The 113695-nt window shown below is 72.1% G+C and carries 98 protein-coding genes, 2 tRNA genes and 5 pseudogenes (2 of these 105 only partly in view); 39 read left to right on the top strand and 66 right to left on the bottom strand.

Annotated elements, in window-relative coordinates; all coding sequences use genetic code 11:
* Both KKZ08_RS21250 and KKZ08_RS21245 read right to left on the bottom strand, forming a co-directional pair.
* Positions 1-128 carry the beginning of an aldehyde dehydrogenase family protein gene (locus tag KKZ08_RS21250; protein ID WP_223775967.1) on the bottom strand. Its footprint begins 1330 nt before the window's first position, so 128 of the gene's 1458 nt are visible here — the first part of the coding sequence; it begins with the start codon at positions 126-128; its stop codon lies beyond the left edge, outside the window.
* 87 nt (positions 129-215) lie between these two features.
* Positions 216-1079 (bottom strand): helix-turn-helix transcriptional regulator, encoded by an 864-nt coding sequence (locus tag KKZ08_RS21245; protein WP_223775966.1) that lies wholly within the window; start codon positions 1077-1079, stop codon positions 216-218.
* Positions 1080-1403: 324 nt separating this feature from the next.
* On the opposite strand from KKZ08_RS21245, the gene KKZ08_RS21240 reads away from it, so the two are divergent.
* On the top strand, positions 1404-1892 hold the full coding sequence (locus tag KKZ08_RS21240; protein ID WP_223775965.1) for an ATP-binding protein: 489 nt from the start codon (positions 1404-1406) through the stop codon (positions 1890-1892).
* A 63-nt stretch (positions 1893-1955) separates the two neighbouring features.
* On the opposite strand, the gene KKZ08_RS21235 is transcribed toward KKZ08_RS21240, so the two are convergent.
* The 5 genes from KKZ08_RS21235 to rpmG form a co-directional block, all read right to left on the bottom strand.
* Positions 1956-2195: a DUF397 domain-containing protein gene (locus KKZ08_RS21235; RefSeq protein WP_223775964.1), complete on the bottom strand. Its 240-nt coding sequence runs from the start codon at positions 2193-2195 to the stop codon at positions 1956-1958.
* A 239-nt stretch (positions 2196-2434) separates the two neighbouring features.
* Positions 2435-2674: a 30S ribosomal protein S18 gene (gene rpsR, locus KKZ08_RS21230; protein WP_223775963.1), complete on the bottom strand. Its 240-nt coding sequence runs from the start codon at positions 2672-2674 to the stop codon at positions 2435-2437.
* Positions 2675-2676: 2 nt separating this feature from the next.
* Positions 2677-3807: a GTP-binding protein gene (locus KKZ08_RS21225; RefSeq protein ID WP_223779135.1), complete on the bottom strand. Its 1131-nt coding sequence runs from the start codon at positions 3805-3807 to the stop codon at positions 2677-2679.
* A 53-nt stretch (positions 3808-3860) separates the two neighbouring features.
* Positions 3861-4106, bottom strand: a complete 246-nt coding sequence (locus KKZ08_RS21220; RefSeq protein ID WP_223775962.1) for a type B 50S ribosomal protein L31 — start codon at positions 4104-4106, stop codon at positions 3861-3863.
* A 5-nt stretch (positions 4107-4111) separates the two neighbouring features.
* Positions 4112-4276: a 50S ribosomal protein L33 gene (gene rpmG / locus KKZ08_RS21215; RefSeq protein WP_030361075.1), complete on the bottom strand. Its 165-nt coding sequence runs from the start codon at positions 4274-4276 to the stop codon at positions 4112-4114.
* A 71-nt stretch (positions 4277-4347) separates the two neighbouring features.
* Between rpmG and rpmB the strand changes: the two genes are divergently transcribed.
* The 3 genes from rpmB (at position 4348) to KKZ08_RS21200 (ending at position 5517) form a co-directional block, all read left to right on the top strand.
* A complete protein-coding gene (gene rpmB, locus KKZ08_RS21210; RefSeq protein WP_223775961.1) occupies positions 4348-4584 on the top strand; it encodes a 50S ribosomal protein L28 in 237 nt (78 codons plus the stop codon).
* A 3-nt stretch (positions 4585-4587) separates the two neighbouring features.
* Complete coding sequence (gene rpsN, locus KKZ08_RS21205; RefSeq protein WP_223775960.1) at positions 4588-4893, top strand: 30S ribosomal protein S14; 306 nt, start codon at positions 4588-4590, stop codon at positions 4891-4893.
* A 63-nt stretch (positions 4894-4956) separates the two neighbouring features.
* Entirely contained in the window at positions 4957-5517 is a 561-nt protein-coding gene (locus tag KKZ08_RS21200) for a PT domain-containing protein (RefSeq protein WP_223779383.1), read from the top strand.
* Positions 5518-5549: 32 nt separating this feature from the next.
* Here KKZ08_RS21200 and KKZ08_RS21195 read toward each other — a convergent pair whose 3' ends face one another.
* The 5 genes from KKZ08_RS21195 to KKZ08_RS21175 form a co-directional block, all read right to left on the bottom strand.
* Positions 5550-7694 carry an FUSC family protein gene (locus KKZ08_RS21195; protein WP_223775959.1) on the bottom strand — a complete coding sequence of 715 codons (2145 nt, stop codon included), beginning with the start codon at positions 7692-7694 and terminating at the stop codon, positions 5550-5552.
* 88 nt (positions 7695-7782) lie between these two features.
* A complete protein-coding gene (locus KKZ08_RS21190) occupies positions 7783-9027 on the bottom strand; it encodes an ABC transporter permease (RefSeq protein ID WP_223775958.1) in 1245 nt (414 codons plus the stop codon).
* Positions 9024-9758 carry an ABC transporter ATP-binding protein gene (locus KKZ08_RS21185; protein ID WP_223775957.1) on the bottom strand — a complete coding sequence of 245 codons (735 nt, stop codon included), beginning with the start codon at positions 9756-9758 and terminating at the stop codon, positions 9024-9026. The genes KKZ08_RS21190 and KKZ08_RS21185 overlap by 4 nt, the downstream gene beginning before the upstream one ends.
* Complete coding sequence (locus KKZ08_RS21180) at positions 9755-10831, bottom strand: peptidoglycan-binding protein (RefSeq protein ID WP_223775956.1); 1077 nt, start codon at positions 10829-10831, stop codon at positions 9755-9757. Before KKZ08_RS21180 ends, KKZ08_RS21185 begins: the two co-directional genes overlap by 4 nt.
* A complete protein-coding gene (locus KKZ08_RS21175) occupies positions 10831-11454 on the bottom strand; it encodes a hypothetical protein (RefSeq protein ID WP_223775955.1) in 624 nt (207 codons plus the stop codon). The genes KKZ08_RS21180 and KKZ08_RS21175 overlap by 1 nt, the downstream gene beginning before the upstream one ends.
* Positions 11455-11596: 142 nt before the next feature.
* Here KKZ08_RS21175 and KKZ08_RS21170 point away from each other — a divergent pair, with 142 nt between their 5' ends.
* The 3 genes from KKZ08_RS21170 to KKZ08_RS21160 are packed head-to-tail and all read left to right on the top strand — an operon-like array spanning position 11597 to position 14261.
* Entirely contained in the window at positions 11597-12289 is a 693-nt protein-coding gene (locus KKZ08_RS21170; protein ID WP_223779134.1) for a response regulator transcription factor, read from the top strand.
* Positions 12286-13752 carry a HAMP domain-containing sensor histidine kinase gene (locus KKZ08_RS21165; RefSeq protein WP_223775954.1) on the top strand — a complete coding sequence of 489 codons (1467 nt, stop codon included), beginning with the start codon at positions 12286-12288 and terminating at the stop codon, positions 13750-13752. The genes KKZ08_RS21170 and KKZ08_RS21165 overlap by 4 nt, the downstream gene beginning before the upstream one ends.
* Positions 13749-14261, top strand: coding sequence for a hypothetical protein (locus tag KKZ08_RS21160; protein ID WP_223775953.1), 513 nt, complete (start codon positions 13749-13751; stop codon positions 14259-14261). The genes KKZ08_RS21165 and KKZ08_RS21160 overlap by 4 nt, the downstream gene beginning before the upstream one ends.
* A gap of 31 nt (positions 14262-14292) precedes the next feature.
* Here the strand turns inward: KKZ08_RS21160 and KKZ08_RS21155 are convergent, their stop codons facing one another.
* Entirely contained in the window at positions 14293-15456 is a 1164-nt protein-coding gene (locus tag KKZ08_RS21155) for a DUF2786 domain-containing protein (protein WP_223775952.1), read from the bottom strand.
* A 123-nt stretch (positions 15457-15579) separates the two neighbouring features.
* Here KKZ08_RS21155 and KKZ08_RS21150 point away from each other — a divergent pair.
* Positions 15580-16299, top strand: a pseudogene (locus KKZ08_RS21150) (ABC transporter ATP-binding protein); the annotation flags it as partial.
* 362 nt (positions 16300-16661) lie between these two features.
* Positions 16662-18830: an ABC transporter permease gene (locus KKZ08_RS21145; RefSeq protein ID WP_223779133.1), complete on the top strand. Its 2169-nt coding sequence runs from the start codon at positions 16662-16664 to the stop codon at positions 18828-18830.
* A 517-nt stretch (positions 18831-19347) separates the two neighbouring features.
* On the opposite strand, the gene KKZ08_RS21140 is transcribed toward KKZ08_RS21145, so the two are convergent.
* On the bottom strand, positions 19348-20283 hold the full coding sequence (locus tag KKZ08_RS21140) for an NADP-dependent oxidoreductase (protein WP_223779132.1): 936 nt from the start codon (positions 20281-20283) through the stop codon (positions 19348-19350).
* Positions 20284-20489: 206 nt separating this feature from the next.
* Between KKZ08_RS21140 and KKZ08_RS38860 the strand changes: the two genes are divergently transcribed.
* Positions 20490-21749 carry a LuxR C-terminal-related transcriptional regulator gene (locus KKZ08_RS38860; protein ID WP_276573901.1) on the top strand — a complete coding sequence of 420 codons (1260 nt, stop codon included), beginning with the start codon at positions 20490-20492 and terminating at the stop codon, positions 21747-21749.
* Between the two features lie 362 nt (positions 21750-22111).
* A complete protein-coding gene (locus KKZ08_RS21130) occupies positions 22112-23812 on the top strand; it encodes a bifunctional 3'-5' exonuclease/DNA polymerase (protein WP_223775951.1) in 1701 nt (566 codons plus the stop codon).
* 38 nt (positions 23813-23850) lie between these two features.
* On the opposite strand, the gene KKZ08_RS21125 is transcribed toward KKZ08_RS21130, so the two are convergent.
* From KKZ08_RS21125 to KKZ08_RS21110, 4 genes and pseudogenes are all read right to left on the bottom strand, one after another.
* Positions 23851-27042, bottom strand: coding sequence for an AfsR/SARP family transcriptional regulator (locus KKZ08_RS21125; RefSeq protein WP_223775950.1), 3192 nt, complete (start codon positions 27040-27042; stop codon positions 23851-23853).
* 250 nt (positions 27043-27292) lie between these two features.
* Positions 27293-29257 carry a HAMP domain-containing sensor histidine kinase gene (locus KKZ08_RS21120; protein ID WP_223775949.1) on the bottom strand — a complete coding sequence of 655 codons (1965 nt, stop codon included), beginning with the start codon at positions 29255-29257 and terminating at the stop codon, positions 27293-27295.
* A 211-nt stretch (positions 29258-29468) separates the two neighbouring features.
* Positions 29469-30176 (bottom strand): annotated as a pseudogene (locus KKZ08_RS21115) (response regulator transcription factor); the annotation flags it as partial.
* A 30-nt stretch (positions 30177-30206) separates the two neighbouring features.
* Positions 30207-31588, bottom strand: a pseudogene (locus tag KKZ08_RS21110) (PLP-dependent aminotransferase family protein).
* A gap of 191 nt (positions 31589-31779) precedes the next feature.
* Here KKZ08_RS21110 and KKZ08_RS21105 point away from each other — a divergent pair.
* Positions 31780-32613, top strand: coding sequence for an alpha/beta fold hydrolase (locus tag KKZ08_RS21105; protein WP_223775948.1), 834 nt, complete (start codon positions 31780-31782; stop codon positions 32611-32613).
* Between the two features lie 74 nt (positions 32614-32687).
* On the opposite strand, the gene KKZ08_RS21100 is transcribed toward KKZ08_RS21105, so the two are convergent.
* Positions 32688-33503, bottom strand: a complete 816-nt coding sequence (locus KKZ08_RS21100) for a glucose 1-dehydrogenase (RefSeq protein WP_223775947.1) — start codon at positions 33501-33503, stop codon at positions 32688-32690.
* Complete coding sequence (locus tag KKZ08_RS21095) at positions 33496-34092, bottom strand: cupin domain-containing protein (protein ID WP_223775946.1); 597 nt, start codon at positions 34090-34092, stop codon at positions 33496-33498. The genes KKZ08_RS21100 and KKZ08_RS21095 overlap by 8 nt, the downstream gene beginning before the upstream one ends.
* Positions 34093-34288: 196 nt before the next feature.
* Here KKZ08_RS21095 and KKZ08_RS21090 point away from each other — a divergent pair, with 196 nt between their 5' ends.
* Positions 34289-35533 carry a peptidoglycan-binding protein gene (locus KKZ08_RS21090; protein ID WP_223775945.1) on the top strand — a complete coding sequence of 415 codons (1245 nt, stop codon included), beginning with the start codon at positions 34289-34291 and terminating at the stop codon, positions 35531-35533.
* A gap of 30 nt (positions 35534-35563) precedes the next feature.
* On the opposite strand, the gene KKZ08_RS21085 is transcribed toward KKZ08_RS21090, so the two are convergent.
* The 3 genes from KKZ08_RS21085 to KKZ08_RS21075 form a co-directional block, all read right to left on the bottom strand.
* Positions 35564-36421, bottom strand: coding sequence for a sigma-70 family RNA polymerase sigma factor (locus KKZ08_RS21085; RefSeq protein ID WP_223775944.1), 858 nt, complete (start codon positions 36419-36421; stop codon positions 35564-35566).
* Between the two features lie 110 nt (positions 36422-36531).
* Positions 36532-37242, bottom strand: coding sequence for a response regulator transcription factor (locus tag KKZ08_RS21080; protein WP_223779131.1), 711 nt, complete (start codon positions 37240-37242; stop codon positions 36532-36534).
* A gap of 146 nt (positions 37243-37388) precedes the next feature.
* Positions 37389-37982 (bottom strand): TetR/AcrR family transcriptional regulator, encoded by a 594-nt coding sequence (locus KKZ08_RS21075; RefSeq protein ID WP_223775943.1) that lies wholly within the window; start codon positions 37980-37982, stop codon positions 37389-37391.
* Between the two features lie 212 nt (positions 37983-38194).
* Between KKZ08_RS21075 and KKZ08_RS21070 the strand changes: the two genes are divergently transcribed.
* Positions 38195-40075, top strand: a complete 1881-nt coding sequence (locus KKZ08_RS21070; RefSeq protein ID WP_223775942.1) for a protein kinase — start codon at positions 38195-38197, stop codon at positions 40073-40075.
* A gap of 3 nt (positions 40076-40078) precedes the next feature.
* Here the strand turns inward: KKZ08_RS21070 and KKZ08_RS21065 are convergent, their stop codons facing one another.
* The 12 genes from KKZ08_RS21065 to bldG all read right to left on the bottom strand — a co-directional run bounded on the left by KKZ08_RS21065 (position 40079) and on the right by bldG (position 57318).
* Positions 40079-40699 (bottom strand): histone deacetylase, encoded by a 621-nt coding sequence (locus KKZ08_RS21065; RefSeq protein WP_223779130.1) that lies wholly within the window; start codon positions 40697-40699, stop codon positions 40079-40081.
* Between the two features lie 107 nt (positions 40700-40806).
* Positions 40807-40880 (bottom strand) — tRNA-Thr (locus KKZ08_RS21060).
* Between the two features lie 106 nt (positions 40881-40986).
* Complete coding sequence (locus KKZ08_RS21055) at positions 40987-42558, bottom strand: alpha/beta hydrolase (protein WP_223775941.1); 1572 nt, start codon at positions 42556-42558, stop codon at positions 40987-40989.
* Positions 42559-42683: 125 nt separating this feature from the next.
* A complete protein-coding gene (locus KKZ08_RS21050; RefSeq protein WP_223775940.1) occupies positions 42684-43889 on the bottom strand; it encodes a DNA polymerase III subunit delta' in 1206 nt (401 codons plus the stop codon).
* 108 nt (positions 43890-43997) lie between these two features.
* Complete coding sequence (gene tmk, locus KKZ08_RS21045; RefSeq protein ID WP_223775939.1) at positions 43998-47375, bottom strand: dTMP kinase; 3378 nt, start codon at positions 47373-47375, stop codon at positions 43998-44000.
* Positions 47376-47549: 174 nt separating this feature from the next.
* Positions 47550-50405, bottom strand: a complete 2856-nt coding sequence (gene topA / locus KKZ08_RS21040) for a type I DNA topoisomerase (RefSeq protein ID WP_223775938.1) — start codon at positions 50403-50405, stop codon at positions 47550-47552.
* Between the two features lie 516 nt (positions 50406-50921).
* Positions 50922-51119, bottom strand: a complete 198-nt coding sequence (locus tag KKZ08_RS21035) for a hypothetical protein (protein ID WP_223775937.1) — start codon at positions 51117-51119, stop codon at positions 50922-50924.
* Between the two features lie 212 nt (positions 51120-51331).
* Entirely contained in the window at positions 51332-52855 is a 1524-nt protein-coding gene (locus KKZ08_RS21030; RefSeq protein WP_223775936.1) for a class I SAM-dependent methyltransferase, read from the bottom strand.
* A gap of 107 nt (positions 52856-52962) precedes the next feature.
* A complete protein-coding gene (locus KKZ08_RS21025) occupies positions 52963-53553 on the bottom strand; it encodes a small secreted protein (RefSeq protein WP_223775935.1) in 591 nt (196 codons plus the stop codon).
* Between the two features lie 232 nt (positions 53554-53785).
* On the bottom strand, positions 53786-56188 hold the full coding sequence (locus KKZ08_RS21020; protein ID WP_223775934.1) for a sodium-translocating pyrophosphatase: 2403 nt from the start codon (positions 56186-56188) through the stop codon (positions 53786-53788).
* Positions 56189-56457: 269 nt separating this feature from the next.
* Positions 56458-56895, bottom strand: coding sequence for an ATP-binding protein (locus tag KKZ08_RS21015; RefSeq protein ID WP_223775933.1), 438 nt, complete (start codon positions 56893-56895; stop codon positions 56458-56460).
* Positions 56896-56976: 81 nt separating this feature from the next.
* Positions 56977-57318, bottom strand: coding sequence for an anti-sigma factor antagonist BldG (gene bldG, locus KKZ08_RS21010; RefSeq protein WP_003975386.1), 342 nt, complete (start codon positions 57316-57318; stop codon positions 56977-56979).
* 80 nt (positions 57319-57398) lie between these two features.
* Here bldG and KKZ08_RS21005 point away from each other — a divergent pair.
* Positions 57399-59766 (top strand): annotated as a pseudogene (locus KKZ08_RS21005) (DEAD/DEAH box helicase).
* 88 nt (positions 59767-59854) lie between these two features.
* On the opposite strand, the gene KKZ08_RS21000 reads toward KKZ08_RS21005, so the two are convergent.
* Positions 59855-60742: a LysR family transcriptional regulator gene (locus tag KKZ08_RS21000; RefSeq protein WP_223775931.1), complete on the bottom strand. Its 888-nt coding sequence runs from the start codon at positions 60740-60742 to the stop codon at positions 59855-59857.
* Between the two features lie 208 nt (positions 60743-60950).
* Here KKZ08_RS21000 and KKZ08_RS20995 point away from each other — a divergent pair, with 208 nt between their 5' ends.
* The gene (locus KKZ08_RS20995) at positions 60951-61340 is read left to right on the top strand and encodes a VOC family protein (protein ID WP_223775930.1); all 390 of its coding nucleotides are present in this window, start codon (positions 60951-60953) and stop codon (positions 61338-61340) included.
* Between the two features lie 211 nt (positions 61341-61551).
* Here the strand turns inward: KKZ08_RS20995 and KKZ08_RS20990 are convergent, their stop codons facing one another.
* The 7 genes from KKZ08_RS20990 to ssd all read right to left on the bottom strand — a co-directional run bounded on the left by KKZ08_RS20990 (position 61552) and on the right by ssd (position 66710).
* Positions 61552-61950 (bottom strand): Rv3654c family TadE-like protein, encoded by a 399-nt coding sequence (locus KKZ08_RS20990; RefSeq protein WP_223775929.1) that lies wholly within the window; start codon positions 61948-61950, stop codon positions 61552-61554.
* The gene (locus KKZ08_RS20985; RefSeq protein WP_223775928.1) at positions 61947-62354 is read right to left on the bottom strand and encodes a TadE family type IV pilus minor pilin; all 408 of its coding nucleotides are present in this window, start codon (positions 62352-62354) and stop codon (positions 61947-61949) included. Before KKZ08_RS20985 ends, KKZ08_RS20990 begins: the two co-directional genes overlap by 4 nt.
* Positions 62341-62547, bottom strand: coding sequence for a DUF4244 domain-containing protein (locus tag KKZ08_RS20980; RefSeq protein WP_223775927.1), 207 nt, complete (start codon positions 62545-62547; stop codon positions 62341-62343). Before KKZ08_RS20980 ends, KKZ08_RS20985 begins: the two co-directional genes overlap by 14 nt.
* A 77-nt stretch (positions 62548-62624) precedes the next feature.
* Positions 62625-63410 (bottom strand): type II secretion system F family protein, encoded by a 786-nt coding sequence (locus KKZ08_RS20975; RefSeq protein ID WP_223775926.1) that lies wholly within the window; start codon positions 63408-63410, stop codon positions 62625-62627.
* Entirely contained in the window at positions 63407-64390 is a 984-nt protein-coding gene (locus KKZ08_RS20970; RefSeq protein ID WP_223779129.1) for a hypothetical protein, read from the bottom strand. The genes KKZ08_RS20975 and KKZ08_RS20970 overlap by 4 nt, the downstream gene beginning before the upstream one ends.
* Positions 64391-64398: 8 nt before the next feature.
* Positions 64399-65574: a TadA family conjugal transfer-associated ATPase gene (locus KKZ08_RS20965; RefSeq protein WP_223775925.1), complete on the bottom strand. Its 1176-nt coding sequence runs from the start codon at positions 65572-65574 to the stop codon at positions 64399-64401.
* Positions 65571-66710 carry a septum site-determining protein Ssd gene (gene ssd / locus KKZ08_RS20960; RefSeq protein WP_223775924.1) on the bottom strand — a complete coding sequence of 380 codons (1140 nt, stop codon included), beginning with the start codon at positions 66708-66710 and terminating at the stop codon, positions 65571-65573. The genes KKZ08_RS20965 and ssd overlap by 4 nt, the downstream gene beginning before the upstream one ends.
* A gap of 572 nt (positions 66711-67282) precedes the next feature.
* Here ssd and KKZ08_RS20955 point away from each other — a divergent pair.
* The gene (locus KKZ08_RS20955) at positions 67283-68107 is read left to right on the top strand and encodes an HAD-IB family hydrolase (RefSeq protein WP_223775923.1); all 825 of its coding nucleotides are present in this window, start codon (positions 67283-67285) and stop codon (positions 68105-68107) included.
* Between the two features lie 402 nt (positions 68108-68509).
* Here KKZ08_RS20955 and KKZ08_RS20950 read toward each other — a convergent pair whose 3' ends face one another.
* Positions 68510-69364, bottom strand: a complete 855-nt coding sequence (locus tag KKZ08_RS20950; protein ID WP_223775922.1) for a Fic family protein — start codon at positions 69362-69364, stop codon at positions 68510-68512.
* 101 nt (positions 69365-69465) lie between these two features.
* On the opposite strand from KKZ08_RS20950, the pseudogene KKZ08_RS20945 reads away from it, so the two are divergent.
* Positions 69466-70209, top strand: a pseudogene (locus KKZ08_RS20945) (ATP-binding protein); the annotation flags it as partial.
* A 71-nt stretch (positions 70210-70280) separates the two neighbouring features.
* Here KKZ08_RS20945 and KKZ08_RS20940 read toward each other — a convergent pair.
* Positions 70281-71537 (bottom strand): hypothetical protein, encoded by a 1257-nt coding sequence (locus KKZ08_RS20940; RefSeq protein ID WP_223775921.1) that lies wholly within the window; start codon positions 71535-71537, stop codon positions 70281-70283.
* Positions 71538-71834: 297 nt separating this feature from the next.
* On the opposite strand from KKZ08_RS20940, the gene KKZ08_RS20935 reads away from it, so the two are divergent.
* From KKZ08_RS20935 to KKZ08_RS20910, 6 genes are all read left to right on the top strand, one after another.
* Entirely contained in the window at positions 71835-74192 is a 2358-nt protein-coding gene (locus tag KKZ08_RS20935; RefSeq protein WP_223775920.1) for a SulP family inorganic anion transporter, read from the top strand.
* A 115-nt stretch (positions 74193-74307) separates the two neighbouring features.
* Entirely contained in the window at positions 74308-76266 is a 1959-nt protein-coding gene (gene acs / locus KKZ08_RS20930) for an acetate--CoA ligase (RefSeq protein ID WP_223775919.1), read from the top strand.
* Positions 76267-76509: 243 nt separating this feature from the next.
* On the top strand, positions 76510-77910 hold the full coding sequence (gene nhaA, locus KKZ08_RS20925) for a Na+/H+ antiporter NhaA (RefSeq protein WP_223775918.1): 1401 nt from the start codon (positions 76510-76512) through the stop codon (positions 77908-77910).
* Positions 77911-77985: 75 nt separating this feature from the next.
* Positions 77986-78483, top strand: a complete 498-nt coding sequence (locus KKZ08_RS20920; RefSeq protein WP_223775917.1) for a phage holin family protein — start codon at positions 77986-77988, stop codon at positions 78481-78483.
* Entirely contained in the window at positions 78480-79475 is a 996-nt protein-coding gene (locus tag KKZ08_RS20915; RefSeq protein WP_223775916.1) for an alpha/beta hydrolase, read from the top strand. Before KKZ08_RS20920 ends, KKZ08_RS20915 begins: the two co-directional genes overlap by 4 nt.
* A 111-nt stretch (positions 79476-79586) precedes the next feature.
* Positions 79587-79775 (top strand): hypothetical protein, encoded by a 189-nt coding sequence (locus KKZ08_RS20910; protein WP_223775915.1) that lies wholly within the window; start codon positions 79587-79589, stop codon positions 79773-79775.
* A 56-nt stretch (positions 79776-79831) separates the two neighbouring features.
* Here KKZ08_RS20910 and KKZ08_RS20905 read toward each other — a convergent pair whose 3' ends face one another.
* The 3 genes from KKZ08_RS20905 to nth form a co-directional block, all read right to left on the bottom strand.
* Positions 79832-81037, bottom strand: coding sequence for a MarP family serine protease (locus KKZ08_RS20905; protein WP_223775914.1), 1206 nt, complete (start codon positions 81035-81037; stop codon positions 79832-79834).
* A gap of 49 nt (positions 81038-81086) precedes the next feature.
* Positions 81087-81875 (bottom strand): CoA pyrophosphatase, encoded by a 789-nt coding sequence (locus tag KKZ08_RS20900; RefSeq protein ID WP_223775913.1) that lies wholly within the window; start codon positions 81873-81875, stop codon positions 81087-81089.
* Positions 81876-81940: 65 nt separating this feature from the next.
* Positions 81941-82825, bottom strand: a complete 885-nt coding sequence (nth, locus tag KKZ08_RS20895) for an endonuclease III (protein WP_223775912.1) — start codon at positions 82823-82825, stop codon at positions 81941-81943.
* 453 nt (positions 82826-83278) lie between these two features.
* Between nth and KKZ08_RS20890 the strand changes: the two genes are divergently transcribed.
* Positions 83279-83953: a Crp/Fnr family transcriptional regulator gene (locus KKZ08_RS20890; RefSeq protein ID WP_016642758.1), complete on the top strand. Its 675-nt coding sequence runs from the start codon at positions 83279-83281 to the stop codon at positions 83951-83953.
* A gap of 142 nt (positions 83954-84095) precedes the next feature.
* Here the strand turns inward: KKZ08_RS20890 and KKZ08_RS20885 are convergent, their stop codons facing one another.
* From KKZ08_RS20885 to KKZ08_RS20870, 4 genes are all read right to left on the bottom strand, one after another.
* Positions 84096-84926 carry an MBL fold metallo-hydrolase gene (locus KKZ08_RS20885; protein WP_223775911.1) on the bottom strand — a complete coding sequence of 277 codons (831 nt, stop codon included), beginning with the start codon at positions 84924-84926 and terminating at the stop codon, positions 84096-84098.
* A 61-nt stretch (positions 84927-84987) separates the two neighbouring features.
* Entirely contained in the window at positions 84988-85857 is an 870-nt protein-coding gene (locus KKZ08_RS20880) for an NUDIX hydrolase (protein WP_223775910.1), read from the bottom strand.
* A gap of 74 nt (positions 85858-85931) precedes the next feature.
* Positions 85932-86402, bottom strand: a complete 471-nt coding sequence (locus KKZ08_RS20875) for a RidA family protein (RefSeq protein WP_205034974.1) — start codon at positions 86400-86402, stop codon at positions 85932-85934.
* The gene (locus KKZ08_RS20870) at positions 86399-86560 is read right to left on the bottom strand and encodes a DUF4177 domain-containing protein (RefSeq protein WP_003975360.1); all 162 of its coding nucleotides are present in this window, start codon (positions 86558-86560) and stop codon (positions 86399-86401) included. Before KKZ08_RS20870 ends, KKZ08_RS20875 begins: the two co-directional genes overlap by 4 nt.
* 82 nt (positions 86561-86642) lie before the next feature.
* On the opposite strand from KKZ08_RS20870, the gene KKZ08_RS20865 reads away from it, so the two are divergent.
* On the top strand, positions 86643-87623 hold the full coding sequence (locus KKZ08_RS20865) for an ArsA-related P-loop ATPase (protein WP_223775909.1): 981 nt from the start codon (positions 86643-86645) through the stop codon (positions 87621-87623).
* Entirely contained in the window at positions 87620-89014 is a 1395-nt protein-coding gene (locus KKZ08_RS20860; protein ID WP_223775908.1) for an ArsA family ATPase, read from the top strand. The genes KKZ08_RS20865 and KKZ08_RS20860 overlap by 4 nt, the downstream gene beginning before the upstream one ends.
* 144 nt (positions 89015-89158) lie before the next feature.
* Here KKZ08_RS20860 and KKZ08_RS20855 read toward each other — a convergent pair whose 3' ends face one another.
* Positions 89159-89503, bottom strand: a complete 345-nt coding sequence (locus KKZ08_RS20855; RefSeq protein WP_030782081.1) for a WhiB family transcriptional regulator — start codon at positions 89501-89503, stop codon at positions 89159-89161.
* A 480-nt stretch (positions 89504-89983) separates the two neighbouring features.
* Here KKZ08_RS20855 and KKZ08_RS20850 point away from each other — a divergent pair, with 480 nt between their 5' ends.
* Positions 89984-92269, top strand: coding sequence for a transglycosylase domain-containing protein (locus tag KKZ08_RS20850; RefSeq protein ID WP_223775907.1), 2286 nt, complete (start codon positions 89984-89986; stop codon positions 92267-92269).
* A 246-nt stretch (positions 92270-92515) separates the two neighbouring features.
* Here KKZ08_RS20850 and KKZ08_RS20845 read toward each other — a convergent pair whose 3' ends face one another.
* The gene (locus KKZ08_RS20845; protein ID WP_223775906.1) at positions 92516-92980 is read right to left on the bottom strand and encodes a GatB/YqeY domain-containing protein; all 465 of its coding nucleotides are present in this window, start codon (positions 92978-92980) and stop codon (positions 92516-92518) included.
* A gap of 117 nt (positions 92981-93097) precedes the next feature.
* On the opposite strand from KKZ08_RS20845, the gene KKZ08_RS20840 reads away from it, so the two are divergent.
* The 4 genes from KKZ08_RS20840 (at position 93098) to KKZ08_RS20825 (ending at position 95780) form a co-directional block, all read left to right on the top strand.
* The gene (locus tag KKZ08_RS20840; RefSeq protein ID WP_223775905.1) at positions 93098-94030 is read left to right on the top strand and encodes a metallophosphoesterase; all 933 of its coding nucleotides are present in this window, start codon (positions 93098-93100) and stop codon (positions 94028-94030) included.
* A gap of 89 nt (positions 94031-94119) precedes the next feature.
* Complete coding sequence (locus tag KKZ08_RS20835) at positions 94120-94872, top strand: Pr6Pr family membrane protein (protein ID WP_223775904.1); 753 nt, start codon at positions 94120-94122, stop codon at positions 94870-94872.
* A 50-nt stretch (positions 94873-94922) separates the two neighbouring features.
* Positions 94923-94996: transfer RNA gene (locus KKZ08_RS20830), tRNA-Pro, on the top strand.
* A gap of 517 nt (positions 94997-95513) precedes the next feature.
* Complete coding sequence (locus KKZ08_RS20825; RefSeq protein WP_223775903.1) at positions 95514-95780, top strand: hypothetical protein; 267 nt, start codon at positions 95514-95516, stop codon at positions 95778-95780.
* A 54-nt stretch (positions 95781-95834) separates the two neighbouring features.
* Here the strand turns inward: KKZ08_RS20825 and KKZ08_RS20820 are convergent, their stop codons facing one another.
* From KKZ08_RS20820 to KKZ08_RS20810, 3 genes are all read right to left on the bottom strand, one after another.
* Positions 95835-97109: an MFS transporter gene (locus tag KKZ08_RS20820; RefSeq protein WP_223775902.1), complete on the bottom strand. Its 1275-nt coding sequence runs from the start codon at positions 97107-97109 to the stop codon at positions 95835-95837.
* Positions 97110-97214: 105 nt separating this feature from the next.
* Positions 97215-97754 (bottom strand): carboxymuconolactone decarboxylase family protein, encoded by a 540-nt coding sequence (locus tag KKZ08_RS20815; RefSeq protein WP_223775901.1) that lies wholly within the window; start codon positions 97752-97754, stop codon positions 97215-97217.
* A gap of 77 nt (positions 97755-97831) precedes the next feature.
* Positions 97832-98707: a hypothetical protein gene (locus KKZ08_RS20810; RefSeq protein WP_223775900.1), complete on the bottom strand. Its 876-nt coding sequence runs from the start codon at positions 98705-98707 to the stop codon at positions 97832-97834.
* A 445-nt stretch (positions 98708-99152) separates the two neighbouring features.
* On the opposite strand from KKZ08_RS20810, the gene KKZ08_RS20805 reads away from it, so the two are divergent.
* From KKZ08_RS20805 to KKZ08_RS20790, 4 genes are all read left to right on the top strand, one after another.
* On the top strand, positions 99153-99356 hold the full coding sequence (locus tag KKZ08_RS20805) for a cold-shock protein (RefSeq protein WP_004986771.1): 204 nt from the start codon (positions 99153-99155) through the stop codon (positions 99354-99356).
* Positions 99357-99673: 317 nt separating this feature from the next.
* Entirely contained in the window at positions 99674-101164 is a 1491-nt protein-coding gene (locus KKZ08_RS20800; protein ID WP_223775899.1) for a DEAD/DEAH box helicase, read from the top strand.
* 96 nt (positions 101165-101260) lie between these two features.
* Positions 101261-101548: a CBS domain-containing protein gene (locus KKZ08_RS20795; RefSeq protein ID WP_223779128.1), complete on the top strand. Its 288-nt coding sequence runs from the start codon at positions 101261-101263 to the stop codon at positions 101546-101548.
* A gap of 101 nt (positions 101549-101649) precedes the next feature.
* The gene (locus tag KKZ08_RS20790) at positions 101650-101979 is read left to right on the top strand and encodes an SCO5918 family protein (protein WP_223775898.1); all 330 of its coding nucleotides are present in this window, start codon (positions 101650-101652) and stop codon (positions 101977-101979) included.
* Positions 101980-102029: 50 nt separating this feature from the next.
* Here KKZ08_RS20790 and KKZ08_RS20785 read toward each other — a convergent pair whose 3' ends face one another.
* From KKZ08_RS20785 to KKZ08_RS20755, 7 genes are all read right to left on the bottom strand, one after another.
* Entirely contained in the window at positions 102030-102569 is a 540-nt protein-coding gene (locus KKZ08_RS20785; RefSeq protein WP_223775897.1) for a Pycsar system effector family protein, read from the bottom strand.
* An 83-nt stretch (positions 102570-102652) separates the two neighbouring features.
* Positions 102653-104098 (bottom strand): DUF4407 domain-containing protein, encoded by a 1446-nt coding sequence (locus tag KKZ08_RS20780; RefSeq protein WP_223775896.1) that lies wholly within the window; start codon positions 104096-104098, stop codon positions 102653-102655.
* Entirely contained in the window at positions 104091-105170 is a 1080-nt protein-coding gene (locus KKZ08_RS20775; RefSeq protein ID WP_223775895.1) for a hypothetical protein, read from the bottom strand. The genes KKZ08_RS20780 and KKZ08_RS20775 overlap by 8 nt, the downstream gene beginning before the upstream one ends.
* On the bottom strand, positions 105167-107446 hold the full coding sequence (locus KKZ08_RS20770; RefSeq protein WP_223775894.1) for a hypothetical protein: 2280 nt from the start codon (positions 107444-107446) through the stop codon (positions 105167-105169). Before KKZ08_RS20770 ends, KKZ08_RS20775 begins: the two co-directional genes overlap by 4 nt.
* Entirely contained in the window at positions 107439-108251 is an 813-nt protein-coding gene (locus KKZ08_RS20765) for a hypothetical protein (RefSeq protein WP_223775893.1), read from the bottom strand. The genes KKZ08_RS20770 and KKZ08_RS20765 overlap by 8 nt, the downstream gene beginning before the upstream one ends.
* A 93-nt stretch (positions 108252-108344) precedes the next feature.
* The gene (locus KKZ08_RS20760) at positions 108345-109052 is read right to left on the bottom strand and encodes a Crp/Fnr family transcriptional regulator (RefSeq protein ID WP_223775892.1); all 708 of its coding nucleotides are present in this window, start codon (positions 109050-109052) and stop codon (positions 108345-108347) included.
* 159 nt (positions 109053-109211) lie between these two features.
* The gene (locus KKZ08_RS20755) at positions 109212-110189 is read right to left on the bottom strand and encodes a WYL domain-containing protein (protein ID WP_223775891.1); all 978 of its coding nucleotides are present in this window, start codon (positions 110187-110189) and stop codon (positions 109212-109214) included.
* 129 nt (positions 110190-110318) lie between these two features.
* Here KKZ08_RS20755 and KKZ08_RS20750 point away from each other — a divergent pair, with 129 nt between their 5' ends.
* Together KKZ08_RS20750 and KKZ08_RS20745 are read left to right on the top strand one after the other, a co-directional pair.
* The gene (locus KKZ08_RS20750; protein WP_223775890.1) at positions 110319-111089 is read left to right on the top strand and encodes an NIPSNAP family protein; all 771 of its coding nucleotides are present in this window, start codon (positions 110319-110321) and stop codon (positions 111087-111089) included.
* Positions 111090-111864: 775 nt separating this feature from the next.
* Positions 111865-112134, top strand: coding sequence for a hypothetical protein (locus KKZ08_RS20745; protein ID WP_223775889.1), 270 nt, complete (start codon positions 111865-111867; stop codon positions 112132-112134).
* Between the two features lie 40 nt (positions 112135-112174).
* Here the strand turns inward: KKZ08_RS20745 and KKZ08_RS20740 are convergent, their stop codons facing one another.
* A complete protein-coding gene (locus tag KKZ08_RS20740) occupies positions 112175-112381 on the bottom strand; it encodes a hypothetical protein (protein ID WP_223775888.1) in 207 nt (68 codons plus the stop codon).
* Between the two features lie 223 nt (positions 112382-112604).
* On the opposite strand from KKZ08_RS20740, the gene KKZ08_RS20735 reads away from it, so the two are divergent.
* Entirely contained in the window at positions 112605-113378 is a 774-nt protein-coding gene (locus tag KKZ08_RS20735) for a hypothetical protein (protein WP_223775887.1), read from the top strand.
* A 42-nt stretch (positions 113379-113420) separates the two neighbouring features.
* On the opposite strand, the gene KKZ08_RS20730 is transcribed toward KKZ08_RS20735, so the two are convergent.
* A protein-coding gene (locus tag KKZ08_RS20730; protein WP_223775886.1) for a DUF6401 family natural product biosynthesis protein crosses the window boundary here: on the bottom strand, positions 113421-113695 show its 3' portion. It continues 22 nt past the right edge of the window; the window shows 275 of its 297 coding nt (coding positions 23-297); its start codon lies off the right edge, out of view; it ends in the stop codon at positions 113421-113423.

The raw sequence follows: 113695 nt of genomic DNA, 5'->3' as shown, positions 1-113695 counted from the left end.
GTGGCGACGGTGATGGACGCCAGCTTCTCGCCGTCGTACGGGTTGAAGTCGATGATGTCCCAGGAGCCCGATCCGGTCTTCCACTCCCCGTCGATGTACTGGTGAGCCAGATCAGTGAAGAAGGACATGAGACGGACCCCTTGCCGTGACAGCGGACGGAAGCAGGCATCCGAACCGGTGGCAGACACCTGAGGTCACGTCATAGTACTTATGTTTCAGGTGAGTTGAAGGAGTCCGCGCAGAAGGTCGCGGCTGTCCGCCGCATCCGGACTGTCCTTGTGCAGCTGCGTCGCCACCCGCTCGTACTGGGCGACCTCTTCCGCCTTGTCGAGATAGAGCGCGCCGGTGAGCTGCTCCACGTACACGACGTCGGAGAGATCGGACTCCGGGAAGCTCAGCATCGTGAAGGCGCCGCTCTCGCCCGCGTGGCCGCCGAAGCTGAACGGCATCACCTGGAGCGTGACGTTCGGCCGCTCGGAGATGTCGATCAGGTGCTGGATCTGACCGCGCATCACCTCCCGGTCACCGTACGGGCGTCGGAGCGCTGCCTCGTCCAGGACGCAGTGGAAGCGGGGCGCGTGTTCGGAGGCGAGGAGCTTCTGCCGCTCCAGGCGCAGGGCGACGCGCCGGTCGATCTCGGCCTTGCTCGCGCCCTTCATGCCGCGCGCGACGACCGCGTGGGCATACGCCTCGGTCTGCAACAGGCCGTTGACGAACTGGACTTCATAGACGCGGATCAGCGATGCCGCGCCCTCCAGACCGATGTACGTCTGGAACCAGCCCGGCAGGACGTCGGAGTAACTGTGCCACCAGCCCGTGAGGTTGGCCTCCTTGGCGAGCGAGAGAAGTGCGCCGCGCTCGGCCTCGTCCGTGACGCCGTACAGCGTGAGTAGGTCCTCGACATCCCTGGACTTGAAGCTCACCCGTCCCAACTCCATGCGGCTGATCTTCGACTCGGAGGCGCGGATCGAGTAGCCGGCCGCTTCGCGGGTGATGCCCCGGGATTCCCTCAGGCGCCTCAGCTGCGAGCCGAGCAGGATGCGCCGTACCACCGAGCCACTCGACTCCCCTGCGGTCACTTCGCTCAATCCTCCCCATCGACTGGAAGCCAGCAGTCTGCCATTAAACGCTCCGGGCCGTACACGTCCGGTTACAGAAAGGAAAAGCCTCCGAAAGCCGATCTCAAGAAGTCCGAAGAAGTCTGGGGAAGAAATGGGCAAGAAGTGGCACGGGAGCGGCCAAGTCCGGCGCGTGCACGTGCATCTGCCCTTGCATCTGCTGTGCGCATTCGGAACCATGGTCCGCGCGCCACTGCTGTACCGACCGTGTACCACCCGCACCATCGGCGACCGACCGCGCCACCGCTCCATCGCTATGTACCGCGAAACCGGGGAGTGCCTCGCATGGGGACGAATGGATCGACCATGCTCGAGCCGCTGAGGCAGGGGCTTCCTCCACTCGACCCCTCGGCGGTCACCAGCGCGGCGTCCGTCGCTCTCCCCGCCCGTTACGAAGCGGTGGGCAGTGCACGGAAGTTCACCCGCAAGACGCTCGGGCAGTGGGATCTGGACGAGCGCTTCGACGACATAGCGCTGGTCGTGTCCGAACTCGTCACCAACGCCCTGCGGCACGCCCTGCCCGCCGACACCCCGCGCGAGCAGCCGGAGCCGCCCGTGCGGCTCCATCTGATGCGCTGGGCGTCCCGTCTGGTGTGCGCGGTGCGCGACCCCAGCGACGAGAGCCCGGTCGCGCGTGACACCGACGACGACTTCTCCGCGGAGTCGGGCCGGGGCCTGTTCCTGGTGGAGTCCTTCAGCGACGGCTGGGGCTGGCACCCGCTCGCCGGCGCGGTGCGCGGCAAGGTGGTCTGGGCGCTGTTCCAGCTGCGCTGAGCGGGACAGGCAGGGGCAGGCGGCGCAGGCGGGGGTCAGGAAGGCCTGGTGGGCGGGGGTGCACTAACCGCCTATGAGATGGTCGAACTCCCCGTCCTTCATCCCCAGCAGCATCGCCTCTATCTCGGCGCGTGTATAGACGAGCGCCGGGCCGTCCGGAAAGCGCGAATTGCGCACGGCGACGTCGCCGCCGGGCAGCTTCGCGAACTCCACGCAGGACCCCTGCGAGTTGCTGTGCCTGCTCTTCTGCCAGACCACCCCGTGAAGCTCCGTGGCCGCCATGCCGTTAAACGCGTGGTGCACAGATCGCTCCCCGGTGGTGCAGTGCCTGTAGTGGCTCTAGATGCAGTGGTCAACTGTCCCGGATCATAGCTGTGTTCACATGCCGATGCATGGGCAGATGCACGTGCACGCGCGGTGGTGCCTTGATTACAGCCTTGCCTAGACACAGACGCACACCGCGCCGGATGTGTTCCGTCCGGTGACGGAAAACAGCGGCGCGGTGTGCGGCGGGGGGGAGGGGAATTCGCTGTGGGCCGCGTTCAGCGCGGAGAGCCGTACGGCAACAGCGCCATCTCGCGGGCGTTTTTGATCGCGGCGGCGATCTGCCGCTGCTGCTGCGCCGTCACGCGCGTCACGCGACGGCTGCGGATCTTGCCCCGGTCGGAGATGAACTTCCGGAGCAGGTCGGTGTCCTTGTAGTCGATGTAGGTGATGCCTGCCTGGTCCAAGGGATTGGGGCGCGGCTTCTGCGGGCGGGCGGTGGACTTGCGGGGGGACAAGGTCAGACCTCCAGGAGGGTGTCGAAGGCGGGCGGCAGGTTCTTCCAGGCGTCGCGCCCGGCGGCGTACTCCTCGTCGGTCAGCAGGCAGGACTCAAGCACCTCTTCGAGACCCGAGCGGTCCAGGCCGGGCGAGGTGAACACCAGGTGGTTGCAGCAGTCGCCGTGCTCCGGATGCCAGTCGAGGGCGGCGGCCGCGCGGCGCACCGGCGGCACCATCTCCCACGCGGCGTCCGGCAGCGAGGCCAGCCAGGGCCCGGCGGACTCCACGCAGAGCGCGCCGCCCGCCGCGTCCCAGCCGAGCAGGGTGTCCGGATGGTCGGCGAGCCAGAACCGGCCCCGGCTGCGGGCCGCCGCGCAGGTCAGGTCCTCCAGCGCGTCGTAGAGCCGCCCGGGGTGGAACGGCCGCTCCCGGTGCCATACGAAGGTGGAGACGCCCGAGGCGTCGGCCTCGACCGGCAGCAGCGCGCAGGACGGGTGCTGCGCCGCGGCGGCCGCCTCGACGTCGAACCCGGCCAGTACGGCGCCCGCCAGATCACCGTGGCCGATCGGGACCTGGCGGGCCGTCGGGTGGAGCTGGGCGAGCAGCGCGCGGTCCTCGTCGTCGGCCTCGGGGGAGTCGGCGACGGCGAGCACGGGGGCGTACTCGAGCTGGCGCGCCCAGGTGTCGGCGACGGTGCGCTGGTCGGTGGGGGCCGCGGCGAGCCCGGCCTCCATGAGGTCGTCGCCGTTGCCGAGGCAGGGCAGGAGCAGGGCGGGGTCCACCGCCGTGACCACGCCGCTGAGCCTGAGGCCATCGCCGCCGTGCGCGGCGATGACCTCGGCCATGGCCTTGGGCTCGACGGAGTCCCACAGCTCGACGATCGCGAGCCGGGTCAGGCCCCCGTCCGCGAGGCGCTCCAGCTCGGGCACGAGGTCCTCGCGGAGCGCGCAGCACGCGCAGTCGTTGACGAGGGGGGCGTCGCCCGTGGAGAGCATGCCGGTGGTGTCGCGCACGGTGCGCACGACCGTGCCCCGCACTGCGGTCGACAGGTCGTGGTGGAGGGCGACGCTGCCGGGGACGGTGGCGAGGAGGTGCTCGACGGCCGCCCTGCGGGCGTCCGCGTGGAGCCCGCCGACGATCACGGTGTCCATCGGGCGGGCACCGTGATCGTCGTGGTTGTCGCGCTTGTCGTGCCGGTGGTCCATCAGCGCTTACCGAAGCGGCGCTCGAAGCGTTCGACGCGGCCCGCGGTGTCCATGACGCGTGCCGTCCCCGTGTAGAAGGGGTGGCTCGCGGACGACACCTCGACGTCGATGACCGGGTACGTGTGCCCGCCCTCCCACTCGACCGTCTTCGCGCTGGTGGCGGTGGAGCGGGTGAGGAAGGCGAAGCCCGCGGCCTTGTCGCGGAAGACGACGGGGGCGTACGGCGGGTGGATGTCCTTGCGCATGGCGGTCAGCGCTCCTCTCGGAAGTCGACGTGGCGGCCGGCCACGGGGTCGTACTTGCGCAGCGTGAGGCGGTCGGGGTCGTTACGGCGGTTCTTGCGGGTCACGTAGGTGTAGCCGGTTCCCGCCGTGGACCGGAGCTTGATGACGGGGCGGAGTTCGTTGCGGGCCATGTGGGTAGTATATGAAAACGACTCCCGTTTTCAATAGCGGGGGCCTCCCCCCGACAGAGAGGTGCGTCACCTTGTCCGCCCACTGCCAGCTGACCGGCGCGAAGCCCGGTTTCGGCAACCACATCTCCCACTCCCACCGGCGGACCTCCCGCCGCTTCGACCCCAACGTCCAGCGCAAGCGGTACTGGCTCCCGAGCGAGGGCCGGCACGTGCGGCTGCGGCTGAGCACGAAGGGGATCAGGACCGTCGACTCCATCGGCATCGAGGCGGCCGTCGCCCGGATCCGCGCACGGGGCGGGAAGGTCTGACCGATGGCGAAGAAGAGCAAGATCGCTAAGAACGACAAGCGCCGCGAGATCGTCGCGCGGTACGCCGCGCGGCGGGCCGAGCTGAAGGAGATCATCCGCAGGCCCGGCACGAGCGACTCCGAACGGATCGCCGCACAGCGGGAGTTGGCGCGTCAGCCGCGCGACGCGAGCGCCACACGCGTGCGCAACCGGGACAGTGTCGACGGGCGTCCGCGCGGCTACGTGGGCGCGTTCGGTCTGTCGAGGGTGAAGTTGCGTGAGCAAGCGCACGCCGGATTCCTCCCCGGGGTGCGCAAGTCCTCCTGGTAGCTTGGCGCGCGATTTCGCCGGAACCACCGGCGTGCAACAGCAGGCTCTCCAGGGGGACTTCACGTGCGTACGTACGTCCGTAAAACTCGTCGTGCCGGTCATGTCCGGCGCGTCCGGGCCGGAGCCGTCGCGGTCGGTCTGGTCGCGGCGCTCGCCGTGACCGGGTGCGGCGGTGACGGCGACGGTGGCAGTGGCGATGGCGGCAAGAAGGACCGCGGTTCGTCCGGCGGGTCCGGCGGCTCGCAGGACGGCGGCTCCGGTGGTGGCGGCAGCCTGGAGGGCTCGTGGGTCTCCACGACCGGCGGGAAGCCGCTGGCCCTCGTGATCCACGAGAAGTCGGCGTCGCTGGTCGGCGAGGACGTGATGTGCAGCGGCAGCGCGGGCGACGGCACGATCACTCTCAAGTGCCCGCAGGGGAACAGTGACCGCACGAGCGGACGCGTCGAGTCCGTGGACGCCAAGTCGCTGAAGGTCGCCTGGGAGGGCGCAGGCAAGGACGAGTTCCTGAAGACGGACGGCGGCAAGCTGCCCGAGGGGCTGCCCACGGACATGCCGACGGATCTGCCGACGGATCTCCCCACCGATCTGCCCACGGACCTGTCCACGGCTGTGCCGCAGTCCTGACCGCGCACCGCATCGCACCGCTTCCGCGGGAGTCAGCGGGCCGGGGGACCTTCTTGGTCGCCCGGCCCGTTCGACGTCTCGGAACCGTCCACGAGCATCGGGGGCGGCGCCGTGTCGAGGGCGTCGGTGAGTTCTTCGAGGGTGTCGAGGAGCAGCCCGGCCCCCCTGCGTACGACGCGGTCGGGGACGCCCTCGCCGTCCCACTCCGCCAGGGCCGTGCGGACCGCGTCCCACTGCGGCAGGCGGCGTTCACGCACCGCCTTCGCACCCTGTTCCGTCGACTTGCGCAGCGCCTCGGCGAGGCGGGCGGCCGCGGGGACGGGGGCGGCGTCGCGCTCCGGCAGGTGTGCCTCCATGAGCATGGCCACGCGGCCCAGCTGGGCGAGGGCCCGCTCCGCGTCGGCGGCCGCGGCGCGGGACAGGCCTCGGTGGCGCACCGGCTCGTTCTTGGCGCGGTCCGTCGCCTCCTGCCAGGCGACGCGGGCGTCCCGCGCGGCGAGCAGGGCCTGGCGGACGTCGGGGCAGGCCTTGCCCGCCGGGTGCGCGTAGTGGTCGACGACGGCGGCGGCGTAACGGCCGTCGGCGACCAGCCAGTCCGCGAGGCGGGTGCGCAGGCGCGGGGTCTCCCAGGCGGGGTACAGCGCGTACGCGATCATCGCGAGGACGCCGCCGAGGAGCGTGAGGATGACGCGTTCCGGGACGGTCTGCGTCCACTGCTGGCCGCTCATGCCGAGCAGGAAGACGACGTATGCCGACACGCAGGCCTGGGCCGCGACCTGGCCGGTGCGCATGAGCAGGTACATCAGCCCGGCGCAGAGCACGGCGAGCGCGGCGGACAGGCCGGTGCCGGGGTGGGCCAGCTGGACCAGGGCCGTGGCGAGCGCGACGCCGACCAGGGTGCCGCCGAAGCGGGCCACGGCGCGGGAGTACGTCTGGGAGAAGTCCGGCCGCATGATCATGACCGCCGCCATGGGCGCCCAGTAGCCGTGCCCGAACGGCAGCCAGGTCCCGAGCAGATACCCGGCGGCGGCCACCGCCGTGACCCGGATCGCGTGCCGGGCGATGGGTGACTCGTGGCGCAGGGCGGCCCGCATGGCGCGCAGGGCGGAGGGGACGAGGGCGGGCAGGGAGGGCCGCAGGAGGGGGTTCTGCGGGACGTACGGCGTCGCCTTGTCGTGGGCCGGGGTGTCCTGGGTGCTGCCCGCCGTCTCCAGTACGTCGTGCAGGAGCGCGCCGAGGCGGGTCGCCGCGCGGTAGGCGGGGCCCGTCAGGACGGCGCCCGTGTCAGGGGTCTTGAGGGTGGCCATGGCCGCAGGGGGCACGCGCACCGGCTCGCCGTGGCGGATCGCGCGGGCGGCGGCGTCCAGGACCGCGCCCGCCGCCGCGAGGATCTCGCGCACCCGGTCGCGTTCCCTGCCCTCGGGCGGGACGCCGACCGCCGGGTCGGCGAGGGAGGCCAGGACCGGGCGGATGCGTTCGGCGATGCCTCGTGCGCCGTGCAGTTCGCGGGGGCGGCGGCGGGCCTGGCGCGGGGTGATCGTCGCCGCGTCGCGGGCCGCCATCAGGGGCTCGGGGTCGAAGGGGGCCACGGGGTCGTGGCGGAGCCTGCGCGCGTAGTCCGCCTCGGCGGCCAGGGCGTCGGCGAGGGCGTCGCGGTGGGCGCCCCATCTGCGGACCGGGAAGAGGATCACCAGGGCCGCCTGGACGCAGCCGCCGGCCACCATCATCGCCGCGTGGACCGCCGCGGCGGCGACCGAGGTCGGGATGGTGACCGTCACCAGCATGATCGCGACGTTGGACGAGGCGATGATGCCGACGGTCGGGCCCGCGGCCCAGCTCAGGCCCGACAGGAACGTCCACAGGGAGAGCAGGGCCAGGAAGAGCAGCAGGTGGGAGCCGGTGAGGTAGCCGAGGAAGGTGGAGAGGGCGAGGCTCGTGCCGGAGGCGAGCGCCAGCTCCGGGCGGGGCCGCCAGCTGCGCTGGAAGGTGGCGATGGCCGCCTGGAAGGCGCCGAAGGCCGAGCTCGCGGCCACCGCCGGGCCGAAGACGGTGAGGCTGACGCCGATGACGATGGCGAGGCCGGCGGCGCCGCGGGCGGCCACGAGGGGTTCGAGGCGTTTGCGCTCGACGGTCAGGCCTGAACGCGCTGTCACTTTCAGCGCTCGGAGCCAGGTCACTCTGTGATGATACGGGGGATCGTGTGACGGTACGGAGCGTTCTGTGCTGATACGGCGAGGTAGGAGGGCGGCATATCGGCACAGGGGTTCACGGGACGCTCAGCGCGACCGTGGGGTGCAGGCGGGCGGCGCGGACCGCCGGGTAGAGGCCCGCGGTCACGCCGATGAGCAGCGTCGCGCCGAAGCCCGCCGTCAGGGACCAGGGCGGGACCACCGGTGTCCAGCCCTGGGCGAGGGCGAAGCCGTAGGTCGCCGCCGTGCCGAGCACCGCGCCCGCCGCGCCGCCGAGCGCCGACAGGAGCAGGGACTCCGTCAGGAACTGGAGGCGGATCGCGTTCCTCGTGGCGCCCAGCGCGCGCCGCAGGCCGATCTCCGCGCGGCGTTCGAGTACCGAGATCACCATGGTGTTGGCGACGCCGACGCCACCGACCAGGAGCGCCACCGCGCCGAGGCCCAGCATCAGCGTCGTCAGGCCCTTGTCGGCCGCCGCGCTCGCGGCCAGCGCGTCCGAGGGGCGGGAGACCTTCACGGATCCCTCGGCGCCGGGGCTGACCGTGCGGGCCAGGACCTCGCGTACGTCCTCGACGGCGGCGTCGGACGAGCGCTCGAAGACCGTGGTGGGGTGGCCGTCGAAGTCGAAGTACTTCTCCGCCGCCGGGAAGCCGACGAGCGCGACGCGGTCGAGGTTCGGGACCAGTTCGACGGGGTCCAGGATGCCCACGACGACCACGTACTCGTCGTCCATCATGATCTTCTCGCCCGGGTCCGTGACGCCGAGGCGGTCCGCCGCGACCGCGCCGAGGACCGTCACGGGCAGCCGCTCACTGGCCTCGGTGAGCCAACCGCCCCGGGCCACGCTCGCGTTCAGGGCCTCCAGCAGGTCGGTGCGGGCGGCCTGGGTCGTCACGCCTGCCGTCCGCTCCTCGGGGACCACGTCGCTGCGGCGGATGCGGGCGTCGACGTCCGCCGTCGCCGTGGCGTGCCGGACCGGCCCGATGCGCTCCACCATCGCCACCGCCTCCTTGGGGAGCCGGACCTCCTGGCCGAGGGGGTCCTTGCCGGCCTCGGCGGTCAGGAGGTTCGTGCCGAGCCGGTCGAGCTTCGCCATCAGGTCGGACCTGCTGGACTGGGAGAGGCCGACGACGGCGACCATCGTGGCGATGCCGATCGCGATGCCGAGGGCGGACAGGACGACACGCGCGCGGCGGGCGCGCAGGCCGACGGCGCCGACGCGGAGGGTGTCCGCGAGGGAGAGCCGGGACGGCTTCAGGGTGGTGACTCCGCGGGTTCCGTGGGCGCTGTCGGTTGCGTGGGTTCCGTCGGTTACGTTCATCTCGCCTCACCTGCCGTACGACGGTGTGTGCCGCTGTCGGCGGTGATCTCGCCGTCGCGGAAGCGGACGCGGCGCGGCAGGGAAGCGGCCGTGTCGTGGTCGTGCGTGATCACGCAGATCGTCGTGCCCGTCCTGTTCAGCTCGTGCAGCAGGTCCATGACGACCTCCCCCGACGCCGTGTCCAGGGCGCCCGTCGGCTCGTCCGCGAGGAGCACGGACGGCTCCCCCACCAGCGCGCGGGCGATCGCCACGCGCTGCTTCTCGCCGCCGGAGAGTTCGCCCGGCCGGTGGCCGACGCGGTGCCCTAGGCGCACCCGCTCCAGGGCCTCGCGGGCGCGGGCACGGCGGGCCTTCGGGCCCACGCCCGCGTACAGCAGCCCGTCCGCGACGTTGTCGAGCGCGTCGCGGCCCGCCGCCAGGTGGAAGTGCTGGAAGACGAAGCCGATGTGGCGGGCGCGCAGGGCGGAGAGCCGGGCGTCCGACAGGGCGCCGACGTCGTGTCCCGCGACGCGGACCGTGCCCGAGGTGGGCTTGTCCAGCGTGCCGATGACGTTGAGCGCCGTCGACTTGCCGGAGCCCGACGGGCCGACGATCGCGAGGAGTTCGCCCGCGCGGACGGTGAGGGTCACCCCGCGCAGGGCGTGCACCCCGCCGGCGTACGACTTGGTGACGTCCCGCAGCTCGATGACGGGAGGTGGTGCGCATGCGGGCGCGGCGGACTCGGAGGTCATGGGGCGGCCACCCCCACCTTGGTGCCCTCCGCGATCCCGGGGCCGCTGACCTCGATCCTGCCGTCGGCCGTCATGCCGGTCTCGACCCGGACCATGCGGGAGGTGCCGCCGCGTACGACCTGGAGGCCGTAGCCGCCGTCTTCGCCGCGCAGGGCCACCACCGCCTCCACCGGGACCGCGAGGACGCCCTTGCGGGCCTCGCTGACGAACTTCACGCTCGCCGTCGCCCGGGTGTCCTCGCCCTCGGCCGCCGTCCGGCCCGCGTCCAGGGTGACTTCGACGGTGATGGTGTCGCCGGGGCCGCTGTCCTCCCGCTCCCCGGCGGCGTCCGGCGCCGCCGTGCCGGTGACGCGGCCCGGCTCCACCCTGCCGCCGGCCAGGGTGACCTCGGCCTTCGTGCCCTTCGCGGTGAGCGAGACGTCGCTCTGGTCGAGTTCGGCGCGGACGACGGGCTTCGTGGAGGCGACCGTGAGGACCGGGTCGGCCGGGCCCACCTGGTCCGCGAGCGCCGCGTCCACCGCGGCGACCTTGACCTGGCCGGGCTGGAAGACGACGTCTCCCTTGCCGACCCGGCCCGTCGGCGTGCGGTTCAGGGACTTCTGCCACCGCTTGACGGCGGCCTCGGTCGTCCGGTCGAAGCGGGGATCCACGTACAGGCCTGCGCCGTAGCCGAGGGCGACGAGGTTGCGTTCCAGCTGGAGGACGTCGCTGCCCCGGTCGCCGGCCCGCATCTCGCGGAAGGCCGGGACCGGGCCGTACAGCAGCGTCACGGGCTTGTCGTCCAGTTCGTAGAGCGCCTGGCCGCGCGTCACGGTGACGCCCTCCCGCGCGGCGACCGTGACCGTGCCCCCGACCGCCGCCTTCACCGGGCGGCGCCCCGCGAAGTCGACCTTCCCGTCGGCCGTCTTGGACCGCACGAGGTCGGTGCGGACGACGGTGGCGGTGGCGGGCGGCAGTCCGTCCGCCGCGCGTCCGGCGCCTTCGCCACCGCCGCCGATGGCGTACGCGCCGGCCCCGAGCGCCGCGACGGCCACCACGGCCGCGCCCGCCAGGGGTCCCGTACGGCGGCTCATCACTGCATCCCGTCCAGGCCTTCGAGCAGCTTGTCCTCGCAGGCCTCGCGGGCTTCCCTGTACGCGGGCGAGTCGCGGTCCATCGTCGGATCGGTGGGGTCGGTCTCGCCGCCGGGCAGGACGTTGCCGCCGGACATCGTGGGGTTGCCGAACTTCGATACGCCGTTCTCCCGCATGCACTTGGCGTGCGCGAGCATCGACTCGTAGTCCTTCTGCGCGTCGCGCTCGGGCTCCAGGTTCATCGCGGCGCGCAGCTCGGGGACGCAGACGCCGTTCTTGCCACCCTTGTACTCCTCGCCGCCGCCGTCCGGATCGACGAGCGCGTCGATCTTCGACCAGTCGAGGTAGCCGCTGAGCTTCGGGTCCGGGTAGTCCTTGAGCCCGGCCTTGCCGCGCATGCAGCGGACGTACTTCATCTGGGCGTCGAAGAAGGCGCTCTTGCCGGTGGCCGCGGGCTTCTTCTCGGTCCCGTCCTCGTTCCCGGGGGCCGACGCGACCTCGTCGGAGCTCCGCGCGCCGCCGCCGTCGTCCTGGCAGGCGACGGAGAGGGCGAGGACCGGGGCGGCGACGAGCGCGGCGATCCGCAGGCGGGCCGTGCCGCGCGGTGTGGTGTGGATGCTCATGGCATCACCGTCCGGCGCCCATATGGTGGCCGGTCCATGGCCACATGATGAGAACGTAACAATGCGCCGGGTCCGCCCGCCCGACGCTCCCGCCCGCCCTGATCCGCGCCGATCCTCGCCCATAATCGTCGCCATGCCCCGAGTGCCCCATGTGCTGTTGATCGAGGACGACGCGTCCGTGCGCGACGGAATGGAACTGGTGCTGCGCCGGCACGGGTACGGGGTCGACACCGCCGCCACGGGTGAGGCCGCCCTCGCCCTGCTCGCCGGGCCCGCGGGCCACACCGTCGAACTCGCCGTGCTCGACCTGATGCTGCCCGGCATGGACGGCTTCGAGGTCTGCCGGCGGATCCGCGCGAGGGGGTCGGCCGTCCCCGTCATCATGCTGACCGCGCGCGGCGACGACGGCGACATCGTGCGGGGCCTGGAGGCGGGCGCCGACGACTACGTGGTCAAGCCCGTGACCGCGCCCGTCCTGGAGGCGCGGATCCGGGCGGCGCTGCGGCGGGCCGAGCCGGTGCGGAGGCGGCCCGGCGAGGACACGTACGCGGGGCTCGTCATCGACCGTGCCGGGCTCACCGTCACCAAGCGCGGCACCGTCGTCGCGCTGCCGCCCACCGAACTGCGGGTCCTGCTCGAACTCTCCGCCTCACCGGGGCAGGTGTTCAGCCGCGAGCAGCTGCTGCGCTCCGTGTGGGAGCACGACTTCCTCGGGGACTCGCGGCTGGTCGACGCGGCGGTCGGCCGCCTGCGCGCCAAGCTCGAGGACGTACCCGCCAAGCCGGTGTACATACAGACGGTACGGGGCTTCGGGTACCGGTTCGGGCCGGTATGAGGCTCCCGGGGGGTCGGTCCCCGCGGCCGTGGGTGTGGGGCGGGCTGCGGGTGCGGCTCGTCGTCGCCTTCGTCCTCGTCGCCCTGGTCAGCGCGGTCACGGCCACCGGGCTCGCCTACCGGGAGTCCCGCACCGCCGTCCTCGAGCGCAAACAGGACGCCGTGCGCACCGACTTCAAGAACCGCGTCGACCAGGTCGCCGCCGACCTCGCCATGCCGCCCGACGAGGTCTCCCTCACCCGCTTCGCCGTCAGCGTCGCCGACGGCCTCGGTGACGCGGTCGTCGTCGCCCGGTACCGCTCCCTGACGGTCTCCTCCGACGCCTCCGCCGACCGGTCGCTCATCACCTCCGCCCTGCGGACCGCCGTACGCGAGCACAACCGCATGAGCCTCCAGCGGGTCGAACGGCACGGCAGCCCCTACCTCGTGGCCGGCACACCCGTCACCTTCGCCTCCGGGCCGCCGTCCGGCCTCGACGTCTTCGCCGTCACCTCGCTGCGCGCCGAACAGGACGACACCGCCGCGATCCTCGACTCCGCACGGGACGGGCTCCTGCCCGTGGTGCTGCTCGCCACCGTGCTCGCGCTGCTCGCCGCGCGCACCGTACTGCGGCCCGTACGCGAACTGGGGCGCGCCACCCGCAGACACGCCGCCGGGGACCTCACCTCCCGGGTCGAGACGCCTCGGGGCCGGGACGAACTGGCCGAGCTCGCACGGGACTTCAACGGCACGGCGCAGGCACTCGAAGCGTCCGTCACCGAACTGCGCGAACAGGAGGCGCGGGCGCGGCGCTTCGTCGCCGACGTCTCGCACGAACTGCGTACGCCGCTCGCCGCGATGACGATGGTCGCCACCGTCCTCGACGAGGACGCCGAGCGGCTGCCGCCGGACGCGGCCCGGGCCGCCCGTACGGTCAGCGCCGAGACGGCGCGCCTGGCCCGGCTCGTCGACGACCTGATGGAGATGTCCCGCTTCGACTCGGGCGCGGCCCGCCTCACCCTCGGTGAGGTCGACCTCGCCGAGACCCTCCGGGGAACCCTCGCGCTGCGCGGCTGGACGGGGCGGGTGGAGTGCCGGCTGCCGGAGGGCGTACGGGCCGTGGTCGACGCCCGGCGCATCGACGTGGTGGTCGCCAACCTCGTCGGCAACGCGCTGCGGCACGGCGCGCCGCCGGTCTCCCTCACCGCGCGGGCGGCCGGGGGCCAGGTGAGCGTCGAGGTCGCCGACCGGGGGCCCGGCCTGCCGCCCGAGGTGCTCCCCCACGTCTTCGACCGCTTCTACAAGGCGGACAGCGCCCGCACCCGGTCGGAGGGCAGCGGCCTGGGCACGGCCATCGCGCTGGAGAACGCGCGACTGCACGGCGGAACCATCGAGGTGGCGAACAGGGACGGGGGCGGGGCGGTGTTCACGTTGCGGATGCCGTGGCGGCGGGCGGGCGCGACGGACGGGGAGGTCGGGGCGTGAGGCGGGTGGTCGGGGCCGTGCTGTCCGTGCTGTCCGTGCTCGTACTGGCCGGGTGCGGGGTGCGGCCCACCGGAGTGGTGGCCGCGGGGGAGCCGGCGAGCGGGCTCACCAAGGGGCTGCGGCTGTACTTCGTCTCCGAGTCGGGCCGGCTGGAGGGCGCGCCCCGGCCGGGCCAGGAGATCCGGGAGCCTGTCCACGTCATCAAGCTGCTGATGAGCCCCTCCGAGTCCGAGAAGCGTTCCGGTCTCACCACACTGGTCTCGGGCGGGACGTGGGAGGTCACCGGCGCGGGCGACCGGCTCACGGTGCGGGCCCCCGACCGGGTGCTCGACCCGGCCTCCGTCCAGGACCGGAACCTCGCCGGGCAGTTGGTGTGCAGTCTGGCGCGGGCGCGGTCCGTCCTCGACGAGAGCGGGCGGACACGGCCGGACGACGTACGGGTGACGGTGGTGTTCGTGGCGGGCGGCGGGGAGCTGGGGCCGCATGTGTGCTCGGACTTCTTGACGTAGCGCCCGGCGCGAGGACAGGGCGCGGGGTGGGTCAGGGCAGGGCGGGGCCCCGGTCGCGGGGTGCCACGTGGGCGCGGTCGGCCGCCGCCGTGCCGTGCGCCCAGCCCTCGCCGTCCGTCGCACCGCGCACGCGCGTGGTGGTCGTCTCCGGGAACATCCGCTCCACGCGGTCGGTCACCGCGACATCGCGCGCCGCGAGCACGGGCAGCAGGGAGGCGGCGCTCCCCCCGGAGCCCTCGGCCGCTTCCCTGACCGCGTGTTCGCCCGCCCGCGCCAGCCGTGCGCCGATGCGGTGCGCGTACGCCAGCAGGAAGGTCTGCCGGAACGTTTTCGTCCGCTTGCGGCCCGCCGCGCGCTGCCCCGCCTCCGCCTTCGTCATCGCCGCCGTGCCCTGCACGAGCAGGGAGGTGTGGAGCAGCTCCACGGCCTCCAGATCGGACTCGAAGCCGACGACGGTCGAGAAGCCGAACGCCTCGTTCCACACCGCCCGGCAGCGGTTCGCGGCCGCCACGGAGTCGAGCAGGATCGCCTTCGCCGTCTCGTACGGGGCGTCCACGCCGACCCGGCACGCCCCGGGGACGTCCTTCGCGTGCGTACGGGCGGCGAGCAGCGCCTCGTCGAGGGAGTGGCGCGCCATCAGCTCCTGCGCCTTCGCGGTGAGCGCCTCCGCCTCCTCCGGGTAGCCGGTCGCCTCGGCCTTGGCGAGCAGCGCGCGGATGCGGGTCAGCGCGCGCGGCTCACCCTCGACGGGACCCGGCACGGTCTCGCCGGGCGGCGGGCCCACCGGCTCGATGGGCGGGAGGCGCAGGAGCAGGCGGTAGAGCTGGAGGTGGGTGGTGGCGTACGAGAAGCGGTCGCGGGGCCGGGCGGGTTCCGAGCCGGGATCGAGGTCGGCGAGCTGGTCGGCCCAGCGGGGCGGCAGGTGCGCGTAGCCCCGCGTCTCGGCGAGGATCAGCGCTGCGGCCAGCCGTACGTGCGGCTCCTCCAGGTCACGCCGGACCAGGCGTACGACGTCGGCGGGCTGCCAGCCGCCCCGCCACGCGCGGCGCAGGTACTCCTCGCCCCGGCGGCGCAGCTCGGCGTCCGCGCCGGGGGCCGCCGCGAGGAGGGAGGCTCCGGTGTCCAGGCCCTCGTCGCCGTCGCCGTACAGCGCCGCCGCGAACGCGTCGTCGATCACCGAATCCTTGGGGCACATGGAGCAAGGGTATGAGGTGCCGCGGACACCCCCGGGCGGCACGTGGGGGTAGGGCCAGCCCTACCCCCGGGACACCCCTCAGTGGTCGTGTGCGCGGGCGCGCCCGGCGGTTGGCTTGAGGGCATGAACGAGACCTCCTCTCCCGCCGTACGCCTCACCGCCCTCCGCCGCCTCCACGGTGACGTCGCCGCCCTCGACGGAGTCGGCCTGGAGGTGCCCGCCGGGACCTTCGTCGCGGTCATGGGACCGTCCGGCTCCGGCAAGTCCACGCTCCTCCAGTGCGCCGCCGGGCTCGACCGGCCGACGTCCGGGACGGTCGAGGTGGGCGGGACCGTGCTGACGGGGCTGAGCGAGCGCCGGCTCACGCTGTTGCGCAGGGAGCGGATCGGCTTCGTCTTCCAGGCCTTCAACCTCCTGCCCTCCCTGAGCGCCGCCCAGAACGTCGCCCTTCCGCTGCGTCTCGCGGGGCGCCGCCCCTCCCGTACGGAGATCCGCGACGCCCTCGACCGGGTGGGCCTCGCCGACAGGGCCCGGCACCGGCCAGGGGAACTCTCCGGCGGCCAGCAGCAACGGGTCGCCCTCGCGCGAGCGCTGGTCAGCCGCCCCGCCGTGCTCTTCGGCGACGAGCCGACCGGCGCGCTCGACACGGTCACCAGCCAGCAGGTGCTGGGGCTGCTGCGTGGCCTTGTGGACCGGGAGGGCCAGACGACGGTGATGGTCACGCATGACCCGGTGGCCGCGGCGCACGCGGACCGCGTGGTGTTCCTGGTCGACGGCCGGGTGGCGGGTGAGCTGCGGGCGCCGAGTGCGGGGGCTGTGGCGGAGCGGATGGCGCTGCTGGAGGGCGGGGGTGGGGGTGTTGGTGGCGGGGCCAGGGGTGCCGCTGGCGGCTCCAGGGGTGCCGGTGCCGGGAGCAGGGGTGCCGGTGCCGGGAGCAGGGGTGCCGCTGGCAGCTCCAGGGGTGCCGGTGCCGGGGGCGAGGATGCCGGTGGCGGCTCCGTGGGTACCGGTGGCGGAACCGGGGGCCACAGTGCCGCGGCCAGAGGTGCTGGAGGCGGGGCCGGGGATGCCGGTGGCGGCTCCGTGGGTGCCGGTGGCGGGACCAGGGGTGCCGGTGGCGGCTCCAGGGGTTCCAGTGCCGGGAGCGGGGCCTCGGGTGTCGGGTGTGGGAGTCGTGTCCGGGTCGGCGGGAGGGACGGGCTGTGATCATTCTCCTTGCTTCTCTCCGTGCCCGGTGGAGCAGCCTCCTCGGGGCCTTCGTCGCCGTCGCCCTCGGCGTCGGGCTCACCGCCGCCATGGGGCTCGGGCTCCACGCGAGCCTCGCGGGGCCGGACCGGCCGGTCGGGCGGTTCGCCGGGTCGCCCGTCGTCGTCATGGGGCAGGACCGGCTGACGGTGCCGGTCGAGCGGGGCCCGGACATCACCCACGTATCGAAGCCGCTCGCTCATCCACACCCTGTGGACACCGCGCTGCTGCGTGATCTGCGGCGGCTCGGGCCCGTCCGGGTGGACGGCGGCAAGAGGGACGCGGTCGGCGTCGACGCGCCCGCCCGGGCGGTACGCGACGTGGTCGACGGACGGGCCCGCGTCCTCACGGGCGACGACCGCCGCCAGGCCGATCCCGCCAGTGCTCGCGACGCCGAGGCGATGGTGGCCGTCAACTCCTTCCTCGGCACGGCGGGCGGGGTCGCCGCCTTCGTGTCGGTGTTCGTCACGGCGTCGACGTTCGCCTTCGTCGTCGCGCTGCGGCGGCGCGAGTTCGGTCTGCTGCGGATGGCGGGCGCGACGCCCGGCCAGGTGCGCAGGCAACTCCTCGGCGAGGCGCTCGCGGTGGGCGTCACCGCGTCCGTCGCGGGCTGCGCGCTCGGGGCGTGGGGCGGGCCGCGGCTCGGGGCGGCGCTGGTGGACGCCGGCATCGCGCCGGGGTGGTTCACCATCCCTGGCGCCTCCTTTCTGACCTCCGCGCCGCTCTCCTGGCCCTTCCAGCTCGCCTTCTGGACCGGGCTCTTCGTCGCCCTCTCAGGCGCCTGGATCGCGTCCCGGCGGGCCGGCCGCATCACTCCGGCCGAGGCGCTGCGCGACGCGTCCGTGGACAGTGACGTCATGCCGTGGAGCCGCCGGCTCGTGGGCGCCGCCCTGCTGGCCTGCGGGCTCGGGCTGCTCGTCTGGACGCTGGTCACGGACCCGTCCTCGCTGATGAAGCGCAAGACGTACACCGTCCAGCCGATGATCCTGATCACCGCTGCCGCCGCCCTCGCGCCCCTGCTCGTACGCCCCGTCGTCCGCGCCTTCCGGCTGCCCGGCGCCGTCGGACTCCTCATCCGCGAGAACTCCGCCGCGTCCGTGCGCCGCACCGCCGCCGTCGCCGCGCCCGTCCTGGTCACCGTCGCCCTCGCGGGCAGTCTGCTGGGCTCCGCGCAGACCGTGAGCGAGGCGAAGGCGGCGGAGGCGCGGCAGCGGACGGTGTCGCAACTGGTCGCCACGGGTGCGGGCTTGGAGGTCGTGGCCCGCCGGGACATACCCGGGGCCGTCGCCGTCTCCGCGTCCGCCTCCACCGCCGTCTACGTCCGCGAGGAGGGCAGCGCGCTCGTCCGGTCCGACGCGCGCGCCGTGCGCGACCCCGCCGCGCTGGCGGTGACGTCCCGGCTGCCGGTGGTCGCCGGTGACGTACGCGACCTGGACGACCGGTCGATCGTCGTCAACGAGGAGTGGGAGAAGCCGCAGGTCGGCGAGCACGTCGACGTCTGGCTGGGTGACGGGCGGCCCGCACGGCTGCGGATCGTGGCGGTGCTCGCCCGGGGCAGCGGTGACAACGGCGCGTACGTGACCTCGGCCAACGCCTCCCTCGGGCGCGGCGGGGCCGCCGTCCCCGTGGACCGGGTCGACGTGCGGCTGACGGCGGGAGCTGATCCCGGCCGGGCCGCCGCCGTGCTGGCGGAACGGGGCGGGGGCGAGGTGCGGTCGGCGGAGGCGTGGCTGGCCGCCACGCATCCCCGGACCAAGGCCCAGACGCGGCTCGGGCTGCTGATGCTGCTCGGCATCTCCCTCGTCTACACGGGGATCTCCCTGGCGAGCACGCTGCTGATGGCGGCGTCGGTCCGGGGGGCCGAGCTGCGGGCGCTGCGGCTGGCGGGGGCGACGCGGTGGCAGGTCCGTGCGGTGGTCGCCGGGGAGGCGCTGGTGGCGGTCACGGCGGGCGCGGTGCTCGGCCTCGCCGTGACGGCGGTCAACCTCGGCGGCCTCGCGGCCGGTCTGGTCCGGCTGTCGGTGCCGGCGGGGGTGGTGGTGCCGTGGGATGTCGTGGGGGTCGCGGTGGGGGTGTGTGCGGTGGTGTCGGTGGGGGCTGCGGGGGTGCGGGGGCGGTTCGGCGGGTGAGGGGTGGTGGTTCCGGGGGCGCGTGTCGGGCGGCTCCGGGGGGGCGTGGCTCTGGGGCGCCTTGGGGGGCCGGGGCCGTGTGTCGGGGCGTCCCGGGGCGCGCCTCGGGGCGTCTTGGGGGCGGGGCCGCGGGGGTAGGTCCGTGCTCGCCATCTTGGCGCCCGGCCCCTGCTGCTTCGAAGCCCTCATGACCACCACTGTGCTCCGCGCGCACCTACCCCCACGTCCCCTCCGGCGCGCTCACGAGTGCGGGCCGTCCGGGGGGGGCGGTCTCCCGGGGCGCGCCTCGGGACGTCTTGGGTGGCGGGGCCGCGGGGGTAGGTCCGTGCTCGCCATCTTGGCGCCCGGCCCCTGCTGCTTCGAAGCCCTCATGACCACCACTGTGCTCCGCGCGCACCTACCCCCACGTCCCCTCCGGCGCGCTCACGAGTGCGGGCCGGCCCGGAGAGCGGTCTCCCCGGGCCGCGTGTCGGGCGTCCCGAGGGGCGGGCCTCCGCGGAGAGGGCGTTGGGGTGGCTCACCTCTGCGGGAGCAGGATCAGCTTGCCTTGGGCGTGGCCCGCCTCGCTGAGTTCGTGGGCCTTGGCGGCGGCCGCGAGGGGGAAGGCCTCGGCGACCGGGAGCCGCAGGGTTCCCTCCGCGGCCAGGCGGGCGTGACCGGCCAGGGCCGGGAGCGGGTCGCTGACGGCGGACGCCGAGAAGGGGACGCCGTGGGTCGCCGCATCCGGGTCCGCGATGGTGACGACGCGGTCCGAGGTGCCGCCGCGCAGCTCGATGGAGAGCGGCAGGGCACCCCGCCCCGCGGCGTCGAAGACCGCGTCGACACGGGCGCCGTCCGGGCGTTCGCTCGTCAGCTCCGCGACGCGCTCCGCCAGCCCGTCCCCGTAGGCCACCGGCAGCACGCCCAGCTCCCGCAGCCGTTCGTGATGGGCGGGCGACGCCGTCCCGATGACCCTCGCGCCGCGCGCCACCGCCAGCTGTGCCGCGACCGTGCCCACGGCGCCGCCCGCGCCGTGCAGCAGAAGCGTCTCGCCCTCGGCCACGCCGAGCAGATCGAGCACCCGCTGCGCGGTCTCCGTGGCGACGGGCAGCGCGGCCGCCGACTCCCACGAGAGGGCGGCGGGCTTATGGACGTACTGACGTGACAGGGCGTACTCGGCGTACGTACCGGAACCCGTGTCCGCCCAGCCGAAGACCTCGTCACCGACCGCGACGCCGGTGACACCCTCGCCCAGCGCGTCGACGACGCCCGCGAACTCCCGTCCTGGCACGGCCGGCAGCGCGGTCGGGAAGAACTCCTCCATCCAGCCGCGTCGGGTCTTGTAGTCGACCGGATTGACCCCGGCCGCCCGGACCTCGACCCGGATCCGGCCCGGCCCGGGGTGCGGTCTGGCGATCTCCCGCAGACGCAGGACCTCCGGTCCGCCGAACTCCTCGAAGACGATGGCTTCCATGGTCCCTGCCGCTGCCCCGGTGTCTGTCATGACGACTTCCTCTCCCTATGGCGCATCACCGGCGCCGCGGGCTTTTTCCGTGATCCGATGGGGTGACGGGATCCACTCTCCGTCCGTCGGCGGGTCGGCAGGGCCAGTCTTTCGGCCGGTACGGCCTGTCCGAAAGACCAGGCCCTGCCGGGCGCTCCCGCCGTAGGCTGAGGGCCATGGACTCGATCAGGGACGCCCCCGTTCTCGACGCCGCGGGTGACATCCTGCGCGCCCCGCTCGACGAGGTCCTGCCGAGGCTCTCCGGGGCCCTGGCGGCCCTGATCCCGCACCGCGCCGCCGCCGAGCTGGCCACGGAGTGCGCGCACTCCCCCTTCAAGACGGTCGGCGAGGCCGCGCTCGCGGAGCGGATCACCGCGGCCGAGCTCGACCGGCTCCGCCCCGTCGTGGGCGTCGGACGGGTCTGGCAGGGCACGGCCGGGATCGGCGGAGCGGAGCACCCCGTACTCGCCCTGCACAGCGACCGGACCACGCGCGGCGCGCTGCTCGTCCTGGTGCGCGAGCAGGCCGGGCCGCTCGACACGGCCGCGATCGACACCGCGCGGGTGCTGTGGGACCTGGTGACCAGCCACCTCGACCGCCTCGCCGCCGAGGCCGTGCCCGGCACGCTGGCCCAGTCGCGGGCGGCCGCCGGGGCGCGGGCGCGGGCCATCGCGGAGGCGGGCGAGGCCCACACCGCCGTACTGACGGGGCTGCTCGGCGTACTGCGCAGCCGCGGCCTGGACGACGGGTCCGCGCGGGCCGCGGCGACCGAACTCGCCGTCTCCGCCCTGCTCGACCTGCGTGCCGAGGCGGAGCGGGATCAGTCGGTGGCGGAGGAACCGGCCGACCAGGCGTTCACCCGTCTCGGGGAGTCGCTGCGGCCGCTCCTGCGGCACAGCGAGGTACGGCTCGCGCTCGCCCCTCCGGGCACCGCGCGGCGCCTGCCCGCCGACGTCGCGCACGCCGGGCGGGCGATCGGGCGGGGGCTGCTCCTGGCCGTCCTGGAGCAGGACGGGGTGGAGCGTGTCCATGTCGGATGGCGGCTCGACGACACCACCCTGCACGTGACCGTACGAGACGACGGTCCCGGAACCCTCTCGTACTGCTCACTCGGCCGCCGCCGGGTCACCGAGCGGGTCGAGGCGCTGGGCGGGCGGCTCGGTGTCGACGCGGTGGAGGGCTGGGGGACGACGGTGACGGTCTCCCTGCCCCTCGGTACGAAGGAGTCCGCCGGGGCGGCCGATCCTCTGGCCGCACTGGGGGCGCGTGAGCTCGAAGTCCTCGGGGAGCTGGCCCGGGGGCGGCGGAACCGGGACATCGCGGAGCGGCTGCACATCAGCGAGTCCACGGTGAAGTTCCACGTGGCGAACATCCTGGCGAAGCTGGGGGTGGGATCGCGGGGAGAGGCCGCCGCACGGTTCCACGCGGCTGCCTGAGCGGCCGTCCCGGGGGCCTTACCGGTCGGCGAACGAGGCCTCCGGCGACCCTGATGAGGCCCCGCCGGCCGTCGTCCCAGGCCGTGACGTGAACCGTGTACGTACGGACATCCCAGAAGTAGACCCGGTAGGAAACACCCCCACCCACCCGCAGCCGCGTACGCACCGGAGGGGACGTGGGGGTATGTGCGCGCGGAGCACAGTGGTGGTGCCTCCCCAGCCGATGAGCACCCGGGGTCCAGGGCCAAGATGGCGAGCACGGACATACCCCCGCGGCCCCGCCCCCAAAGACGCCCCAAGGCGACGACGGCAACCCACCGCACCTCAGGCCCACTGTCAGTGCCTGGTGCGACACTCGCGGCATGAGTGATCGGTGGGCCGTCGCCGCGGTCGAGGGGGCAGGAGCGGAGCTGGTGCCGCTCGACGCCGCCGGGCTGCCCGCGGGGCCCGTCGTGCGGGAGCCCGACCTCGTCGAGGCCGTGCGGAAGCGGCCCGGCGTGGGCCGGTGGGTGTGGCGGTCGACCGCCGCCGTGTACCCCCGGCTGCTCGCCGCGGGCGTCCGCGTGGAGCGGTGCTACGACGTGGAGGCCGCCGAGCTCCTCCTCCTCGGTCACGAGGGCCGCCTCGGCGAGCCACGCTCCGCGGCCGCCGCCCTCGCCCGCCTCCACAACCGCCCCGTACCGCCCGACCCCCCGCCCCGCGCCGCCGAGCCCGGCTCGCAGGACTCCCTCTTCGAGCCCCGCCCCGGCGGCGCCCCCGTCACGTCTGCCGAGCTCGTCGAGGTCCATGCCGAGCAGCAGCGAAGACACGACGCCACGGCCCACCCCGGCCGCATGCGCCTGCTCACCGCCTCCGAGTCGGCGGGCATGCTCGTGGCCGCCGAGATGAACGCCGCGGGCCTGCCCTGGCGCGCCGACGTCCACCGCGAGCTGCTGACCGAACTGCTCGGCGAGCGGTACGCGGGCGGTGGCGAACCCCGCCGCCTCGCCGAGCTGGCCGACGAGGTGTCCGCCGCGTTCGGCCGCCGGGTGCGCCCGGATCTCGCCGCCGACGTGGTGAAGGCCTTCGCGCAGGCCGGCATCAGGGTGAAGTCGACGCGGCGCTGGGAGCTGGAGGAGATCGACCACCCGGCGGTGCGGCCCCTCATCGAGTACAAGAAGCTGTACCGCATCTGGACCGCCCACGGCTGGAGCTGGCTCCAGGACTGGGTCCGCGACGGCCGCTTCCGCCCCGAGTACACCCCCGGCGGTTCGGTCAGCGGACGCTGGACGACCAACGGCGGCGGTGCGCTCCAGATCCCGAAGGTGATCCGGCGGGCCGTGATCGCCGACCCCGGCTGGCGGCTCGTCGTCGCCGACGCCGACCAGATGGAGCCGAGGGTGCTGGCCGCGATCTCCCGGGACCCGGGCCTCATGGAGGTGGCGGGGAGCGAGGAGGACCTGTACACCCGTCTCTCGGACCGCGCGTTCTCCGGCGACCGCGACCACGCGAAGATCGCGCTGCTCGGCGCGGTGTACGGCCAGACGTCGGGCGACGGCCTGAAGAACCTGGCCGCGCTGCGCCGCCGCTTCCCGCTGGCCGTCGCGTACGTCGACGACGCGGCGCGGGCCGGTGAGGAGGGGCGGCTCGTGCGGACCTGGCTGGGCCGGACGAGCCCGCCGGCGGCCGGGGCCGGGGACGCCGAAGAGGCGGGCATCCCTCAGGAGGACCCCACCGCCGCCGTCTCCCCGGACGGTGAGTTCACCCCCGGGTACGCCTCGACCAACGCCCGGGCGCGCGGCCGGTTCACGCGCAACTTCGTCGTGCAGGGCAGCGCCGCCGACTGGGCCCTGCTGATGCTGGCCGCGCTGCGGCGGACGATCGCCGAGGCCGGCATGCGGGCCGAACTGGTCTTCTTCCAGCACGACGAGGTCATCGTGCACTGCCCCACCGAGGAGGCGGCGGCCGTCGCGCTCGCCGTGCGGGAGGCGGGCGACCTCGCCGGCCGGATCGCGTTCGGGGAGACCCCGGTCCGCTTTCCGTTCACGACCGCCGTCGTGGAGTGCTACGCCGACGCGAAGTGATCCGGCGGCCCGTTCCCGGGGCCTGGCCGGGTACGGGTCTAGGGGCCGGCCCCGGGCTCCGGTTCCCCCAGCAGGTCCCGCAGCTCGTCGGCCACCTTGCTGTCCGTGCCGTCCAGCGCCCGGAGCGCCGACCTCCACTGCTCGTACGCCGCCTCGGGGCGCCCCTCCGTCCGCAGGAGCAGCCCGCGCTGATGACGGACCAGGCCCGTCATGTGGGCGTCACCTCGGTGCTCGGCGCGGTCGAGGAGGGCGGTGCACTCGCGCGTCGCGTCCCCGGTACGGCCCAGCCCCCGCAGCGCGCGGACCAGGCCGAGGCGGGCCTGGGACTCGCCGTGCCAGTCCTCGTACTCCCCGTGGATGCGCAGGCTCTCCTCGAAGTGGGCGAGCGCGGCGGCCGGTTCGCCGAGGGTGAGGTGGGCGTAGCCGATGTTGCAGTGGGCGGACTGGCGCACGACGGCGTGCCCGATCGCCTCGCCGATCGCGAGGCTGCGTTCGTGGTGGTCGATGGCGGCGCGGGCATCCGTGTGCTCGTAGAGGTTCCCGAGGTGGCTGAGGGTGATCGCCTCGCTGAGCGGGTCGGCGAGCTCCTTGGCGAGCGCGAGGCTCTGCCGGAGGGACTCGGCGGACTCCTCGTGGCGGCCGAGCCCTTCGAGGAGCAGGCCACGGTTGTTCAGGCCGCGCCGTACGCACGACACGATGCCGAGGACCCGCCAGAGCGCGAGGGCCTGGTCGTTCAGCGCGAGCGCCTCGCCGCTGCGCCCCGACATGAAGTGCGTCCCGGCGAGATCGGTGAGGGCCTGCGCCTCGGCGGCGCTGTCGCCCTCGCGGCGGGCGGCGTCCAGGGCGAGCGTGCCGAGCCTGGCCAACTCCAGGAGGCGGCCCCGGCGTTGCAGGTACGGGAAGAGGCAGCGCACCAGTACCGGCAGCAGGTCAGAGGTCCCGCTGTGCCGCTCCGCGAGGGTGACGATGTTCGCCAGCTCGGTGTCACCCCAGGCGAAGGCCTCCTCCAGGGAGAGGGGAGGCGGATCGGGGTCACACTCACCTGACGTGCCCGGGGAGCCCGACGTGCCCGGGGAATGGGGCGGGACCGGGGAGCGGGGCGGGACCGGCCGCCGCTCGCACTGCTTCCTGCGGCGGGCGAGCCGGGGCTCCACACCGCGCAGCCGGTCCGCCTTGTCGAGACCCTCCGGCATGATCGCCAGCAGGGTGCGGCGGGCGGACTCCGCGTACCAGAGCAGCGCCTGGTCGACGACGTCCTCCGCGCCGGGGCCCACGGCCGCCGTCTCCCTCGCGAAATCGCGGACGAGGTCGTGCGGGGCGTAGCGGCCGTACGCCGTCTCGTCGAGGAGAGCGACGTCGACCAGGCGGTCGAGGGCCGCGCCCGCCCGCAGCTCGTCGACCCCCAACAGGCGCGCGAGCAGCGGCACTCCGTACGTGGGGAGGTCGAGCGCGCCGATCCGGGCGAGGGCGAGGGCGGCGTCGCGGTCGGCCCGGCGTTCCGAGGTGCGCAGGGCGTCCAGGGCCACGGCCAGGGAGCGGCGCACGCTCAGGTCGTCGTACTCCAGGTGGTGCAGGCGGCTGCCGCTGACGGTGAGCAGCTCGGCGAGGGCGTCCGGCGTGAGGGCGCGGCGCGCGGCGAGGCGGGCGGCGATGATGCGCAGGGCCAGCGGGAGGCGGCCCGCCAGTTCGACCAGGGGGTGCCCGGCGTCGAGCCCGGCACGCCCCGACACCACCCGCAGAAGCGCGGCGCTGTCACCGTCCGAGAGCGGCTCCAGCGGGAAGCGGGCCGCGCCGTCGAGCGTCGTCAACGGCGACCTGCTGGTGACGACGACCGCGCAGCCCGGGCCCGCCGGCAGCAGCGGACGTACCTGCGCGGCGGTCGCGGCGTCGTCCAGGACCATGAGCGTGCGCGTGGGCGCGAGCAGGGACCGCAGCAACGCCGACGCCCCGCCCGGGTCCACACAGCCCTCCGGAGTGCGGCGCGGCTCGGCGCCGAGGTCGCGCAGGAGCGAGGTGAGGGCCTGGCCGGGGGTGAGGGGCGTCATGCCCGGCGTCGCGCCGTGCAGATTGACGTACAGCTGCCCGTCGGGGAACTCCTCCCGCAGCCCGTGCGCCACATGCACGGCGAGGGCGCTCTTGCCGACCCCGGCCATCCCGGAGACGACGGCGACGCGGGACCCCGAGGCGAGCGCGTCCCGCAGGGCCCGGACGGTGTCCTCCCGCCCCGTGAAGTGGGCGGGGCCGGGCGGAAGCTGGGCAGGCGGGGCGGACTTGTCGCCCACCACCCCGGCACCGGCCCCGGCATCCGCGGCAGCCTCTGCGGTGGGCTCCCCCGTGGGCTCCCCCACGGCTTCGGACACGCCCGAGCCGCCGCACTTCGCCGCCCCCGCGACCGGCGCCGCACCCGGTCCCGTGACCGGCCCTTCACCCGCACCCTCACGCGCCCCCTCACGCGGCCCTTCGAGTCGCCCTCGCAGCACCTCCTGATGCGCGTCCCCCACCGCCGCGCCCGGCTCCACGCCCAGCTCCTCCACCAGCCTGCGGCGCAGTTCGCGGTGGACGGCGAGGGCCTCCGCCTGCCGGCCCGTGCGGTGCAGCACGAGCATCAACTGCCGGTGGAAGGCCTCGCGGAGAGGGTGCTCGGCGACCAGCTCGGCCAGTTCGGGAGCGAGCGCGGCGAGACCGCTGCCGCGCGCCAGTTCGGCGTCGTACCGCCATTCCAGGGCGAGCAGGCGTGCCTCTTCCAGACGCGGTACGAGGGAGTGGTCCGCCAGCGGTTCCGGCAGGCCGCTCAACGGCCTCCCCCGCCACAGCGCCAGCGCGTCCGAGGCCCACGTGACGACCCGCGCCCAGTCCCGCTCGGCGCGCGCCGCCCGCGCCCGCGCCACCCGGTGTTCGAAGACCCGGACGTCCAACTCGCCCTCGTCGACCCGCAGCCGGTAGCCGGGCGGTACCGCGAGCAGCCGTTCCGGGTCGTCGAGGAGGCGGCGCAGCCGCGTCACGTGGTTCTGGAGGGAGGCGTGCGCGGAAGCGGGCGGGGCGCCGCCCCACAGCGCGTCCTTGAGGGCGTCGAGCGAGACGACCCTGTCCGGTTCCAGGAGGAGCGCGGCCAGCAGGGCACGCCCCTTGGCGCTGCGCACGGGACGCGGCTCGCCCGTGGCGTCGTACACGGCAGGCGCGCCGAGCAGCCCGAACCGCAGGCCGGACCGCAGTTCCTCCCGTTCACTCACACTGTCTCCCCGGGCCGACCGTCGCTTATCAGCCGACCGTTGGCCACATGTTAGCGATCTGTTGGCGGGGCCTGATGTGATCACTACATCGGACCTGGCCCGCCGGTACTCGCGCACAGCGCGTAGCTCGGGGGAGTGTCGCCGCCGCGGCCGGGTCCGGGGGCAGAGAGAGAGCCCCGGTCGGCGGAGGTGAACGACCGGGGCTCTTGTCCTGCCCGGAGCCCTTTCTGAGAGCCGACGCGATCGCGCCTCACGCCCCCGGCAACCGCACCGTGAACAGCGACCCCTTCCCCGGCACGCTCTCCGCCGTCACCGCCCCCTCATGCGCCTCCGCCAGCTTCCGCACGATGGACAGGCCGAGGCCGCTGCCGCCCGTCGACCTCGTACGTGACTTGTCCGCGCGCCAGAAGCGGTCGAAGACGTGCGGCAGATCGGCGGGCGCGATCCCCCTGCCGGTGTCGGCGACCTCGATCAGGACGGCGTCGCCCTTACCGCGGCAGCTGATCCGTACGCTGCCGCCCGCCGGGGTGTGCCGGATCGCGTTGGAGACGAGGTTGCCGATCGCCTGGCGCAGCCGCAGCGGGTCGGCGCTCACCCAGGGGTCGCCGAGCACCGTGGCCCTGAGCTTCACCCCGGCGGCGTCCGCCCGTGCCTGGTGTGCCGCCGCCACCTGCTCGGCGATCTCGGCGGCGCGTACCGGTTCGCGGTGCAGCCGGAGGGTGCCGGCGTCGGCGGCCGCCAGGTCCTGGAGGTCGTCGACGATGTGCTGGAGCAGCAAGGCCTCTTCGAGGAGCGAGGTGACCAGCGCCGGGTCGGTCTCGACGACGCCGTCCTCCGCCGCCTCCAGCCAGCCGCGGATGTTGGAGAGCGGGGTGCGCAGCTCGTGCGCGACATCGCTCACCATGGCCTTGCGCTGCTCCTCCAGGGCCTTGCGGTGGGCGGCCATGTCGTTGAAGGCGGCGGCCAGTTGGCTGATCTCACCGGCCGAGCGGGTGACCTTCGCGGGCACCGGTTCGCTCGCCTCGCCCGTCTTCATGCGCCGCGTCGCGGTGGTCAGTGCCCGCAGCGGCCGGGTCAGCCGGGTCGCGGCGAGCGCGGTGACGGCGACCGTGACGGCGAGGACGGCCGCGGCGAGCCCGGCGAGGCGGACGGTGTTGGCCCCGGAGAGGCTGAAGCCGGGCGTGCTGCGCGAGCCGTCGGGGCTGGTGATGAAGAGCAGCGCGGGCGGGGAGACGTAGGGGCCGAGTTGTTCGCGGCGGGCGCTGTCGACACACGACGTGGCGGCGGCGTCCAGGGCGTTGAGGTCGGTTCCGGCGGGTTCGGACGCGGGGGCGGCGGGGTCGGGGGCCCCAGGGGTCCGGCGGTCACCGGGTGCCCGCGGGGCCTCCCGGAACTCCCCGGGGCCGCCCGCGGGGCCCGTAGCGGTTTCGCGTGTCACGTACGTCGGGACCGCGCCGACCGGCTTCGGGCCGGAGCGCCCGGCCACGTCCAGCCTGACCTCGACCGGGGAGAGGCCGCGCCGCCTCATGCACGCGTCGGCGAGGGAGCCGAGCTTCTCCAGGGCCTTGAACTCGGTGTCGGTCGGTACGTCGAGCAAGGGCGTGTGGCAGCGGGTCTTGTAGAGGTCGCCCGGGTCGTTGTCGATGCGGAGGGAGGGGCGTCCGCCGGGGCCGACGACGATGTCGGAGGTGACGCCGAACTCGGACAGACAGGCCGCACCGCGCTCGGCGGCGGCACGCAACCGCTTGCGCTCGCGCTGAGTGAGACGGTACGGGCCGACCACGCGCGGGTCGATGCGGTCGGCCCTGGCGTCCTCGTCGCTCCGGCCGGCGGACAGCGTCGTGTCCACGGCGAGCGGGTCGAGGACGGCGGAGGCGTTCGGGGGCAGCGGGGTGTGCTTCGAGGGGGCCGCGGAGTCGGTGATGACCTTGCGGTCCTGCGTGGTCAGGGCGATGCGGCGGCCGGTGCTCCGGGACAGTTCGCGGACGGCCTCGCCGGCACCCCGCCAGGCGGGGGCGGTCGCGCCGACGCCGAGGAGACGGTCGTAGATACGGGCGTCGTCGGCGAGCACCTGGCCCTGCTCCTGCCGCAGCGCGCCGGACGTGGTCTGCGCGGCGAGCCAGGCGGTCGCGGCGATCGAGCCGACGGAGACGAGGACGGACACGACGAGCAGCCGGGCCAGCAGGCTCTTACGGAGCGGAACGTCACGCGCCACGGCGGGCCGCCGCGTCGGTGGGGGCGTGGGGGTTTGGGGGCGTGGGGGTGCGGACGGCGCGGACGCCCCGGACGGCACGGACGGCACGGAGCACAGGGCGGGTACGGGGGCCCCGGCCCCAGCCGCAGCTCCGGCCGCAGCCCCAGCCGCAGCTCCGGCCGCAGCCCCAGCCGCAGCCCCGGCCACAGCCCCGCCCCGCTCCGCCCCCGCCCGTGAGCTTGTACCCCACCCCGAAGACCGTCACAAGCCGCCCCGGCCGCCGCGGATCCGCCTCGACCTTCTTCCGGAGATTGAGCACGTGCACGTCGACCGTCCGCACCGATATGTAGCCGGACGAGCCGTGGATCCGGTCGAGGAGCTGAGGCCGGGTGAAGACCCGGTCCGGCTCCTCGGCGAGCGCCGTGAGCAGGTCGAACTCACCCGGCGTGCAGTCGACCTGGCGCCCGTCGACCGTCACCTCGTGCCGCACCGGGTCGACGACGAGACCGCCCACCCGCAGGACCCGCCGCCCGGCGTCCGGCAACGGCGCGTGGATGCCGGACGCGCGCCGCAGCAGCGTCCGTACGCGGGCCATCAGCTCGCGGGGGCTGTACGGCTTCGTGAGGTAGTCGTCGGCGCCCAGGTCGAGACCCGCGAGAAGGTCGTCCTCGGTGGAGCGCGCCGTCAGCATCAGGATCGGCAGCCGGATCAGCTCCGGCGGCCCGTCCCCGTCCCGCAGCAGGCGCGTGACCTCCAGGCCGTCGGCCCCCGGCATCATCACGTCGAGGATCAGCAGATCCGGGGGCCTGCGCCGGACCTCGTGGAGGGCGGCGGACCCGTCGTGGACGACGGAGACCGCGTGGCCCTCGCGTTCCAGGTAGCGGCGGACCAGCTCGGCCTGTTTCTCGTCGTCCTCCGCGACCAGGACAAAAGCGCACATGGCGTTGAGGATAGGCACGCCCCGTCGCGTTCAGGCGGGGGAAGCCGGATCCGGGCGGCTGTCTGACAGGATCCTGATAAGTGTGTCCAGGGCCGCCGCGAGGACGTCCGTCGGCGGTGACGCGAGGCCGATCCGTACCGCGTGCGCCGCGCGCCGCCCGTCGGCGGCGAAGGCAGGGCCCGGCGTGACGGCGATGCCGCGCGCGGCCGCCGCCGCGACGAAGGTCTCGGCACGCCAGGGCGGGGGCAGCTCCCACCAGCAGTAATAGGAGCGCGGATCGGTACGGAACCTCCCCCTCCGCCCAGCCCCAGCCCCAGCCCCAACCCGAGCCCCAGGCCCAGCTCCAGGCCCCGCCCCTGCCCCGGCTCCCGAGCCCGCCCCCATCAACCGCTCCCGCACGATCTCGTGCCGCACCCCCACATCGGCCCGCTTGGCGGCGACCAACGCCTCCACGGTCCCGTCGCCGACCCACCGCACGGCCGCCTCCAGGGCGAAGCCCCCCGCGGTCCAGCCCCCGGACCGCAGGCTGCGCGCGAGCGCGTCCAGATGGCCGGGCGGGGCGGCGAGCATGCCGAGGGTGAGGCCGGGGGCGACGCGCTTGGACAGGCTGTCGACGAAGACGACGCGCTCGGGCAGCAGCGCGGCGAGCGGCACGGGCGCGTCCTCCGCGAGGAACCCCCACGTACCGTCCTCGACCACCCAGCACCCCGCGTCCCGTACGGCCGAGGCGAGTTGCAGGCGCCGCTCCGCCCCCGCCGTGACCGACAGCGGATTCTGCAGGGTCGGCTGTACGTACACCGCGGCGAGGGAGGCGCCGCGGTGGGCGGCGGCGAGCGCGTCGGGGAGCATGCCCTGCTCGTCGACGGCGATGGGCACGAGCCGCACGCCGAGCTGTTCGGCGATGGCTCTCACCAGGGGATACGTGACTTCCTCGACGCCCACGCGGCCGCCGGGACGGACGAGCGAGGAGAGGGCGGCGGCGATGGCCTGCCTGCTGTTCCCGGCGAAGAGCAGCTGACCGGGGTCCGGGCGCCATCCGCTGCGGGCGAGCACCGTGGCGGCCGCCTCACGCGCCTCGGGCGTACCGTCCGGCGCGGCGGGCCGGGTGGCCTCCAGGAGCACATCGGCGCGCGTGAGCGGCCCGAGGGCGCGGGCCATGAGCGCCGACGGCCGCCCCGGCCGCCCTGATGCGGCGCCGCGGCCCTGACGAACGTGCCGCGCCCCACCTCGCCGACGACCAGGCCCCGCCGCGCCAGCTCCCCGTACACGCGGATGGCCGTGGAGCCGGCGATCCCCCGCCGCCGCGCGAAGGCCCGCTGCGTCGGCAGCCGTTCGCCGCCCCGCAGCGTCCCCGCCTCGATCTCCCGGGCCACCTCATCGGCCACCTCCCGGAAGTCCCGCCGCCTCCGCACGCCCCGCTCCCCGCTCTCCGCCACCTGTCCCCGCCCCTCGCTCCCCGCTCCGACCGACTGCCTGCCTACCTATGTGCCTGCCTACCTACGCGCCCGCCTACCTACCTGCGCCGACGACCGACCGCGCCCACATTGCACCGAGAGCAAAGACCCTATTGCACCGACCAGTTGGCGCCACCTAGCCTCCCCTCATGGCACCCGCACAGCTCAACGGCGTCACCATCGGCTACGACGACACGGGCGACGCCGAGGCCGGCTCCGCCGCCGCGTCCCGCCCCACCCTCGTCCTCCTCCACGGCCACCCCTTCGATCGCTCCATGTGGGCCCCGCAGCGCGAGGCGTTCGCCGGGACGCACCGCGTCGTCACCCCGGACCTCCGCGGCTACGGCGAGTCGACCGTCGTCCCCGGCACCACGGCCTTCGCCACCTTCGCCGAGGACGTCGCCGCGCTCCTGGACCACCTGGGCGTACGGGAGTTCGCGCTCGGCGGCCTCTCGATGGGCGGGCAGCTCGTCATGGAGTGCCACCGCCTGTTCCCGGAACGCCTCACGGGCCTCCTCCTGGCCGACACCTTCCCCGCGGCGGAGACCCCGCAGGGCAAGGCCACCCGCAACGCCCAGGCGGACCGGCTCCTCGCCGAGGGCATGAAGGGGTACGCGGACGAGGTGCGGGACAAGATGGTGGCCCCGTACAACGCGGAGGCGTCCGCGTACGTCCACCGCATGATGCTGGCCGCCCCGCCCGAGGGAGCCGCCGCCGCCCTGCGCGGCCGGGCCGAACGCCCCGACTACCGCGCCATGCTGGCCCGCGTCGCCGTGCCGTCCCTCGTGGTCGTCGGCCGCGACGACACGTACACGCCGGTCTCCGACGCCGAGGCCATGCACGCCGCGCTGCCCGACTCCGCGCTGTGCGTCGTCGAGGGAGCAGCGCACCTGCCGAACCTGGAACGCCCCGCCGAATTCAACGCCGCGGTCCACACCTGGCTGACCCGCCTCCCGGCAACCGCGCCCTACCTGGACCGCTGACGCCGGGCAGGGCGGCGGGCAAGGCGGCGACCAAGGCAGAGACCAGGGCCGCCGCCAGGGCATCTGGCGGTGCCCTACCAGGTGGGCCGCGCCCCCACCCCGCCGTCCACCACCAGATCCGTACCCGTGATCCAGGACGCGGCGTCCGAGGCGAGGAACACACACGCGTCGCCGATGTCCTCGGGCCGTCCGAGCCGCCCGAGCGGCGCGGCCCGCCCCCACCGCTCCACGCCCTGCGGCCACTGTTCGGCGAGGCCCGGCCGGTCGATGAGGCCGGGCGAGACGCTGTTGACACGGATGCCGCGCGGCCCGTACTCCAGGGCCGCCGAGCGGGCGAACATGATCAGGGCCGCCTTGGACGCGCTGTAGTGCGCGTGGCCGGGGGCGGGGTGCGAGCCCTCGATGGACGCGATGTGCGTGACCGTGCCGCCGCCGTCCTGCCGGGACATGAGGTCCGCGGCGGCCTGGGTGCAGCAGAAGGCGCTGGTCACGTTTGCGTCGGAGAGCTGCCGCCACTCCGCGGCCGTCAGGTCCGCGAGGTCCCGCAGGGGCTGGATCCCGGCGTTGTTGACCAGCGCGTCCAGGCGGCCCCGCCAGGCGTACGCGGCCTCGACGAGGCGGTGGCACTCCTCCTCCCGGGTCAGGTCCGCCCCCAGGGCGACGGCGTCACCGCCCGCCGCCCCGATCCGCTCGACCAGCTCCCGGGCCCGGCTCTCGCCCCGCCGGAAGTGCACCACGACCGCCGCCCCGGCCTGCGCGAACCGCCGGGCGATCCCGGCACCGATGTCTCCGCTGCCCCCGGTGACGAGAGCGACGCGCCCGTCCAACCGCGGCAGACTCTCGTCCCGCCACACCTCGCGCCCACCTCCAACCACCCCCTCGTCACGCATCGAAGCCCCCCGCCGCTCCTTCCCGTCCCATCCGCACCGGCTCCCCCGGCCTGCACAGCTCCCGGATGAGCCGCGCCCGTCCCGGATACCGCGCGGCCAGCTCGTCCGGGTCCCCGCCTTCGTAGTCCTCGGACAGGAAACCGGGCGCCATCGTCGTCCCGAACAGCGACCACCCGTAGCGCCCACCGTCGTCCGGGCCGGGCGCCACCCTCGCCCCCATCCACGTCCCCGCCGGGACGACTAGCTGTACGCACCCGGCCCGCCCCAGCACGGCGAGGCGGTCCGTGCCGTCGGGTGCCAGGAGCAGCAGTTCCAGGGCGTCGCCCTCGTAGAAGTGCCAGACCTCGTCGGTGGGCAGGCGGTGCAGGGCGGAGAAGTCCCCGGGCGCGGTGGTCAGGAGGACGAGGATCGCGGAGCCGGCCGGGCGGCCGTCGGCGTCGGGCGGCCCCACCCAGGTCCGCCGGAACAGGCCGCCCTCCACCGGCAGGGGCCGCAGCCCGTGCCGCGCGGCGACTTCGTCAGCTGTCTCGACCCGTTCAACTGTCTCGACCCGCTCGGCCAGCTCAGCTCGCTCGACTTTTTCGACCATGGTCGAAGAAGTCCCCGGCAGCGGCACGTCTCATACCCGTGCGACTGCCCATGCGACTGACCGCGCGGCGAACAAAGCCCGTCGCGAAGAAACCCCCCGAAAAGAAATCCCCCCGAACGGCGTCATGAGGACGCACCTCACCACTCCCTCTCCACATCAGCCCTATTTCTCCCCGTTCGACCCCATGGAGGGCGATGTGAGTACCCCGGTCTTCGACGAGATACCCGTGACGCGCGACTGCCCCTGCCCGGGCTGCGCGCGGGAGCGGCTCGCACTGCGAGCGAGCGGCGGCTCGCGCGCCAGTACGCGCGCCGCGGCCGTGGTGGCGCTCGGCGCGGTCCTGACGGGCGCGGGCACGGGCGCCGCCCACGCGCTGGCGCAGCCCCCGGTCGCCACGCAGAACCCGCTGCCGCCAGGGCAAGGCGCGCCGGGCCCGCTGTTCGCGCAGCAGGCGGCGACCCACTCGGCACCGGCGCCGATGCGGCTGACGCGTGCGCAGATCCTGGCCCGCGCCCAGACCTGGGTCGACGCCCGGGTGTCGTACAGCATGAGCGCGTACTACCAGGGCTACCGCAAGGACTGCTCGGGCTTCGTCTCGATGGCGTGGGGCCTCGGCAGCAACCAGTGGACGGGCAGCCTCGCCGCGTACGGCGTGCGGATCGGCAAGAGCCAGTTGAAGCCGGGCGACATGCTGCTGTTCCACAACCCGTCGAATCCCGCCGCCGGCTCGCACGTGACGATCTTCGGCGGCTGGACGGACTCGTCGAAGACGCGGTACGTGGCGTACGAGCAGACGCGCCCGCACACGCTGAAGAGGACCACCCCGTACGCGTACTGGAACCATTCCGGCGGCTATGTCCCGTACCGCTACAAGTACGTGGCGGAGGACGGCGGCTCCGGCGGCGGCGGGTCCTCCGGCACGGCCTTCCCCGGCGCGTCCGCTTTCGGTCCCGGCGCCTCGGGCGGCCACGTCACCGAACTCGGCCGCATGCTGGTCAAGCGTGGCGGCGGCCGTTTCTACCAGGTCGGCCCGGGGCCCCGCTGGTCGGACGCGGACCGCAGGGCGACGCAGGCCTTCCAGAAGGCGCAGGGCTGGCAGGGCGCCGAGGCGGACGGCATTCCGGGCCCGGCGACGTGGCGGTATCTGGTGGAGGGAAAGGGGCGGGACATCGGCGGCGGCTCGGGCGGCTCGACGGGCTCGGCGACCGCCTTCCCCGGCGGGCGCTACTTCCGGCCCGGCCAGTCGAACGCCCATGTCACGGAGTTGGGCAAGCGCTTGGTGAAGAAGGGTTACGGCAAGCACTACACGCAGGGGCCTGGCCCCGCGTGGTCGGAGGCCGACCGCCGCAACGTGGAGGCGTTCCAGCGGGCCCAGGGCTGGCGCGGCAGAGACGCGGACGGTTACCCCGGCCCTGAGACGTGGCGACGGCTCTTCGCCTGAGGCGGGGCGGGGCGGGCGCGGGGGTCCGCCTCAGGCGAGGGACCCCTGGGGTCCCGCTTCAGACGAGGGACCCGTGGGGCGGCGGGCGGCAGCCGCCTCACCGCCACCCCGGCGCCCACCCCGGCTCCCGCCCCGCGGCAGCCCCGCGTTGACGTAAGACAGCTGCCGCTGCCCCTCCCGGCACGCCGCGCAACCCCGCAGATGAGCGAGGACGGCCGCGGTGTGCCGCCGCGGGGAACGCCCCCGCAAGACCGCCACGACCCGGTCCATCACCTCGGCGCATTCCGCGCTGGCGGGATTCACGTGGCGGCGCAGAAAGCCCGCGCGCAGCGCCTCTTTGGACCGGTAGACGAAAGAGGACGCGGCGGTGGCGGCGATACCGAGCCGGTCACCGACGTGTCCCGCGCTTTTCTCCTCCAGGGCGAAGAGCCGTATCGCGGTGCGGCGTTGCTCTGAAAGACCGAGAAACGCCTCCCGCGCGCAGGCGGCGTCGAAGTGCGCGGTGACCCGGCAGGAATTCTCGCCGGGCCGGTCGGGAAGTTCGGCGACGGGAATCTCACGCCGGCGCCGTTCGGTGGTACGGGCGGCCGCATGGCGTACGGAGACCCTCACATACGCCGCGACGTTCCCGACCGGACCGTGACCGCCGCGCAATGCCTGCAACAGGCCGAGCATCGCCTCGGAAACGGCGTCCTCGGCGTCGGCCGTACTGCCGTGCGTACAGCGCAGAGCGCATTGCCGCGCCGTACGCAGATGCCGCTCCCACAACGCGTGGAATGCCCGCGGATCTCCTCGCCGCACCCGTTCGCACAACGCGGCGTCCCCGAAGCGGTCAACTCTCTCGACTTCCGCGGCTCTCTCGACTTCCGCGGCTCTCTCGACCTGCACGGCGTCACCTCTCGGTTGTGCGGAACGCGCCCCGATTCAGCGTTCCGTGCCCCGAACAACGCCATGCCCCTCCAAAGTGGACAGGTCGCACCATAGGGAGACAACTGCCCTCAACTTTCGTCGGGCCCGACGAGCGCCGGAGTCACCCCCGCCGCGCTCCCCGCCTCGGAAAGCCCCAGCTCATACGCGAGGATCGCCGCCTGCGTCCGGTTGTCGAGGCCGAGCCGCCGCAGGATCCGCGAGACATACGTCTTGACGCTGGTCAGCGACAGATGCAGCGCCGCGGATATCTCCTTGTTGCTCATTCCGGCGCCGACCAGCGCGAGCACCTTCACTTCACTCTCCCCGAACGAGGCGACCTTCGCGGCCAGTTCGGACGCCCTCGGAATTCGCGTGACCGGTGCGGTCCGACCGACGAGACGTTTCATCACGGCGTACGAGAGAACGCTCGCGCCGGCCGCCACGGAACGCACGGACGAGACGATCTCCCGAGGCGTCGACGTCTTCAGGAGAAGCCCCGCCGCCCCCGCCCGGAATGCGTCGAGGACCGCTTCGTCCGAGTCATGGTTGGTCAGCACGAGGACCCGCGCGGAAGGCATGGAACGCGCCAGCTGAAGCGTCGCGTCAATTCCGTCGACCCCCGGCATGCGCAGGTCGAGGAGTACCACGTCCGGGGCGAGTTCCCTGGCCATTCCGACCGCTTCCGCACCGTCGGCCGCCTCGCCCACGACCACCAGGTCGTCGGCCGCGCCGAGCAATGCGCGCAGGCCGGCGCGGATCACGGGCTGGTCATCGACGACGAGTACGCGAACCACGTTCATTCCGGCCTTGTTCCGAGCGTCGATGAGCCTGTCATGCGCTAGATGATATCGATCATATCGGTGACGGCATCTCAACTCCCGCTCCACGTTCGGGACTTTCGACCATGACGAGAGCCGACGTCCCGCAAGTAGAATCCCTTACGGATTCAGGGCGTGAGCGACCGCCAGATCCGATCCGGCAGAACGCGCGCGGCCCGCCCGAGGTCGACGTCGTCCAGACCGGAGAGCCGGCGGCGCGCGGTCGCGACGATCGGCCCCATGACGAGCGCCTCGACCATGGGCACGTCCAGCGGCGCGATCTCGCCCGACTCCGTGTGCCGCCGCACCCACTCGGCCAGCGGCGACAGCCGGGCCTCCTGGGCGTCGCGCAGCTGCTTGGCGTGGGCCATCCCCACCCGGTCGGCATAGGAGGAGTGCAGGAGCCGCGAGGCGTCCGGGTGCTCCTGGATGAACGCCAGATAGGTCCGCACGAGCGCGCGGACGCCACCGCGCGCCGTGCGGGAACGCTCGACGGCCGCGGCCAGCTCGCCGAGGAGACGTCCGAGCCAGCGCAGCAGCAGGGCGTTCATCAGGCCGTCGACGCTGCCGAAGTGGTGGTAGAGACTGCCGAGGCTGACGCCGCTCGCCTTGGTGAGAGCGCTGACGGTGACACCCTGCTCCCCGGAGTCGGCGTACACCTGAAGGGCGGCGTCCAGGAGGCGCTCGGCGGTTTCCGCGCCACGTTGTTGCTTGGGGCTCATGGTGCCCACCAGCGTAGACCCCCGCCCAGCAAGGCGGACCGAACGCCTCCGCTCCACCGGAAGTGGAATACTTTTCTAGAAAGATCTTCCAACCCGGCCGATCGATGGTCCACACTGGTCACCGGTCGGCCCGGGCCGGTGTCCGTCCGTGCGGACGGGGGTGCGCACGGGAACGGCACGGGTCCGGCCGGCGGCCGGTGAACGGGGAGACGGTGGACGGGGCAGGCGGACAGGACGGGTTCGACCTCACGGGCAGCGGCGCCGAGCCGCTGCGCGAGCGGGATCCGCGGCGGATCGGTTCGATCCCGCTGGTGGGGCGCCTCGGGGTCGGCGGCATGGGACGGGTGTATCTCGGCGTCGTCGACGGGCGGTACGCCGCCGTCAAGCAGATGCTGGCGTCCGTCGTCGCCGAGGACGAGGGGTTCGTACGCCGCTTCGGGCAGGAGATGGACAACCTCGCGCGCCTGCCGGCCGAGGCCACCGCCCCGCTCCTCGCGAGCGACCGCACCGCGGAACCGCCGTGGTTCGCCACCGCGTACGTCCCCGGGATCACCCTGGCCGAGGCCGTCGAACCGCACGGAGGGCCGTTGCCGGCCGACTCCCTGTGGCGGCTCCTGCGGGAGGTGGCCGCTGGCCTGGCCTCCGTCCACGCCCGCGACATGGTGCACCGGGACCTCAAGCCGTCGAACGTGATGCTGACCCTCGACGGCGTCGCCCTCATCGACTTCGGCATCGCCCGCGCCGCCGAGCAGAGCCAGCTGACCCAGACCGGCCTCATCGTCGGCACGCCGGCGTACATGTCGCCCGAACAGGCCTCCGGAAAGCGGCGGTTGACCAGGGCCTCCGACATCTTCACGCTGGGCCTGCTGGTCGCCTACGCGGCGAGCGGCCGCTGGCCGTTCAAGGACGGCGCCGAGGGCAGCCCGCTCTACCGCATCGTCCACGACGCCCCCGACCTCGGCCCGCTGCGCGAGCTGGACCCGCGGTTGGCCGAGATCGTCGACACGTGCCTGGACAAGGACCCCGAGGGCCGCCCGACGGCGGCGGAACTGCTCGACCTGGCCGCACAACACGGCCCCACCGCCCCGCCCCGCTGGCCGGCCCCGGTCACCGACCGCCTGGCGGGCCGCGCGGCCTTCGCGGCGCGAACCCCGCCCGCGCCGCCGGAACCCCTCCCGTCCCCGCCCGGCCACGCTCCCGCCCCACAGCCACAGCCACAGCACGGCCCGACACCCGAGACCACCCCGGACGCGGCCGCCGCACCTGCCCGCCCCGAGCGCCGCCGCCGCCGCACCCGCGTCCTGATGGCCGTGGTCCCCGTGGTGATCGCCACCGGCACGACACTGGCCATCCAGAACCTCCCGTACGTCAGCACTCCCGACCGCGCGGCGGGTTCGACGCCCTCCGTCTCGGCGACGGCCCCGTCGGACGACCAGAAGGCCCCGAAGAGCCCCACGGAGAAGCCGGAGAAGAACCGAAAAGACCCGAAGGACGAATCCAAGGACGACGAGGACAAGTCGTCGCACGACAAGCACGACAAGACAGAAGACGACGCCGCGAACGGCGACGACTCGGGCCCCGGCGACGCGAAGAGCCCATCCAGGAACAACGGCAAGGGAAGCAACGGGGACTCCGACCCCGACCACAACGGCGACTCACCCCCCGACACCGACTCCCCCGACGACAACGGCGGCAGCGACGACGACAGCAACGGCGACGCACCGTCCACCCCCACCACAGGCCCCTTCCGCCTGAAGAACACCGACAACGGCGCCTGCCTGACCCAGGTCTACGGCGCCGCGGACCACGGCTCGTGCGGCGACCCCAGCGCCAACTGGAAGACGGTGAGCGCGGAGAACAACAGCTTCAAGGTGGTCAACAAGCAGTCCGGCCGCTGCCTGGTCGCCAACATGCTCGGCCAGGCGGTCTTCGTCGGCGACTGCACGCAGGGCGCCGCCCGCCTCTGGCGCTGGGGCCCGAGCGGCACCCTGAAGAGCACCTCGAACGGCGGCTGCCTGGACCTGGCCTACGGCGGCGGAGTAGCCGCCGCCACCTGCCAGTCCGGCAAGGCGTCGCAGCAGTGGTCCAGGTGACGCTCACGGCAGCGGCGGACGGAAACCTGGGCAGGCCGCGAGGTACGAGGCGACCGTCTCCCTGTCCCACCCGCCGGCCGCCAGAAGCCCCGAGGCGAGAAGCCGTACGTAGGCGGGAGCCGGAGGAACCCACTCGACCTCGTCCATGCTCCAGGGAGCCGTGAAGGTCAGAACGGGCAGCCGGTCGACCTGACCGGCGCACACCAGCGTTTCGTACCGGCCTTCTCCCAGCACGGCACGCCCCCGTATGAGCGCCTCCGTCAGATCGAGATCCGAGCCCGGCTCCCGGTACATCTCCTGAGCCGCGATGTCCGCGAACTGCTCAGCGGTCACCAGATGAGCCCGGGCCAGAACCCGTCCGCTCACCCGGGGGTCATAAAAGGCCCTGCCCCCGCCCCACACAGGCGACCGGGTCGCGAAGTACATGGCTCCGGCCAGCTCCACCGGAATGGAGACAGCAGGCATGGCAGGATCACGGCACCCCGGATAGCGCCTCGCCGCACCCGGCGGACACCCGCCCTTGATATAGGCGGCAAGCCGATCGAGCTGCGTGTTGGACCCATAGGCGGTGTACCAGACCCACTCAGGACACCGACCCCCCGGCAACACCGGCTCAACACGCACCGGATCAACACCCCGCAAAGCATCCGTCACACCGCCGCCCTCCTCCCCCCTCCCCCGCACAACACAAAACCCCAGGCCACGGGGTACGTGACCTGGGGTTTCAACTGAGCCGCCTTCGGGATTCGAACCCGAGACCTACGCATTACGAGTGCGTTGCTCTGGCCATCTGAGCTAAGGCGGCGCGCCGTCCGCACCATCGTGCGATCAGCAACGCGGCCAAGTCTACACAGTTTCCGGGGGCGCTCCGCACACCCCTCCCGGAGCCGGGCTCCGCCCCCGCGGAACCGCTACGAGCAGCGCTTTCCGTCCGCCGGTGCCGTGCCCTCCAGGAGGTACCTGTTGATCGCCGAGTCGATGCACTCACTGCCCCGGCCGTACGCCGTGTGGCCGTCGCCCTCGTACGTGAGGAGGCGGCCGGAGGAGAGCTGGGCGGCCAGGGCCTCGGCCCAGTGGTAGGGGGTCGCCGGGTCGCGGGTCGTGCCGACGACCACGATGGGGGCCGCGCCCTCCGCCTCGATGCGATGCGGCTCACCCGTGGGCTTCACCGGCCAGTAGGCGCAGTTCAGCGAGGACCAGGCGAGGCCCTCGCCGAAGACCGGGGAGGCCTTCTCGAAGTCGGGCACGGCCTCCTTGACCTCGTCCGGCGTGGTGAAGGCGGGCGGCAGGTCCAGGCAGTTCACGGCGGCGTTGGCGAACATCAGGTTCGCGTACGTGCCGTCGCTGTCCCGCTCGTAGTAGCTGTCGGAGAGGGCCAGCAGGGCCGAGCCGTCCTTGTTCCGCATCGCCGAGGTGAGCGCGTCCCGCAGCTGCGGCCAGGCGCCCTCGTCGTACATTGCGGCGATCACGCCCGTCGTGGCGAGCGCCTCGCCGAGCTTGCGGCCGGAGGCGTCACCGGCCGCAAGGGGCGCGCGGTCCAGTTGATCGAAGAAGCCCTTCAGCCGCTTGCCCGCCTCGCGGGGGCTCCGGGAGCCGAGCGGGCATTCACGGCCGAGCGCCACGCAGTCCTTCGCGAACGCCTGGAACGCCGTCTCGAAACCGGCGGTCTGGTCACGGTTCATGCGGCGCGCCGGCAGAGAGGGGTCCATCGCGCCGTCCAGCACCAAGCGGCCCACGCGCTTCGGGAAGAGCCCGGCATACGTCGCGCCGAGGAACGTCCCGTACGAAGCGCCGACGTACGACAGCTTCTCGTCGCCCAGCGCCGCCCTCAGGACGTCCATGTCCCGCGCCGCCTCGACCGTGGAGACGTGCGGCAGGATCGCCCCGGACCGCTTCTCGCAGCCGGCCGCGAAGTCCTCGTAGGAGGTCCGCAGCCCGTCGGTCTCTCGCTGGTCGTCGGGGGTGACGTCGGTCTGCGTGTACGCGTCCATCTCCTTGCCGTCGAGGCAGGTGACGGGCTCGCTGCGGGCCACGCCGCGCGGGTCGACGGCGACCATGTCGTAGCGGGCGCGGACCGCTTCGGGGTAGCCGAGCGCCGCGTACGACTGGAGGTAGCCGACCGCCGAGCCGCCGGGCCCGCCCGGGTTGACCAGGAGCGAACCGAGCCGCTCCTGCCGCCTGGTGGCCTGTTTGCGGGCCACCGCCAGTTTGATGTCGCCCGCCGCGGGCTTGTCGTAGTCGCGTGGGGCCTTCATCGAGGCGCACTCGAAGCCGGCGACGCCGCACTCCCGCCAGCTGAGCTTCTGCTCGTAGTACGGGGCGAGCTCCGCGGGTGTCGAGCGGGGCAGCGCGGCCATGGAGACGTCCACCGTCGGACCTCCGGAGGAGCAGCCCGAGACGAGCAGCCCGGCGGTCACGAGCAGCGTGCCGCAGGTACGGAAGGAAAGGCGGGGGTGGCGACGGCTGTGACGGCTGATGTCCATCACGCGAGGGTAACTCTCCGCACAGAGAGGATCACAGCCCGTGCTCAGCCGATACTCGTACGGGTGACGTCGTCAACCGGCGGCCCCAAGAGGGCCGTTCAGCGCGTGCGCGGCTCGGGGCGCCGTCACCCCGCCCGCAGCGCCACCGTCATCGCCTCCACCGCGAGCAGCGGCGCCACATTGCGGTCGAGGGCCGTGCGGCAGGCGCCGATCGCCTCGATGCGGCGCAGTGTGGCCTCCGGAGAGGTGCCGAGTGCCATGCGCTCCAGCATGTCCTGCACCTCGGTGTTGGCGATGGCCACGCGGGAGCCCAACTGAAGGGCGAGGACGTCGCGGTAGAGCCCGGTCAGGTCGATGAGCGCGAGGTCCAGGCTGTCCCGCTGCGTGCGCGTCCTGCGGCGCTTCTGCCGGTCCTCCAGCTCCTTCATGGCACCGGCGGTGCCGCGCGGCATCCGGCCGCCCTGCCCTCCGCCGAGCGCCGCCTTCAGGTCCTCGGTCTCCTTGGTGTCGACATCCTCGGCCACCTGCTTCGCGTCGTCGGTCGCCGTGTCGATCAGCTCTTGCGCGGCCTTGAGGCAGCCGCCGATCTCGTGCACGCGCAGCGGCATCTTCAGGACGGCGGCCCTGCGCTCACGCGCGCGCGGGTCGGTGGCGAGCCGCCGGGCGCGGCCGATGTGGCCCTGCGTCGCGCGCGCCGCGGCCGCGGCGACGTCCGGCTCGATGCCGTCTCTCCGTACGAGCACGTCGGCCACGGCGTCCACCGGAGGCGTACGCAGGGTCAGGTGCCGGCAGCGGGAGCGGATGGTCGGCAGCACGTCCTCCAGGGAGGGCGCGCAGAGCAGCCACACGGTACGGGGGGCGGGTTCCTCCACGGCCTTCAGCAGGACGTTCCCCGCGCCCTCCGTGAGGCGGTCGGCGTCTTCCAGGACGATGACCTGCCACCGGCCGACCGCCGGCGAGAGCTGCGCCCGCCGCACCAGGTCACGGGTCTCCTTGACGCCGATGGACAGCAGGTCCGTACGCACCACTTCCACGTCGGCGTGCGTACCGATGAGGCTGGTGTGGCAGCCGTCGCAGAATCCGCAGCCCGGCGCGCCGCCGAGCGCGCGGTCCGGGCTCGTGCACTGCAAGGCGGCGGCGAAGGCCCGCGCGGCCGTGGAACGGCCCGAGCCGGGCGGGCCCGTGAACAGCCAGGCGTGCGTCATCTTCGACGAGTCCGGCACGGGCGTGTCGGCGGCGACCGCCGTCACCAGCGCGTCGGCGTCCCGAGCGGCGGCGCCCAGCTGCTCGCTCACCCGCTCCTGACCCACCAGGTCGTCCCACACGCTCATGGGGTCACCGCCTTACGCTGCGCACTGCTCTTGCCGGACTGCCCATTGTGGAACACGGCACTGACAATCCGGCATGCGCGATCCGTCACGCACCACCAGGCACGGCGGTCAGCGTCGGCGGCCGCCCCGACGCCCACGTCCACCGCGCCCGTCGCCCTCGCCCTCACCATCGACGCCGCCGTGATCCGCGTCGGTGTCGGCGGCGTCGTCGTGCGAACCCAGCAGTTCGTCCGCCAGCGTCGGCAGGTCGTCCAGCGGCGTCTCCTCGGCCCAGTCGGGCCGGGACCGCACCGGTACACCCTGCTCGTCGATCTGGGGCAGCTCCCGGGTGCGTTCGTTGGCGCCCTCGGGGGTCGCCGGACGCTCGTCCCTGAAGTACCCCGGCGGCACCTTGTCCTCCAGGTCCGCACGGTTTTCCCGGCCCTCACGAACGGCCGGCAGCACGGCGGTCTCGTCCATGGCCCCCGGAACGGGCGGCTGCGGCAGCACCGCGGTCTCCTCCGACCCCGGACCCTCGGGCCGCACCGGCGGCAACACGGCGGTCTCGTCAGCGGCACCGGAGGGCGGCGCCACGACCGGCGGCAGCACGGCGGTCTCGTCGGCCGCTCCGGAGGGCGGCGCCACGACCGGCGTCGGCACGGTGGTCTCGTTGTCCGGCACGGACGGCTCGGGCGACGCGGACGGCGCAGACGGCTCGACCGACGCGGACCCCGCGGACGTGGACTTCCCCGAGGCCTTCGATCCGAATGCCTTCGATCCGGATGCCTTCGACGCCCCGGCAGCCTTGGACGTCCCAGAGCCCACAGCCGCCCCGGAGCCCGCAGCCGCCCCCTCCGACTTCGCAGGCGCGGACGGCGCGGACGGCGCAACAGGCACGACCGGCACAGACGGGGCCGCAGCCGCCTCCGCCGCAGCCGCCGCCATCCTCCGCGCCTCCTCCGCCCGTAGCAACGCCTCCTCGGCCTTCCGCTGCTTCTCCAGGCGGCGCTCCTCCGCCTCGGCCCGCCGCCGCGCCTCTTCCTCGGCCTCCCGGCGGCGCCGCGCCTCCTCGGCCGCCCTGACCTTCTCCTCGGCGAGCAGCCTGGCCTTCTCCTCCTCGGCCTTGCGACGCGCCTCCTCGGCCCGCTTCCTGGCCTCCTCGGCCTGCCGCTCGGCCTCGCGGCGCTGGGCCTCCTCCAGCTCGCGCCGCTTGCGCTCCTCCTCCTCGGCACGGAGCTTGGCGAGCTGCTCCTGGCGCTCACGCTCCAGGCGCTCCTCCTCGGCCTTGCGCGCGGCCTCTTCCTCGGCCTTGCGCCGCGCCTCCTCCTCGGCGGCCTTGCGGGCCTCCTCGATGGCCTTCACCTCGGCCTCGGAGAGCGGCAGGACCGTGTCGAGCCGGTGCCGGATCACGGTCGTGACGGCCTCCGGCTCCTGCGAGGCGTCGACGACGAGGTAGCGGCCCGGGTCGGCGGCGGCGAGCGTGAGGAAACCGGACCGCACGCGCGCGTGGAACTCGGCGGGCTCCGACTCCAGCCGGTCGGGCGCCTCGGTGAACCGCTCGCGCGCGGCCTCGGGCGACACGTCGAGCAGGCAGGTCAGGTTCGGTACGAGACCACCGGTGGCCCAGCGGTTGATGCGGGCGACCTCGGTCGGCGACAGGTCGCGGCCTGCGCCCTGGTAGGCGACGGACGAGTCGATGTACCGGTCGGAGATGACGATGGCGCCGCGCTCCAGGGCGGGCCGTACGACGGTGTCGACGTGCTCGGCGCGGTCGGCGGCGTACAGCAGCGCCTCGGCGCGGTGCGAGAGCCCGGCCGACGAGACGTCGAGCAGGATCGAGCGCAGCCGCTTGCCGACGGGCGTCGCACCCGGCTCGCGGGTGACGACGACCTCGTGGCCCTTGGCGCGGATCCACTCGGCGAGCGCCTCGGCCTGGGTGGACTTCCCGGCGCCGTCACCGCCCTCCAGGGCGATGAAGAAGCCAGTGGCACAGGTCGCCTGCACCGGGTCGTCGCCGCCGCGCAGCGCGTCCCGCAGGTCGTGCCGCAGCGGCACGCCCTGCCGGTCGTCGGCCTTGGCGAGGACCAGCGCGGCCACCGGCAGCAGCAGCGCGCCGACCAGCATCAGCGTGAAGGCGGCGCCTCCGTGGTCGAAGACGAACTTGCCGTTGACCATGCGGTGCGGCCCGATCAGGGCGGCGACGACGGGGGCCACCAGCACGCCGAGCGCGACGACGAGGCGTACGACGGCCTGGAGGTGCTCCGTGGTGCGGGCCCTGCGGTAGTCCTCGACCTCCTGGTCGAGCAGCGCGTGGCCGATGTTGGCGGCGACGCCCGCGGCGACACCGGCGAGGGCCAGGAGCAACAGGACGGTCGTGACGTCGGGCACGAGGCCCGCGGCGAGCAGCGCGACGCCGGTGAGGGCGATCGCGAGCGCGAGCAGCCGGCGGCGCGAGAGCGAGGTCAGCAGGGACGGCGCGGTACGGATGCCGACGACGGTGCCGCCGGTCAGCGCGAGGACGATCAAGCCGTACGTGACGGGTCCGCCGCCGAGGTCCTTGGCGTGCAGCACGGCGACGGCGACGGCCGCGGCGACGGCGGCCGCGACGGCGGCGCAGGCGGTGACGAAGAGCGGGATGGCACCGGTGCGGCCCTTGTCGGGCCCGGCTCCGGTGCGGGGCCGGCGCAGCCCTTCGAGCGGGCTGCGCGCGCGTGGCGTCGGCGTACCGGGAAACCGCAGGAAGTACACGATGGTGAGCGACCCGGCGTACAGCCCGGCCGCGACGAACGAGGCGAGTCCCGCCTGGTGCTCCGCGAACCAGTCGAGCCCGGCGCCCAGGAGGTTGCCGATGAGCGTGATCGCGACGAGCACGGCGGCCGCGAGGGACAGCGCCACGAATCCCGTACGCAGCGACAGGCGCCGCAGTGCGTCCATGTGGTCCGGCAGCGGCCGCACCGTCGCGCCCTCCAGGGGCGGCGCGGGCAGCAGGGCGGGGGCGGCGCTCTCCCTGGAGACCGTCCAGAACCGCTCGGCGACGCCGACCACGAAGGAGGTCACCAGGAGCACCGCGAGGGCGTTGTCCGGGGTCCAGTCGATCCACAGCGGGGCGACGATCAGCAGGGCGGCGCGCACGCCGTCGGCGCCGACCATGGTCCAGCGCCGGTCGAGGAGGCCGCCCGGTGACGTGAGGGAGGTCAGCGGTCCCAGCAGCACGGCTCCGAAGAGCAGCGTCGCGAGGACGCGTGCTCCGAAGACGGCGGTGACGGCGAAGGCCACGCCTCGATAGCCGCCTCCGAAGGCGCCTTCGGCGATGGCGGACTGGAGGGCGAGAATCACCAGGACGAGCAGGGCGAGCGCGTCGCCCACACTGCCGACGAGCTGTGCGCTCCACAACCGCTTCAACTGCGGTACGCGCAGCAAGGCGCGGACGGCACGCTCTCGGGAATCTGCGACCAGGGCTTCGTCGGGGGCCGGGTTTCCGGCCGTTGGCTGCTCGGCACGCGTCATCCGTCCAGCCTATCCGGACGCGCCACCTCCCAGTCGTCCCGCCCGAACAAACGACCGCACCCGGGACGCGAGCCGTTCAGGACGAGAACCGTTCGGGACGCGAGCCGTTCCCGTGAGCACACGGGGCGTCCCGATGCCGGGCGCCGATCGGTCAGGCACCCGGCAAGCGAAACGTCAGTCCTCCGAAGCAGCGGCCTTGTCCGAAGCCGCGGTCTTGGCCGTCGCCTTCTTGGCCGTGGTCTTCTTCGCCACCGTGGTCTTCTTCGCCGTGGTCGTCTTCTTGGCCGCGGTCTTCTTGGCCGCGGTCTTCTTGGCGGCCGTCTTCTTGGCGGGCGCCTTCTTCGCGGCCTTCTTGGCGGTCTTCTTCGCCGGCGCCTTCGCCCGCTTCTCGGCGAGCAGCTCGTAGCCGCGCTCGGGGGTGATGTCCTCCACGGAGTCCGCCGCCCGCAGCGTCGCGTTGGTCTCGCCGTCCGTGACGTACGCCCCGAAGCGGCCGTCCTTGACGACGACCGGCTTCCCGCTGACCGGGTCCTCGCCGAGCTCCTTCAGCGGCGGCTTCGCGGCGGCGCGGCCCCGCTGCTTCGGCTTGGAGTAGATCTCCAGGGCCTCTTCCAGCGTGATCGTGAAGAGCTGCTCCTCGCTCTCGATGGAGCGCGAGTCGGTGCCCTTCTTCAGATACGGGCCGTACCGGCCGTTCTGCGCGGTGATCTCGACGCCCTCGGCGTCGGTGCCGACGACGCGCGGCAGCGACATCAGCTTCAGCGCGTCCTCAAGGGTGACCGTGTCGAGCGACATGGACTTGAAGAGCGAGGCCGTGCGCGGCTTGACCGCGTTCTTCCCGGTCTTCGGGGTGCCCTCGGGGAGGATCTCGGTGACGTACGGGCCGTAGCGGCCGTCCTTGGCGACGATCTGGTGGCCGGAGGCCGGGTCGACGCCCAGTTCGAAGTCGCCGCTCGGCTTGGCGAGCAGCTCCTCCGCGTACTCGACGGTCAGCTCGTCCGGCGCCAGGTCCTCGGGCACGTCGGCCCGCTGGTGCTCCTCGGTGTCGCGCTCGCCGCGCTCGATGTAGGGGCCGTAGCGGCCCACGCGCAGCATGATGCCGTCGCCGACAGGGAAGGAGGACACCTCGCGGGCGTCGATGGCGCCGAGGTCGGTGACGAGTTCCTTGAGGCCGCCGAGGTGGTCGCCGTCGCCGTTGCCCGCGTCGGCGGCGCCTCCGGAGGGCTCGCCCTCACCGAAGTAGAAGCGCCGCAGCCACGGCACGGCCTGCGCCTCGCCGCGCGCGATGCGGTCGAGGTCGTCCTCCATCTTGGCGGTGAAGTCGTAGTCGACGAGCCGCCCGAAGTGCTTCTCCAGGAGGTTGACCACGGCGAAGCTCAGGAAGGAGGGCACGAGCGCCGTCCCCTTCTTGAAGACGTACCCGCGGTCGAGGATCGTGCCGAGGATCGACGCGTACGTCGACGGGCGGCCGATCTCGCGCTCTTCCAGCTCCTTGACCAGCGAGGCCTCGGTGTAGCGGGCCGGGGGCTTCGTCGCGTGGCCGTCCACCGACATCTCGTCGGCGGAGAGCGCGTCGCCCTCGTTGACCTGCGGGAGCCTGCGCTCGCGGTCGTCCAGCTCGGCGTTCGGGTCGTCGGCGCCCTCCACGTAGGCCTTGAGGAAGCCGTGGAAGGTGATGGTCTTGCCGGACGCGCTGAACTCGGCGTCCCGGCCGTCGCTCGCCCGGCCACCGATCTTGACGGTGACGGAGTTCCCGGTCGCGTCCTTCATCTGGGAGGCGACGGTCCGCTTCCAGATCAGCTCGTAGAGCCGGAACTGGTCACCGGTCAGGCCGGTCTCGGCGGGCGTACGGAAACGGTCGCCCGAGGGGCGGATCGCCTCGTGCGCCTCCTGCGCGTTCTTGACCTTGCCGGCGTACGTGCGCGGCTTGTCCGGCAGGTAGTCGCTGCCGTAGAGCTGGGTGACCTGTGCGCGGGCGGCCGTGACGGCCGTGTCGGACAGGGTCGTGGAGTCCGTACGCATGTAGGTGATGAAGCCGTTCTCGTACAGCTTCTGGGCCACCTGCATGGTCGCCTTGGCGCCGAAGCCGAGCTTGCGGCTCGCCTCCTGCTGCATCGTCGTCGTACGGAAGGGGGCGTACGGCGAGCGGCGGTAGGGCTTGGACTCGACGGAGCGTACGGAGAAGCTCGTGTCCTGGAGGGCCGCGGCCAGCGCGCGGGCATTGGCCTCGTCCAGGTGCAGGGTGCCGGCGCTGCCCGCCTTCAGCTGCCCGACGGAGTTGAAGTCGCGGCCCTGCGCGATGCGCTTGCCGTCGACCGTGGTGAGACGGGCGACGAGCTGCGAGGGATCGGAGGCGTCACCGGCGCGGCCGGTGCCGAAGGTGCCGGTCAGGTCCCAGTACTCGGCGGAGCGGAAGGCGATGCGCTCGCGCTCCCGCTCGACGACGAGGCGGGTGGCCACGGACTGCACGCGGCCGGCCGACAGGCGCGGCATGACCTTCTTCCACAGGACCGGCGAGACCTCGTAGCCGTAGAGGCGGTCGAGGATGCGGCGGGTCTCCTGGGCGTCGACCATGCGCTTGTTGAGCTCGCGCGGGTTGGCGACGGCGCTGCGGATCGCGTCCTTGGTGATCTCGTGGAAGACCATCCGGTGGACGGGGACCTTGGGCTTCAGTACCTCCAGGAGGTGCCACGCGATGGCTTCGCCCTCGCGGTCCTCATCGGTGGCGAGGAAGAGTTCGTCGGAGTCCTTCAGGAGGTCCTTGAGCTTCTTGACCTGCGCCTTCTTGTCGGCGTTGACGACATAGATGGGCGCGAAGTCATGCTCGACGTCCACGCCGAGGCGGCGCACCTCGCCGGTGTACTTCTCGGGCACCTCCGCGGCGCCGTTGGGGAGGTCGCGGATGTGCCCGACGCTGGCCTCGACTACGTAGCCGGGGCCGAGGTAGCTCTTGATCGTCTTCGCCTTGGCAGGCGACTCGACGATGACGAGTCGGCGGCCGCCCTGTGCGGTCTCGCTGGTCGGGGACAACTTCGCTCTTCTCTCCGGTCGACGCTCGGTGGCAGTGCGCGATGGCATTGCTCGTGGCAGTGCTCTTGGCCGTGCGGTGGCAGTGCTCGCATGGCTTGCGTTGCGCTGTCGCTGCGGAGTGTGACGGTACATCCCGCCCCCGTGTCAAACGGGAAAAGCCCGCAACGGCCACTCGAACGGTAACCCGACTACCGCCATTCCTGCCGCCCGGAGTGGCGACCTGCCGTTTCGGCCCCCTGCCCGTGGTGCGGCCCCACCACACCGGCGCGATCACCGCGACGGGCTCCTCGACCGTGCCGCGGCGGGCCCCTCGACTGCCCCGGAACCATCCGCTCCGCCATACCCGGGCGCGGCTTGCCCCCTACCTCGGTACGACCTCCCGCGCCACCCGAGTACGACCTGGTGGCCCACTGCGGTACGGCCGTCCGCCCACCGGGGCGCGTCGCTCCACCCCCGCCGGAATACGACGCTCCACCGCACCGGAAAGAGATGGTCCGCCGCCGCGGCCGGGCGTCCTCACAGCCGCGTGAAGCACCACACGCCGAGCAGCAGCGCCCCGGATCCGGCGAGCGCGGCGAGCGTCGCCGATGCGACGGGGCTCACACCCTGGGCGACGGGCTCACGGTGCGCGACCCGCACTCCGGTCCACAGCAGCAGTGCGGCGCCGAACAGCGCGAACACCGTTCCGGCGAAAATCGCTGGTGCGCTCTCCATGGCCCTTGCCTCCCCGTACGGCGCTCCGCCCGGCGCTCCCCGCGCGGCCTTGGCCTGGAGGCTGGCACGCGGGGGAATCGGGCGGACGAAATCGGGGTGAACGTCGGGCGGCCCGCGCTGCCCTGCTCGGCCCGCCGCCCCCGCCCGAATCACCGGACCGCTGGGATCTTGGCCGGTTTCACCACCCCGCGCGGGGGCGGCGGGCCCGAGCGTTACCCCTGGACGGGCAGCAGGAAGCCCTGCTCCACGAGGAGCCTGATCTGCGCGGGCGTCCGGTCCCGCAGCAAGACGGGGTCCTCCCCCACCAGTTGGGCGATGGCGTCCAGGATCCGCCCGGCGCTCAGCGACCCGTCGCACACGCCCGCGAACCCGGCGCCCACCGTGTCCACCTTGGTGGCCCGCCGCATCCCCCGGTGCTGGCGCAGCACCACGTGCTCCGGGTCCTCGGCGCCCGGCAGCCCGACCTGCTCCTGCACGACCTCGTCCGCCAGCTTGAAGTGCGCGGCGAGCAGCGCCGCGTCATCGTGCGTACGCAGGTACTCCTGCCGGTCGAAGAACTCCCGCACCGTCTCGCCGAGGGGCTGCTCGACGGGGTGCGGCCACTCCTCGACGGTGATGGACGGCTCGGCGGCCCCCGTCTTCCTGAGCGTGATCCAGCCGAAGCCGACGGCCCGCGTGCCGCGCGCCTCGAACTCGTCCAGCCACGCCTCGTACCGCGCCGCGTACCGCGTGGGGTCCTCGCGGTGGTCCCCCGCGTCGCGCAGCCACAGCTCGGCGTACTGCGTGATGTCCTGCACCTCGCGCTGCACGATCCAGGCGTCGCAGCCGCGCGGCACCCAGGAACGCAGCCGGTCCTGCCACTCCTCGCCGTCCACGTGCTGCCAGTTGGCCAGGAAGTGCGCGTACCCCCCTTCGTTCAGCCGCGCCCCCGCCTCCTGAACGAGCGTCCGGCACAGATCGTCCCCGCCCATCCCGCCGTCCCGGTAGGTGAGCCGCGCGCCGGGCGAGATCACGAAGGGCGGGTTCGACACGATCAGGTCGTACGTCTCCTCGCCCACCGGCTCGAAGAGCGAGCCCTCGCGCAGGTCCGCCTCCGGGGCACCGGACAGGGCCAGCGTGAGCCGGGTGAACTCCAGGGCCCGCGGGTTGAGGTCGGTCGCGGTCACGCGCGTGGCGTGCTGGGCGGCGTGCAGGGCCTGGATGCCGGAGCCGGTGCCGAGGTCGAGCGCGCTGTCGACGGCGGTGCGCACGGTGATCCCGGCGAGCGTCGTGGAGGCGCCGCCGACGCCGAGGACGACGCCCTCGTCATGGCTGCCGATGCCGCCGGCGCCGCCGACCGCGCAGCCGAGGTCGGAGACGATGAACCAGTCCTCGCCGTTCGGCCCGCCGTAGGGCCGCACGTCCACGGTGGCCCGCAGCTCCCCGTCCCGCTCGACCAGCCAGCCGCTCTCCAGGAGGGCGTCGAGCGGCAGAACGTCCGCCACGCGCGCGTGGGGCACGGTTTCCTGGAGCAGGAAGAGCCGTACGAGGGCCGCGAGGGCGCCGTCCCCGCGGGTGGCCCGCAGCGCGGGCACGGTCTCGCTGCGGGCGAGCGCGGCGTACGCGGAGGCGCCGAGCAGTTCGAGGAGTCCGTCGGCGGTGAAGTCGGCGCCGAGCAGGGCCCGGCGCAGGGAGGCCGCCACGTCGGCGCGGTCGGCTGAGGGCAGGGGGAGGCTGGCATTACTCACGCCCCCCATTGTGGCCCGGCGCCCATGACAGCGCCCCCGGCGCCACCATGGATGCCGGGGGCGGGAAGAACGTACGACCGGAGAGGAGGAACGTACGGCCAGAAGGTGGCAGGCCGTCAGCTCTTGTTGGGCGGCGTGGTGGACGCGCTCTTGCAGCTGTCCTGCTCGGCCATCGCCTTGCCGACGTCGCCCTCCTGGAGCTTCTCCAGCGCTTCGTTGCCGCTCTTGCTCAGCTTGTCCAGCTCGCCCGCGACGTCCTTGAGGCCGTCCGCGAAGTCCGCCTGGTTCTTGGTGTCCAGGCCGTCTACCTGCTTCTTCAGGTTCTCGTACGACTTGGAGATGGCGTTGAGTTCCTTGACGGCGTCGTCCGTCTTCTTCTGCCCGTCGTCCACCGGCGGCGCGCCCGCGCGCTTCACGGAGGCGCCCATCGCCTTGTAGGCGTCGGACATGTCCTGGAACGCCTTGGAGTCGGTCTTCTGGACGTCGGCCGGCGAGCTGTTGTCGGAGGTCTCCTTCTGGATCGCGGCGTTGGCGTCCGCGATCTTCTTCGACTGCGGCTGGACGGAGTCGCAGACCTTCTTGGCCCAGTCGTCCAGCTTCTTGTCATCGTCGTCGTCGCTGCCGCACCCTGACAAAGCGAGTACCAGTACCGCACCGCCGGACAGTGCGGCTGCAAGCTTCTTGTTCACCGGATTGGTCCCTTCCATGGCTCTCGGCCCCGGAACTTACACGCCAAACGAGCGACAATCGCATGCCGGGGGTCCGTTACAACCGCTATTGCAGCCATTTGCACCAAGGGAGGGCGGGCACGGAGCGCGAGAGAAGGCTCACGGCTCCCCGTGTGCGCCGCACGGCGCCGGGGCACCCGTACGGCAGCGGGCGGACGGCGCGTCAAAACGCGCCGCCCGCCCGCGTGTTGGACGGTGATCCGGACCGGCTCTACGAAGCGACCGCCGGGTCGGCCGACTTTGCTGTCCGCTCGGCGTTGCCCTCGTCCCCGACGGCGATGCCCCGCCGCTTGGAGACGTAGACCGCGCCGATGATGACCGCGATGGAGAGCACCGCGATGACCACCCGCATGCCGACACTGGCGTCTTCCCCGTAGCTGAACTTGATGACGGCGGGGGCGATGAGCAGCGCCACCAGGTTCATCACCTTCAGCAGGGGGTTGATCGCCGGGCCCGCGGTGTCCTTGAACGGGTCTCCCACGGTGTCGCCGATGACGACCGCGGCGTGGGCCTCGCTGCCCTTGCCGCCGTGATGGCCGTCCTCGACGAGTTTCTTGGCGTTGTCCCAGGCGCCGCCGGAGTTGGCGAGGAAGACCGCCATCAGCGTGCCCGTGCCGATCGCGCCCGCCAGGAACGAGCCGAGCGCGCCGACGCCGAGCGAGAAGCCGACAGCGATCGGCGTGAGCACGGCGAGCAGACCCGGTGTGGCCAGCTCGCGCAGCGCGTCCTTGGTGCAGATGTCGACGACGCGCCCGTACTCCGGCTTCTCGGTGTAGTCCATGATCCCGGGGCGCTCGCGGAACTGCCGCCGCACTTCGTAGACCACGGCCCCGGCCGACCGCGACACCGCGTTGATGGCCAGCCCCGAGAAGAGGAAGACGACCGCGGCGCCGAGGATCAGGCCGACCAGGTTGTTGGGCTGCGAGATGTCCATGACCAAGTTCATCGGAGCGCCGTCGCCGAGTTTCTCGCCGACGTCCTTGGCGGCGGTCGCGATGGCGTCGCGGTAGGACCCGAAGAGGGCCGCCGCCGCGAGGACGGCGGTCGCGATGGCGATGCCCTTGGTGATGGCCTTGGTGGTGTTGCCGACGGCGTCCAGGTCGGTGAGCACCTGCGCGCCCGCGCCCTGGACGTCGCCGGACATCTCCGCGATGCCCTGCGCGTTGTCGGAGACGGGCCCGAAGGTGTCCATGGCGACGATGACGCCGACGGTGGTCAGCAGCCCCGTGCCGGCGAGGGCGACCGCGAAGAGGGCGAGCATGATCGACGTACCGCCGAGCAGGAACGCCCCGTACACGCCGAGCCCGATCAGCAGCGCGGTGTAGACGGCCGATTCGAGGCCGATCGAGATGCCCGCCAGGACGACGGTCGCCGGGCCCGTCAGCGAGGTCTTGCCGATGTCCTTGACGGGACGCCGGGTGGTCTCGGTGAAGTAGCCGGTGAGCTGCTGGATCAGGGCGGCCAGCACGATGCCGATGGCGACGGCGGTGAGCGCGAGGACCCGCGGATCCCCGTCGTGCGCCTTGATCGCCGCGTCCGTGACGCCGTCCAGCTTCGCGTACGAGGACGGCAGGTAGGCGAAGACGGCGGCGGCCACGAGCACCAGTGAGATGACCGCGGAGATGAAGAAGCCGCGGTTGATGGCGCTCATGCCGCTGCGGTCGGCGCGGCGTGGCGCCACCGCGAAGATGCCGATCATCGCCGTCACGACACCGATGGCCGGGACGATCAGCGGGAAGGCCAGCCCGGAGTCGCCGAATGCCACCTTGCCGAGGATCAGCGCGGCGACGAGCGTCACGGCGTACGACTCGAAGAGGTCGGCGGCCATACCGGCGCAGTCGCCGACGTTGTCGCCCACGTTGTCGGCGATGGTCGCGGCATTGCGCGGATCGTCCTCCGGAATGCCCTGTTCGACCTTGCCGACCAGGTCGGCGCCGACGTCGGCGGCCTTGGTGAAGATGCCGCCGCCGACACGCATGAACATCGCGATCAGGGCGGCGCCGAGTCCGAATCCTTCGAGCACCTTCGGCGCGTCGGCGGCGTAGACGAGCACCACACAGGAGGCGCCCAGAAGACCGAGCCCCACCGTGAACATGCCGACGACGCCGCCCGTGCGGAAAGCGATCTTCATGGCTTTGTGCGAGACGGCGGTGAGATCCTTTTCCGGCTCGCCTGGTGCCGGGGTGGCTTCTCGGGCGGCGGCGGCCACGCGCACATTGCTGCGCACGGCGAGCCACATACCGATATAGCCGGTGGTCGCCGAGAACGCCGCGCCGATCAGGAAGAAGATCGAACGTCCGGCGCGCTGATTCCAGTCGTCCGCGGGCAGCAGCATGAGCAGGAAGAACACCACGACGGCGAATACGCCGAGGGTTCGCAGCTGCCGGCCGAGATAGGCGTTCGCACCTTCCTGGATCGCCGTGGCGATCTTCTTCATGCTGTCGGTGCCCTCGCCTGCCGCGAGTACCTGGCGGACCAGGATCCCGGCGACGACGAGCGCCGCGAGCGCGACGGCCGCGATGACCATCACGATGAGGCGATTGTCATCTGTCAGGACTGCGGCTGCGAAGGTTGAGGGGTGGTCGATCTGATGAGGGGTAGAAAGCCCCGCCATTCGTCCTCCTTGACGCTTGGGCTGAGCTCAAGATGTGGACGGATTGTAGGGAGCGGAACCTGATCAAAACAGAGCACCACTAACGGAATTGACCTGAGATCGCTTCTCAGCAAATGATCGCGGCCAGAGAACGGCACCGAAAGCGGTAATGCCTCAAAACCGTTGACGAGAGATCGCCGGACTGTGTTACCGATCTACGTAATAAATGATCGGAATGAAAAAGGCCCTGTTCACCGTGGTGGTGAACAGGGCCTGCGCGTGTGCGCGGGTCAGGGCAGAAGCGGCGCGGGGGTCGTCGGCCAGGTCATCCGGATCACGCCGCCGGACTCACCGGCGGTGACCTCGACGTCGTCCACGAGTCCGCTGATGACGGCGAGACCCATCTCGTCCTCGCCCTCGGGCTCCGGCTCGCCGCCTTCGCCCTGCGCGCCGGGTGCCCGGTCGCCGGGCGCCGCACGGGGGGCCTCGTCGCCGACCTCGATGGAGAACTGCTTCTCGTCCTCGGTCAGCGCGACCCGTACGGGCGCCGAGACGCCGTTGCTCTGGTGGAGTCCGACGGCGCGCGTGCAGGCCTCGCCGACCGCGAGCCTGACCTCGTCGAGAACGGCCTCGTCCACTCCGGCCCTTCGCGCGACCGCGGCCGCCACGAGACGGGCGGTCCTGACGTGCTCGGGCAGCGCGCTGAAGCGGAGTTCAACGGTGGCCATGCATCCCCCTCGGACGTACGCGCGTGCTGTCAGGGGGCCGGGCCGCCGGCCCGGCCCCCTGCTGTACTGCCGTCACGGGCCTCAGTCCGTGGCGGCCACTGCTTCCTCGACCGAGGTGTGAATGGGGAACACCTTGGTCAGGCCGGTGATGCGGAAGATCTTGAGAATGCGCTCCTGGTTGCAGACCAGGCGCAGCGAGCCCTCATGGGCACGCACGCGCTTCAGGCCGCCGACCAGCACGCCGAGTCCGGTGGAGTCGAGGAAGTCCACGCCCTCCATGTCGACGACCAGATGGAAACTGCCGTCGTTCACCAACTCGACCAACTGCTCGCGCAGCTTGGGCGCGGTATACACATCGATTTCGCCACCGACCTCGACGACCGTACGATCGCCGACGGTACGGGTCGACAGGGACAGGTCCACGGATCCTCCAGCACCTTGCTATCGAGCGGTCATCCCTCGGGACACCTCGGCAGAGCCCCCAGGACGGATCGCCAGCCGCGATGGCATTCAATCACTTACCGGCAGGCGTGCACGACGCCTTCGGCCTCCATCCGCCAGTGACCATTGCCGATGGCCAACATCCCGCCAGTGCACAGACGTCCCCGCAGGCGGTCCTGGACCGGCTCACGGCGGGGCCGAGCCGTGCATCGCGCGCCCATTTCTCTCCCGGAGGTCATATCCGCCGTCCGGGCGGCGGGCATCGAACACCCCTGGGCCCATCAGGCGCAGGCGGCCGAGCACGCCCTGGACGGCGAGTCCGTGGTCGTCGCGACCGGCACGGCCTCCGGAAAATCCCTGGCCTACCTCACACCGGTCCTCACGGCCCTCCTCGACGGCTCCGAGGCGCCCAACGGCCGTGGCGCCACCGCCCTGTACCTGGCGCCCACGAAGGCCCTGGCGGCCGATCAGCGGCGCGCCGTCCGCGCGCTCGCGGCCCCGCTCGGCAACGCCGTACGCCCCGCCGTGTACGACGGCGACACCCCGGTGGAAGAACGCGAATGGGTGCGTCAGTACGCCAATTACGTGCTGACCAACCCGGACATGCTGCACCGCGGGATCCTCCCCTCCCACCCGCGCTGGTCCTCCTTCCTGCGCGCCCTGCGCTACGTGGTCATCGACGAGTGCCACACCTACCGCGGTGTCTTCGGCTCCCACGTCGCCCAGGTCCTGCGCAGGCTGCGCCGCCTGTGCGCCCGCTACGGCTCCGATCCGGTCTTCCTGCTGGCCTCGGCCACCTCCGCCGAGCCCGCGCTCTCCGCGGAGCGGCTGACGGGGCTGCCCGTGCGGGAGGTGGCCGACGACGCCTCGCCCCGGGGTGACCTCGTCTTCGCCCTCTGGGAGCCGCCGCTCACCGAGCTGCACGGCGAGAAGGGCGCGCCCGTGCGCCGTACCGCCACCGCCGAGACGGCGGACCTGCTGACCGACCTGACCGTGCAGGGCGTCCGCTCGGTCGCCTTCGTACGCTCCCGGCGTGGCGCCGAGCTGATCTCGGTGATCGCCCAGGAACGCCTCGCCGAGGTCGACCGCTCCCTCGCCCGCCGTGTCGCCGCCTACCGCGGCGGCTACCTCCCCGAGGAGCGCCGCGCCCTGGAGCGCGCCCTGCACTCCGGGGAACTCCTCGGCCTCGCCGCGACCACCGCCCTCGAACTGGGCGTGGACGTCTCGGGGCTGGACGCCGTCATCATCGCGGGCTACCCCGGTACGCGGGCCTCCCTCTGGCAGCAGGCCGGCCGCGCGGGGCGTGCGGGGCAGGGCGCCCTGGCCGTGCTGGTGGCCCGTGACGACCCGCTGGACACCTATCTCGTCCACCACCCCGAGGCCCTCTTCCGGCAGCCGGTGGAGTCCACCGTCCTCGACCCGGACAATCCGTACGTCCTCGCGCCCCACCTGTGCGCGGCCGCCGCGGAGCTGCCGCTGGTCGAGGCGGACCTCGCCCTCTTCGGCCCGGCCGCCGAGGAGCTGCTGCCGCAGCTGGAGGCCGCGAAGCTGCTGCGGCGCCGCACGAAGGCCTGGCACTGGACCCGCAGGGAGCGGGCCGCCGACCTCACGGACATCCGCGGCGAGGGCGGCAACCCCGTCCAGATCGTCGAGGAGGGCACGGGCCGGCTCCTCGGCACCGTGGACGCCTCCGCCGCGCACACGACCGTGCACGAGGGCGCGGTCCACCTCCACCAGGGCCGTACGTATCTCGTGCGCCACCTCGACCTGGAGGACTCGGTGGCGCTGGTCGAGGAGGCCGTGCCGCCCTACTCCACGACCGCGCGCGACACCACGGCGATCTCCATCCTGGAGACGGACGTGGAGGTTCCGTGGGGCGAGGGCCGCCTCTGCTACGGCTCCGTCGAGGTGACCAACCAGGTCGTCTCCTTCCTGCGCAGGAAGCTCATGACGGGCGAGGTCCTCGGCGAGACCAAGCTGGAACTGCCTCCTCGTACGTTGCGGACGCGCGCCGTCTGGTGGACGGTCACCGAGGACCAACTGGACGCCGCCCGCGTCCATCCCGAGATCCTCGGCGGCGCGCTGCACGCCGCCGAGCACGCCTCCATCGGGATGCTGCCGCTGTTCGCGACGTGTGACCGCTGGGACATCGGCGGCGTCTCCGTGCCGCTGCATCCGGACACGCTCCTTCCCACGGTGTTCGTGTACGACGGCCATCCGGGTGGGGCGGGCTTCGCCGAGCGGGCCTTCCACACGGCGCGGGAATGGCTGACGGCCACGCGCCAGGCGATCGCCTCCTGCGAGTGCGAGGCGGGCTGCCCTTCGTGCATCCAGTCCCCGAAGTGCGGCAACGGCAATGAGCCTTTGCACAAGCGGGGTGCTGTGCGGCTGCTTTCTGTGTTGCTCAGGGATGCGGGGCCGTCCGCCTAGGCCGTCCTCGCAGGACCCTCCTGGGCCGTCCTCGCAGAGCCCTCCGGCCCCGCAGCGGTTGTCGGGCGACCGGTGGGCGGCGGTGCCGTCACCCCGCCGGAGGCCGCGTGCCGGCATCCAGCAGGGCCAGGAAGGCGGAGGCCGCGGGCGACGGAGTGAAGCGGCTCCACACGAGGCGTTCCACCCGTACCGGCCCGTTGGTGACCGGCACGGTTCGCAGGCCGGGCAGTTCGGCGGCGAACGTCGCGGGCAGCAGCGCGATGCCGAGCCCGTGGCGGACCATCCGGGCCATGAGCTCGACGCCGGACACCTCGAAGGCGACCTCGCGCCGCAGTCCGGCCGCCGCGAACGCCTCGTCCGACTGGGCACGGGCCGCGCTGCCCTCGGCGAAATCCACGAACGCCTCTTCGGCCAGACGGCTGAGGTCCACCTCCTTCTCCGTGGCCAGCGGGTGGCCCGGGGCGACCACGGCGACATGCTGCCCGTGGGCGAGTTCGCGGTCGTTGACACCCTGTGGCCGGAAAGCGGGCTGCACGCCGAGGAACGCCGCGTCCAGCGTGCCGTCCCGCACCTGCTCCACGAGCCGCTCGCTGGAGCCGACCCGCAGGCTGATCCGGACCTGGGGGTAGCGCAGGTGGTAGTCCCGCAGCACCGCCGGGAGGTCGACGGCCGCCACGGTCGGGATCGACCCGACGGCCAGCTTGCCCCGTATCTCCCCGGTGGCCGCCGACACCTCCGCCTTGGCCCGCTCGGCCGCTTCCAGTGCCTGCCGGGCGGCGGGCAGGAACGCCTCCCCGGCAGCGGTCAACCGCACCCTGCGACTGGTCCGCTCGAACAGCCGGGCCCCCAATTCCTTCTCCAGTCGGGCCACTTGGTGGCTGAGCGCCGACTGGACGACGTGACACCGCTCGGCGGCCCGGGTGAAGTTCTCCGTCTCCGCCACCGCGAGGACGTAACGCATCTGCTGGAGCTCCATTCGACGCATCGTGAATCACGATCGATCGGATGACAAACATGCGTTGGACCGATGGATCCGCGCTCGACGATGCTGAAGTCGACGCCGGGCCGGACCACTCGGCACCCGGCCCCACCCCGGGACCGATGAGACCCCGGAGCCACCATCGCCCCAACGTCCCCACACTTGCCACCAGCGCCCGTGCGGCCCCGACTTCATGGAGACACTCATGCGCGTGATCGCCTTCGACCACCTCGTCCTGAACGTCACCGACATCGAGCGTTCGCTCGCCTTCTACACCGGCCCGCTGGGGCTGGAGCCGGTGCGGGTGGAGGAGTGGAGGGACGGCAAGGCCCCCTTCCCGTCCGTACGGGTGAGCCCCACCACCATCATCGACCTCGTCAAGGCCCCCGACGGGCCGCCCGAGGGCTCCAACGTCGACCACATCTGCCTCGTGGTCGAGCCGCTCGACTGGCAGCAGGTCATCGATTCCGGCGTCTTCACGGTGCTGGACGGCCCCGGCGAGCGCTTCGGCGCCCGAGGCACCGCCCTCTCGCTCTACGTGCGCGACCCGGACGGCAACACCGTGGAGCTGCGCTGGTATCCGCAGGACGCCTGAGGCCCCGGGTCCTGCCCCCTCGCGCCGAGCGGCGGGGGCGTTATGGCTCCGGGGCAGCGGCAGCCCACTCGCATCCAGCTGCGAATATGGCCGGGCTCAACCTCTCCCACCGAGCGGCGGCGGCACTACGGCCCCCGAGGCGGCGGCAGCCCACTCGCACCCGGCGGCGAACGTGGCCAGGTCCAGCCCCTCGCGCAGAGCGTCCGGGCCGCTACGATCCCCTGGGCGGCGGCAGCCCACTCGCATCCAGCTGCGAATGTGCCGGGCCCGCGCGGGAGTTGACCCGGGCCGAGAAGTGCCCCGCGGAGGCCGAAGCCGTGACCTCGGAGATCTCGCCCCGCACGGCACAACGCACAAGTCTCGCCCCCTGCGCCGCCGCCACCCTCTCCGCCCCCGCGCACGCCTTCGACGTCCCCGCCGCCCAGTGGTCCGCCGCCGCCAGTGCCGCCAAGTCCGCCGCGCCACCCGCCCGATGCCGGGCCATGACGGCCTGCCCCACGGCGAGCAACGCCCCGCAGAGCACACAGAGCACCGCCATCACCACCGCCGACCAGACCGTGGCGGCCCCTCGATCCCGCCCCGGGCCGCGCCACCACGCCCCGCCTGTCATGAGCCCACCCCCGCCGAAAGCACCGTCTCCTCCGCCAAAGCCACCGCCTCCGACCGCAGCCGCAGGCCGAGCCCCAACGCTCCCGGGCCCGGCGCGTCCGCGACGACCTCGACCCGCACCAGGTCGCCGTCGCGCCGCACCGAGACGCTCGCCCCACGCGGCGCCGCCTGCCTCGCCGCCGCCACAGCCACCGCCTCCGGGTCCTGCCGGGCCACCGCGCGGGCCCCCGCCCTGGCCGCGTCCACGCACTGGATCTGCGCACACGCGGCCAGCAGCGTCCAGACCAGCGCCATGGCGAACAGGACCAGCGTCGGCAGCACCACCGCCGCCTCAGCCGTCACGAACCCCCGGTCCCAGCCCCCGCCCCTGACCCGCGGCCTCGGGCCACGCTCAGAACGACGCATGGAGTGCCTTCTCCACCACGGCCTGCAGAGCGGCCCTGACCTGCCCGCTCGTCACCACCTTGTAGAGCAGTCCGGCGAACCCCACCGCCGCGATCAGCCCCATCGCGTACTCGGACGTGACCATCCCCGCGTCCTTGCCCGCCGCCGCGCGAGTCCGCCGAAGCAGCGTCCGCGTACCGTTGTGTCCACGCATCTCAACCCCCGTGAATGTTCCGCTTGCTGTCTCTGTCGCCGAGGCCCTGATGGCCTCGGCCGTCATCGCCTCTGTGTTCATTCCGTCCGCAGCAGGCCCTCCGCGAGCCCGATCACCACCGGCAGCACTCCGACCGCCACGAACGCCGGCAGGAAGCACAGGCCCACGGGCGCCGTCATCAGCGCCCCGGCCCTGCGCGCCTTGGCGGTTGCCGCCCGGCCCCGCGCGGCCCGGGCGTCCGCGGCGAGGCGGGCCACCGGTTCCGCGGCTTGCGCTCCCGACTCACCGGCCCGCTCCAGCAGCCGGGCCAGCGGTGCGGCGCCCGGTATCGCCGCCAACTGCCGCCAGGCCTGCGCTGGTTCACCGCCCAGACGCACTTCCGCCGCCCCTCGCGCGAGCCGCTCCCCGACCGGGCCCCGCAACGACTCCCCGACGGCGCGGGCAGCCGAGACAGGGCTCGCCCCCGCGGCGGCGCAAGCCGCCAACAGATCCGCCGCCAGCGGCAGTTGCCGCGCCGCCTCCGCCGCATCAACGGCCCCGTCCGCTCCGCGAGGCGACGCCTGATTCCGCTGCCGACGCCATGCGCCGTAGCCGACAGCCGCTCCCGCCGCGAGCCCCCAGGCCCCGCCCACCAGGGCGTAGGCCAGGCTCGCCGCGCCGACCACAACGGCCCAGGCGCGCACCTTGCCGCGCACGCCCGGCCACCGATCCCGGCGGCGGACAGCCGGTCTCGCCACGCCCAGTGCCTCCGCGGCCCGCCGCCGCAACGCCCTCTCGCGCCGGGCGGCCCACACCGTCTGCGCCAACCAGAGCACGGCCGTGAAACTCCACACGGCGACCCCCAGCCTGTGGACAGCGCTCATGGCCCCTCCGCTCCTCGTACGATCCGCAGCGCCCACCACGCCCCGGCGCCCTCCAGCACCCCGCCCGCCACCAGGCAGCCGAGGCCCGCTCCCGTGTGCAGCAGCACCCTCAGCGGCTCGGCCCCCAGCGCGCTGCCCATCAGCAGCCCCAGCACCGGCAGCCCCGCGAGCATCGCGGCGGTCGACCGCGCCCCGGCCAACTGGGCGTTCAAATCGGCCCGTTGGTCGCGCTCCACCCGCAGCGCGCCTTCCAGCCGCTCAAGTCCCGCCGCGAGCCCCGCGCCTCGGTCCACGGCCACCCGCCAGCAGGCCGCGAGCCCCAGCAACCCCTCCGCCCCCGGCTCCCGAGCCGCCTCCACCAAGGCCCCCGGCACATCCCCGCCGAACCGCGCCGCCGCCAGCACCGCACCGCGCCCCGCGCCGTCCCGCTCACCCGCCGCACCGCCTACGGCAACCCCGCACCCGAAGTCGAACCCGCCAGAGCTGCCCTCCTCGAAGTTGAGCCCACCGGAGCCGCCGCCCCCGGAGCCAAGCCCACCAGAGCCGCCACCCCCAAGACCGAACCCCCCAACACCGCCCTCCCCCAAGACCACCCGCAACGCCTCCCCCGGCTGCCGCCCCGCCCGCACCTCGCCCGCGAGCGCCCCGCACAGCGAGATCACCGCGTCCCCGCGCCGATCCCGTTCCCGACGTGCTCCCCGGGCCCGGCGCACCCGCGCCGCCACCGGCACTCCCGCCGCCCCCGCGACCACCGGCAGCAGCGACTCCCCAAGGAGCGCCACCGCCACCCCGGCCACCAGGCACCACCACTCATGCCGCACCCGGCCGCGCCCGGCGGCGACAATCCGCCGCCAGGACCACCCGCCCGCCTCTACCGGCGGCACCCCGACCCCCAGCACCGACCGAACGCGCCGAGCCATACCGTCCCGGCCTCCCATCAGCCACGCCGCGCTCCCCGCGCACACCACCGCCGCCCACATCGACGTACTCACGCCGGATCACCCCGCTCCGCGCCCGTGAGGAGTGAGTCCAGCCGCTCCCACCCGGGGCCTTCGGCGAAGGCTTCCGTGCCCCACCGCAGCGCGGGCACGGTCGTCACCAGCCCCGACGCGGCCCGCTCCAGGACATGCACCTCGGCGATGCGGCGGCGGCCCGCCCGGTCGCGTACGAGATGGACGACCACCGACAGCGCTGCCGCCAGTTGGCTGTGCAGGGCTGCCCGGTCCAGCCCTGCAGCCGTCCCCAGGGCCTCCAGGCGGGCCGGTACGTCCCCCGCAGCATTGGCATGCACCGTGCCGCAGCCGCCCTCGTGGCCGGTATTGAGCGCGGCCAGCAGGTGCACCACCTCCGGGCCCCGCACCTCGCCGACGACCAGCCGGTCGGGCCGCATCCGCAAGGCCTGGCGCACGAGGTCGTCCAGGCCGACGAGACCGGCCCCCTCCTGGTTCGCCGGGCGGGATTCCAGGCGCACCACATGCGGATGCTCGGGCTTCAGCTCCGCGGAGTCCTCGGCCAGCACGATCCGCTCCTTGGGCCCGACCAGACCGAGCAGCGCGCTCAGCAAGGTCGTCTTGCCGCTGCCCGTGCCGCCGCTGATCAGGAAGGACAGGCGCGCGTCGAGCAGCGCCCGCAGCACGCGGTCACCGCCGGGCGGCACCGTGCCCGCCGCGACCAGTTCCGTGAGGGTGAAGGCCTTGGGCCGCACGACCCGCAGTGAGAGGCAGGTGCACCCCACGGCGACCGGGGGCAGCACGGCATGCAGCCGGGTGCCGTCCGGGAGGCGCGCGTCCACCCAGGGCCTCGCGTCGTCCAGGCGCCGCCCCGCCACGGCGGCGAGGCGTTGGGCGAGGCGGCGCACCGCCGCCGCGTCCCGGAACCTGACCGCCGTGAGCTCAAGGCCGCCGCCCCGGTCCACCCACACCCGGTCGGGCGCGGAGACCAGTACATCGGTCACGGAGGAGTCCGCGAGCAGCGGCTCCAAAGGTCCCGCACCGACCAGTTCCGACCGCAACTGCGCGGAAGCGCCCAGCACTTCCGTGTCCCCGAGGACCCGGCCCTGTGCCCGCAGCGCCTCGGCGACCCGCGCGGGGGTGGGCTCCGTGCCGTTCTCCGCGAGCCACTGGCGCACCCCGTCCAGCATCCGGGCCCCGACGACGGCGCTCATACGCCCCCTCCCGGGGCGTCGACCGGCATCCGGTCCCAGAAGGCGGTGCAGAACCGCGCCAGCGGGCCCCGCGCGGCCCCTCCGGGTGGCACGCCCGCCGTCTGCGCCGCCACCAGTTCCGCTTCCCAGGGCACCTCGCCGGCCAGCGGCAGGCCGAGCAGCCCCGCCACCTCCTCCGCTTCGAGCCCGCCGAGGCCTCGGGGGCGCGCAGGGACCACCACCCGCAGGTCCCTCAGGACCAGTCCCGCCGCCGACGCGACCCGCTTGGACCCCGCCACCGCGCGCAGCTCGGGCGGCACCACCAGGAGGCACAGGTCCAGCTGCTCCAGCGCCTCCGCGACCGTCTCGTCCACCCGGCGCGGCAGGTCCACGACGACCACGCCGCCGCGCCTGCGTGCCGCGGAGACGACCGCCCGGACCGCTTCCGGGGCGACCGCCACCGCGTCGCCCCTGTCCCAGCTCAGGACCCGCAGCGCGTGCAGCTCGGGCAGCGACTCCTCCAGCGCCTCTCCGCCGACCCTGCCCCGCGACGCGGCGAAGGCCGGCCAGCGCAGCCCCTCGGCCGTCTCGCCCCCGAGGAGGACGTCCAGGCCGCCGCCGAGGGGATCCGCGTCGACGAGCATCGTGCGCCGTCCGGCGCGGGCGGCCGTGACCGCGAGGGCGCAGGCGAGGGTGGAGGCCCCGGCGCCGCCGCGCCCTCCGATGACCCCGACGGTGAGCGCGGGCCGCCCCACGCCCTCGGCCACGTCGGCGATCCGGTCCACCAGCCACTGCTCGCCGTCGGGCAGGACCAGCACGTGATCGGCGCCGATCTCCACCGCCCGCCGCCAGACCCCGGAATCGTCCTGATCCCGCCCAACCAACACGACCCCACGCCGTCGCTTCGCCCCGCGCAGCCGGTCCGCCGCGTCGTCCCCGACCAGGACGAGCGGCGCCGCGTCCCAGGCCCCTGCGCGCTCGGGCCCACCGTGGTGCACCTCGGGCCGCGCCCCGGCCGCGGCGCACAGCCGCAGCAGGTCATCGAGGAGTTCCACGTCCTCCGTGACGATCAGCGGCCCGCCGCACCGCGCCTGTGACGGCGTCGACCCGCCCGGCGTGCCGTCCCGCGAACCGCCCCGTGCAATGACTCCACCCATGATCTCCGTCCCCCTCCACGCAAGCTCCTGTGAATGCCGCGCTCCGCATGGGCGAAGAACCGGCAAAGCAATCCGGCCATGAACTTCGCGAGCGGAACGGGCGGAATCAGCGTGCAGCGATCCGGGAAATCGTGTGGATCTTGGTCAATAACTGTGGACAAGGCGATGGCTGTGAATATCTCCGTCACCCAAACCAGTGACATGGCGTCGGCTTCACCCCTGCTTCACGCCCACTTCTCACCGGCTTCCCGGCGGCTTCCCGACGGCTTTCACAGCGCAGCCCTACGACTACACACGGTGACGAGTCTTGGGCAGGACTCGAAACCGCCGCGAGGGCGGAGACAAGATCCAGAAGGCCGGAAGATGATCGACGGAGGGCTCAAAAACCCATCCGGACATGCGACGACCCCCGCCGGGGGGGAGAGCGGGGGTCGTCCCCACGGTCCGACTCGGGGGGGGAGGAGCCAGACCGGGTTAGCACGGTCGCGAACGATCCGTGACTTCCATGGTGTACCCGAGAGCCTTCTCAGGCAAACCCACGCGCCTCAGCTTACGCCGAATGGTGGGCGCCTATGCTCGGGCCCGTGGAAAACCACTCCTTGCCCCGCACCGCCGCCTTCTTTGACCTGGACAAGACGGTCATTGCGAAGTCGAGCACGCTCACCTTCAGCAAGTCGTTCTACCAAGGCGGCCTGATCAACCGCAGGGCCGTCCTGCGTACCGCGTACGCGCAGTTCGTCTTCCTCGCGGGCGGCGCCGACCATGACCAGATGGAGCGGATGCGCGAGTACCTCTCCGCCCTCTGCCGCGGCTGGAACGTGCGCCAGGTCCAGGAGATCGTCGCCGAGACCCTGCACGATCTGATCGACCCGATCATCTACGACGAAGCCGCCTCGCTCATCGAGGAGCACCACATCGCGGGCCGCGACGTCGTCATCGTCTCCACCTCGGGCGCCGAGGTCGTCGAGCCGATCGGGGAGCTCCTCGGCGCGGACCGGGTCGTGGCCACGCGCATGGTGGTCGGCGACGACGGCTGCTTCACCGGAGAGGTGGAGTACTACGCGTACGGCCCCACCAAAGCGGAGGCGATCAAGGAGCTGGCCCGCTCGGAGGGGTACGACCTCGACCGTTGCTACGCCTACAGCGACTCGGCGACCGACCTGCCGATGCTCCAGTCCGTCGGGCACCCTTTCGCCGTCAACCCCGACCGGGCGCTGCGCCGCGAGGCCCTCACGCGCGCGTGGCCGATCCTCGACTTCCACCGCCCCGTGCGGCTCAAGCAGCGCCTGCCCGCTCCGCCCCGGCCGGCGCTCGTCGCGGCGGCCGCGGTGGGGGCGGCGGCGGCCACCGCGGGCCTGGTGTGGTTCGCCAGCCGCCGTCGTGCGGCGGCGATCTGACAACGGCCGGAATCCGCCGTGACACCCCAGGCGATCACGGCGAACACCCATGCCCGGTTCGCTCCTATTTGAAGGCAAAAGTAAAGAAGTCCGGCCAGGACTACCGCTTGCCCCAGGACTGGAGTACAAAGGAGTCAACGGCCCGCGAGACCAAGGACATCCGAGAGGATTACCTTTAAACGCAACCACGGCCCCACGGACCGAAGCATGAACACCAGGCACCCACGCGACGTCGACCCGTCGATTACGGGCCAGCCGCACCAGGTGACGGGCGAAGTTCCCGACCTGATGGGCAACCTTCGAGGACGCTTGGTAACCCGGTGAACATGCCAGCGGCGGTACGGATATCCGTACCGCCGCAACCCTTTTCGGGCCTCCTTGAGCCCGCTCCCCGCGGTCGCCCTACGCCGCTCCCCGCTGGAGGGCCTCGCAGACCGCCGTGGACTCCCTGACGCCGAGCTCAACGGCCTTGCCGCAGTGGGCGATCCAGGCCGCCATGCCGTCCGGCGTACCGGAGGCGTAGCCGTCGAGCGCCGCCACATAGGCCGCTCGGCCCAACTCCGCGTGGCCCGCCTCGGCGGGGCAGATCGACTTCGGGTCGAGGCCGCTGCCCACCAGGACGATGCGCTCGGCGGCCCGCGCGACCAGACCGTTGTGGGAGCCGAAGGGCCGCAGGCTGAGCAGCTCCCCGTGGACCACGGCGGCCATCACCAGGGCGGGCGCCGAGCTGCCCGCGATGATCAGCCGCGACAGCCCCTCCAGGCGTCCCGCCACCTCGTCCGCGTCCGGCAGGGGAAGCTCGATCAGCGGCTCCTCGACGGGCTCCCCCGCGAGGCGCGGCCGTCCCGCGGCCTCGGCGGAGTCGGCCGCGGCGACCAGGTGCAGCCGCGCCAGGACCCGCAGCGGCGACTGCCGCCAGATGGACAGCAGTTGGCCGGCCTCGGCGGTGAGCCGCAGGGCCCCGCCGACGGTGCGCGCCTCGTCGTCGCCGCTGAAGTCGCTGCGTCGGCGCACTTCCTCAAGAGCCCATTCGGCCCCGGAGAGCGCGGCCGAACCGCGGGCGCCGCGCAGTGCCGCCTCGGAGGTGATCTCGTTGCTGCGGCGCCGCATGATCCGGTGTCCGTAGACCCGGTCCACGGCCTTGCGCACGGAGTCCACGGAGTCGGGCACGCCGGGCAGGGCCCCCAGGGCCGCGAGGGGATCGCCCCCGCCCGAGCCGGCTCGCGAGCTCGGGGGAGGGTCGGCTGTCGTACTCATGAGTACGAGCCTACGTACTACAGGGCCCACCCCCACGAAGGAGTGGTCTTCTTCACGCGAGCCGAGTACCCGGCGTGAAGTATCCACTACGCTTCGTGGTTATGAAAATCGCTTTCGTGGGCAAGGGCGGCAGCGGCAAGACGACGCTGTCCTCGCTCTTCATCCGCCACCTCGCCGCCACCGGCGCCCCCGTCATCGCGGTGGACGCCGACATCAATCAGCACCTGGGCCCGGCGCTCGGCCTCGACGAGGCGGACGCCGCGCGGCTGCCCGCCCTGGGGGCGCACCTGCCCCTGATCAAGGACTATCTGCGCGGCTCCAACCCGCGGATCGCCTCCGCCGACACGATGATCAAGACGACGCCCCCCGGCGAGGGTTCGCGGCTGCTGCGGGTGCGCGAGGACAACCCCGTGTACGACGCGTGTGCCCGGCCGCTGGAACTCGACGGCGCCACCGTGCGTTTGATGGTCACCGGGCCGTTCACCGAAGCCGACCTCGGTGTGGCCTGCTACCACTCCAAGACCGGAGCGGTGGAGCTGTGCCTGAACCACCTGGTCGACGGCCGCGACGAGTACGCGGTCGTGGACATGACCGCCGGCTCGGACTCCTTCGCCTCCGGCATGTTCACCCGCTTCGACATGACGTTCCTGGTCGCCGAGCCGACGAGGAAGGGGGTCTCCGTCTATCGCCAGTACAGCGAATACGCACGCGACTTCGGCGTCGACCTCAAGGTCGTGGGCAACAAGGTGCAGGGCCAGGACGACATCGACTTCCTGCGCGAGCAGGTCGGCGACGACCTCCTGGTGACCGTCGGGCACTCTGACTGGGTGCGCGCCATGGAGAAGCACTTCACGACGGCTGGAGGAGCGCCACCGCCGCACTTCCCCGACGCGCGGCTGGGAGGCACACCCGCCGCTCAGCTGAACAACGCCCTACCGAGGCCTGGCGGAAGGAACGCCGCCCAGCCCTCCTTCGGTGCCTTGCCGACCCGCAGCTTGGTCAGCTTCGCCAGCACCTTCGGGTCCTGCGCGTCGAGCCAGTCCGCGAGCTGCCGGAAGGAGACGCAGCGCACCTGCGGTTTGGTGCATACCGTCTCGATCGTCTCCTCGATGGCGCGCATGTACGTGCCGCCGTTCCACGACTCGAAGTGGTTGCCGATGATCAGCGGCGCGCGGTTGCCCTTGTACGCGCGATTGAAGCCCTGGAGCAGCCCGTCGCGCATCTGGTCGCCCCAGTACTCGTGCTTCGCGGGGTCGCCCTGCGAGGTCGAACCGGACTGGTTGACCATGAAGTTGTAGTCCATGGTGAGCGTCTCGAAGTTGCGGCCGGGGACCGGAACGAGCTGCATCGACAGGTCCCAGAGGCCTTCCTTCTTCTTGGGCCAGACCTGGTCGTTCACGCCGCTGGTGTCGTAGCGGAAGCCCAGCTGCCGCGCCGCTCGCATGAAGTTCTTCTGCCCCTCCAGGCAGGGTGTTCTGGCCCCGATCAGCTCCTTGTCGTAGTCGAAGGGCAGGGGCTGCGCCTTCTTCATGCCCGTGTTCGTCTTCCAGGCCTTCACGAAGGACTTGGCCTGCTTGATCTCGCTCTTCCAGTCCGCGACGGACCACTCGCCGACCCCGCGGCCGGCGCCGCAGAAGTGGCCGTTGAAGTGGGTGCCGATCTCGTTGCCCTCGAGCCAGGCGGCGCGGAGCTGCTCGACGGTGTTCCTGATCCCCTTGCGGTCGTTGAAACCGATGTCCGAGCTGCCGGCCAGGTGCTGCGGCGGCTTGTAGAGCGAGCGCTTCGACTCGGGGAGCATGTACACGCCGCTGAGGAAGTACGTCATCGTGGCGTTGTTCCGCTTGGCCACCTTGCGGAAGTGGGAGAACAGCTTCTGCCCGTCCTCGCCCGCGCCGTCCCAGGAGAAGACGACGAACTGGGGCGGCTTCTGGCCGGGCTTCAGGCGGGCCGGTCGCGGCAGGTTCGGCTGCTTGCCGGTGAAGGCCGTGGAGCCGTCCCCGATCAAACGGACCGGGCTCTTGGGCGCCTGGGCCCCGGACGCCTTCTTCGCGCCAGGGGCGCCTTCCTTGGTACCGGCGCCGGTGCCGGTGTCGCCCCCCGCGCAGCCGGCCAGTGCTGCCGCGCAGGCCACGAGGGCGGTGAGGCTCGCGGTGGTCCTCCGGGTGGCGGCCATCTTCCGCCCACCTCTTTCCGTGCAAGTCGGGACAGAACGGTCAGCAACTTCGCACGGGGACCGGAATGAATTAGTACGACAAGCCGACAAAAGTTTTTATTCACTCATCAGAGTGGTCGATTGCCCCATTTGCCCTATTAGTCCAGCCAAGGCCTTTACTCTGCATTACTGTTCGTTTACCGAGAGTTGAGGTATCCCGCCGCTGCAACGCCGTGACCCACGGCCGCGACCCGCCCTCCGGAGGCGTCCGGAGGACCCCCTGTTCCGCGACCGCGCTGCCCCGGAGGAGACGGGAAAATGTCTGCCTGCGTCCCCACTCGCCCCACCGACCCGGCCCCCGCGCCCGGCGCCCAGGAGCCCGAGGCCCCGCCGCGCCGCAAGAAGTTCCGCATCGCCGGCGCCGACGTCTCCGCGTCGATCGCCGTCTTCCTGATCGCCCTGCCCCTGTCCCTCGGCATCGCCCTCGCCACCGGAGCACCCCTTCAGGCGGGCCTCGTCGCCGCCGCCGTCGGCGGCATCGTCGCCGGGCGGATCGGCGGATCACCGCTCCAGGTCAGCGGCCCCGCCGCAGGGCTCACGGTCGTCACGGCCGACCTCATCCAGCAGTACGGCTGGCGGACCACCTGCGCCATCACCGTCCTCGCGGGCCTCGCCCAACTGGGCCTCGGCTGCCTGCGCGTGGCCCGCACCGCGCTCGCCGTCAGCCCCGCCGTGGTGCACGGCATGCTGGCCGGCATCGGCGTCACCATCGCCATGGCCCAGCTGCACATCGTGCTCGGCGGCACCCCGCAGAGCGCCGTGCTCGAAAACCTCCGCGCGCTGCCCGCCCAGCTGGCCGACCTGCATCCGGCCGCGCTGTCGATCAGCCTGCTCACCCTCGCCGTCCTGATGCTCTGGCCCCGGCTCCCCGGACGCGCCGGGCGCATGGCCCGTGCCGTGCCCGCCGCCCTGGTGTCGGTGGCCCTCGCGACGGGCGTGGCCTCGGCCGCCGGACTGCGGCTCGACCGGGTCGAGCTCCCCTCCTGGCGCAGCCACGCGCTGGTGGGGCTCCCCGAAGGGCCCGCGCTCGGGCTCGTCGCCGCCGTGCTCACCATCACGCTGGTGTGCAGCGTGCAGTCGCTGCTCGGCGCCGTGGCCGTCGACAAGCTCGTCTCCAAGCAACCCGAGCTGCACGCGGGCGTGCGCCGCTCCGACCTCAACCGCGAACTGCTCGGCCAGGGCAGCGCCAACATCGTCTCGGGCGCCCTCGGCGGCCTGCCCGTCGCCGGGGTCGCGGTGCGCACCGTGGCCAATGTGCGCGCGGGCGCCGTCAGCCGGAACTCCACGATGCTGCACGGCGTTTGGGTAGTAGTGGCCGCGCTACTCCTGGTCCCCGCCCTGGAGCTGATCCCGCTCGCGGCCCTCGCCGCGCTCGTCATGGCCGTCGGCATCCAGATGGTCAGCCTCAACCACATCCGTACGATCACCCGCCACCGCGAGATCCTCGTCTACGCCGTGACCACCCTCGGCGTCGTCTTCCTCAACGTCCTCCAGGGCGTCGCCATCGGCATCGCCGTCGCCGTGGCCGTCGCCCTGCACCGCCTCGCCCGCACCCGCATCACCCACGAGGTCCGGGACGGCGTCCACCACGTGCGCGCCCGGGGCCAGTTGACGTTCCTCGCGGTGCCTCGGCTCAGCAGGACGCTGCATCTCGTGCCCCACGGCGAGGACGTCGTCGTGGAGCTGGACGGCTCCTTCATGGACCACGCGGCGTACGAGACGCTCCAGTGCTGGCAGGACGAGCACACCGCGCACGGGGCACGCGTCGAGATCACCGGCCGTGCCGGTACCCGCATCGCCGAGCCCGCCGGGGCCTCGCACTCCTGCTGCCGGCCGTGGACGCCCTGGCGCAACCACCACTGCGACCGGCCGCAGGAGAAGCAGGAGGCCGGCCGTCCCAGCAACCACCAACTGGCCAGCGGCATCAGCGCCTTCCAGCGGAACACCGCGCCGCATGTGCGGGAGGAGCTGGCCAGGCTGGCGCGTGAGGGGCAGCAGCCCGCGCAGCTTTTCCTGACGTGCGCGGACTCCCGGGTCGTCACGTCGATGATCACCTCCAGTGGTCCCGGCGACCTGTTCGTCGTACGCAACGTGGGCAATCTGGTGCCGCTGCCGGGTGCGGAGAGCGGGGACGACTCGGTGGGGGCCGCGATCGAGTACGCGGTCGATGTGCTCAAGGTGCGGTCCATCACCGTCTGCGGGCACTCCGGGTGCGGCGCGATGCAGGCGCTGCTCAACACCCCGCCCGGGGGCGCCCAGACGCCGCTGCGGCGGTGGCTGCGGCATGGCCTGCCGAGCCTGGAACGCATGGGCGCGCAGGACAAGGCGTGGGCGCGGCTGTCGGGGCGAGCCCCCGCCGACGCGGTCGAGCAGCTCTGTCTCACCAATGTCGTCCAGCAGTTGGAGCACCTGAAGGCGCACGAGTCGGTGGCGCGTCGCCTTGCCGAGGGTGACCTCGAACTGCACGGTATGTACTTCCATGTCGGAGAGGCACAGTCGTATCTGCTGACGGAGGGCAGCGACACCGAGCACCTTCCCGACGAGGTATTCGATCAGGTGGTGCCCACAGCGCTGGTCGAGGGCCGGGGGTCCGAGACCCCACGGGCAACCGCCTGACGGGTAAAGGTCTAAACCAATTTTCGGCAGACCCTTGTCACCATGGGTTGCGTCTGATGAGCTGTGGCTTCGGACACAACGGTCGCCCCCGGCAAAGCAGCGCAAGGGAGATGTCGTGAGCAATGAAAGCCTGGCCAACCTCTTGAAGGAGGAGCGTCGCTTCGCGCCGCCCGCGGAGCTGGCGGCCGCCGCCAACGTCACCGCGGCGGCGTACGAACAGGCCAAGGCTGACCGGCTCGGCTTCTGGGCCGAGCAGGCCCGCCGGCTGACCTGGGCCACGGAACCGACCGAGACGCTCGACTGGTCGAACCCGCCGTTCGCCAAGTGGTTCGCCGACGGGAAGCTCAACGTCGCGTACAACTGCGTCGACCGACACGTCGAGGCGGGCAACGGCGACCGCGTCGCGATCCACTTCGAGGGTGAGCCCGGCGACGGCCGGGCCATCACCTACGCCGAGCTCAAGGACGAGGTCAGCCGGGCGGCCAACGCCCTGACCGAGCTGGGCGTCCAGAAGGGCGACCGCGTCGCCGTCTATCTGCCGATGATCCCCGAGGCGGTCATCGCGATGCTCGCCTGCGCCCGTATCGGCGCCACGCACTCGGTGGTCTTCGGCGGCTTCTCCGCGGACGCCATCGCCGCCCGCATCGAGGACGCCGACGCCAAGGTCGTCATCACGGCTGACGGCGGTTACCGCAGGGGCAAGCCCTCCGCGCTCAAGCCCGCCGTGGACGAGGCCGTCGGCCGCGTCGAGGGCGTGCGCCACGTCCTCGTGGTGCGCCGCACCGGCCAGGACGTGTCCTGGGCCGAGGGCCGCGACGTGTGGTGGCACGAGATCACCCAGAAGCAGTCCGCCGAGCACACCCCCGAGGCGTTCGACGCCGAGCACCCGCTCTTCATCCTCTACACGTCGGGCACCACGGGTAAGCCGAAGGGCATCCTGCACACCTCCGGCGGCTATCTCACGCAGACGGCCTACACCCACCACGCCGTCTTCGACCTCAAGCCCTCGAGCGACGTCTACTGGTGCACGGCCGACATCGGCTGGGTCACCGGCCACTCGTACATCACGTACGGCCCGCTGGCGAACGGCGCGACGCAGGTGATGTACGAGGGCACCCCCGACACCCCTCACCAGGGCCGCTTCTGGGAGATCATCCAGAAGTACGGGGTCACGATCCTGTACACCGCCCCCACGGCGATCCGTACGTTCATGAAGTGGGGCGACGACATCCCCGCGAAGTTCGACCTCAGCAGCCTGCGGGTCCTCGGTTCGGTCGGCGAGCCGATCAACCCCGAGGCGTGGATGTGGTACCGGAAGAACATCGGCGGCGACAAGTGCCCCATCGTGGACACCTGGTGGCAGACCGAGACCGGCGCGATGATGATCTCGCCGCTGCCGGGCGTGACCGAGACGAAGCCGGGAAGCGCCCAGCGCGCGCTGCCGGGCATCAGCGCCACCGTCGTCGACGACGAGGCGAACGAAGTGCCGGACGGCGGCGGTGGCTACCTCGTCCTCACCGAACCGTGGCCGTCGATGCTGCGCACCATCTGGGGCGACGACCAGCGGTTCCTCGACACGTACTGGTCGCGCTTCGAGGGCCGGTACTTCGCCGGTGACGGCGCGAAGAAGGACGAGGACGGCGACATCTGGCTGCTCGGCCGCGTGGACGACGTGATGCTCGTGTCCGGGCACAACATCTCCACCACCGAGGTCGAGTCCGCGCTCGTCTCGCACCCGTCGGTCGCCGAGGCGGCGGTCGTGGGCGCGGCGGACGAGACGACCGGCCAGGCCATCGTCGCGTTCGTCATCCTGCGCGGCACGGCGAACGCCGAGGACGAGGGCCTGGTGGCCGACCTGCGCAACCACGTGGGCACCACGCTCGGCCCCATCGCCAAGCCGAAGCGGGTCCTGCCGGTGGCGGAGCTGCCGAAGACGCGTTCGGGCAAGATCATGCGGCGCCTCCTGCGGGACGTGGCGGAGAACCGCGAGCTGGGTGACGTCACCACCCTCACGGACTCCTCCGTGATGGAGCTGATCCAGTCCAAGCTCCCGGCCGCGCCGAGCGAGGACTGAGGCCGCCCAGGCTGACGTACGCGAGAAGGCACCCGGCAGCGCGCCGGGTGCCTTCTTTGTGCATAAAGTGAAGAACGCCGGATACGTCCAGGTGTGCGTTAGGTAAGCTAAGGATCACGTCAACATCGCGCCAAGAAGTCGTGATGAGATGTGCCGCGACATCGCGAAGAGAAGTACCTAGGTGCGCCGGGAAGTCTGGTCGGCAAGTGCTCAGCCCTGCCTACCGACCGGAGGTCGACTCACGTGACCGCGCCCGCCCCCCGCCCCAGCCGCAAGGTTCTCGGCCGCCTCTCGCTGCCCGAGCGGAACTTCGTCGCCAACGCCCTGCGTACCGAGACGGTCGGCGGAGTCCTGCTGCTCGTCGCCGCCGTCACCGCGCTGATCTGGGCGAACACGGCCGGGGGCTCGTACGAGTCGGTTCGTGGTTTCCACCTCGGGCCCTCCTCGCTCGGACTCGACCTCTCCATCCAGCACTGGGCGGCCGACGGCCTGCTCGCCGTCTTCTTCTTCGTGGCGGGCATCGAACTCAAGCGCGAGCTGGTCGCCGGTGACCTGCGCGATCCCAAGGCCGCCGCGCTGCCCGTCATCGCCGCGCTCTGCGGCATGGCGGCGCCCGCGCTCGTCTACGTCCTGACCAACGCCTTCGGCGGCGGCTCGATGGCGGGCTGGGCCGTGCCGACCGCCACCGACATCGCCTTCGCGCTCGCGGTGCTCGCCGTCATAGGCACGTCGTTGCCGTCCGCGCTGAGGGCCTTCCTGCTCACGCTCGCGGTCGTCGACGACCTCTTCGCGATCCTGATCATCGCCGTCTTCTTCACCAGCGACCTCAACTTCCCCGCGCTCGGCGGCGCCGTCCTCGGCCTCGCCGTCTTCTGGCTGCTGCTCAGGAAGCGGGTGCGCGGCTGGTACATCTACGTGCCGCTGGCGCTCGCCATCTGGGGCCTGATGTACAACAGCGGCATCCACGCCACCATCGCGGGCGTCGCCATGGGCCTGATGCTGCGCTGCCACAAGGAGGACGAGAGCGAGCAGCACTCCCCCGGCGAGCACATCGAACATCTCGTACGCCCCCTCTCCGCGGGCCTGGCCGTGCCGCTGTTCGCCCTGTTCAGCGCCGGTGTCTCCGTCGCGGGCGGCGCGCTCGGCGACGTATTCACCCAGCCGGAGACGCTCGGCGTGGTCCTCGGTCTCGTGGTCGGCAAGGCGGTCGGCATCTTCGGCGGGACCTGGCTCGCGGCCCGCTTCACCAAGGCGGAGCTCAACGACGACCTGGCCTGGCCCGATGTCTTCGCCGTCGCGTCACTGGCCGGCATCGGCTTCACGGTGTCGCTGCTGATCGGCGAACTGGCGTTCACCGAGGACCCCCTGCTCACCGACGAGATCAAGGCCGCCGTACTCACCGGCTCGCTCATCGCGGCCGTGCTCTCCGGAATCCTGCTGAAGGTACGGAACGCCAAGTACCGCAAGCTGTGGGAGGACGAGGAGCGCGACGAGGACCTCAGCGGCGTACCGGACATCTACGAGCTGGATGACCCGGAGTACCACCGCCGAATGGCCGCCATCTACGAGAAGAAGGCCGCGGAACACCGCAGGCTTGCCGAAGTGTCGGGCGGGGAACGCGAGGATGGCAATGGTCCGGCATGATCTGAGCAGACATATCTCAGAAGTCTGAGCAGACATGACTCAGAAGAGACCAGAAGAGAAAAAGGGGAGAACGCGATGAGTTCACCCGACGGTCACGTCGGCGCCGAGCGCAGCCTCGGCCAGCTGGTCGCCACGGCGACCGGCGAGATGTCCGCGCTGGTGCACGACGAGATCGCACTGGCCAAGGCCCAGCTGCGACAGGACGTCAAGCGCGGCGCGATCGGCGGTGGCGCGTTCGCCGCGGCCGGCACGGTCCTCATCTTCTCGCTGCCGATGCTGAGCTTCGCCCTCGCGTACGGCATCCGCACCTGGAGCGGCTGGAACCTCGCGGTCTGCTTCCTGCTGTCCTTCGCCGCCAACGTCCTGGTGGCCGGGGTGCTCGCGCTGATCGGCGTCGTCTTCGCCAAGAAGGCCAAGAAGGGCAAGGGCCCGCAGAAGGTCGCCGCTTCGGCCAAAGAGACGGCTGCCGTACTGGGAAACGTCAAACCGCATCCCCGTGCGGTGAGCCCGGCCGCCACCCTGGACGTCCGAGTCGGTGAGACGGGGGCCACTGTGGCACGCTCGTCCTCATGACGGACCCCGCCCATCAGGACCACGCCCGCACCGGCGCCACCCAGTACGGCCCCACGCTCGGCGCCACCGCCCATTCGGCGCAACCGGCATCTGCCGTACGCATCGAAGGACCCTGGACCCACCGGGACGTGGCCGCCAACGGCGCGCGGTTCCACATCGCCGAAATGGGTGACGGGCCGCTGGTCCTGCTCCTGCACGGCTTCCCCCAGTTCTGGTGGGCGTGGCGGCACCAGATGGTGGCGCTCGCCGACGCGGGCTTCCGGGCCGTCGCGATGGACCTGCGGGGCGTGGGCGGCAGCGACCGCACCCCGCGCGGTTACGACCCGGCGAACCTCGCGCTCGACATCACCGGCGTCGTGCGCTCGCTCGGCGAGCCGGACGCCGCGCTCGTCGGGCACGATCTCGGCGGCTACCTCGCGTGGACGGCGGCCGTGATGCGCCCCAAGCTGGTGCGCCGCCTCGCGGTCTCCTCGATGCCGCATCCACGCCGCTGGCGCTCGGCCATGCTCTCCGACAGGAAGCAGACCGCCGCGGGGTCCTACGTGTGGGGCTTCCAGCGGCCGTGGCTGCCGGAGCGTCAACTGGTCGCCGACGACGGCGCCCTGGTGGGGCGTCTGGTCCGGGACTGGTCGGGGCCCCGCCTGCCGGAGGACGAGGCGGTGGAGACGTATCAGCGTGCCATGTGCATCCCGTCGACGGCGCACTGCTCGATCGAGCCGTACCGATGGATGGTGCGGTCGATGGCACGGCCCGACGGCATCCAGTTCAACCGCCGCATGAAGCGGCCGGTGCGGGTGCCGACGCTGCATCTGCACGGTTCGCTCGATCCGGTGATGCGTACGAGGAGCGCGGCGGGGTCCGGTGAGTACGTCGAAGCGCCGTACCGCTGGCGGCTGTTCGACGGGCTCGGGCACTTCCCGCACGAGGAGGACCCGGTGGCGTTCTCCACGGAGCTGGTGAACTGGCTGAAGGACCCCGAGCCCGACCGCTGAGCCGGACCGCACACGAACACATGTCCTACGAACGCCAATTGCCCGGCGCATAGGCCAATTGGGTTCCCTGCGCACGGTTACCGACCATGAGGCACGGGCACACGTCGGGGTATGGGCTGGACGCACGACTACAGTGACGTAGCACGCAATCGCCGCTCGGCCGCAGCGCTGAACAGCCAGAAGAGGGGCGGGGCACAGAATCCGGGCCGCCACGGCCCCCCTCAAGGCATGGGCATTCCCCGCATTCTCCGCCGCAGGGCCCGCTGGGTCTCCGCGCGGCTGCGGCATACGCGCGACTGACCCCCCGGCCCACTGCCCACGGCTTCCTGGAAGACGCCTCCCTGGAAGCCGGTTCCCTAGAGCGCGCAGCCCTGGCTGTCGACCTCTTGGCTGGCGGTGCGGCCGCGCTCGATGTCCCCGCGCACCTCGTCGACCGTCAGGGCGTAACCGGTGTCGGGGTCGTCGAGGGACTTGGCGAAGACCACGCCGTAGACCTTGCCGTCGGGCGTGAGCAGGGGGCCGCCGGAGTTGCCCTGGCGGACCGTCGCGTAGAGCGAGTAGACGTCGCGGCGCACGGTGCCCCGGTGGTAGATGTCGGGTCCCTTGGCCGAGATGCGGCCGCGCACGCGCGCGGGGCGGACGTCGTAGGGCCCGTCCTCGGGGAAGCCCGCGACGATGGCGCCGTCGCCGCCGGCCGCGTCCTTGGACGTGAACTGGAGCGCCGGCGCCTTCAGCGTGGGCACGTCCAGTACGGCGATGTCCCGCTCCCAGTCGTAGAGGACGACCTTCGCGTCGTACACCTGGCTCTGATCGCCTATCTGGACGGTCGGCTCGTCCACGCCGCCGACCACGTGCGCGTTCGTCATCACGCGGCGGTCGGCGAAGACGAAGCCGGTGCCTTCGAGGACCTTGCCGCAGCTGCGCGCCTCACCGCGGACCTTCACGATGGAGCGCTTGGCGGTCGTGGCGACCTTGCTCTTGGCCAGCTTGGGGTCGGGGGGCTGGACCTCCGTGATCGGCTCGTTCGAGAACGGGCTGAACACCTGCGGGAAGCCGTTCTGCGCGAGGACGGAGGAGAAGTCGTCGAACCACGTGTCGGCATCGGTCGGCAGGGCGCGCGAGACGCCGAGGAGCACCTTGGAGTTGCGCACCTCCTTGCCGACCGTGGGCATCGTCGTCCTGGCGAGGAGGGAGCCGATCATCCAGGCGACCAGGAGCATCGCCACCACGTTCACCAGCGCGCCGCCCGTCGCGTCCAGGGCGCGGGCGGGCTGCCAGGTGATGTGTCTGCGCAGCTTGTTGCCGAGGTGGGTGGTGAAGGCCTGGCCGATCGAGGCGCAGACGATCACGATGACGACGGCGACCACCGCGGCGGTCGTACTCACCTGTGCCGCGTCGTCGTCCGTCAGGGCGTCCCAGATGACCGGCAGCAGGTAGACGGCGACGAGACCGCCGCCGAGGAAGCCGATCACCGAGAGGATGCCGACCACAAAGCCCTGGCGGTAGCCCACGATCGCGAACCACACCGCGGCGAGCAGCAGCAGGACGTCCAGCACGTTCACCGATTCAATCCTCGCCTCGCATCGCGGTCGCCACTTCGCTGCAACCTTGTCATGCGCGCCAGTCGAGCGGGACCTGCTTACTGCGGTCCCAGGGGCGCTCCCAGCCCGCGAAGTGCAGAATTCTATCGATCACGCCCGCGGTGAAACCCCAGACCAGAGCGGACTCGACGAGGAACGCGGGCCCGCGGTGACCGCTCGGGTGGATCGCCGTCACGCGGTTCGCCGGGTCCGTGAGATCGGCCACGGGCACCGTGAAGACGCGGGCGGTCTCGTTCGGATCGACGACGCCGACCGGGCTTGGTTCGCGCCACCAGCCGAGCACGGGCGTCACGACGAAATCGCTCACGGGAATGAACAGGCGCGGCAGTACGGCGAAGAGCTGGACGCCCCGGGGGTCGAGGCCCGTCTCCTCCTCGGCCTCGCGCAGGGCGGCGTGGAGGGGGCCGTCGGTGCGCGGGTCGCCGTCCTCGGGGTCGAGGGAGCCGCCGGGGAAGGAGGGCTGCCCGGCGTGGGAGCGGAGGGAGCCGGCGCGCTCCATCAGGAGCAGCTCGGGGCCACGCTCGCCCTCTCCGAAGAGGACGAGGACGGCGGACTGGCGGCCGGCGCCGCTCTCCGGGGGCAGGAAGCGGCTCAGCTGGAGCGGCTGGACGGTCCGGGCGGCGCGGGCGACGGGAGTCAGCCAGGAGGGCAGGGAGTCGGTGCTGAGGAGGTGGCTGGTGCCATCCTCGCCTCTGCCGCTGCCGCTGTCATTGCCGTTGCCGTTGCCGTGGTCCTTGCCCGCAGTCTTGAACCCGCTGTCGTCGTCCGTGGCGTTCGTCGTCTCGCTCGCGTGCGTCATCGGCACCCCCGTCCGTCTCTCGTCAACGCTCTTCGCCCCTGGGTTCGTTCCACCCCGCCGCGCATTCACCCCGCCGTCAGCGGCGGCGCGGGCTTTCCGGGGTAGTCCGCCGGGGGCTTGAGCCGCTGGCCGGGGAATCCGCCCATCTCGTACTTCAAGAGCTTCTTCGCCTTCTCCGGGTCGGTCTCGCCCTCTCCGTACGACGGGCAGAGCGGGGCGATCGGGCAGGCGCCGCAGGCGGGCTTGCGGGAGTGGCAGATGCGGCGGCCGTGGAAGATGACGCGGTGCGAGAGCATCGTCCACTCGCTCTTCGGGAAGAGCGAGGCCACGGCGGCCTCGACCTTCTCCGGGTCCGTCTCCTCGGTCCACTTCCAGCGGCGTACGAGTCGGCCGAAGTGGGTGTCCACAGTGAGGCCGGGGACGCCGAACGCATTGCCCAAAACGACGAACGCGGTCTTGCGGCCCACGCCGGGCAGCTTGACCAGGTCGTCGAGGCGCCCCGGCACCTCGCCCCCGAAGTCGTCCCGCAGGGCCTTCGCCAGGCCCATGATCGACTTCGTCTTGGCGCGGAAGAACCCGGTGGGCCTGATCAGCTCCTCGACCTCCTCGGGGACGGCCGCGGCCAGGTCCTCCGGGGTCGGGTACTTGGCGAACAGACGCGGCGTCGTCTGGTTCACCCTCAGGTCGGTGGTCTGCGCGGACAGCACCGTGGCGACCAGCAGCTCGAAGGGGTTCTCGAAGTCCAGCTCGGGGTGGGCGTACGAATACACCTCGGCGAGCTCGCGGTTGATCCGCCGGGCGCGGCGGACGAGCGCGGTGCGGGACTCGGGCACGGCCTTCTTGGCGGGAGCCTCAGCGGCCTTCTTCGCGGGAGCTTCGGCGGCCTTCTTCGCTGGCGCTTTGGCGGCCTTCTTCGCGGAGGCGGCCGCGGCCTGCGTCTTCTTCGTCACTGGGGGTGCCTTCTTCGGGGAGGTCGGTCGCCGCGCGGGGGCCGGTCGCTTCTCGGGGGGGCCGTGGGGACGGTTCCCTCATCGCCCCTACCCCCATCGTCGACGACCGTGCGCCCTCCGCCGACGGCGATGTGTCCTTCGAACGCACCACACCCGCCCGAATTGTCGGATTGTCCGACTCTCCGGACGGCTGTTCGCCCACAGCGGAATCGCGGGGTGCGGCCACCTTCTCGGCCCCCTCGGCCTGTGCTCTCACCGGCTTTTTGGACACCCGGCCAGCCTAGAGCCCCCCACTGACATCCGACCCTGACCCCGGAGATCGGCCCCCAATTGGCCCCCTCCCCCACAGCACGCCGCGCCGGTGCGGCAGACTTGTGACTGATCACACTGTTTGGACCGTCCGGCAAAATGGGGAACACGGTCCCCTGATGCAGGTCGACAAGGAGAGAACTCGTGGACGACGTTCTGCGGCGCGCCCCGCTCTTCGCGGCGCTCGATGACGAGCAGGCCGCGGAGCTCCGCGCCTCCATGAGTGAGGTGACGCTCGCACGCGGGGATGCGCTTTTCCATGAGGGCGACCCCGGAGACCGCCTGTATGTGGTCACCGAGGGCAAGGTGAAGCTCCACCGCACCTCGCCCGACGGCCGGGAGAACATGCTCGCGGTGCTCGGCCCCGGTGAGCTGATCGGTGAGCTGTCGCTCTTCGACCCCGGCCCGCGGACGGCCACGGCCTCCGCCCTCACCGAGGTGAAGCTGCTCGGCCTCGGCCACGGCGACCTCCAGCCCTGGCTGAACGCCCGGCCCGAGGTGGCCGCCGCGCTGCTGCGCGCCGTCGCCCGGCGCCTTCGCAAGACCAACGACCAGATGTCCGACCTGGTCTTCTCCGACGTGCCGGGCCGCGTGGCCCGCGCGCTGCTCGACCTGTCGCGCCGCTTCGGCGTGCAGTCCGAGGAGGGCATCCACGTCGTGCACGACCTCACGCAGGAAGAGCTCGCCCAGCTGGTCGGCGCCTCCCGCGAGACGGTCAACAAGGCCCTGGCGGACTTCGCGGGCCGCGGCTGGCTGCGCCTGGAGGCGCGCGCGGTGATCCTGCTGGACGTCGAGCGCCTCGCCAAGCGGTCGCGCTGACGCCGACTCCGTACGTCGACGGGCCCCGCCTCTTCGGAGGCGGGGCCCGTCGCGTTCCCCGCCCGGCCGCCGGGACCGGGCACCGCGGCCCGCGCCCCGGTCAGATCGGGCTGGTCAGTTCGGGCCGGTCAGATCGGGCCGGTCAGATCAGGCCGTGCTCGCGCAGGTAGTCCAGCTGCGCCCTGACCGACAGTTCCGCGGCCGGCCACAAGGAGCGGTCCACGTCCGCGTACACATGCGCGACGACGTCCGCGGCCTCCGTATGACCGTTCTCCACGGCCGTCTCGACCTGGGCCAGGCGGTTGGCCCGGTGGGCCAGGTAGAACTCGACGGCTCCCTGGGCGTCCTCCAGGACCGGCCCATGGCCCGGCAGAACCGTGTGGACGCCGTCGTCGACCGCCAGCGACCGCAGGCGGCGCAGGGAGTCCAGATAGTCGCCCAGGCGGCCGTCAGGGTGCGCCACCATCGTCGTACCGCGGCCGAGGATGGTGTCGCCCGTCAGGACGGCCCGGTCGGCCGGGAGATGGAAGCAGAGCGAGTCCGCGGTGTGGCCGGGGGTGGCCACCACGCGCAGCTCAAGGCCGCCCGTGGTGATCACGTCGCCGGCCGCGAGGCCCTCCTCGCCCAGCCGCAGGGCGGGGTCGAGGGCGCGTACGTGAGTGCGGGTCAGCTCGGCGAAACGGGCGGCGCCCTCCGCGTGGTCGGGGTGGCCGTGGGTCAGCAGGGTCAGGGCCACGCGCTTGCCCGCCTTCGCGGCCGTCTCGATGACGCGGCTCAGATGGGCGTCGTCGAGCGGGCCCGGGTCGACGACCACCGCGAGGGGCGAGTCCGGCTCCGAGACGATCCAGGTGTTGGTGCCGTCCAGCGTCATGGCGGAGGGGTTGGGCGCCAGGACGTTGACCGCGCGGGCGGTCGCGGGACCGCTGAGTACTCCCCCACGGGGCTGTCCCGGGAGGGCGGCGGCTTCTGTCATGCGGGGGTGACTCCCGTCGGGGTCGGGGTGTGCGTGGGATGCGTACGGGCGCGGCCCGGGGTCACCTCGCGCCGTCCGGGGCGATCCGCTTGGTGAACTCGCCGTGGCCGGGCCAGGAAAGGACCAGCTCGCCGCCCTCCAGCCGCGCCTGAGCGAGCACCGGAGCCATGGCCTGGGCCCCGGCCGCGCCGAGCGCCTCGGAAGGCGACCCGTAGGCGCTCAGCGCCCGCAGCGTCGCGATGGTCGGCGGCATCATCAGCAGCTCACCCTCGTCGTAGCGGGCGGCGGCCTCCGCCGGGCGGATCCACACGGTCCGGTCCGCCTCCGTAGAGGCGTTGCGCGTGCGCTGCCCCGCCGGAAGCGCCGCCACGAAGAAGAACGTGTCGTAGCGCTTGGGTTCGAACTCCGGGGTGATCCAGCGCGCCCAGGCCGCGAGCAGGTCGCTGCGCAGGAACAGCCCCCTGCGGTCCAGGAAGTCCGCGAAGGAGACGTCACGGGCCACCAGGGCCTCGCGGTCCGCCTCCCAGTCCTCGCCCGTGGTGTCGCCGACGACGGTCTCCGGAGTGGGCCCGGCGAGCAGCACGCCCGCCTCCTCGTACGTCTCGCGGACCGCGGCGCAGACGATCGCCTGGGCCGCGGCCTCGTCGTCGACGCCCAGCCTGGCGGCCCACCACGCGCGCGTGGGCCCCGCCCAGCGCACCAGGTGGTCGTCGTCGCGCGGGTCGACGCCGCCGCCCGGATACGCGTACGCGCCTCCGGCGAAGGCCATGGAGGCGCGTCTGCGCAGCATGTGAACTTCCGGGCCGCTGCCACCGTCCCTGAGCAGCATGACGGTGGCGGCGCGGCGCGGGGTCGCCGGAGTCAGCTCGCCGCTCGCGAGGGCGCGGATGCGGTCGGGCCACTCCGGGGGGTACCACTGCCCATTTGCCATGGGCGGAGGCTATCCCCTGGTGGGCTGATGTTCGAGAGGCGGCAATCGGGCGCCCCGTGGGGGCCCGGCCGGGCTCACGCCTCGGTCAGTTCCACCTGGAACTCGACCTCGACCGGCGCGTCCAGCGGCAGCACGGCGACACCCACGGCGCTGCGGGCGTGCACGCCCTTGTCGCCGAGGACCTCGCCGAGCAGCTCGCTCGCGCCGTTGATCACGCCGGGCTGGCCCGTGAAGTCCTGGGCGGAGGCCACGAAGCCGACGACCTTCACGACGCGCGCGATGCGGTCGAGGTCACCGGCGACGGACTTCACCGCGGCCAGGCCGTTCAGCGCGCAGGTACGGGCCAGGTCCTTGGCCTCCTCCGGGGTGACCTCGGCGCCGACCTTCCCGGTCACGGCGAGCTTGCCGTCCACCATCGGGAGCTGCCCCGCGGTGTAGACGTACACGCCGGACTGGACGGCCGGCTGGTACGAGGCCAGCGGCGGCACGACGGCGGGCAGCGTCAGGCCGAGCTCGGCGAGGCGCGCCTCGACGGCCCCGCTCACGCCTGCTTCTCCCGCTTCAGGTAGGCCACGAGCTGCTCGGGGTTGTTCGGCCCGGGCACGACCTGGACCAGCTCCCAGCCGTCCTCGCCCCAGGTGTCCAGAATCTGCTTCGTGGCATGGACGAGCAGAGGCACGGTTGCGTATTCCCACTTGGTCATGTGGCCGACTGTAGTCGGTACGAGAGGATGCTCACGGTGGGCTCCTGCGTAGGCCCGGCGCCGACTGGTTAGGCTCACGAGTGTGAGCAGGCTCCAGGTCGTCAGTGGCAAGGGCGGTACCGGCAAGACCACGGTGGCCGCGGCCCTCGCGCTCGCCCTCGCGACGGAGGGGAAACGCACCCTTCTCGTCGAGGTCGAGGGCAGACAGGGCATCGCGCAGCTCTTCGAGACGGAGGCGCTGCCTTATGAGGAGCGGAAGATCGCCGTCGCTCCCGGGGGCGGGGAGGTGTACGCCCTCGCCATCGACCCCGAGCTGGCGCTGCTCGACTACCTCCAGATGTTCTACAAACTGGGGGGTGCGGGACGCGCCCTGAAGAAGCTCGGCGCCATCGACTTCGCGACCACCATCGCGCCGGGTCTGCGGGACGTCCTGCTGACCGGCAAGGCCTGCGAGGCGGTGCGCAGGAAGGACAAGAGCGGGCGGTACGCGTACGACTGCGTCGTCATGGACGCCCCGCCGACCGGGCGCATCACCCGCTTCCTGAACGTCAACGACGAGGTCGCCGGGCTCGCGAAGATCGGGCCCATACACAACCAGGCGCAGGCCGTGATGCGGGTCCTCAAGTCACCTGAGACGGCCGTGCACTTGGTCACCCTGCTGGAGGAGATGCCTGTCCAGGAGACCGCGGACGGCATCGCCGAGCTGCGGGCCGCGCGGCTGCCGGTGGGCCGGGTCATCGTGAACATGGTGCGGTCCGCCCTGCTCGACGAGGCCGAGCTGGAGCTGGGCCTGGAGCAGGCGCCTCGTACGGCCATCGCCAGGTCGCTCTCCGCCGCGGGGCTCGGCGGGGCCCGGCGGGGCGGCAACGCCGAGCGGCTGGTCGACCCGCTCCTGGAGCAGGCCGCGGAGTACGCCGAGCGGTACGCCCTGGAGCGCGACCAGCGGAACGTGCTGACCGAGTTCGGCCAGCCGCTGCACGAACTCCCGCTGCTGGCGGGCGGGATGGACCTCGCGGGCCTGTACGAGCTCGCCACGGCACTGCGGAAGCAAGGGATCGCATGACCCCGGAACCGGCACGGACCTCGGACCCGGCGGGCGCCTCGGGCCCCGCCCGGCCCCTCGACCCCGCCCGCGCCCTGGACGTCGACGCCCTGATCGACGACCCGAAGACCCGGATCGTGGTGTGCTGCGGCTCGGGAGGCGTCGGCAAGACGACCACGGCGGCCGCCATAGGCCTGCGCGCGGCCGAGCGGGGCCGCAAGGTCGTCGTACTCACCATCGACCCGGCGCGCAGGCTCGCGCAGTCCATGGGCATCGACCGGCTCGACAACGTGCCGCGGCGGGTCAAGGACATCGAGGGCGACGGCGAACTGCACGCCATGATGCTCGACATGAAGCGGACGTTCGACGAGATCGTCGAGGCGCACGCGGACAGGGAGCGGGCCGCCGCGATCCTCGCCAACCCCTTCTACCAGTCGCTCTCGGCGGGCTTCGCCGGCACGCAGGAGTACATGGCGATGGAGAAGCTGGGGCAGCTGCGGTCGCGGGACGAGTGGGACCTGATCGTCGTCGACACGCCGCCCTCGCGCTCGGCCCTGGACTTCCTGGACGCGCCCAAGCGTCTCGGGTCCTTCCTGGACGGCAAGCTGATCCGGCTGCTCATGGCGCCGGCGAAGGTGGGCGGCCGGGCCGGGATGAAGTTCCTGAACGTCGGCATGTCGATGATGACGGGGGCGCTGGGCAAGCTGCTCGGCGGGCCGCTGCTGCGTGACGTGCAGACGTTCGTGGCGGCGATGGACACCATGTTCGGCGGGTTCCGCACGCGGGCGGACGCCACGTACCGGCTGTTGCAGGCGCCGGGCACGGCGTTCATCGTGGTGGCCTCGCCGGAGCGGGACGCGCTGCGGGAGGCCGCGTACTTCGTGGAGCGCCTGGCGGCCGACGACATGCCGCTGGCCGGTCTGGTGCTGAACCGTGTGCACGGCAGCGGTGCCGCGCAGCTGTCGGCCGAGCGGGCGCTCGCCGCCGCGGAAAATCTTGAAGAGAGCCGCATTGTGGATCAGGGGGACGGGAAGGTTGGAGTGCGTAACTCCTCTGATAATCCGGCGACTTCGGAGATTCCCGCGACTCCCGAGAACCAGGCGCCCGCCGAGGCTCCCCACGAGTCCCCGTCCGCACCATCCCGGTCCGAACCAGCTCAGCCGCCCCAGCCGTCCGAACCACCCGGCCCTTCCGGTCCGTCCGGCCCGTCCGACGCCTCTGTCGAGCGACTGACCGCCGGACTGCTGCGCCTGCACGCCGAACGCATGCAGTTGCTGGCGCGCGAACAGCGCACGCGTGACCGCTTCACCGCGCTCCACCCCGAGGTGGCGGTGGCGGAAGTGGCCGCGCTGCCGGGCGATGTGCACGACCTCGCGGGACTCCGGGCCATCGGGGACCGGCTGGCAGGCTGACCGCCGCGCCATGTGAGCGGTCGTGTGATGCGAGCGGACCGTGCCATGCGTGGCGGCCGCGTTATGCGAGCGGACCGTGCACCACGCGGGGCTGTCTGCCGAACCACGCGGGCGTACCGGGGCGCTGCGCGAGCGGCCGGGGCGTCACCCCACCGCGGCGTAGCTCTCGTACGTCTCCTCGTCCTCCAAGTCCACGGGCAGCAGGCCCGCACCGCGCTCGTACTCGGAGCGCGCTGTCTCCAGGAGCCTGCGCCATGAGGTGACGGTGGGACGCCTGCGCAGCAGTGCGCGGCGCTCACGCTCCGTCATGCCACCCCACACGCCGAACTCGACGCGGTTGTCGAGCGCGTCGGCCAGGCACTCGGTCCGCACCGGGCATCCGGTGCACACCGCCTTGGCCCTGTTCTGCGCTGCTCCTTGAACGAACAGTTCATCTGGATCGGTAGTGCGGCAGGCCGCCTGCGCACTCCAGTCGGTTACCCAGCCCATACCGGCGCCGTCCTCTCCCGAATCGAGGCTCCCCCACGGCGGCAGCGGCATATTCACCGCCGCCAGTTGAGGACGTTACGGAAGGTGGGCACAGCGCAACACCCCCTTCGGGCCCAATCTTGAATGGCCCGAACGGACTATGCGTAAGCGGCAGATCACCCGACGGAGTGAGCTGGCGACATATGTGAGATACCCGGCAAAGCGGGGCAGTTCCGTTGCGCCACAACGGACATCCGGCGCCATATGCGGCGAGGCCGGACATAAATCCATGCGGTCCTGGAGTGACGGAGGGCTTGTCGCCGCACCGCACTGCTGTGACAGTTGGCAGCAGCTTAGGCCAAGGCATTGAGGCCTGTCCGGCGATTCGGAACGCCGGCGCGACCGCTTCGGGTGGCCCCGGATGTCACGATCCTGCACTCGAACATTCCGATGATCACTCGGTCCCTCGGAACGCCCTTGACTACGGATTAGGGTGCCCCCATGGGAAAGAAGCGCTCCGGCGGTGGTCTGTCACCTACTCAACAGGCCGCGAAGTTCCTCGGTGTCAGCGTGCTGGCGGGTGCGGTGCTGGCCGGGATCGCCCTGCCCGCGGCCGGCGCGCTGGGTCTGGCGGCCAAGGGTTCGGTCGAGGGGTTCGACGAGATCCCCTCCAATCTCAAGCAACCGCCGCTGAGCCAGCGCACCAGCATCCTGGACAGCAAGGGCGGCCACATCGCCACGGTCTACTCGCGTGACCGCACGGTGGTGCCCCTGAAGGACATCTCGCCGTACATGCAGAAGGCGATCGTCGCGATCGAGGACGCCCGCTTCTACGAGCACGGCGCGGTCGACCTCAAGGGCATCCTGCGCGCCCTGAACCAGAACGCGCAGAGCGGCGGCGTCTCACAGGGCGCGTCCACGCTCACCCAGCAGTACGTGAAGAACGTCTTCGTCGAGGAGGCGGGCGACGACCCGACGAAGGTCGCCGAGGCCACGCAGCAGACGCTGGGCCGCAAGATCCGCGAACTGAAGTACGCGATCCAGGTCGAGGACAAGCTCGGCAAGAAGCGCATCCTCAAGAACTACCTGAACATCACCTACTTCGGTCAGCAGGCGTACGGCGTCGAGGCCGCGTCCCAGCGCTACTTCTCCAAACCCGCCAAGGACCTCGAGCTCCAGGAGGCCGCGCTCCTCGCCGGCATCGTGCAGTCGCCCAGCCGGTACGACCCGGTCAACGACGCGACGGAGGCCACCCAGCGGCGCAACGTGGTGCTGCAGCGCATGGCCGACACGCACGACATCTCGCAGCAGGACGCCGACAAGGCCAAGAAGACGGACCTGGGTCTGAAGGTGAGCCGCCCCAAGAACGGCTGCATCACCGCGGTCAGCGGCGCCGGCTTCTTCTGCGACTACGTACGCGAGGTCTTCCTCAACGACCCGGTCTTCGGCAAGACGAAGGAGCAGCGGGCCAAGATCTGGAACCGCGGCGGCCTGAAGATCCGTACGACGCTCGACCCGCAGACGCAGGAATCGGTGCAGGCGTCGATCAAGGACCACGTGAACAAGGGCGACGAGGTGGCGACCGCCGCCACCATCGTCGAGCCGGGCACGGGCAAGATCCTCGGCATGGGGCAGTCGCGGCCCTACGGCTTCCAGAAGAACGAGACCACGATCAACCTCTCCGTGGACGACGACATGGGCGGCGGGGCGGGCTACCAGCCGGGCTCGACGTTCAAGCCGATCGTCGCGGCGGCGGCCCTGGAGGGCGGCAAGTCGCCGAGCCAGAGCTACTCGTCCCCGTACGAGATGCCGTATCCGCAGCGGGTCTCCACCTGTGGCGGCAAGGACTGGGTGAACGTCAACAACGAGAAGCTCACCAACGAGAACGAGTCCGAGGTCGGCCCGTACGGCATGAAGGAAGCGACCGCCAAGTCGGTCAACACCTACTACGTGCAGCTGATCGGCGACGTCGGCATCTGCCCGGTGACGAAGCTGGCCGCCAAGATGGGCGTCGAGCGGGCCGACGGCGGGAAGCTGGCGCAGGCGCCGTCGATCGCGCTGGGTACGCAGGAGATGTCGCCGCTGACGATGGCGTCGGCGTACGCCACTTTCGCCTCGCGCGGCACGTACTGCTCGCCGATCGCCATCGAGTCGATCACGACGCTCGGCGGCAAGTCGTTGCAGGTGCCGAAGTCGACGTGCTCGCGGGCGATGTCGGAGAAGACCGCGGACACGATGAACACCCTGCTGCGGGGCGTGGTCGAGGACGGCACGGGCAAGCAGGCCGGCCTCGGCTCGCGGCCGAGCGCGGGCAAGACGGGTACGACCGACTACCGGTACGCCGCCTGGTTCGTGGGCTACACCCCGAACATGTCGGGCGCGGTCTGGGTCGGCGACCCGCAGCACAAGCGGCAGATGGTCAGGATCACCATCGGCGGCGTCCCGTACGACAAGGTCTTCGGTGGCGAGGTGCCGGGTCCGATCTGGCGCGACGCGATGAGCGGCGCGCTGGCGGGCAAGCCGGCGCCCGGCTTCAACTCCGTGCATATCCCTGGCGGGGGCAAGGGCAGGGACGGCGGCGGCAACCACCGTGACAACAAGCCGGGCGGTGGTGGCGGTGACCACGACGGTGGTGCCGGCGGCGGCGGCAATCCGTGGCCGGGGATCTCCATTCCGCCGGACATGCTGGGCGGTGCCGGGAACGGGGGCGGCAACGGCGGCGGCAACGGCGGTGGGCATGGCAATGGCGGCGGGATCGGTGGGATCGGCGGGGGCTGGCGTCGGTAGGCGGGGCCGCGGCGGCGGGGGTGTGACTTCCGCGTAGGCATGGCTTCTACGTAGGCATGGCTCCCGCGTGGCCGCGTACCCGCGTATCCGCGTATCCGCGTATCCGCGTATCCGCGTATCCGCGTATCCGCGTAGATACGGCGATGAGGGCGCCCCCCGGCTGCGGGGGGCGCCCTCATTCGCGCGTGGCGGTAGCGGGTGGCGGTTGCGTGTGGCGGTGTGCGGGACGGCGGGGCGTGCCCGCTCTCAGCCCGCGAGGTGCCTCTTGACCGTGGCGGCGACGCGGCCGCCCTCGGCCAGGCCCGCGACCTTCGGGTTCACGATCTTCATGACCTGGCCCATGGCGCGCGGCCCCTCGGCGCCGGCGGCCCTGGCCTCCTCGACGGCCTGGGCGACGATCGCCTGGAGCTCGTCGTCGGAGAGCTGCTTCGGCAGGTACTCGGCGAGGATCTCGCCCTCCGCCTTCTCCCGCTCGGCCTGCTCGGTGCGCCCGGCCTGTCCGAAGGCCTCGGCGGCCTCACGGCGCTTCTTCGCCTCACGGGCGATCACCTTCTGCACGTCCTCGTCGGAGAGTTCGCGTGCCTGCGTGCCCGCGACCTCCTCCTTCGTGATGGCGGTGAGGGTCAGCCGGAGCGTCGAGGAGCGCAGCTCGTCACGCCCCCGGATCGCGGCCGTGAGGTCTTCCTGAAGCTTCGACTTGAGCGTGGTCATGGGTTGATTGTGGCAGGTGCGGACGGTTTTCCGCCCGCCGATTTCCCCCGGGTGCGGGCCGGTTGCCCGTGGCCGCCCTCCCGTTCCGGGCCGGGCGGCGTCTGAGACGATGGGAGGATGCGCGCGCGATACGCAGTACCCCTGGGCATCACGGCGACGGCCGCGGCCGGCCTCGCCTACTCGGTGGGCTTCGAGGCCCGTTCCTTCCGGCTGAGGCGGGTCACGGTGCCCGTGCTGCCGCCGGGGATGCGCCCCCTGCGGGTCCTCCAGGTCTCCGACATCCACATGGTGTCCGGTCAGCGCAAGAAGCAGCGGTGGCTGCAGTCGCTCGCGGGGCTGCGCCCCGACTTCGTGATCAACACGGGCGACAACCTCTCCGACCCCGAGGGCGTACCGGAGACGCTGGACGCGCTCGGCCCGCTGATGGGGTTCCCCGGGGCGTACGTCTTCGGTTCGAACGACTACTACGGGCCGAAGCCGCGCAACCCCGCCCGCTACCTGGTCGAGAAGGTCCAGGGCAAGCACGGCCTGAACGGCAACGCCCCCGCGGTCGGCGTCATCCACAACCCGTGGGAGGACCTGCGTGACGGCTTCGACGCCGCGGGCTGGGTGAACCTCACGAACACGCGGGGCTCGCTGAAGATCGACGGCTACGAGATCGGGCTCACGGGAGTGGACGACCCGCACATCAAACGCGACCGGTACGCGCGCGTGGCGGGCGGCCCGGACTCCGGCGCCGACTTCTCGATGGGCATCGTGCACGCGCCGTACCTGCGCTCCCTGGACGCGTTCACGGCGGACGGCTACCCGCTGATCCTGGCCGGCCACACGCATGGCGGGCAGGTGTGCATCCCCTTCTACGGAGCCCTTGTCACCAACTGCGACCTGGACACGGACCGCGTGAAGGGCCTCTCCAGGCACCGGGCCGAGGGCAAGACGTCGTTCATGCACGTCTCGGCGGGCTGCGGGGCGAACCGCTACACGCCGATGCGGTTCGCGTGCCCGCCGGAGGCGACGCTGCTCACGTTGGTGGAGCGGCGGGTGTCGTAGGGCTGGGCCGGGGTCAGGTGGTGGCGAGACTGGAGCCCGCGGCTGGTGACGGCGACGCTGCTCACGTCGGTGGCCCTACCGTGGAGAACATGATCGATCCGACGACCTCAGGCATATCCAGCGCCTCAGGGGTCCCGGCGGAGGCGGTCGTGCCACGCGTACGCCGTCCCGTCGTGGCCACCCTGCGCGCGCTGATCGCCCTCGCCGCGGTGACCGGAGTCACGATCGACCTGGTCACCGGCAGCCCGCTCCGCGTCCTCAGCTACTTCACCGTCCAGAGCAACCTGCTGGTGGCGGTGGTCCTCGGCCTCTCCGCGCGGCGGGCCTGGCGAGGCCACCGCCCGCTGCCGCCATGGGTGACCGGCGGCACGCTCCTGTTCATCGCGACGACGGGCCTCGTCTACCACCTGGTCCTGGCGAACGGCCCCGGCGGCTTCTCCATGGCAGGGGACGCGGCGTCCATGGCCGGCTGGCATTCGTACGCCAACCAGCTCCTGCACACCGTGACGCCGATCGGGGTGGCCCTCGACTGGCTGCTGCTCACCAGGCCGGGCGGCCTGCGCCCCCGCCACGCGGCCCTCTGGCTGCTCTACCCCGTCACCTACCTGACCTTCGCCCTCACCCGCGGCGCCCTCATGCCGCCGACCTCCCCGGCCCGCTATCCGTACCCGTTCCTGGACGTCGACGCCCACGGCTACGCGGGCGTCCTGACCAACGCGCTCACCCTCGGCGCGGCCTTCTACGCCCTGGCTCTCCTGACCATCACCCTGGACCGCGTCCGCCCCGAACCCCGGGGCCCCGAAAACCGGATTTCGTCTCAGGCCGCCGGTCCGCTAAAGTAATCGATGTCGCCACGGGCCTGCAGCAATGCGGGGCGGTGGAGCAACGACATCGGGGTGTAGCGCAGCTTGGCAGCGCGCTTCGTTCGGGACGAAGAGGTCGTGGGTTCAAATCCCGCCACCCCGACAGCTGAAACACAGGTCCCCGACCTACTCACGTGAGTAGGTCGGGGACCTCTTTCGTGTGCGCAACCACCCGTGGCAGGGGCCCGCCGGGTTGGTCAGCAGACGCCAAGGCCAGGGGCGGCCCCGGGCAGGCGACGAGCAGCCCGAGCGTCGGCGGGCCGTCGTAGGGCCACCGACGCTCGGCAAAGAGCGCTCGACGACGCCGGAGGATGCCACAAACCTCGTGCTCGTGGGCCGAAACGGCGAAAGGCCGTTGAGGCATCAGTGACCTGCGGTAGCTTCGCGGCAATCTCAGGTGCGCCTCCGGGGGCACCTGTCCGCTCCCTGGGCGGCCCGGCTTCGCGCTGGGGTGCCAGGAAGAGCAGACGCCTGCAGGAGCAGTGGCCGGCACCACTCCCTGTTGGGCCCTGCCGGCTCTTTGAGAGCCACCCCTCAGCAGTAACCGCAGTACCCGACGTGGGGCCGTAGCCCCGAACTGCATCTTGTGCCGGCGGGAAGCCAGTTCGACCATCCCAGAAATGGTCGGGCTGCTCCCGCTGGGAGCTCCGACCGCTCTCAGAGAGGCCGGAGCCTTGGGCGACAGCTTGATCCTCGTCATCCTGACGATCTCCAGTGTGATCACCGCGACGCTGATCACCATCAAAGGCATGCTGGATCAACTACCTGACGTCCTCAACTCGTGGCACCGCGCTGTCCAGGCGGTGCGCGAAACTGCGGAGCGTCGTCGAGGGCGAGATGAGGATGAGCCTTCAAACCGCACCGACCAAGACACCCCCGGGCAGTAGAGGCAACCTGCCGGCGAGGTAACCCACCGAGTGTCCGAGGCCGTGTGCGGCTGTTCACGCGGCCTTGGTCAGGGTGGGGTGGGCCTTGCTCGGGGTGAGGTGGGTGAGTGTTGTTGCGCTGGTTTGGGGTCGTCGTCCGTCGTGGTGTGGCCACAGGAGGAGGGCGCCGATCGTTCCCGCCCCGGCGAGGGCCGCGAGGACGGACCAGGTGAGGGTGAAGCCGGCGGTCGTGCCGAGCCAGCCCGCTATGGGGTAGGTGATCAGCCAGGCCAGGTGCGAGAGGGAGAACTGGGCCGCGAACGCCTCGGGGATCGCGTTCCGTCCGGCGGAGGCACGCAGGACCTTGCCGGTCGGCGTGATGATCAGTGCCATGCCGATGCCGATGCCGGCCCAGATGATCGCCGTACCGGTCCATGTGGCGAGGCCCGCCACGGTGAGCGTCGCCGCGGTGGTCGTGGCGGCGACGAGGACTCCGGCGCCGGTCATCATGACGGTGCGGGCGGCCAGCCGGTCGAGGACCCGGGGCAGTACGAGAGCGGCCAGGAGGGTTCCCGTGCCGGAGGCGGCGAGCATCCAGGCGACGTGTGTCTGCGAGCCGCCGAGTTCGTCACGGACGTAGTTGACGGTGTTGACGACGACGATCGAGCCCGCCGCCGCGACCACGAGGTTGAGCGCCATGATGCCGCGCAGCCGTGGGGTCCTGAGGAAGGTCCTGATGCCCGATGCCGCGCGGTCCCAGGCGCCGGTGCGGGCACTGGGGCGGGCGTCCGGGATACGTGTCGACAGGACCAGCAGGGCGGAGACGAGGAATCCGGCGGAGGTGCCGAGGAAGAGCCGGTCGAAGCTCAGGAAGGTCAGGGCGACGGCTGCCAGCACGGGGCTGAGCAGGCTCTCCATGGTGGAAGCGATCTGGGACGCGGACAGCGCCCGCGTGTAGGCGGACTCGTCGGTGACGATGTCGGGGATGACGGCCTGGAACGTCGGGGTGAACGCCGCGGAGGCGGCCTGGAGCAGGCCGATCAGGATGTAGATGTGCCAGATTTCGGTGACCAGCGGCAGGGCGAGGACCACCACGCCGCGGACCGCGTCGAGCACGAACAGGAAGGTTCTGCGGGGAAGCCGGTCGACGTACGCCGCAGCCAGCGGGGCTATGAGTACGTACATGACCATCTTGATCGTCAGGGCGGTGCCGAGGACCGTCCCGGCGCGCGGTCCGGCGAGGTCGTAGGCGAGCAGTCCGAGGGCCACGGTGGTCAAACCCGTTCCGAACAGGGCGATGACCTGGGCGCTGAAGAGGTGGCGGTAGTCGCGGATGGCGAACAGGCGCATGGCGGGTTCCTTCCGTATCCGTATCCATGCGGCGGGGCACGGTCCCGGGGTGGAGGCCGTGCCCCGCGTGTGCAGGCGGGGCGTGTGCACGCGGGGATGTCTTCGCTACGCACCGGTCTCGCTCCCCTCCCTCCCAGGGGTGAGGCCGGCCAGCAGGTTGAAGGCGCCGGTGAGGATGTTGAGGGCGACGACGCCGACGACGTCGGCTATCGCGCGGTCGCTGTAGCCGTGCTCGCGCACCGCGCCGACCTGGTCGTCGGTGATCGACGTCGGCTCGCGGTAGATCCGGAGGGCGAGGGTGATGATCGCCGCGATCGCGGGGTCGGCCGAGGTGCCCTCGTGGGCCCGCTCGATCTCCTCCTCGTCCACGCCCAGGGCGCGGGCGGCGCTGACGTGCGCGTCGAGGCAGAGTCCGCAGCCCTGGACGGCTTGGACGGCGATCGAGATCCGTTCGCTGATCCTGCGGTCGAGTCTGGCTCGCCCCATGGCTCGGCTGAGCTGGAGGTAGCCGCCCAGTACGGCCGGCGAGTGCGCCATCGTCGAGACCATGTCGCCGATCTGGCCATGGCGGGCGACCAGGTCGGCGAGGAGGTCGCGCGAGGTGCCGACCGCCGTGTCGGGGGTGAGGGGGGCCAGGCGGGGCATGACGCTCCTTCCGGTATGGCATCCGGTACGGGATCCGGTACGGGGATGTGCGCGGTCGTGCGGTGGGGCGTTCGCGGTCAGTGGTGGTGTGCGTGGGTGCCGTGCTGGTGGTGGGTGCTGTGGTCGGGGGTGGCGTGCGGGCGGGGCGTGGGCGCGGCGGTCCGCACCGTGAACTCGGCGGTCCGTACGACGCCTTCGTGCTGGAAGTCCAGGAAGAGGCGGTAGGTGCCCGCGGTGGGTGCGACCGCCATGAAGGCGATCTCGGGACCCGGCGCGGTGATCCCGTCGCCCGGTTCGCCCTCCGGGTGGACGTGGAGGTAGCCCAGGTCGCCGACCCGCAGCGCCACCAGGTGTCCGTACGCGGCCAGGTAGGGCTGCAAGTCGGTGACGGGGCTGCCGTTCCGGCTGACGGTGAGGGTCAGTTCGCTCGCCTCGCCGGGCACGAGTTCGCCGTCGAGCGCGACGGTGTACTCGCCGATCCGGGCGTTGCCCGTGGGCTCGGGGAGCGGTCGCGGGTCGTACGGTCCGGCGACCGCGACGTCGATCCCCAGCGTCATGGTCCCGTCGTGGGCGGCCGGGTGGATGTCGGCGAAGAGTCTCCAGTCCCCCGGTTCCAGGGCCAGTTCGGTGTGCCAGGTGCCCTTGTCGTCCCTCACCGGGTGCACGTGCTGGAACCCGGCGGTGTCCCGTCGGACGGCTATGAAGTGCAGTTCCTTCTCGTGTTCGGCCACGAACTCGGTCACCGCCTGCCCGTCGGGGCCGGTCACCTTGAAGCTGACCGGTTGCACACCGGCGGTGAGGATCGTCGAGGGGAGTTCGAGGGTGTAGCCGTTCTGGGAGACCGACAGGCCGCCGGGTTGAGCTCCAGCGCCGTGACCGCTGTGGCCCCCATGGCCGCCGTGACTGCTGTGAGCGCCGTGGTCCGTCTGGGCGTGGCCGGAGTGGTTCCGCATGGCTTCTCTCCCTGGGCGTGGGGCGGTTTCTGGGTCGTCCGGTCGGGGCGACGTCAGAAACATATACCCCCGGGGGGTATCTGTGAAGCCCCCCGGGGCGGAGGCGTCGCGATGCGCATGGGGCGGCCTCGGCCGCCGCTCTTCCGAAACATCGCACTCCGGTACGTCAATGTCTGCGTCGGCGAAGGGAGAGTTTAATGAGCCTCGCGGGAAGGGTTTTTGGCGTAACGGGCAGCGTGGAATTATTCCGCGCACGCCGCCCGCCATGACGTGCTACTGTCGTTTCAGTTGCAGTTGTGGTTCCCGAAACTTCAAGTGCTCCTGGTCGCATACTGCGTCCGGAGCGCTTTTGTATTACCGGTCATTTCCGGGCGGGGTAATCATCGCGGCGACACGGTTTCCGCACAGTGTGGATCCCGATGTACTGCCCCAAAGGAGATTTGACATGGCTACTGGTACCGTGAAGTGGTTCAACGCGGAAAAGGGCTTCGGCTTCATCGAGCAGGACGGTGGCGGCGCCGACGTGTTCGCCCACTACTCGAACATCGCCGCCCAGGGCTTCCGTGAGCTGCTCGAAGGCCAGAAGGTGAGCTTCGACATCGCTCAGGGCCAGAAGGGCCCGACGGCCGAGAACATCGTTCCCGCCTGACGCTTACGCGCACTTGCAGCTGGGGCCCGCATCCTTCGGGGTGCGGGCCCCAGCTGCATGCATTTTCCGCAGTGTTTTCGCCTGCGGGTGAGCGGGACGCTCCGGGTTCAACGCCCCTGTCGCGTCACATCGCCTCAGCGCCGCCGGCATCCGTATGGATTATTCGACCGGCCGGATTCGCTGCCGCTCCACTCTCGCCTTCGCTTTCACTCTCGTTTCCGCTTTCGTTTTTATCATCGGTCCATTCTTGTAATTCTCTGCGCTGCTCATCGCTGCGGGAATTCCTTGATATGCGCCGCATCGAGGAAGGTTCCCGCATGAACCGCACGCGTACGAACGACCGTTTCCCCCGCAACCGCAACGGCGGCGCCGACGCCGGAAAGGGCAACAGCCGCTTCGGCTCGTCGGCCCCGCGCCGCTCCGGAAGCTCCGGCGGTTACGGCCGTCGGCCCGCCGCCCCGCAGGGTGAGTTCGCTCTCCCCAAGACCGTCACCCCGGCCCTGCCCGCCGTGGAGGCCTTCGCCGACCTCGGCATGCCGGCACCGCTGCTGGCCGAGCTCGGCAGGCAGGGCGTGGCCGTCCCCTTCCCGATCCAGGGAGCGACACTGCCGAACTCCCTCGCGGGCCGTGACGTCCTCGGCCGCGGGCGCACCGGCTCCGGCAAGACGCTCGCCTTCGGCCTCGCCCTGCTCTCCCGTACGGCCGGGCAGCGTGCCGAGCCCCGTCAGCCGCTGGGGCTGATCCTCGTACCCACCCGCGAGCTCGCGCAGCAGGTGACCGACGCGCTCACCCCGTACGCCCGTTCCGTACGTCTTCGGCTGACCACGGTCGTGGGCGGGATGTCGATCGGCAGGCAGGCCAACGCGCTGCGGGGCGGGGCCGAGGTCGTCGTCGCGACGCCCGGCCGGCTCAAGGACCTCATCGACCGTGGCGACTGCCGCCTGAACCAGGTGGGCATCACCGTGCTGGACGAGGCCGACCAGATGGCGGACATGGGGTTCATGCCGCAGGTCACCGCGCTCCTCGACCAGGTACGTCCCGAGGGCCAGCGGATGCTCTTCTCCGCCACCCTGGACCGCAACGTCGACCTGCTGGTGCGCCGTTACCTGACGGACCCCGTCGTCCACTCCGTCGACCCCTCGGCCGGCGCGGTCACGACGATGGAGCACCACGTCCTGCACGTCCAGGGCGCCGACAAGCACACGGCCACCACGGAGATCGCCGCCCGCGACGGGCGCGTGATCATGTTCCTGGACACCAAGCACGCCGTCGACCGGTTGACGCAGGACCTGCTCAACAGCGGCGTACGGGCCGCCGCGCTGCACGGCGGGAAGTCGCAGCCCCAGCGCAACCGCACCCTGACGCAGTTCAAGTCCGGCCACGTCACCGTGCTCGTCGCCACGAACGTCGCCGCCCGCGGCATCCACGTCGACAACCTCGACCTCGTCGTCAACGTCGACCCGCCGACCGACCACAAGGACTACCTGCACCGCGGCGGTCGTACCGCGCGCGCCGGTGAGTCCGGCAGCGTCGTCACGCTGGTGACCCCCAACCAGCGCCGCGGCATGGTCCGTCTCATGGCGGATGCCGGGATCAGCCCGCAGGTCACGCAGGTCCGCTCCGGCGAGGAGGCGCTCACCCGGATCACCGGCGCCCAGGCGCCCTCCGGAGTCCCGGTGGTCATCACCGCGCCGGTGACCGAACGCCCCAAGCGCGGCGGCACGTCACGCGGCCGTCGCCGCCCCGCTTCCGCGACGCGGCGTGCGTCGTCCGTACCGCGGCAGACCGTTGTCGACGCGGCGGCCTAGAGCCGTGGTGACCGCAAACTGAACCGCTCATCCGCTGCACCGCTGGTCCGCTGACCCACCCCTGCGCAGGAGGCACCTTTGACGTTGGTCCAGGCACTGGCTCAGACGCCGCCCCAGACGGCGGTCCGGACCGCCGTGGCCGGCACCGCGGAGGAGGCCGGGCCCCGGGTCTGGGCCGACATGACGGTCGAGGTCGCCCTGTGCGTCATGGCCGGCGCCCGCGTCAGGCACCTGGTCGTCTGCGACGACGACGACAAGCGCACCCATCTGGTGACCCGGTCCGCGCTCACCGCCGTTCGTGACGGATCCGGATACACGGACCGGATCCGCCTGCGCGACATCATCGACGGCAGCGGGCACGTCACCTCGCCGCCGACACCATGACCAGCGCTGGTGCCGGGGCCGTACCCGGTGCCGGCGCCGGCCGCCGAATCAGCTCACCGCGGTCGGCTCACCCCGGTCGCCCCTTCTCCCTGCGAGGTCTCATGCGCTGTGTCATCGCTCGCTTCCCGTTCGACCTGACCAAGAGCGGCGTGCTCGAAACGATGAAGGGCGTCAAGCCCGAACCCGTCACCGGGCAGTCCGTGATCATCGGGCGGCGCCACTACCCCGTCAAGCAGGTCGGCGAGGTCATCACCCGCCAGGACCGCCGTGACTTCAGCGCGGGCGAGGTCCTCAGGTCCATGGCCCAGCTCGGCTTCACCTGCCGTACGGGTCCCGCTCCCGCCCCCGTGGCCGCGCCCTCGGCCGTGCTCAGCCCGGTCCAGCGGGCCGCCGCCATGCTGGGCACCCCCCCTGACCGCCTGACCGCCTGACCGCCTGACCGCCTGACCGCCTGACAACGTAGTAGTACGCCGGTGTGCCTCTATGCCGCCGCTCCGGTCACTATGCCCAGCAGCGTGAGGGCGAAGAAGGCTGTGCCCCAGACCAGTGCATGGCGTATGCAGCGGTACTTGGTCCAGGCGATCCGGGACAGGGTCAGCAGCTGGCTCAGGTCCCGGGACACGAGGTCGGTGTGGCGGATCCTCCGCTCCAGGTGCGCGACCGATCTCGCGAGCCTCGCGTCGCCGAAGTAATGGCTGCGGCGGTAGTGGGGATGCCCCAGCCGGGGGGTTATGGCCAGGCCCAGCAGGACGAGCGCCGGTACGCAGGAGGCGCAGCCCGCCCAGAGCAGGATCTGCGGAACGACGGCGTACTGCCGTGGGGCGATATCGCCGCTGCCGATCGCCCCGAGCATGGCGGTCAGCGCCGCGCCCAGGGACGCCAGCATGAGGCCGGCCTTGTTGTCGGCCCTCATGACCTCCTCGCGGACCTCGGACAGCAGGACCCTGGCGAGCTCCGCGCCGCGGTCGGCCGTGGTCCGGGCATCCGGGACAGTGCCTGGGTCGCCTCCATGTGTGGTCACGCTTCCCCCTCCGTGGCGTATGTCAGGCGGCCGCCCCGGTGTGCGGGGCGGCCGTGGTGCTGTGTTCCGGTGCAGGCGGCAGGTCAGACCGTCGATGAGCGGCGGATCTCGTCCTCCAGCGCGTTCACCGCCTGCCGGACCCGGATGTTCATCGCCGCCGTGTGCTCCCGGAACGCCGCCTCCGACTCGGCACGGTGCCGCCGGACCTCCTGCTCGATGGCGTCCTGGGCGATCTCGATGTCCGCCATGGCCCGGTGCTCGGCGAGCCGGACCTCGGCGTCGTGGACCTTGACCCCGCTGTTGCTCGCGCTGGTGAGCATCCGGTCGTACGCGGACTCGCCGCTCAGGTACTTCACCAGCACGGGGAGTATGTCGAGGAGGATGAACAGCAGGCGCACCAGCCAGATGCCCACGAACAACACCGGGTTGCCGGTGGCGAGTTGTTCGAGCGCCCGCATCCGCTCCAGGACCCCGATCTCCTTCTGCTTGGCGCGCTCCTCCTCCAGACGCCGCTCGACACCCTCGGCCCGGGCCTTGAGGAAGGCACCGCGCGACGTGGTCTGCTCGGCCTCGGTCTTCGAGATGCGGCTGTTCATGCGGGCCAGTCGCCGCTCGTTCGCGTCGGTGCGATGGGTCTTCCGGTAGTCCCGTGCCTTCTCCCGCAGGCGCAGGCATTCGGAGGTCCGCTGATACAGGCCGGTGGCGGCCATGCGGATCAGCTGACGGCACTCGTCCCGTACCTGGGAGTCGATGGCCTCCAGCCTGGTGGTGTCCCGATCCACCCGCTTCTGTAGGGCGGCGGCGTCCGAGCGCAGGGCGGCCAGTTCGTCGGCTCGTTCGCCGGGCGTCCTGCCGAAGGAGAGGACATACGACGTTTCGCAGCCCTTGGGGGTGACGGCCCGCGTCGTGGACGGTACGGGATTGCAGCGCACCAGGTTCGTGCGCAACCGGTCGATCTCATCCGTACGCTCGTCGGCGACGCGTTCCTCGATGGCCGTCTGGAAGATGCGCAGCACCAGGGGCTCAGCGATCACCGCTCCCAGCAGCAGGGCGATCAGCATGCGCATGAGGAGGGGGCCGACCCGCCGCCGCGCGTTCGGCTGGGGCGTGACCAGCCAGCGGTCGAGGTTGAGCACGAACAGCATCCAGATGCAGGTCGGGACAAGGGCCACGAGGGAGACCCTGCCGAGCGCCTCGGTGGCGAAGTTCCACATGGAGAAAGCCGCGATGACGGAGGTGCCGAGCACCACCCCGCCGAGGGCCGTGTACTTGCTCCGCTCGTATCTGACCCTCTCCAGCAGCTCCTCGTCGACGCCGGTCAGGGTGCGCAACCGTCGTGCGGCGTCGAAGCGGAAGGGACCGTGGGCCGTACGGGCCAGGGCCCCGTCACCGGTGGTGCGGACAGCGGGCCCGTGCTCCGCGGCGCGGACGGTGGGCCGACCCTGCGCGGGACGCGCGCCGGCATCACCACTGCCTTGGCTCTCCCCCACACCGGGAGCCGCCACAGGGTTCGTCGAGATGTCAGTCAATGAGATCGTCCTCGTCCCTGACGTAACCACCCTGCGGGCCGCGCGAGCCGTCCCGGGCCGCCTCGGTGAGGCGGGGGCCCGCCGGTCCCGACTCGACCATGCGGGCGCTGTCGACGGTGGCTCCGATGCCGGACACGGCCTGGCCGCCCCCGCCCGTCTCCCGCAGGACTTGTTCCAGGACCTGGTGATAGTCGACGTACTCGCTGCCGCCCATCTGCCGCAGCAACGTCAGCAGCATGTCCCTGCGCATCTGCGCCTCCGCCGTCTCCCGCGCCTGGGCGTGGGCCCGGTCCGACGTCTCCGCCGCGTGGCGGCGGGCCGACTCCCCTTCTGTGCTCCGATGGATGCGGGCCGCCGCCTCGGTGACGTCGATCTCCTTCCTGGCGATACCGAAGGCGTCCACGTGGTCGGATCCCTGGGAGAGCAGTTCCGCGATCCGGAGCGCGTCCTGGGTCTCGAAGTCCCGCTGCCCGCGCTGGAGTTCCCAGGAGCGCCGCTCGTCGCGCAGCTTCTGCTCCCAGTCCCGCAGGTCGTCCGACGCGTGCACCTCCGCGCTGACGAATTCCACGCTCATGCCGGCGACCCGCGGCGGGACGATCGCGCTGTACGCGGTGATGCGATGACTGACCTCGGTCCGCACCGCGTTGACCTCCTCCACGCGGTGCCCGGCGCTCGCCCTCGGCAGGTCGCCGTCGCCCATCAGATAGGCGCGCAGCGGAACGGTGACGTCGATGATGCCCTGCCGGGCGATGACGGTCGGGTCGGTCACCTGGCAGGTGAAGGACGCCCGTACCGTGAAGTTGTCCGCCTCGCTCACCGACGGGAGCGTGCGCTCCACCTCGACCAGGCGCGCGCGGGTGTCGACCAGGCTGACCGAGGAGGCGTCGAGCACGTCGGGGTGGGCCGGGTCGAACACCATGCCCTCGGGGAAGGTGCGGTAGTTCCCGCCGACCCTGAAGACGTAGACCGCTCCGGGCGGCAGCTGCGGCACGTCGTCGCGTTGGCGACGCCGAGACCACCAGGTGCCCTGGACGGTGGCCAGGATGTGCTCGGCGATGACCGGGTAGTTCACTTGCTTCGGCCTCCTTGGGCGGGAGCGGGGCGAGAGGTCGGTATGAGGGACGAGGCGGCGCGCCGGGGGTCCGTCGGCGGTCGTCCGCGCAGCGATCCGAGGAGTACCTGCGCCAGTTGGTGGGCGCCGGGGATCGCGTAGTCGGGATGCTTCAGGGCGATGGACAGGTGGTGGCGCAGCGCGACCCACTGGCGTCCGCTCATGGCGTTCCGCATGGCCTCGCCGAGTTCCCGCACGGCGCCGGTGACGGAGGGGTCGTTCCGTAGCTCCACCAGCGTCCGGCACAGCGCACTGACCGCCCGGCTCCGGTTGCCGCTGTGCAGGACGTCCGCCCACAGGGACCCGAGGTGACGGGCGCTGTCCGGGACGCTGCGCAGGAGTGCGGCGGTGACGGGTTCGGGGCTCTCCGACCGGGTGGCCTCCAGCAGCTGCACGGCGGTGCGCAGGGCGATCGACCGCTCCCTGGACCCTCGGGGCGTCCTGGTGATCACGGTCCGTACGTACCGGAGGATGACCAGCGCGCGTTCCCGGTCCTGTTCGGCGGCGGCCTGTAGCAGCAGGACCATGGAACGGTGGGCCGCGGAAGCGATCCGTTCCCCGCGCAGCGTCAGGAACCAGAGCGACTTGAGCGCCTCCATGCGGTAGAGGGAGCCCAGGCGGCCCGTGAGCGCCATGGCCGCCGTGACGGCCCTGCTCTGACCGCTGTTGTCCGTCCAGCTCAGGACGGTGTTCAGGGCCTGCGGCGCGAGATGCTCGACGTCGCACATGAACTGCAGCGTCAGCGCGGCGGTCACCCGCTGACTGGCGAGCCCGTCGGACCACACCTTCAACATGTTCTCGTCGACCTCTACGAGCGCGTGCCGAGCCAGGAGCGCGACTCCCCGGGCCACCTCGGTACGGGTGTCCAGGTCGCCCAGCAGGGCCAGCTCGCCCAGCCACTGGCGCAGCGGGTACCAGAGCTCGTAGCCGTACAGGTCGTGCAGCTCCTTGATGACGAGCTCTCGGACGCGCGGCGAGGTGAACACCAGACGACGCTCGCTGCGCCCGGCGCATCGACCCGAAGCGGCGCGGCGCTCGGTCGTCACGAGCCCCGCCGCCCGCTCCTTCCACCGGGCCCGGGACTGCTGGGCCACCTCACCGCGCAGGGCTGCCGCGGCCTCGTCGCCCCGCTCCGCCACCGGCGTTTCGCCGCTCTGCTCCCAGTTGCGCACGTGGGCGGTGAGCGCGGCGCACTCCTTCTCGAACGTCCGCTCGGGAATGCCCTCCAGGAAGGCCAGGGCCGCGAGCGGAATCAGGTCGTCCGCGGGCGGCCGCTTGCGGAACAGCTCCTGGACCAGCTCCCGGTGGCAGTCCCGCAGGCTGTCCAGCGCCTTCTGTACACCCTCGCGGGAAAGGGTCACGGCCGCGGCGACGACATCCGCCGGCCGCCGCTGTTCGCCGACCCGCGCCAGCAGCTCCTTCTCGGTGTCCGGCTCCAGGGCGGCGTGCGGCAGTTTCTCCCGGCAGCGCTCGAACAGTTCTACGGGGTCCAGGGCCTGCCAGGGCACGCAGTGGTCCCGCAGCGCCAGCCGTCGGCGGGTGGTGCCACCCGCCGTGATCACCAGGTACGACCCCTTCCGGCGCAGCTCCTCGCTCAGCCGTCCGATCGCGTACGCCTGTACGGCCTCGACATGCAGCTCGCCGACGTAGTCGAGGATGACGTATCCCTGTCCCGGCCTGAGGTCCCGCGACGCCGCCAGCTCGGCCAGGGCGTTGGCGGGCGACAGGCTGCGCAGCGCGGCCTGTTCGCCCAGGATCTCTCGGAGCAGGGCGAGGGAACTCGCGCCCCGGCCGCAGTGGTCCTCGCCGGTCAGCACCACGAGGGCGTTCTCACGCAGTTTGCCGAGCGCCTCGTCGAAGCAGGGCTGCGGCGGCTCGTAGAACCGCAGGGCCCGGTCGGCGTCCTCGGGCTCGATGGTGCCGGGTGCGAGACCGAGGGGCGAGGCGGAGCCGAAGCCGAAGGCCGCTCCGGAGGCGTCGACGACCCCGTAGAAGTTGTTGTTGACGAGTTGGTGGACGCGGCTCAGTTCGCTGTAGCCCCGTTCGTCCTCCTCAAGCTCGTCCGGCTCCTCGCGTCCGCCAAGGGGCACGTCCCGCCCGGCTCCGGGACCGCGGGCGTCCTCCTCTGCCTGCGGGGCACCGTCGGCACCCTCCGGCGGGGGCGGCAAGACGTCCGCGTCGGGTGCGGACTCGGGCGGGACCACCGCCACGACGTCCGGTTCCGCATCGTCAGCCACCGGCGCTCCCGAAGCCGAAGACGGCGCCTCTGGCGTCCACGGGGCCGGCGATATTGGTGACGTTGACGTTGTCGGCCCGGTAGTCGTTGCTGAACCGCGTCCCGCTGTCGGCTCCGCCCGCGGCGGCCGGTTCCGTCCGGTCCGCCGCGGGCTCCCCCGTGGCAGGGGCCGCGGGCTTCCCCCTCTCCGCGGCCCCGGGTCCGTGTGAGGCGGCGGCCGGCACACCGAGCGCCGGCACGCACAGCCAGGCCGTGGCGTCGAACTCCTTCACCTGGACGTCGACGCGACTGAAGTCGCCGGTGGACAGGGTCGTGTGACCGCCCGCCACGGTGGACCGGAAGACGTCGTCGGACAGCAGCAGCGCCAGGTCGGCCTCGGGGTGCGCGGCCAAGGCGTCGTAGAGCGGGCGCGAATTCAGCAGGCGTGCCGTGGCCACCACGGCCCTGCCGGCGAAGCCGTTGTCGGCCAGCTCCACCAGCCCCTGGTGGATGACGGCCCGCAGCCGCATGCGGGCCTCGGGGACTCGCTGAGCGTTGTGGTCGCGCAGCTCGGCGACGAGATGGCGGACGTAGTCGTCGACCAGACGCGGTTCCTTGCCGTCGACCGGCCGCACCGCCAGTTGCTCGTCGCCCTTGGGCTGGATCTGCCACTGCGAGCGGTCCAGGCCGGCGCGCCTGGCGGCGCGGTCGAGGAGCCGCGGCAGATCGTGCTGGATCTCGGACTGCCTACGGTCGTTGTTGCTCCCGTATGCCTGTGCGTCCACGGCTATGCAGGTGCAGGGATAGAAGTCAGGCCACGCAGCCACCCGATCATTTCCTCTCTGGGCAGGCGATGGGCAGACACTGCCCACGAAGTGCTGCCCGAGAGGCTAGGAGACGGTGCGCGAAGTGATCCCGTATCAGTACGGGTTGTCAGCGAAGACTTTGGCGAATTCAAGCAACTTCGGAACGTCACAGATGGTTATGTTTCGGTAATGACGCTCCACCAGTCCCTGGGCTGTCAGCAGGGCCAGGTTCTTTTCCGCCGTGTTGAGCTTCAGACCGGCCAGTGACGCGAGCTCCCTCTGCGTCAGCGTCACGCCGAGGTCGCACCGCTTGCCGTCGCTGTCCGGCTCGGGCCGGGCATAGGCCTGGCACAACTCCGCGAGCACCCGGGCCAGTCGGGTCAGCGAGTCATAGGCCTGGAAATCGACCCGGCGCCGGTTGGCCCAGCGCAGCCGGGCACAGAGCATGTGGAGGATGGCCCGCATGGCGTCCGGGTGGCGGGTGAGGAAGGCCTCCAGCGTCCGCATCTGGATGATGCGCGCGGTCACGTCACTGCACGCGATCACCGTGCCGGACCGGGGGCGCTCCTCGAAGGCCGCCATCTCACCGACCAGGTCACCCGCTATGCGCACGGCGAGCAGCATGTCGTAACCGCTCTCGGCGCTGGCCACCACCTTCACGACACCACTCGTGAGCAGCAGGACATGGCGGCTCTCGTCGCCCTGTTGCAGCAGGGCGCGATGCGACGGATAGGCGATCGGGGTGCCCTCGGCCAGGAGCTCTTCCCGTGTCGCGTTCCGCAACCGACCGAGAAAGGTGGACGGCGGCCATGCCTGATTCACCAACACCCCCGCGAGCTCACTTCGCGGCGCGACGCGCCCCTCAAGTGCCTGACCATGCTGCCGCCGAACCGTGAACCGGCAAGCGGAAAGGAAGGGATGTGGCCTGTTCTCTCGCTTCGTATCCGGAATTGACCGAAGGCACGGCTCGGGGCGCCCGCGTCAACGCCTCTCGTACGCCCGGGCCAGTATCTCCACGGTCTCGGCCATGGTCCGGCGGAGTTCGGGTGGGGCGAGGGCCTCCACGTCCGCGCCGAGGCGCAGCAGTTCGCCTCGGGCGTGGTCGGTGCTCTCGATCGGGATGACCGCCTCGACCCACCCCTCGGTGCCGACGGCGGTCGCGGTGGCGTCGACCGCACGGACCACGTCGGGCGGGACGTTGTCGGGCAGGCGGCGGCGTCCCTGAGGGGACAGGCGGATGGTCGCCGTGCCGGTGTAGCGGCGCTCCCGGAAGTCGTCGAGGTAGGACGCCCAGTACGCGCCCAGGTCGAAGTCCGCCGGTCTGGCGGACAGTTCGTCGGTCAGCGCCGCGTCGAGGACGTGGGCGACGCGGTAGGTCGCGGGGCCCTTCTCACCGGCCGCCACCAGGTACCACGTACCTGATTTGAGCACCAGGCCGTAGGGGCGCAGGCGGCGGTCGACCTCCTGCGGGGCGCGCCAGCGGCGGTAGCGCACGTCCACCGCCCGCCCGGTGAGCAACGCCTCGACGAGCAGGGGCAGATGCGGTGTCCGCTCGGGGTCCCGGTACCAGCCGGGGACGTCCAGGTGGAACACCTCCGCGATACGTGCCGCCTCCTCGCGCAGCCCCGCCGGCAGCGCGGCGAGCAGCTTAAGCCGCACCGCGATCACCTCGGCTGTGAAGCCCAAGTCGGCCGCCGGGCCGGGCAGTCCGGCGAAGAACAGTGCCCGCGCCTCGCCCTCGCTCATCCCGGTGAGGCGGGTGCGGTAGCCGTCGAGCAGCTGGTAGCCGCCCCCGCGGCCCGGCTCCGCGTAGACCGGGACCCCGGCGGCCTGCAGGCGCGCCACGTCCCGGTAGGCGGTGCGCACGGAGACGTGCAGCTCGTCGGCGATCGCTCGCGCGGACATCCGGCCCCGCGCTTGCAGCAACAGCAGCACCGAGAGCAGTCGACTGGCAGGCATGCGCGCATTTTCCCCGGAAACCCTGACAGCCCCTGTCACGCGGTTCTCCTACGGTCGGCTTCTCAGCGGCCGGCCCGCCCCGGCGAAAGAGACCGCCCTGCCTGGAGAACGTCGAACAGGAGTCCTGCCGTGCGACCCACCGGCCCCGTTGCCCCGCCCGCCGTGATCGAGCTGCGCCAGTACACGCTGCGCCCCGGCCGCCGCGACGAGCTCATCGAGCTGTTCGACCGGGAGTTCATCGAGCCCCAGGAAGCGGTGGGGGCTGGCGTGCTCGGCCAGTTCCGGGACCTCGACGACCCGGACCGTTTCGTCTGGCTGCGCGGTTTCCCGGACATGGCGACTCGTCACCGCGCGCTCACGGACTTCTACGGCGGCCCCGTATGGGCCGAGCACGGGCCCCAGGCGAACGACACCATGCGCGACTCCGACGACGTACTCCTTCTGCGCCCCGAACCGCGCCCAGAACCGCACTCCGGACTGCCCTCCGAGCCCGCCGGCAGCGGCTTCACCGCCTCCCCCTCCGCACGGCCCCCCGTCGGCGCTCCGGCGCCCGACCGCTTCGTGGCCGCCACCGTGTGGTCCTTTCCCCCGGGGTACGACGGCGTCGCGCTGATCCGGGACGGCCTGCTGCCCGTGCTCCGCGACACGGGCCCCGCGCCCTTCGCCCTCCTGGCGACCGAGCCCGCGCGCAACACGTTCCCCAGGCTGCCGGTCCGCACCGGCGAGAACGTCGCCGCGCTCTTCACCTCGTACGCCGATGCGGCCGCGCACCGGCGACACCTCGCCCAGGTCCGGGCCCATCCCACCGCCCGCGCCGAGATCCTGCCGGGCATCGAGCGGGTCCAGGCGGCGGCGCCCCAGCGACTGCGGCTGGCACCCACCGGCCGGTCACTCTCCTGACCGACCGCACCGATGGATCAGTCGCGCCGATGGATCAGTCGCGCCGCTGGACCGGTCGGATGCCGGGCCGGATGCCTCGGCGGTAGAACTTCCGCTGCCACCCCTGGAGGAAATCTGCCCCAGCGAAGGTAGACATTGCCCAGTCCCGGGGTTAGTGTTTTCTTGTTCTCAACGAGTCGTAGAGGGCGCGGCAGAGACGAACTGCCGCGCACGGAAGACGGAACGGCAGCGGAGTGGCGGGGCCGGACAAGGTGGGTCCCGCCACTGGTTGCCGGGCCGGAGCGGCCCCAGGGGCCGCAGGCAGTTCCCGCAGTTCAGCAGTACGACGCAGGAAGCAGTACACCGAAGTAGCAGTACATCGCAGGAGGTAGGAGCAGACGCCATCAGGATCGCCCGGGCGAGCAGTACGGCCCGGGTACCGCAGGCCCCGGATTGGAAGGTGGTCCCCGGTCACGCAACCGCGATCCCCGCGGCTCCGCTCTCCCAGTCGGAACCGCGGAACATGAAGGCCGACGCGTTCAGTCGGCAGATGGTGTGAAAGCTCGGGGCCCGGATGCCGGTACGGCATCCGGGCCCCTCGACGTTCCGCCATCCCCGCGATCCCCAGCGCAAAAAAGCCCAAACGGGCTCCGTTCCCCGCATTTCCAAAGCCGATGCCCCCTTGCGCCCCGATTCCCCCATTCGAGAAACAGGGCCTGCCAGCAAGTGGGTGAAAAGCCGCCCCGGAGGCTGACCGGGTCGTTCCGGCAGCCATTTGTACGTCGTTGAGTCCGGCATGGCGGTTTTTGACGACGATCTCCCCGGCACGACGCGCTGGCCGGTCGGCCCCGACGCGGGTCTCGACTACTGCCAGTGGTGCGCGCAGTTGCGGCAGGCGGACGGCCTCGCCGAGTTGTCCGCCCACGTGGAAGCGGCGAGGAGAAACGATTCCGTCCCCATGCGGGGCGTGTGGGGCGGCCTGTGGCGCGGACGCGGACGCTTCGTCCTGCTGTCCGCCGCGACCGCCGCGGTGCTCTCGGGCTTCCTGGCCGTCGCCCTGGTCTGACACGCCGCCGGGCGGGCAGGCAGGCAGGCAGCAGGGGCGCTCAGCCTCGCCGGAACAGGTCCTGCGGGTCCACACGCACCCGGCCCGGGCACACCGCCGTCGGGTGCGGGACCTCCCGGCACTGGGCATGCCACTGACGTACGAGCGCGTCGTAGATGGGCGTCGGCGAGACGGACGACGACCCGTCCTCGGGCGTGGTGGCGGCGACCGTACGGACCTGCCGAGCCGGAAGAACGTTTCTTCTCACGTCGTTCATGCCCTGCCCAACGACGCACCCGCGCTCGCGGCTACGCGCGACGCCGACGGTGCCGACAGGGCATCATCCGTTCGGTTCGGCCCGACAGGCCGGTGATCCGCTCCGGTGATAGACACGGACGCAGGAGCGGGTGCCGCTGCGAGAGCCCCGCTCGTGGGGGTTCAGCCGCCCGCCGCCACAGCCGGCGCGGGCCCCAGCGAGTGGAGGACCACTCATGTCCCAGGGCATAACCCTTTCCGTGAATTTCACCCAAGGGCTCAACGACGCCTGGTCGAAGGTCGCCCAGTTCGTCCCCAAGCTCGTCGGGTTCCTGGTCATCCTGGTCATCGGCTGGATGGTCTCGAAGCTGATCACCAGGGTTCTCGACCGGGTAATGAGAAAGCTCGGCTCGGAGAAGCTCGCCGAGCGGGCCGGGGCGTCCCGGATGCTCGCCGGTTCGAAGTACGACATGACAGGGATCATCTGCAAGATCGTCTATGCCGCGCTCCTCCTGATCACCCTGCAGCTCGGCTTCGGCGTCTTCGGCCCGAACCCGGTCAGCGCCATGATCGACGGCATCGTCGCCTGGCTGCCGCGCGGCATCGTCGCGGTCGTCCTGATCGTGGTCGCCATGGCCGTCGCGAACCTGGTGCGGGACATCGTCACCAACACCCTGGCCTCCCTCTCGTACGGCAAAACGATCGGCACGATGGTCTGGGTCTGCATCGTCGCGCTCGGCGCCATCGCCGCCCTGGGCCAGGCCGGTATCGCCACCGCGGTCACCCAGCCCGTCCTGTACGCGGTGCTCGCCTCCGTCGCCGGTGTCCTGATCGTCGGCGTGGGCGGTGGTCTCATCGGCCCGATGCGGGAGCGCTGGGAGCGCTGGCTGCACACGGCCGAGCAGGAGACGGCCAAGGCCCGTACGAGTGTCAGCGCCTACCAGGCGGGACGTGACGACGCGCTCGCCAACCAGCCGGTGCGGGACCGCGAACCCACCGATCCCTTCTGATCCGTCCCTCTCGCCCCGAACCGTCTCGCGACGGGCGGGCCCTCAGAGCAGGTCGTGCCGTCTCACCAGCCAGGAAATGGCCGTGAGGCGGCACACCGCGTAGTCGTGCCCGACCGGCTCGCGCCAGTCCGACTCGGCCAGCGCGTCGAGGAAACCGAGGGCGTAGTCGGTCAGCGCTTCCGGGTCGGGCGCCTTCGGGACCAGCCCGGGGCTGGTCGCCTCCAGGCGGTCCCTGAGATGGGCCACATGCTGATCCACCGCGGCGGTGAACGCCGCTTCGAAGGCGAATTCCGCGAACCGCGGGGTGTAGGACGCGG

Source organism: Streptomyces sp. 135, from assembly GCF_020026305.1.
Lineage (GTDB): Bacteria > Actinomycetota > Actinomycetes > Streptomycetales > Streptomycetaceae > Streptomyces.
Note: the sequence above shows the minus strand (reverse complement) of the source record. Positions and strands in the feature narration are given on the sequence as shown.

Excerpts from the sequence above, each read along its gene's own strand:
- tmk (WP_223775939.1), bottom strand. The coding sequence starts at position 47,375 with ATGACGCGTGCCGAGCAGCCAACGGCCGGAAACCCGGCCCCCGACGAA.
- KKZ08_RS21185 (WP_223775957.1), bottom strand. The coding sequence starts at position 9,758 with ATGACCTCCGAGTCCGCCGCGCCCGCATGCGCACCACCTCCCGTCATC.
- KKZ08_RS21105 (WP_223775948.1), top strand. The coding sequence starts at position 31,780 with ATGGCACCCGCACAGCTCAACGGCGTCACCATCGGCTACGACGACACG.
- KKZ08_RS20995 (WP_223775930.1), top strand. The coding sequence starts at position 60,951 with ATGCGCGTGATCGCCTTCGACCACCTCGTCCTGAACGTCACCGACATC.
- KKZ08_RS21165 (WP_223775954.1), top strand. The coding sequence starts at position 12,286 with ATGAGGCTCCCGGGGGGTCGGTCCCCGCGGCCGTGGGTGTGGGGCGGG.
- KKZ08_RS20800 (WP_223775899.1), top strand. The coding sequence starts at position 99,674 with ATGAACCGCACGCGTACGAACGACCGTTTCCCCCGCAACCGCAACGGC.
- KKZ08_RS21130 (WP_223775951.1), top strand. The coding sequence starts at position 22,112 with ATGAGTGATCGGTGGGCCGTCGCCGCGGTCGAGGGGGCAGGAGCGGAG.
- KKZ08_RS20810 (WP_223775900.1), bottom strand. The coding sequence starts at position 98,707 with ATGCGGAACCACTCCGGCCACGCCCAGACGGACCACGGCGCTCACAGC.
- KKZ08_RS21100 (WP_223775947.1), bottom strand. The coding sequence starts at position 33,503 with ATGCGTGACGAGGGGGTGGTTGGAGGTGGGCGCGAGGTGTGGCGGGAC.
- KKZ08_RS20885 (WP_223775911.1), bottom strand. The coding sequence starts at position 84,926 with ATGACAGAAGCCGCCGCCCTCCCGGGACAGCCCCGTGGGGGAGTACTC.
- ssd (WP_223775924.1), bottom strand. The coding sequence starts at position 66,710 with ATGGGTGGAGTCATTGCACGGGGCGGTTCGCGGGACGGCACGCCGGGC.
- KKZ08_RS20790 (WP_223775898.1), top strand. The coding sequence starts at position 101,650 with ATGCGCTGTGTCATCGCTCGCTTCCCGTTCGACCTGACCAAGAGCGGC.
- KKZ08_RS21050 (WP_223775940.1), bottom strand. The coding sequence starts at position 43,889 with ATGAGCGTGTGGGACGACCTGGTGGGTCAGGAGCGGGTGAGCGAGCAG.
- KKZ08_RS20990 (WP_223775929.1), bottom strand. The coding sequence starts at position 61,950 with ATGACAGGCGGGGCGTGGTGGCGCGGCCCGGGGCGGGATCGAGGGGCC.
- KKZ08_RS20870 (WP_003975360.1), bottom strand. The coding sequence starts at position 86,560 with ATGACCAAGTGGGAATACGCAACCGTGCCTCTGCTCGTCCATGCCACG.
- KKZ08_RS21190 (WP_223775958.1), bottom strand. The coding sequence starts at position 9,027 with ATGAACGTAACCGACGGAACCCACGCAACCGACAGCGCCCACGGAACC.
- KKZ08_RS21000 (WP_223775931.1), bottom strand. The coding sequence starts at position 60,742 with ATGGAGCTCCAGCAGATGCGTTACGTCCTCGCGGTGGCGGAGACGGAG.
- KKZ08_RS21025 (WP_223775935.1), bottom strand. The coding sequence starts at position 53,553 with ATGGAAGGGACCAATCCGGTGAACAAGAAGCTTGCAGCCGCACTGTCC.
- KKZ08_RS20755 (WP_223775891.1), bottom strand. The coding sequence starts at position 110,189 with ATGCCTGCCAGTCGACTGCTCTCGGTGCTGCTGTTGCTGCAAGCGCGG.
- KKZ08_RS20850 (WP_223775907.1), top strand. The coding sequence starts at position 89,984 with ATGGGAAAGAAGCGCTCCGGCGGTGGTCTGTCACCTACTCAACAGGCC.
- rpmG (WP_030361075.1), bottom strand. The coding sequence starts at position 4,276 with ATGGCCCGCAACGAACTCCGCCCCGTCATCAAGCTCCGGTCCACGGCG.
- KKZ08_RS21225 (WP_223779135.1), bottom strand. The coding sequence starts at position 3,807 with ATGGACACCGTGATCGTCGGCGGGCTCCACGCGGACGCCCGCAGGGCG.
- KKZ08_RS21140 (WP_223779132.1), bottom strand. The coding sequence starts at position 20,283 with ATGGAAGCCATCGTCTTCGAGGAGTTCGGCGGACCGGAGGTCCTGCGT.
- KKZ08_RS20855 (WP_030782081.1), bottom strand. The coding sequence starts at position 89,503 with ATGGGCTGGGTAACCGACTGGAGTGCGCAGGCGGCCTGCCGCACTACC.
- KKZ08_RS21055 (WP_223775941.1), bottom strand. The coding sequence starts at position 42,558 with ATGGACATCAGCCGTCACAGCCGTCGCCACCCCCGCCTTTCCTTCCGT.
- KKZ08_RS21175 (WP_223775955.1), bottom strand. The coding sequence starts at position 11,454 with ATGAGCATCCACACCACACCGCGCGGCACGGCCCGCCTGCGGATCGCC.
- KKZ08_RS21220 (WP_223775962.1), bottom strand. The coding sequence starts at position 4,106 with ATGCGCAAGGACATCCACCCGCCGTACGCCCCCGTCGTCTTCCGCGAC.
- KKZ08_RS38860 (WP_276573901.1), top strand. The coding sequence starts at position 20,490 with ATGGACTCGATCAGGGACGCCCCCGTTCTCGACGCCGCGGGTGACATC.
- KKZ08_RS20835 (WP_223775904.1), top strand. The coding sequence starts at position 94,120 with ATGATCGATCCGACGACCTCAGGCATATCCAGCGCCTCAGGGGTCCCG.
- KKZ08_RS20985 (WP_223775928.1), bottom strand. The coding sequence starts at position 62,354 with ATGCGTCGTTCTGAGCGTGGCCCGAGGCCGCGGGTCAGGGGCGGGGGC.
- KKZ08_RS21095 (WP_223775946.1), bottom strand. The coding sequence starts at position 34,092 with ATGGTCGAAAAAGTCGAGCGAGCTGAGCTGGCCGAGCGGGTCGAGACA.
- KKZ08_RS21020 (WP_223775934.1), bottom strand. The coding sequence starts at position 56,188 with ATGGCGGGGCTTTCTACCCCTCATCAGATCGACCACCCCTCAACCTTC.
- KKZ08_RS20920 (WP_223775917.1), top strand. The coding sequence starts at position 77,986 with ATGAGTTCACCCGACGGTCACGTCGGCGCCGAGCGCAGCCTCGGCCAG.
- KKZ08_RS20820 (WP_223775902.1), bottom strand. The coding sequence starts at position 97,109 with ATGCGCCTGTTCGCCATCCGCGACTACCGCCACCTCTTCAGCGCCCAG.
- KKZ08_RS21155 (WP_223775952.1), bottom strand. The coding sequence starts at position 15,456 with ATGTGCCCCAAGGATTCGGTGATCGACGACGCGTTCGCGGCGGCGCTG.
- KKZ08_RS20900 (WP_223775913.1), bottom strand. The coding sequence starts at position 81,875 with ATGACGCACGCGAGCGAGACGACGAACGCCACGGACGACGACAGCGGG.
- KKZ08_RS20805 (WP_004986771.1), top strand. The coding sequence starts at position 99,153 with ATGGCTACTGGTACCGTGAAGTGGTTCAACGCGGAAAAGGGCTTCGGC.
- KKZ08_RS20940 (WP_223775921.1), bottom strand. The coding sequence starts at position 71,537 with ATGGCCGCCACCCGGAGGACCACCGCGAGCCTCACCGCCCTCGTGGCC.
- KKZ08_RS20840 (WP_223775905.1), top strand. The coding sequence starts at position 93,098 with ATGCGCGCGCGATACGCAGTACCCCTGGGCATCACGGCGACGGCCGCG.
- KKZ08_RS20860 (WP_223775908.1), top strand. The coding sequence starts at position 87,620 with ATGACCCCGGAACCGGCACGGACCTCGGACCCGGCGGGCGCCTCGGGC.
- KKZ08_RS21080 (WP_223779131.1), bottom strand. The coding sequence starts at position 37,242 with ATGAACGTGGTTCGCGTACTCGTCGTCGATGACCAGCCCGTGATCCGC.
- KKZ08_RS20880 (WP_223775910.1), bottom strand. The coding sequence starts at position 85,857 with ATGGCAAATGGGCAGTGGTACCCCCCGGAGTGGCCCGACCGCATCCGC.
- KKZ08_RS20845 (WP_223775906.1), bottom strand. The coding sequence starts at position 92,980 with ATGACCACGCTCAAGTCGAAGCTTCAGGAAGACCTCACGGCCGCGATC.
- KKZ08_RS20965 (WP_223775925.1), bottom strand. The coding sequence starts at position 65,574 with ATGAGCGCCGTCGTCGGGGCCCGGATGCTGGACGGGGTGCGCCAGTGG.
- KKZ08_RS21075 (WP_223775943.1), bottom strand. The coding sequence starts at position 37,982 with ATGAGCCCCAAGCAACAACGTGGCGCGGAAACCGCCGAGCGCCTCCTG.
- KKZ08_RS20735 (WP_223775887.1), top strand. The coding sequence starts at position 112,605 with ATGTCCCAGGGCATAACCCTTTCCGTGAATTTCACCCAAGGGCTCAAC.
- KKZ08_RS20980 (WP_223775927.1), bottom strand. The coding sequence starts at position 62,547 with ATGCGTGGACACAACGGTACGCGGACGCTGCTTCGGCGGACTCGCGCG.
- KKZ08_RS20955 (WP_223775923.1), top strand. The coding sequence starts at position 67,283 with ATGCTCGGGCCCGTGGAAAACCACTCCTTGCCCCGCACCGCCGCCTTC.
- KKZ08_RS21035 (WP_223775937.1), bottom strand. The coding sequence starts at position 51,119 with ATGGAGAGCGCACCAGCGATTTTCGCCGGAACGGTGTTCGCGCTGTTC.
- KKZ08_RS20815 (WP_223775901.1), bottom strand. The coding sequence starts at position 97,754 with ATGCCCCGCCTGGCCCCCCTCACCCCCGACACGGCGGTCGGCACCTCG.
- KKZ08_RS20970 (WP_223779129.1), bottom strand. The coding sequence starts at position 64,390 with ATGTGGGCGGCGGTGGTGTGCGCGGGGAGCGCGGCGTGGCTGATGGGA.
- KKZ08_RS20915 (WP_223775916.1), top strand. The coding sequence starts at position 78,480 with ATGACGGACCCCGCCCATCAGGACCACGCCCGCACCGGCGCCACCCAG.
- KKZ08_RS20950 (WP_223775922.1), bottom strand. The coding sequence starts at position 69,364 with ATGAGTACGACAGCCGACCCTCCCCCGAGCTCGCGAGCCGGCTCGGGC.
- KKZ08_RS21030 (WP_223775936.1), bottom strand. The coding sequence starts at position 52,855 with ATGGGGGGCGTGAGTAATGCCAGCCTCCCCCTGCCCTCAGCCGACCGC.
- KKZ08_RS20745 (WP_223775889.1), top strand. The coding sequence starts at position 111,865 with ATGGCGGTTTTTGACGACGATCTCCCCGGCACGACGCGCTGGCCGGTC.
- KKZ08_RS20910 (WP_223775915.1), top strand. The coding sequence starts at position 79,587 with ATGGGCTGGACGCACGACTACAGTGACGTAGCACGCAATCGCCGCTCG.
- KKZ08_RS21180 (WP_223775956.1), bottom strand. The coding sequence starts at position 10,831 with ATGAGCCGCCGTACGGGACCCCTGGCGGGCGCGGCCGTGGTGGCCGTC.
- KKZ08_RS20975 (WP_223775926.1), bottom strand. The coding sequence starts at position 63,410 with ATGAGCGCTGTCCACAGGCTGGGGGTCGCCGTGTGGAGTTTCACGGCC.
- KKZ08_RS20825 (WP_223775903.1), top strand. The coding sequence starts at position 95,514 with ATGGTCGGGCTGCTCCCGCTGGGAGCTCCGACCGCTCTCAGAGAGGCC.
- KKZ08_RS20935 (WP_223775920.1), top strand. The coding sequence starts at position 71,835 with ATGTCTGCCTGCGTCCCCACTCGCCCCACCGACCCGGCCCCCGCGCCC.
- KKZ08_RS21015 (WP_223775933.1), bottom strand. The coding sequence starts at position 56,895 with ATGGCCACCGTTGAACTCCGCTTCAGCGCGCTGCCCGAGCACGTCAGG.
- rpsN (WP_223775960.1), top strand. The coding sequence starts at position 4,588 with ATGGCGAAGAAGAGCAAGATCGCTAAGAACGACAAGCGCCGCGAGATC.
- KKZ08_RS21240 (WP_223775965.1), top strand. The coding sequence starts at position 1,404 with ATGGGGACGAATGGATCGACCATGCTCGAGCCGCTGAGGCAGGGGCTT.